Annotated in this window: 118 protein-coding genes and 1 pseudogene (1 of these 119 cut by a window edge); 86 read left to right on the top strand and 33 right to left on the bottom strand. The window is 44.3% G+C overall.

Translation table 11 applies throughout. The features are described 5' to 3' along the window. The first annotated feature begins 462 nt into the window (after positions 1–462). The 4 genes from RTN07_RS03660 (at position 463) to RTN07_RS03645 (ending at position 3,628) form a co-directional block, all read left to right on the top strand. Positions 463–1,494 (top strand): rod shape-determining protein, encoded by a 1,032-nt coding sequence (locus RTN07_RS03660; RefSeq protein ID WP_065253383.1) that lies wholly within the window; start codon positions 463–465, stop codon positions 1,492–1,494. Between the two features lie 164 nt (positions 1,495–1,658). Then, entirely contained in the window at positions 1,659–2,486 is an 828-nt protein-coding gene (gene mreC / locus RTN07_RS03655; RefSeq protein WP_065253382.1) for a rod shape-determining protein MreC, read from the top strand. Positions 2,487–2,497: 11 nt separating this feature from the next. Beyond that, positions 2,498–2,983, top strand: coding sequence for a rod shape-determining protein MreD (gene mreD, locus RTN07_RS03650; protein ID WP_312175788.1), 486 nt, complete (start codon positions 2,498–2,500; stop codon positions 2,981–2,983). An 18-nt stretch (positions 2,984–3,001) separates the two neighbouring features. Then, complete coding sequence (locus tag RTN07_RS03645) at positions 3,002–3,628, top strand: Maf family protein (protein WP_312175787.1); 627 nt, start codon at positions 3,002–3,004, stop codon at positions 3,626–3,628. Positions 3,629–3,693: 65 nt separating this feature from the next. Here RTN07_RS03645 and RTN07_RS03640 read toward each other — a convergent pair whose 3' ends face one another. Next, positions 3,694–4,140 carry a GatB/YqeY domain-containing protein gene (locus tag RTN07_RS03640; RefSeq protein ID WP_138018538.1) on the bottom strand — a complete coding sequence of 149 codons (447 nt, stop codon included), beginning with the start codon at positions 4,138–4,140 and terminating at the stop codon, positions 3,694–3,696. Positions 4,141–4,271: 131 nt separating this feature from the next. Continuing rightward, entirely contained in the window at positions 4,272–4,487 is a 216-nt protein-coding gene (gene rpsU, locus RTN07_RS03635) for a 30S ribosomal protein S21 (RefSeq protein ID WP_007115522.1), read from the bottom strand. 537 nt (positions 4,488–5,024) lie between these two features. Between rpsU and RTN07_RS03630 the strand changes: the two genes are divergently transcribed. From RTN07_RS03630 to RTN07_RS03600, 7 genes are all read left to right on the top strand, one after another. Then, positions 5,025–5,525 carry a c-type cytochrome gene (locus tag RTN07_RS03630; RefSeq protein ID WP_312175782.1) on the top strand — a complete coding sequence of 167 codons (501 nt, stop codon included), beginning with the start codon at positions 5,025–5,027 and terminating at the stop codon, positions 5,523–5,525. A 207-nt stretch (positions 5,526–5,732) separates the two neighbouring features. Then, positions 5,733–6,203 (top strand): Cys-tRNA(Pro) deacylase, encoded by a 471-nt coding sequence (gene ybaK / locus RTN07_RS03625; RefSeq protein WP_239743112.1) that lies wholly within the window; start codon positions 5,733–5,735, stop codon positions 6,201–6,203. Between the two features lie 11 nt (positions 6,204–6,214). Then, the gene (locus RTN07_RS03620; RefSeq protein ID WP_312175778.1) at positions 6,215–6,595 is read left to right on the top strand and encodes a 5-carboxymethyl-2-hydroxymuconate Delta-isomerase; all 381 of its coding nucleotides are present in this window, start codon (positions 6,215–6,217) and stop codon (positions 6,593–6,595) included. Between the two features lie 319 nt (positions 6,596–6,914). Continuing rightward, complete coding sequence (gene fadB / locus RTN07_RS03615) at positions 6,915–9,071, top strand: fatty acid oxidation complex subunit alpha FadB (RefSeq protein WP_060995635.1); 2,157 nt, start codon at positions 6,915–6,917, stop codon at positions 9,069–9,071. Between the two features lie 30 nt (positions 9,072–9,101). Further along, entirely contained in the window at positions 9,102–10,274 is a 1,173-nt protein-coding gene (fadA, locus tag RTN07_RS03610) for an acetyl-CoA C-acyltransferase FadA (RefSeq protein ID WP_007115528.1), read from the top strand. Between the two features lie 167 nt (positions 10,275–10,441). Then, complete coding sequence (paeA, locus tag RTN07_RS03605; protein ID WP_050324660.1) at positions 10,442–11,764, top strand: polyamine export protein PaeA; 1,323 nt, start codon at positions 10,442–10,444, stop codon at positions 11,762–11,764. A gap of 136 nt (positions 11,765–11,900) precedes the next feature. Continuing rightward, positions 11,901–12,818: a LysR family transcriptional regulator gene (locus RTN07_RS03600; protein ID WP_060995632.1), complete on the top strand. Its 918-nt coding sequence runs from the start codon at positions 11,901–11,903 to the stop codon at positions 12,816–12,818. A gap of 157 nt (positions 12,819–12,975) precedes the next feature. Here the strand turns inward: RTN07_RS03600 and RTN07_RS03595 are convergent, their stop codons facing one another. Continuing rightward, on the bottom strand, positions 12,976–13,539 hold the full coding sequence (locus tag RTN07_RS03595; protein WP_312175773.1) for a DUF2382 domain-containing protein: 564 nt from the start codon (positions 13,537–13,539) through the stop codon (positions 12,976–12,978). A 172-nt stretch (positions 13,540–13,711) separates the two neighbouring features. After that, entirely contained in the window at positions 13,712–14,545 is an 834-nt protein-coding gene (locus tag RTN07_RS03590; protein WP_312175770.1) for a PRC and DUF2382 domain-containing protein, read from the bottom strand. 497 nt (positions 14,546–15,042) lie between these two features. Between RTN07_RS03590 and RTN07_RS03585 the strand changes: the two genes are divergently transcribed. Beyond that, positions 15,043–15,684 carry a DUF1294 domain-containing protein gene (locus RTN07_RS03585; protein WP_312175768.1) on the top strand — a complete coding sequence of 214 codons (642 nt, stop codon included), beginning with the start codon at positions 15,043–15,045 and terminating at the stop codon, positions 15,682–15,684. 68 nt (positions 15,685–15,752) lie between these two features. Here the strand turns inward: RTN07_RS03585 and RTN07_RS03580 are convergent, their stop codons facing one another. The 3 genes from RTN07_RS03580 to RTN07_RS03570 form a co-directional block, all read right to left on the bottom strand. After that, on the bottom strand, positions 15,753–16,931 hold the full coding sequence (locus RTN07_RS03580) for a thiolase family protein (protein WP_312175765.1): 1,179 nt from the start codon (positions 16,929–16,931) through the stop codon (positions 15,753–15,755). Between the two features lie 214 nt (positions 16,932–17,145). Further along, entirely contained in the window at positions 17,146–18,483 is a 1,338-nt protein-coding gene (locus tag RTN07_RS03575; protein WP_312175763.1) for a homoserine dehydrogenase, read from the bottom strand. Positions 18,484–18,656: 173 nt separating this feature from the next. Further along, positions 18,657–19,499 (bottom strand): DsbC family protein, encoded by an 843-nt coding sequence (locus tag RTN07_RS03570; RefSeq protein ID WP_312175761.1) that lies wholly within the window; start codon positions 19,497–19,499, stop codon positions 18,657–18,659. A 416-nt stretch (positions 19,500–19,915) separates the two neighbouring features. On the opposite strand from RTN07_RS03570, the gene RTN07_RS03565 reads away from it, so the two are divergent. After that, positions 19,916–20,833: a DUF808 domain-containing protein gene (locus RTN07_RS03565; protein ID WP_312175760.1), complete on the top strand. Its 918-nt coding sequence runs from the start codon at positions 19,916–19,918 to the stop codon at positions 20,831–20,833. 106 nt (positions 20,834–20,939) lie between these two features. Here RTN07_RS03565 and RTN07_RS03560 read toward each other — a convergent pair whose 3' ends face one another. Beyond that, positions 20,940–24,740, bottom strand: coding sequence for an Rne/Rng family ribonuclease (locus RTN07_RS03560; protein WP_312175757.1), 3,801 nt, complete (start codon positions 24,738–24,740; stop codon positions 20,940–20,942). An 848-nt stretch (positions 24,741–25,588) separates the two neighbouring features. Between RTN07_RS03560 and RTN07_RS03555 the strand changes: the two genes are divergently transcribed. The 33 genes from RTN07_RS03555 (at position 25,589) to RTN07_RS03395 (ending at position 44,514) form a co-directional block, all read left to right on the top strand. Further along, the gene (locus RTN07_RS03555) at positions 25,589–26,686 is read left to right on the top strand and encodes an RluA family pseudouridine synthase (RefSeq protein WP_312175755.1); all 1,098 of its coding nucleotides are present in this window, start codon (positions 25,589–25,591) and stop codon (positions 26,684–26,686) included. Next, complete coding sequence (locus RTN07_RS03550; protein ID WP_312175752.1) at positions 26,679–27,326, top strand: HAD family hydrolase; 648 nt, start codon at positions 26,679–26,681, stop codon at positions 27,324–27,326. The genes RTN07_RS03555 and RTN07_RS03550 overlap by 8 nt, the downstream gene beginning before the upstream one ends. Before the next feature lie 70 nt (positions 27,327–27,396). Next, positions 27,397–28,962 (top strand): Rne/Rng family ribonuclease, encoded by a 1,566-nt coding sequence (locus tag RTN07_RS03545; protein ID WP_312175751.1) that lies wholly within the window; start codon positions 27,397–27,399, stop codon positions 28,960–28,962. Between the two features lie 334 nt (positions 28,963–29,296). Next, on the top strand, positions 29,297–29,608 hold the full coding sequence (rpsJ, locus tag RTN07_RS03540; protein WP_007115544.1) for a 30S ribosomal protein S10: 312 nt from the start codon (positions 29,297–29,299) through the stop codon (positions 29,606–29,608). 54 nt (positions 29,609–29,662) lie between these two features. Continuing rightward, positions 29,663–30,301: a 50S ribosomal protein L3 gene (gene rplC, locus RTN07_RS03535; protein WP_007115545.1), complete on the top strand. Its 639-nt coding sequence runs from the start codon at positions 29,663–29,665 to the stop codon at positions 30,299–30,301. Positions 30,302–30,315: 14 nt separating this feature from the next. Next, a complete protein-coding gene (gene rplD, locus RTN07_RS03530; protein WP_007115546.1) occupies positions 30,316–30,918 on the top strand; it encodes a 50S ribosomal protein L4 in 603 nt (200 codons plus the stop codon). Next, positions 30,915–31,238 carry a 50S ribosomal protein L23 gene (rplW, locus tag RTN07_RS03525; RefSeq protein WP_007115547.1) on the top strand — a complete coding sequence of 108 codons (324 nt, stop codon included), beginning with the start codon at positions 30,915–30,917 and terminating at the stop codon, positions 31,236–31,238. Before rplD ends, rplW begins: the two co-directional genes overlap by 4 nt. Before the next feature lie 10 nt (positions 31,239–31,248). Continuing rightward, on the top strand, positions 31,249–32,079 hold the full coding sequence (rplB, locus tag RTN07_RS03520) for a 50S ribosomal protein L2 (RefSeq protein ID WP_007115548.1): 831 nt from the start codon (positions 31,249–31,251) through the stop codon (positions 32,077–32,079). Positions 32,080–32,090: 11 nt separating this feature from the next. After that, positions 32,091–32,366: a 30S ribosomal protein S19 gene (gene rpsS, locus RTN07_RS03515; protein WP_007115549.1), complete on the top strand. Its 276-nt coding sequence runs from the start codon at positions 32,091–32,093 to the stop codon at positions 32,364–32,366. A 10-nt stretch (positions 32,367–32,376) separates the two neighbouring features. Continuing rightward, positions 32,377–32,706, top strand: a complete 330-nt coding sequence (gene rplV / locus RTN07_RS03510) for a 50S ribosomal protein L22 (protein ID WP_007115550.1) — start codon at positions 32,377–32,379, stop codon at positions 32,704–32,706. A gap of 1 nt (position 32,707) precedes the next feature. After that, entirely contained in the window at positions 32,708–33,460 is a 753-nt protein-coding gene (rpsC, locus tag RTN07_RS03505; protein ID WP_007115551.1) for a 30S ribosomal protein S3, read from the top strand. A gap of 5 nt (positions 33,461–33,465) precedes the next feature. Continuing rightward, on the top strand, positions 33,466–33,879 hold the full coding sequence (rplP, locus tag RTN07_RS03500) for a 50S ribosomal protein L16 (protein WP_007115552.1): 414 nt from the start codon (positions 33,466–33,468) through the stop codon (positions 33,877–33,879). Continuing rightward, positions 33,879–34,085, top strand: a complete 207-nt coding sequence (gene rpmC / locus RTN07_RS03495; protein WP_007115553.1) for a 50S ribosomal protein L29 — start codon at positions 33,879–33,881, stop codon at positions 34,083–34,085. Before rplP ends, rpmC begins: the two co-directional genes overlap by 1 nt. A gap of 2 nt (positions 34,086–34,087) precedes the next feature. Beyond that, a complete protein-coding gene (rpsQ, locus tag RTN07_RS03490) occupies positions 34,088–34,372 on the top strand; it encodes a 30S ribosomal protein S17 (RefSeq protein ID WP_007115554.1) in 285 nt (94 codons plus the stop codon). 116 nt (positions 34,373–34,488) lie between these two features. Then, positions 34,489–34,857, top strand: a complete 369-nt coding sequence (gene rplN / locus RTN07_RS03485) for a 50S ribosomal protein L14 (protein ID WP_007115555.1) — start codon at positions 34,489–34,491, stop codon at positions 34,855–34,857. Positions 34,858–34,864: 7 nt separating this feature from the next. Continuing rightward, entirely contained in the window at positions 34,865–35,182 is a 318-nt protein-coding gene (gene rplX / locus RTN07_RS03480) for a 50S ribosomal protein L24 (RefSeq protein ID WP_248107135.1), read from the top strand. Between the two features lie 19 nt (positions 35,183–35,201). Then, positions 35,202–35,741 carry a 50S ribosomal protein L5 gene (gene rplE / locus RTN07_RS03475; protein WP_007115557.1) on the top strand — a complete coding sequence of 180 codons (540 nt, stop codon included), beginning with the start codon at positions 35,202–35,204 and terminating at the stop codon, positions 35,739–35,741. A gap of 18 nt (positions 35,742–35,759) precedes the next feature. Further along, positions 35,760–36,065 carry a 30S ribosomal protein S14 gene (gene rpsN / locus RTN07_RS03470; protein WP_007115558.1) on the top strand — a complete coding sequence of 102 codons (306 nt, stop codon included), beginning with the start codon at positions 35,760–35,762 and terminating at the stop codon, positions 36,063–36,065. Between the two features lie 11 nt (positions 36,066–36,076). Further along, the gene (gene rpsH / locus RTN07_RS03465) at positions 36,077–36,475 is read left to right on the top strand and encodes a 30S ribosomal protein S8 (protein WP_312175749.1); all 399 of its coding nucleotides are present in this window, start codon (positions 36,077–36,079) and stop codon (positions 36,473–36,475) included. Between the two features lie 73 nt (positions 36,476–36,548). Then, positions 36,549–37,082, top strand: a complete 534-nt coding sequence (gene rplF, locus RTN07_RS03460; RefSeq protein WP_007115560.1) for a 50S ribosomal protein L6 — start codon at positions 36,549–36,551, stop codon at positions 37,080–37,082. Between the two features lie 11 nt (positions 37,083–37,093). After that, positions 37,094–37,444 carry a 50S ribosomal protein L18 gene (gene rplR, locus RTN07_RS03455; RefSeq protein ID WP_007115561.1) on the top strand — a complete coding sequence of 117 codons (351 nt, stop codon included), beginning with the start codon at positions 37,094–37,096 and terminating at the stop codon, positions 37,442–37,444. 2 nt (positions 37,445–37,446) lie between these two features. Continuing rightward, positions 37,447–37,944, top strand: a complete 498-nt coding sequence (rpsE, locus tag RTN07_RS03450) for a 30S ribosomal protein S5 (protein WP_007115562.1) — start codon at positions 37,447–37,449, stop codon at positions 37,942–37,944. A 14-nt stretch (positions 37,945–37,958) separates the two neighbouring features. After that, the gene (gene rpmD / locus RTN07_RS03445) at positions 37,959–38,138 is read left to right on the top strand and encodes a 50S ribosomal protein L30 (protein ID WP_007115563.1); all 180 of its coding nucleotides are present in this window, start codon (positions 37,959–37,961) and stop codon (positions 38,136–38,138) included. Then, the gene (rplO, locus tag RTN07_RS03440) at positions 38,138–38,578 is read left to right on the top strand and encodes a 50S ribosomal protein L15 (protein ID WP_007115564.1); all 441 of its coding nucleotides are present in this window, start codon (positions 38,138–38,140) and stop codon (positions 38,576–38,578) included. Before rpmD ends, rplO begins: the two co-directional genes overlap by 1 nt. A 6-nt stretch (positions 38,579–38,584) precedes the next feature. Continuing rightward, positions 38,585–39,922 carry a preprotein translocase subunit SecY gene (gene secY, locus RTN07_RS03435; RefSeq protein ID WP_312175747.1) on the top strand — a complete coding sequence of 446 codons (1,338 nt, stop codon included), beginning with the start codon at positions 38,585–38,587 and terminating at the stop codon, positions 39,920–39,922. Between the two features lie 19 nt (positions 39,923–39,941). Further along, on the top strand, positions 39,942–40,058 hold the full coding sequence (gene rpmJ / locus RTN07_RS03430; protein ID WP_040403280.1) for a 50S ribosomal protein L36: 117 nt from the start codon (positions 39,942–39,944) through the stop codon (positions 40,056–40,058). Between the two features lie 155 nt (positions 40,059–40,213). After that, a complete protein-coding gene (gene rpsM, locus RTN07_RS03425; RefSeq protein WP_007115566.1) occupies positions 40,214–40,570 on the top strand; it encodes a 30S ribosomal protein S13 in 357 nt (118 codons plus the stop codon). Positions 40,571–40,590: 20 nt separating this feature from the next. Continuing rightward, complete coding sequence (gene rpsK / locus RTN07_RS03420; RefSeq protein ID WP_007115567.1) at positions 40,591–40,980, top strand: 30S ribosomal protein S11; 390 nt, start codon at positions 40,591–40,593, stop codon at positions 40,978–40,980. A 10-nt stretch (positions 40,981–40,990) separates the two neighbouring features. Beyond that, positions 40,991–41,632, top strand: coding sequence for a 30S ribosomal protein S4 (rpsD, locus tag RTN07_RS03415; RefSeq protein WP_007115568.1), 642 nt, complete (start codon positions 40,991–40,993; stop codon positions 41,630–41,632). 29 nt (positions 41,633–41,661) lie between these two features. Further along, positions 41,662–42,669, top strand: a complete 1,008-nt coding sequence (locus RTN07_RS03410) for a DNA-directed RNA polymerase subunit alpha (protein WP_007115569.1) — start codon at positions 41,662–41,664, stop codon at positions 42,667–42,669. Between the two features lie 20 nt (positions 42,670–42,689). After that, positions 42,690–43,049: a 50S ribosomal protein L17 gene (gene rplQ, locus RTN07_RS03405; RefSeq protein ID WP_036593417.1), complete on the top strand. Its 360-nt coding sequence runs from the start codon at positions 42,690–42,692 to the stop codon at positions 43,047–43,049. Between the two features lie 89 nt (positions 43,050–43,138). Next, entirely contained in the window at positions 43,139–43,891 is a 753-nt protein-coding gene (locus RTN07_RS03400) for a TSUP family transporter (protein ID WP_050324675.1), read from the top strand. Between the two features lie 53 nt (positions 43,892–43,944). After that, on the top strand, positions 43,945–44,514 hold the full coding sequence (locus tag RTN07_RS03395; protein WP_312175743.1) for a DUF4126 domain-containing protein: 570 nt from the start codon (positions 43,945–43,947) through the stop codon (positions 44,512–44,514). Here the strand turns inward: RTN07_RS03395 and radC are convergent. Further along, the gene (gene radC, locus RTN07_RS03390) at positions 44,511–45,188 is read right to left on the bottom strand and encodes a RadC family protein (RefSeq protein WP_065253360.1); all 678 of its coding nucleotides are present in this window, start codon (positions 45,186–45,188) and stop codon (positions 44,511–44,513) included. The genes RTN07_RS03395 and radC overlap by 4 nt on opposite strands. Before the next feature lie 87 nt (positions 45,189–45,275). Between radC and coaBC the strand changes: the two genes are divergently transcribed. After that, positions 45,276–46,598 carry a bifunctional phosphopantothenoylcysteine decarboxylase/phosphopantothenate--cysteine ligase CoaBC gene (coaBC, locus tag RTN07_RS03385; RefSeq protein WP_312175740.1) on the top strand — a complete coding sequence of 441 codons (1,323 nt, stop codon included), beginning with the start codon at positions 45,276–45,278 and terminating at the stop codon, positions 46,596–46,598. A 182-nt stretch (positions 46,599–46,780) separates the two neighbouring features. Here coaBC and rsmI read toward each other — a convergent pair whose 3' ends face one another. After that, positions 46,781–47,626 (bottom strand): 16S rRNA (cytidine(1402)-2'-O)-methyltransferase, encoded by an 846-nt coding sequence (rsmI, locus tag RTN07_RS03380; protein ID WP_312175738.1) that lies wholly within the window; start codon positions 47,624–47,626, stop codon positions 46,781–46,783. A 68-nt stretch (positions 47,627–47,694) separates the two neighbouring features. On the opposite strand from rsmI, the gene RTN07_RS03375 reads away from it, so the two are divergent. From RTN07_RS03375 to hisD, 7 genes are all read left to right on the top strand, one after another. Then, positions 47,695–48,252 carry a hypothetical protein gene (locus RTN07_RS03375; RefSeq protein ID WP_312175735.1) on the top strand — a complete coding sequence of 186 codons (558 nt, stop codon included), beginning with the start codon at positions 47,695–47,697 and terminating at the stop codon, positions 48,250–48,252. A gap of 7 nt (positions 48,253–48,259) precedes the next feature. Then, positions 48,260–48,664, top strand: a complete 405-nt coding sequence (locus RTN07_RS03370; RefSeq protein ID WP_312175733.1) for a YraN family protein — start codon at positions 48,260–48,262, stop codon at positions 48,662–48,664. Between the two features lie 92 nt (positions 48,665–48,756). Continuing rightward, on the top strand, positions 48,757–49,014 hold the full coding sequence (locus RTN07_RS03365) for a BolA/IbaG family iron-sulfur metabolism protein (protein ID WP_065263076.1): 258 nt from the start codon (positions 48,757–48,759) through the stop codon (positions 49,012–49,014). A 20-nt stretch (positions 49,015–49,034) separates the two neighbouring features. Then, complete coding sequence (murA, locus tag RTN07_RS03360) at positions 49,035–50,300, top strand: UDP-N-acetylglucosamine 1-carboxyvinyltransferase (RefSeq protein ID WP_099808439.1); 1,266 nt, start codon at positions 49,035–49,037, stop codon at positions 50,298–50,300. A gap of 13 nt (positions 50,301–50,313) precedes the next feature. Beyond that, complete coding sequence (gene hisG, locus RTN07_RS03355; protein ID WP_099834369.1) at positions 50,314–50,976, top strand: ATP phosphoribosyltransferase; 663 nt, start codon at positions 50,314–50,316, stop codon at positions 50,974–50,976. Positions 50,977–50,992: 16 nt separating this feature from the next. Next, the gene (locus RTN07_RS03350; protein WP_312175728.1) at positions 50,993–51,340 is read left to right on the top strand and encodes a gamma-glutamylcyclotransferase family protein; all 348 of its coding nucleotides are present in this window, start codon (positions 50,993–50,995) and stop codon (positions 51,338–51,340) included. 273 nt (positions 51,341–51,613) lie between these two features. Continuing rightward, the gene (gene hisD, locus RTN07_RS03345) at positions 51,614–52,909 is read left to right on the top strand and encodes a histidinol dehydrogenase (RefSeq protein ID WP_312175726.1); all 1,296 of its coding nucleotides are present in this window, start codon (positions 51,614–51,616) and stop codon (positions 52,907–52,909) included. 83 nt (positions 52,910–52,992) lie between these two features. Here hisD and RTN07_RS03340 read toward each other — a convergent pair whose 3' ends face one another. Together RTN07_RS03340 and RTN07_RS03335 are read right to left on the bottom strand one after the other, a co-directional pair. Next, a complete protein-coding gene (locus RTN07_RS03340) occupies positions 52,993–54,093 on the bottom strand; it encodes a lipase secretion chaperone (protein WP_312175723.1) in 1,101 nt (366 codons plus the stop codon). A 10-nt stretch (positions 54,094–54,103) separates the two neighbouring features. After that, positions 54,104–55,153: an esterase/lipase family protein gene (locus RTN07_RS03335; protein ID WP_312175721.1), complete on the bottom strand. Its 1,050-nt coding sequence runs from the start codon at positions 55,151–55,153 to the stop codon at positions 54,104–54,106. Between the two features lie 315 nt (positions 55,154–55,468). Between RTN07_RS03335 and RTN07_RS03330 the strand changes: the two genes are divergently transcribed. Continuing rightward, positions 55,469–57,037, top strand: coding sequence for a TerC family protein (locus RTN07_RS03330; protein WP_312175718.1), 1,569 nt, complete (start codon positions 55,469–55,471; stop codon positions 57,035–57,037). A gap of 103 nt (positions 57,038–57,140) precedes the next feature. Here RTN07_RS03330 and RTN07_RS03325 read toward each other — a convergent pair whose 3' ends face one another. After that, on the bottom strand, positions 57,141–57,869 hold the full coding sequence (locus RTN07_RS03325; protein WP_219299085.1) for a pantothenate kinase: 729 nt from the start codon (positions 57,867–57,869) through the stop codon (positions 57,141–57,143). Between the two features lie 26 nt (positions 57,870–57,895). After that, complete coding sequence (locus tag RTN07_RS03320; protein WP_312175714.1) at positions 57,896–58,825, bottom strand: biotin--[acetyl-CoA-carboxylase] ligase; 930 nt, start codon at positions 58,823–58,825, stop codon at positions 57,896–57,898. 109 nt (positions 58,826–58,934) lie between these two features. On the opposite strand from RTN07_RS03320, the gene RTN07_RS03315 reads away from it, so the two are divergent. After that, positions 58,935–59,747, top strand: coding sequence for a sulfite exporter TauE/SafE family protein (locus RTN07_RS03315; protein WP_065253498.1), 813 nt, complete (start codon positions 58,935–58,937; stop codon positions 59,745–59,747). 47 nt (positions 59,748–59,794) lie between these two features. On the opposite strand, the gene ribA is transcribed toward RTN07_RS03315, so the two are convergent. Continuing rightward, entirely contained in the window at positions 59,795–60,433 is a 639-nt protein-coding gene (ribA, locus tag RTN07_RS03310) for a GTP cyclohydrolase II (RefSeq protein ID WP_312175711.1), read from the bottom strand. A 520-nt stretch (positions 60,434–60,953) separates the two neighbouring features. Between ribA and RTN07_RS03305 the strand changes: the two genes are divergently transcribed. Continuing rightward, positions 60,954–63,104, top strand: coding sequence for a 1-deoxy-D-xylulose-5-phosphate synthase (locus RTN07_RS03305; protein ID WP_312175709.1), 2,151 nt, complete (start codon positions 60,954–60,956; stop codon positions 63,102–63,104). 35 nt (positions 63,105–63,139) lie between these two features. After that, positions 63,140–63,973 carry an inositol monophosphatase family protein gene (locus RTN07_RS03300; protein ID WP_312175707.1) on the top strand — a complete coding sequence of 278 codons (834 nt, stop codon included), beginning with the start codon at positions 63,140–63,142 and terminating at the stop codon, positions 63,971–63,973. A 248-nt stretch (positions 63,974–64,221) separates the two neighbouring features. On the opposite strand, the gene fdxA is transcribed toward RTN07_RS03300, so the two are convergent. The 3 genes from fdxA to RTN07_RS03285 all read right to left on the bottom strand — a co-directional run bounded on the left by fdxA (position 64,222) and on the right by RTN07_RS03285 (position 68,663). Beyond that, complete coding sequence (gene fdxA, locus RTN07_RS03295) at positions 64,222–64,545, bottom strand: ferredoxin FdxA (RefSeq protein WP_312175705.1); 324 nt, start codon at positions 64,543–64,545, stop codon at positions 64,222–64,224. A gap of 72 nt (positions 64,546–64,617) precedes the next feature. Beyond that, positions 64,618–67,509 carry a DNA mismatch repair protein MutS gene (gene mutS, locus RTN07_RS03290; protein ID WP_312175702.1) on the bottom strand — a complete coding sequence of 964 codons (2,892 nt, stop codon included), beginning with the start codon at positions 67,507–67,509 and terminating at the stop codon, positions 64,618–64,620. 143 nt (positions 67,510–67,652) lie between these two features. After that, entirely contained in the window at positions 67,653–68,663 is a 1,011-nt protein-coding gene (locus tag RTN07_RS03285; protein WP_409455539.1) for an adenosine deaminase, read from the bottom strand. A 278-nt stretch (positions 68,664–68,941) separates the two neighbouring features. Here RTN07_RS03285 and secA point away from each other — a divergent pair, with 278 nt between their 5' ends. Continuing rightward, entirely contained in the window at positions 68,942–71,752 is a 2,811-nt protein-coding gene (secA, locus tag RTN07_RS03280) for a preprotein translocase subunit SecA (protein ID WP_312175700.1), read from the top strand. A gap of 115 nt (positions 71,753–71,867) precedes the next feature. Continuing rightward, positions 71,868–72,293, top strand: coding sequence for a hypothetical protein (locus RTN07_RS03275; protein ID WP_007115600.1), 426 nt, complete (start codon positions 71,868–71,870; stop codon positions 72,291–72,293). Positions 72,294–72,363: 70 nt separating this feature from the next. On the opposite strand, the gene RTN07_RS03270 is transcribed toward RTN07_RS03275, so the two are convergent. The 3 genes from RTN07_RS03270 to tsaB all read right to left on the bottom strand — a co-directional run bounded on the left by RTN07_RS03270 (position 72,364) and on the right by tsaB (position 74,792). Further along, complete coding sequence (locus RTN07_RS03270) at positions 72,364–73,164, bottom strand: class I SAM-dependent methyltransferase (protein WP_203172232.1); 801 nt, start codon at positions 73,162–73,164, stop codon at positions 72,364–72,366. A 6-nt stretch (positions 73,165–73,170) separates the two neighbouring features. Beyond that, the gene (locus RTN07_RS03265) at positions 73,171–74,007 is read right to left on the bottom strand and encodes an undecaprenyl-diphosphate phosphatase (protein ID WP_284034697.1); all 837 of its coding nucleotides are present in this window, start codon (positions 74,005–74,007) and stop codon (positions 73,171–73,173) included. A 113-nt stretch (positions 74,008–74,120) separates the two neighbouring features. Beyond that, complete coding sequence (gene tsaB, locus RTN07_RS03260; protein WP_312175695.1) at positions 74,121–74,792, bottom strand: tRNA (adenosine(37)-N6)-threonylcarbamoyltransferase complex dimerization subunit type 1 TsaB; 672 nt, start codon at positions 74,790–74,792, stop codon at positions 74,121–74,123. A 313-nt stretch (positions 74,793–75,105) separates the two neighbouring features. On the opposite strand from tsaB, the gene RTN07_RS03255 reads away from it, so the two are divergent. Both RTN07_RS03255 and ubiA read left to right on the top strand, forming a co-directional pair. Continuing rightward, positions 75,106–75,924: a methyltransferase domain-containing protein gene (locus tag RTN07_RS03255; protein ID WP_312175692.1), complete on the top strand. Its 819-nt coding sequence runs from the start codon at positions 75,106–75,108 to the stop codon at positions 75,922–75,924. A 92-nt stretch (positions 75,925–76,016) separates the two neighbouring features. Continuing rightward, positions 76,017–76,928: a 4-hydroxybenzoate octaprenyltransferase gene (gene ubiA / locus RTN07_RS03250; RefSeq protein WP_282849958.1), complete on the top strand. Its 912-nt coding sequence runs from the start codon at positions 76,017–76,019 to the stop codon at positions 76,926–76,928. A gap of 70 nt (positions 76,929–76,998) precedes the next feature. Here the strand turns inward: ubiA and purN are convergent, their stop codons facing one another. Both purN and purM read right to left on the bottom strand, forming a co-directional pair. Beyond that, positions 76,999–77,694: a phosphoribosylglycinamide formyltransferase gene (gene purN, locus RTN07_RS03245; protein ID WP_312175686.1), complete on the bottom strand. Its 696-nt coding sequence runs from the start codon at positions 77,692–77,694 to the stop codon at positions 76,999–77,001. Positions 77,695–77,858: 164 nt separating this feature from the next. Further along, complete coding sequence (gene purM / locus RTN07_RS03240; protein WP_282841351.1) at positions 77,859–78,905, bottom strand: phosphoribosylformylglycinamidine cyclo-ligase; 1,047 nt, start codon at positions 78,903–78,905, stop codon at positions 77,859–77,861. 315 nt (positions 78,906–79,220) lie between these two features. On the opposite strand from purM, the gene RTN07_RS03235 reads away from it, so the two are divergent. Together RTN07_RS03235 and ttcA are read left to right on the top strand one after the other, a co-directional pair. Next, on the top strand, positions 79,221–80,447 hold the full coding sequence (locus tag RTN07_RS03235; protein ID WP_312175683.1) for an AI-2E family transporter: 1,227 nt from the start codon (positions 79,221–79,223) through the stop codon (positions 80,445–80,447). A gap of 250 nt (positions 80,448–80,697) precedes the next feature. Further along, complete coding sequence (ttcA, locus tag RTN07_RS03230) at positions 80,698–81,903, top strand: tRNA 2-thiocytidine(32) synthetase TtcA (protein WP_409455538.1); 1,206 nt, start codon at positions 80,698–80,700, stop codon at positions 81,901–81,903. Positions 81,904–82,159: 256 nt separating this feature from the next. Here the strand turns inward: ttcA and RTN07_RS03225 are convergent, their stop codons facing one another. Then, the gene (locus RTN07_RS03225; RefSeq protein WP_312175681.1) at positions 82,160–82,810 is read right to left on the bottom strand and encodes a DUF2799 domain-containing protein; all 651 of its coding nucleotides are present in this window, start codon (positions 82,808–82,810) and stop codon (positions 82,160–82,162) included. A gap of 241 nt (positions 82,811–83,051) precedes the next feature. Here RTN07_RS03225 and RTN07_RS03220 point away from each other — a divergent pair, with 241 nt between their 5' ends. The 4 genes and pseudogenes from RTN07_RS03220 to RTN07_RS03205 all read left to right on the top strand — a co-directional run. Beyond that, positions 83,052–83,807, top strand: a complete 756-nt coding sequence (locus tag RTN07_RS03220) for a ParA family protein (protein WP_312175678.1) — start codon at positions 83,052–83,054, stop codon at positions 83,805–83,807. A gap of 8 nt (positions 83,808–83,815) precedes the next feature. Beyond that, on the top strand, positions 83,816–84,316 hold the full coding sequence (locus tag RTN07_RS03215; RefSeq protein WP_050324710.1) for a hypothetical protein: 501 nt from the start codon (positions 83,816–83,818) through the stop codon (positions 84,314–84,316). Positions 84,317–84,363: 47 nt separating this feature from the next. Continuing rightward, positions 84,364–87,132, top strand: coding sequence for a type I DNA topoisomerase (topA, locus tag RTN07_RS03210; RefSeq protein ID WP_312175675.1), 2,769 nt, complete (start codon positions 84,364–84,366; stop codon positions 87,130–87,132). Next, positions 87,117–87,926 (top strand): annotated as a pseudogene (locus RTN07_RS03205) (NYN domain-containing protein); the annotation flags it as partial. The gene topA and the pseudogene RTN07_RS03205, both read left to right, overlap by 16 nt. Before the next feature lie 322 nt (positions 87,927–88,248). On the opposite strand, the gene hslO reads toward RTN07_RS03205, so the two are convergent. Further along, the gene (hslO, locus tag RTN07_RS03200; RefSeq protein ID WP_312175673.1) at positions 88,249–89,184 is read right to left on the bottom strand and encodes an Hsp33 family molecular chaperone HslO; all 936 of its coding nucleotides are present in this window, start codon (positions 89,182–89,184) and stop codon (positions 88,249–88,251) included. Between the two features lie 367 nt (positions 89,185–89,551). Here hslO and RTN07_RS03195 point away from each other — a divergent pair, with 367 nt between their 5' ends. From RTN07_RS03195 to RTN07_RS03180, 4 genes are all read left to right on the top strand, one after another. Continuing rightward, positions 89,552–90,631 (top strand): glutamate/aspartate ABC transporter substrate-binding protein, encoded by a 1,080-nt coding sequence (locus RTN07_RS03195; protein ID WP_312175670.1) that lies wholly within the window; start codon positions 89,552–89,554, stop codon positions 90,629–90,631. A gap of 136 nt (positions 90,632–90,767) precedes the next feature. Next, positions 90,768–91,514, top strand: coding sequence for an amino acid ABC transporter permease (locus tag RTN07_RS03190; protein ID WP_040404072.1), 747 nt, complete (start codon positions 90,768–90,770; stop codon positions 91,512–91,514). Continuing rightward, positions 91,511–92,182, top strand: a complete 672-nt coding sequence (locus tag RTN07_RS03185) for an ABC transporter permease subunit (RefSeq protein ID WP_095355885.1) — start codon at positions 91,511–91,513, stop codon at positions 92,180–92,182. Before RTN07_RS03190 ends, RTN07_RS03185 begins: the two co-directional genes overlap by 4 nt. Positions 92,183–92,297: 115 nt before the next feature. Further along, positions 92,298–93,026 (top strand): amino acid ABC transporter ATP-binding protein, encoded by a 729-nt coding sequence (locus RTN07_RS03180; RefSeq protein WP_143822824.1) that lies wholly within the window; start codon positions 92,298–92,300, stop codon positions 93,024–93,026. Between the two features lie 72 nt (positions 93,027–93,098). On the opposite strand, the gene RTN07_RS03175 is transcribed toward RTN07_RS03180, so the two are convergent. Next, a complete protein-coding gene (locus tag RTN07_RS03175; RefSeq protein WP_312175664.1) occupies positions 93,099–94,457 on the bottom strand; it encodes a WS/DGAT/MGAT family O-acyltransferase in 1,359 nt (452 codons plus the stop codon). Positions 94,458–94,485: 28 nt separating this feature from the next. Further along, a complete protein-coding gene (locus tag RTN07_RS03170; protein ID WP_409455537.1) occupies positions 94,486–95,343 on the bottom strand; it encodes a thiazole synthase in 858 nt (285 codons plus the stop codon). Positions 95,344–95,510: 167 nt separating this feature from the next. Between RTN07_RS03170 and gspE the strand changes: the two genes are divergently transcribed. From gspE to RTN07_RS03155, 3 genes are read left to right on the top strand one after another with little or no spacing between them, the layout of a single operon-like run. Then, entirely contained in the window at positions 95,511–97,016 is a 1,506-nt protein-coding gene (gene gspE, locus RTN07_RS03165) for a type II secretion system ATPase GspE (protein ID WP_409455536.1), read from the top strand. A 45-nt stretch (positions 97,017–97,061) separates the two neighbouring features. Then, positions 97,062–97,328, top strand: a complete 267-nt coding sequence (locus RTN07_RS03160) for a BrnT family toxin (RefSeq protein ID WP_076776833.1) — start codon at positions 97,062–97,064, stop codon at positions 97,326–97,328. Continuing rightward, positions 97,318–97,518 carry a hypothetical protein gene (locus RTN07_RS03155; RefSeq protein ID WP_065253323.1) on the top strand — a complete coding sequence of 67 codons (201 nt, stop codon included), beginning with the start codon at positions 97,318–97,320 and terminating at the stop codon, positions 97,516–97,518. Before RTN07_RS03160 ends, RTN07_RS03155 begins: the two co-directional genes overlap by 11 nt. A gap of 10 nt (positions 97,519–97,528) precedes the next feature. Here RTN07_RS03155 and RTN07_RS03150 read toward each other — a convergent pair whose 3' ends face one another. Beyond that, a complete protein-coding gene (locus RTN07_RS03150; protein WP_312175654.1) occupies positions 97,529–97,843 on the bottom strand; it encodes a hypothetical protein in 315 nt (104 codons plus the stop codon). Positions 97,844–97,847: 4 nt separating this feature from the next. Next, positions 97,848–99,314, bottom strand: coding sequence for a tRNA (N6-isopentenyl adenosine(37)-C2)-methylthiotransferase MiaB (miaB, locus tag RTN07_RS03145; RefSeq protein ID WP_312175651.1), 1,467 nt, complete (start codon positions 99,312–99,314; stop codon positions 97,848–97,850). A gap of 292 nt (positions 99,315–99,606) precedes the next feature. Between miaB and RTN07_RS03140 the strand changes: the two genes are divergently transcribed. The 4 genes from RTN07_RS03140 to RTN07_RS03125 all read left to right on the top strand — a co-directional run bounded on the left by RTN07_RS03140 (position 99,607) and on the right by RTN07_RS03125 (position 104,493). Continuing rightward, a complete protein-coding gene (locus tag RTN07_RS03140; protein ID WP_312175648.1) occupies positions 99,607–101,592 on the top strand; it encodes a lytic transglycosylase domain-containing protein in 1,986 nt (661 codons plus the stop codon). Positions 101,593–101,897: 305 nt separating this feature from the next. Then, the gene (locus RTN07_RS03135; RefSeq protein WP_282841339.1) at positions 101,898–102,689 is read left to right on the top strand and encodes a T2 family ribonuclease; all 792 of its coding nucleotides are present in this window, start codon (positions 101,898–101,900) and stop codon (positions 102,687–102,689) included. Between the two features lie 244 nt (positions 102,690–102,933). Next, on the top strand, positions 102,934–103,920 hold the full coding sequence (locus RTN07_RS03130) for a malate dehydrogenase (RefSeq protein ID WP_135889116.1): 987 nt from the start codon (positions 102,934–102,936) through the stop codon (positions 103,918–103,920). Between the two features lie 309 nt (positions 103,921–104,229). Beyond that, positions 104,230–104,493, top strand: coding sequence for a DUF2789 family protein (locus RTN07_RS03125; RefSeq protein ID WP_050324722.1), 264 nt, complete (start codon positions 104,230–104,232; stop codon positions 104,491–104,493). 107 nt (positions 104,494–104,600) lie between these two features. On the opposite strand, the gene htpX is transcribed toward RTN07_RS03125, so the two are convergent. From htpX to hflX, 3 genes are all read right to left on the bottom strand, one after another. Then, a complete protein-coding gene (gene htpX / locus RTN07_RS03120) occupies positions 104,601–105,491 on the bottom strand; it encodes a protease HtpX (RefSeq protein WP_312175643.1) in 891 nt (296 codons plus the stop codon). Between the two features lie 198 nt (positions 105,492–105,689). Further along, positions 105,690–106,454 carry a lytic transglycosylase domain-containing protein gene (locus RTN07_RS03115; protein WP_409455535.1) on the bottom strand — a complete coding sequence of 255 codons (765 nt, stop codon included), beginning with the start codon at positions 106,452–106,454 and terminating at the stop codon, positions 105,690–105,692. Positions 106,455–107,198: 744 nt separating this feature from the next. Next, positions 107,199–108,566, bottom strand: a complete 1,368-nt coding sequence (gene hflX, locus RTN07_RS03110; protein WP_159676612.1) for a ribosome rescue GTPase HflX — start codon at positions 108,564–108,566, stop codon at positions 107,199–107,201. A gap of 417 nt (positions 108,567–108,983) precedes the next feature. On the opposite strand from hflX, the gene RTN07_RS03105 reads away from it, so the two are divergent. From RTN07_RS03105 to RTN07_RS03075, 7 genes are all read left to right on the top strand, one after another. Further along, positions 108,984–109,982, top strand: coding sequence for a GNAT family N-acetyltransferase (locus tag RTN07_RS03105; RefSeq protein ID WP_312175640.1), 999 nt, complete (start codon positions 108,984–108,986; stop codon positions 109,980–109,982). Positions 109,983–110,212: 230 nt separating this feature from the next. Beyond that, positions 110,213–111,091 carry a lysophospholipid acyltransferase family protein gene (locus tag RTN07_RS03100; protein ID WP_312115538.1) on the top strand — a complete coding sequence of 293 codons (879 nt, stop codon included), beginning with the start codon at positions 110,213–110,215 and terminating at the stop codon, positions 111,089–111,091. A gap of 450 nt (positions 111,092–111,541) precedes the next feature. Further along, positions 111,542–111,904, top strand: coding sequence for a roadblock/LC7 domain-containing protein (locus RTN07_RS03095; protein WP_007117205.1), 363 nt, complete (start codon positions 111,542–111,544; stop codon positions 111,902–111,904). Between the two features lie 88 nt (positions 111,905–111,992). Further along, positions 111,993–112,487, top strand: a complete 495-nt coding sequence (locus tag RTN07_RS03090; protein ID WP_050324728.1) for a PAS domain-containing protein — start codon at positions 111,993–111,995, stop codon at positions 112,485–112,487. Then, positions 112,487–113,233 (top strand): phosphate/phosphite/phosphonate ABC transporter substrate-binding protein, encoded by a 747-nt coding sequence (locus tag RTN07_RS03085; protein ID WP_312175638.1) that lies wholly within the window; start codon positions 112,487–112,489, stop codon positions 113,231–113,233. The genes RTN07_RS03090 and RTN07_RS03085 overlap by 1 nt, the downstream gene beginning before the upstream one ends. Positions 113,234–113,439: 206 nt before the next feature. Then, positions 113,440–114,072, top strand: a complete 633-nt coding sequence (locus RTN07_RS03080) for a hypothetical protein (RefSeq protein ID WP_312175637.1) — start codon at positions 113,440–113,442, stop codon at positions 114,070–114,072. A gap of 95 nt (positions 114,073–114,167) precedes the next feature. Then, on the top strand, positions 114,168–114,845 hold the full coding sequence (locus RTN07_RS03075) for a hypothetical protein (protein ID WP_312175635.1): 678 nt from the start codon (positions 114,168–114,170) through the stop codon (positions 114,843–114,845). A gap of 110 nt (positions 114,846–114,955) precedes the next feature. On the opposite strand, the gene fkpB is transcribed toward RTN07_RS03075, so the two are convergent. Beyond that, positions 114,956–115,343, bottom strand: the 3' portion of a protein-coding gene (gene fkpB, locus RTN07_RS03070; RefSeq protein WP_312175632.1) for an FKBP-type peptidyl-prolyl cis-trans isomerase. 107 nt of this gene lie beyond the right edge of the window; 388 of the gene's 495 nt are visible here — the last part of the coding sequence; the start codon falls outside the window, past its right edge; it ends in the stop codon at positions 114,956–114,958.

Below are 115,343 nucleotides of genomic sequence, written 5' to 3'. Positions count from 1 at the left end.
TTGAAAAAATAGGGTGATGTGACCTAAATAATTTGTCACAAAAAATTCGTGAATAAAGATAGAATGTGATTAAATCACTATATTTTGCGATATTTTACCGCTATAATCTAGCACTATTCTTACTAAACGCAAATTAATCGCATTAAAGTCACTATTGCCTAAACCTCTTTAAAATTATCGTCACCTTTTTTAGCTAAAAAGATAGCCTTTTAACTGTTAATCGTTAAGAGTTTTTTGCTATTTTTTATGTAAAATATAGCGGCGGTAAGCAGCTTGCTTCAGATTTTTTTGCTAGTGGGCACAATAGGGTGGTTTTGAAATATGGGCATTAGAAACATCGGCATTAAAAGCTTTTAAATAAACGCTTTTAAAAAATGCGTCGTTGACTCGATGTGCGATTAAACACCCCGCTAATTTCTGCTTTGCTTGCAGTGTAGTTTTGTTATCACTGGGAAATGATACATGAGCCTTTTCGGATTTTTATCAAGTAATATCGCCATCGACCTTGGCACTGCTAATACGTTAATTTTCACCCCAGGTAAAGGTGTGGTCCTCAATGAACCAACGGTTGTTGCGCTTCGTAGTAACCGTACCCAAAATCCTACCGTTGCGGCTGTCGGTCTTGATGCCAAACAGATGCTAGGTCGTACCCCAGATAATATCACTGCGATTCGTCCACTCAAAGACGGTGTGATTGCCGATTTTGAAGTGACCCAAAAAATGCTCAAGCATTTTATCAACAAAGTGAAGGTGAAACGCTTTTTGGCCAATCCAAACGTGATTGTTTGTGTGCCTTGTAAATCAACCTTGGTAGAACGTCGTGCGATTCGTGAAGCGGTTGAATCGGCCGGCGCAAACAAAGCCTTATTGCTTGAAGAGCCTATGGCAGCTGCCATAGGCGCAGGGTTACCCGTTCATGAAGCCAGCGGTTCGATGGTGGTGGATATCGGGGGTGGTACCACAGAGATTGCGGTGATTGCGCTATCAGGCTGTGTGTATGCCGACTCCATCCGTATCGGCGGTGACGTGTTTGATGAAGCGATTATTACTCATGTCCGCCGTACCCATGGCTGTGTGATTGGTGAAACCACGGCTGAACGCATCAAAACCGAAGTAGGGACGGCTATTGAAGATCCTGAAAACCCCTTGGAAGTGGAAGTGCGTGGTCGTAGCATGGCAGAAGGGGTACCTAAGTCATTTGTAGTGACATCCGCCGAAATCCAAAAAGCCTTAAGCGACCCTATTGCTGGTATCATCTCAGGTGTCAAAGCGGCGCTTGAGCAAACCCCGCCTGAATTATCAGCTGATATCGCAGAGCGTGGTATTGTATTAACCGGTGGTGGCGCACTATTACGCAATCTTGATGAACTGATTTCGCGCGAGACAGGCTTGCCTGTCACGGTAGCTGAAGACCCACTGACTTGTGTCAGCCGCGGGGGTGGTAAGGCACTAGAGTTTATCAATAACAAAGCATTGAATATGATTTTTGTCTGATGTTAATTAATGTGTTACCGTTAACCGCTATTTTTTAATAGCGGTTTTATTGCTTTGTTGACAAGATGATTTTACGATAGCTTTTTTTAAAAGATTTTTGCTATCCTGATGGCTTGTTATCGCGCGCTGTATTGACCGTCACGGATTTTGCTTGGATGTTACTTATGTCACTTACTATTTTTACCCAACAACCGCTCGCCATTCGCAAGACCCTTATTGTGGTGTTTGCGGCGATTGTGCTGATGTTATTGGATAGTAAAAATAGCAGTTGGTTTCAGCCAGTACGTACCGCGACCCATGCCGCCATGCAGCCTATCTATCAAGTGTCGGCTTACCCAAGTTTTTTTGCAGGCTGGCTTGATAGTACCATGACCGAAAAAGAAGCGTTACGCCGTGAAAATGTCCAGTTAAAAGCTGAGCTTGTGCATGCCAAAGCGCAATTGCAGCAGCAAGATTATCTTGTCGCGCAAAATGCCCGACTGCAAGGGATTTTATCCGCTACCACGCCAGACCAGTTTAATTTGCTGTTGTCGCATGTGATTGGTACCGATAGCAATCCACTGCGGCAAATGGTGGTCATCAATAAAGGCAGCAAAGACGGGGTGATTGTGGGGCAAACGGTGATTGATGAAAACGGCATTCTTGGACAAGTCGTCAATGTTTATCCCGATACCTGCCGTGTGGTGTTAATCAGCGATGACCAACAATCGGTTGCAGTGACTATCAAACGTACTGGGCAAAAAGCCATTGTATCGGGTAAAGGTAATCCGCAGTATTTGGTGCTAGACTATATCTTTAAGGCATCGGATGTACGCATTGGTGATGAGCTGATTTCATCGGGGCTTGGTGGTCGTATTCCTGCAGGATTTCCTGTTGGGCGCGTGGCAAAAGTAGAAGCTGAGCAAGCGGGGGGCTATGCCAAGATTATGGTGAAACCCGCTGCCAATTTTATCAATACGTCTTATGTTTTATTGCTTCAGCAGAAGGTTTAAAATCACTGATTATGGTCGTCGTTCAGCGCAAAAAAACCAAACAGCATTTATATATTGTGATGGCAATCAGTTTTATCATCGCATCGGTACTTAGTGTGTATCCGCTGTCGGCAGAGATTGCGCTATTTCGTCCGATGTGGATGATCATGATGCTGATTTTTTGGCTGATATTTCAACCGACTTTAATTGGGATGGGATTGGCGTTTGTGGTGGGTCTGTTTGCTGATTTACTGACGGATAGCCGAATCGGTCAGCAAGCCTTATGTGCAGTGCTGGTGGCATTTTTTATTAAGTTTGTCAGTGGTTATTTACGCCAATTGTCCTCTAACTTGGTGTGGCTGCTTGCAGGCGCCTGTCTGCTGATTTATCAACTTGCGTTAATTTTTCTGCATTTATTTACCCAAGGGGTGTTTGCACCCCATTTACTTTATACCGTTGCCGTCAGTACCTTAATTTGGCCACTATTAGTCGCTATCATGCTGCGTTATACGCGATAAGCGTATTGAGAAGTTATTATGTATCAATTTAATGCCACTATACCGATTATCTTGGCGTCCACGTCACCCAGACGGCGTGAGTTGTTAGATCAAGTTGCGGTGCCACATACTTGCGCGGCAGTCAACATTGATGAAACACGGCTAGCAGAAGAATCGGCGATTGACTATATTGTGCGTATGGTGAGTCAAAAAGCGCAAGCCGCTTTACAAGTTTTGCCAACTGCTATGACCGAGTGTGTGGTGATTACCGCCGATACTATTGGCGTATTGCCGGATGGGGCAGTGCTGCAAAAACCTAACGATTTTGCCGATGCCTGTGCGATGTGGCGGCAAATGAGCAATGCCTCGCACCAAGTATGGACTGCAGTGCAAGTGAGCCGACTGGCGCAGCGTGGCGGTCAATGGCAGATGGCTTATACTGAGCGCACTGTGGTGAGAACTGATGTCAAATTTATCGCACTCACTGACAGCATGATGACGCATTATTGGCATACGGGTGAACCACAAGACAAAGCTGGCGGTTATGCCATTCAAGGGCTGGGCGCTGCGTGGGTCAAAGCGATTGACGGTAGCTATAGCAATGTGGTTGGACTGCCACTGGTAGAAACGTTGGACTTGCTTTCTCAGGTGATGCAAGCCCATTAGTAAAAATAAACTTAAAAAAAGCCATAAGTGCAAATCTTATGGCTTTTTTATCATGTTTTAAAGGGTTAACCCAATGTCGCTTTGACCAACTTTGAGATCAAAGCGGGGTCAGCGCGACCTGCGGTTTTGACTTTTAACGCATTCATCACAGCGCCCATTTGCTGCATTGAAGTGGCACCTTGCTCAGCAATTTCAGCAGCTACCAGATTGGCAATTTCTGCTTCACTCATGGGTTGTGGCAAGAATTGACTAATCACATCAATCTCGAATTGTTCTTTTTGTGCCAAGTCTTCCCGACCATTGGCGGCAAAAATCGCGAGCGACTCTTGGCGCTGCTTGGTTTGCTTTTGTAAGATGTCTAGTACACCTGGATCATCGAGCGTTATTTGGCGGTCAATTTCGATTTGTTTTATCACCGCTTGTACGTTGCGTAGCACTTTAACTTTTTCAAGCTCACGCGCTTTCATGGCGGTTTTGACCACATCGGTCAGGGTGTCTTTTATGGTAGTCATGGTTTTAACGCTCCCTAATGTTAGCTAATGGCGTTTTTAAAATTGTGGTTAGCAACATAGCATAAAAAAATCCACTTAACAAAGTGGATTTTATCATTTACTGGTATTGGGTTGTCTGTCGACAAATTACCTTAGTAAAGACGAGTTGTGCGTACTGATTCACGTGACATTTTCTTTTTGTAACGTTTTACCGCAGCTGCTTTTTTGCGTTTACGTTCTTGAGTTGGTTTTTCATAGAACTCATGTTTACGTACATCTGCTAAAATACCGGCTTTCTCACAAGCACGTTTAAAGCGGCGAATTGCGATATCTACAGGTTCGTTCTCTTTTACCTTTACTGCTGGCATGTAGACTCCTTAAGTCTAGGCTTATTGATAGAAAATGAAAATGCTATCAACAAAGCGGGGTTAGTGGGTCAGGAACATTAATCCGGCTGTATAGGTGATTATTAGCCAACCTACCCATGGTTTGGCATCAGCTCAGATTAGGATAAAAATAGGTGCGAATTTTAACTAAATATTGAATGTAAGTCAATGTAAATTTTAGCTTTTTAATAAACTGTTAAATTAGAAAATCCTTCTCTTAGCCAATTGCCCTGTTATAGCTAGCCAGTAAAAATTTTTGCCCGTTATCGTAACAAAATACACAATGATAGTAATGATTTAGCAAGGTGGCTTTAAAATGTTATTTTATTCATACGGCAGTAATGCTAATATAGTCACTAATTCTCATGTGATAACAACATAGCGCTAAATGTTGTACTAGCCATTTGCCAGTCGGCATTACCACGTAAAACATTACCATGCAAAAACAGTTTGTAGGGCTATTAAAAATTTATACATTGATGTGAAATTAGATTTCACCTTATTTGAAAGGAAAAGGTTATGCTACCGATATCAACACGCAATGCCACGTTAGCCAGTCTTATGATTGCCTTGGGTCTTACCATGAGCGCATGTAGTAAGCATGAGTCAGCCGAAAGCAAACCAACCGAAGAAATTGCCGCACAGCAAGGTGAAATCGCTCGTGCAAACCATCCTATGCCAGTGGCTTCGCAGCCTGCTTCATTTGTGCCACCGACAGCTGCCTCAGCCGCTGCCACCACTACGACAGCAACCGTTACCCCAGTTTCTGCTGATGCTGGTGAAAAATTGTTTGGTAGTGTATGTACCACTTGTCACACGGCAGGCTTAATGGGCGCACCAAAACTTGCTGATAAAGCCGCTTGGGCACCTCGCATTGCGCAAGGTAAAGACACGCTGTATAAACACGCCATCGGCGGCTATCAAGGAAAATCCGGTGTAATGCCAGCCAAAGGCGGTAGTCAAGCCTCTGATGATGAAGTAAAAGCTGCCGTTGATTATATGGTCTCAAAAGCAAGCTAATAGGTAGTGCGCCATTTATAAAATCAAGGTTATACATTCAAGCCTAGGCAACAACTAGCATCGAGCCTCTCACTAAATCCAGTCACTAGTAAAATAGTTGGCTGGTTTTTTTATACGTTTTTTATACCCAATGTGCTTTGTTTTAACCCGCAGTTTGGTTATGATGAATGACTATGTTCAATCACCAAACCCTGTTAAGAAACCGCCATGACACCTGCCGTTAATCTTGCCAAAAAACTAAAAATCAACTTCCAATTACATGAATACCATCATGACGCTAATAGTGAAAGCTATGGGCTTGAAGCAGCAGAAAAACTACAAGTTGAAGCTAAGCGGGTATTTAAAACCTTGGTGGTACAAGATGACAATGACAAACTCGCTGTTGCGATACTGCCTGTTGAGCATTTATTAAACCTAAAAAAAATCGCCAAGGCCATTGGCAGTAAAAAAGCACAAATGGCAGACCCCAAATTGGTAGAACGTACCACAGGCTATGTGCTAGGTGGGGTAAGCCCGCTCGGTCAAAAAAAACGCCTGCCCACGGTCATCGATCAGTCGGCACAACACTTTGCAACCATTTATTGTAGTGGCGGTAGACGCGGCTTAGAGATTGAGTTGTCACCGTCGGATTTAGCAGGCGCAGTAAACGCCAAATTTGCAGATTTAATTCAAGAGTAAAGGATAATACCATGCCCAATGTCATTATTGAAGTGAGTCACGACCGTCTTATTAGTCAGCCCGATAACCTGCTAGCACGGGTCAATGATACGCTATGGCAGTCTGGCAATTTTAAGCTACAAAGTGATATCAAATCACGTATCTACTACCCAAACCACGCCTTAGTAGGACTGACCGTTAGCGGAGATGAAGCCTTTGTTATGGCGCATTTTTATCTGATGCCAGGGCGGGATGACGCTACCATTCAATCATTGGCACAGCGCATTGCCGATGCTATCAAAGCGCATCTGCAGGAATTCGAAAGTGAGGCGCCTGTTGGTAGTTTACAGATTTGCGTCAATTCCACCACGCTAAGCGCCAATTATGTCAAGCAGTATGTCGAATTCAAATAGAGGGGTTAGTGATAAAAATTGACTACTTTAAGCACATTTTTGCTGACTTTTGCCCAGTGGCAAGATAGTAGGTTTGGCAACAAAACCTGCAGTAGCAGCGGCCCCGTTGCTAGCCAATGACTAAACAGTCATTTGCGTTATTCTCAACTTATCGCAAACATAGTAAACTAGTCAAGATTTTGTTTTGTCTGCGGTATGTAAAAATTTTAACAAGCATCTTTTCACAAGCATCTTTTAAAGACATCATATAAAGACATCGTGCAAAACATCATTTTTTCGGTTTTCCCCGTTGATTTCAACATAACTCAAGGAGTTAGCAATGATTTATCAAGGAAATAGCATCTCGGTATCGCTACTCGAAGACGGTATTGCTAAATTAAACTACGATAATCAAACTGAGAGCGTTAATAAATTTGACCAAGCCACCATCAAAGAATTTGGCGAAGCAGTCACGGCATTAGAACAATCTTCAGACGTTAAAGGTCTCATCGTTACTTCAGGAAAAAAAGTTTTCATAGCTGGTGCAGACATCACTGAATTTGTTGGTAATTTCAAAAAACCAGAAGGCGAGATTGCTTCGTGGGTACTTGACATCAACAAAACGTTCAACCGTTTTGAAGATTTGCCTTTTCCAAAAGTTGCGGCAATCAATGGCGCATCCATGGGCGGCGGTACAGAGATGACGTTGGTGTGTGACTACCGTGTCATGAGTGACAAAGCGAGCATCGGTTTACCCGAAGTTAAATTGGGCATCTTCCCAGGCTTTGGTGGTTCAGTGCGTTTGCCACGTATCATCGGTATCGATAACGCTTTAGAAATCATCGCAACTGGCGAAGCACAAAAACCAGCCGCTGCATTGAAAGTCGGTATGGTGGATGCGGTTGTTGCCGCTGACCAGTTAGAAGCTTCAGCGATTGATTTAGTCAAAAAATGTATCGCAGGCGATCTAGATTGGAAAGCACGCCATGACGAAAAAATCAATCCAGTCAAATTAAATGCCCTAGAACAAACCATGGCATTTAACTCAGCCAAAGGTGTACTGTTCTCAAAAGCCAATCCAGCCCAGTACCCAGCACCAAAAATTGCCTTAGAGTCCATCGAAAGACACGTGAACCTACCACGTGACAAAGCGTTAGAAATTGAATCTGCAGGTTTTGCAAAAGCAGCAAAAACCCCACAAGCAGAAAGCCTAGTCGGTCTATTCTTAAACGACCAAGCCGTTCGTAAACTTGCTAAAACTCACAGCGCCAAAGCGCATGATATTAAAGAAGCTGCTGTATTGGGCGCAGGTATCATGGGTGGCGGTATCGCTTACCAAGCTGCCTCAAAAGGCTTGCCCATCATCATGAAAGACATCAAGGCAGAGCAACTTGACTTAGGTATGCGCGAGGCCAGCAAACACCTATCAAGCGGTATGGCACGCGGTAAAGTAACCCCAACACAAATGGGCGAAACTTTAAGCCGTATCCGTCCTACGCTCAACTACGGTGATTTTGGTGAGACTGACATCGTGATTGAAGCGGTTGTTGAAAATCCAAAAGTTAAACACGCGGTATTAAAAGAAGTTGAAGGGCTAGTTAAAGACAACTGTATCCTAGCATCTAACACCTCGACTATCTCTATCACCTATTTAGCTTCGGTACTAGAGCGCCCAGAAAACTTCGTCGGCATGCACTTCTTTAACCCAGTCCATCGTATGCCGCTAGTTGAAGTAATTCGTGGTGAAAAATCAAGCGAAGAAGCGGTAGCGACTACGGTAGCGTTAGCAGAAAAAATGGGTAAAGTGCCAGTGGTGGTAAATGACTGCCCAGGCTTCTTAGTAAACCGCGTATTATTCCCTTACTTCGGTGCGTTTGACTTATTGATCAAACAAGGCGCTGACTTTGTTCAAATCGACAAAGTCATGGAAAAATTTGGTTGGCCAATGGGTCCTGCCTACTTGATGGACGTTGTGGGTATCGACACAGGGGTTCATGGGGCAGAAGTCATGGCGGAAGGCTTCCCAGACCGTATGAAACCAGACTACAAAGTGAGCGGTCAGATATTGTTTGAAGCCAATCGCTTAGGTCAAAAAAATGGCGTTGGTTTCTACAAATACGAAACGGATAAAAAAGGCAAGCCAGTTAAAACTGCCGATCCACAAACCGTTGAATTATTAAAACCATTTATCGATGCGCCAAAACAGTTTGAAGACCAAGAAATCATCGATCGTTTGATGATTGCATTATGTAATGAAACGGTTCGCTGTTTAGAAGATAACATCGTATCGACCCCTGCAGAAGCAGACATGGCGATGATTATGGGTATTGGCTTCCCGCCATTCCGTGGTGGCCCATGTCGTTACATCGACCAAATCGGTCTACAAAATTACCTAGCCCTTTGCGACAAATACGCAAGCTTAGGTAAAGCCTATGAAGCGCCACAAATGATTCGTGATATGGCGGCAAATGGTAAAACTTTTTACCCACAAGCGTAATCGACGATTATAAATTTTAAGGAGAATAAAATGACTACATTAAGTCCAAAAGATGTCGTGATTGTCGATGGCGTTCGTACCGCAATGGGCAAATCAAAAAATGGTATGTTTCGCAATGTACGCGCTGACAGCATGTCTGCCGAGCTTGTTAAAGCCTTGGTAGCGCGTAACCCGTTTGATACCAAACTTGTTGAAGATGTCATCTGGGGCTGTGTCAACCAAACCCTAGAACAAGGCATGAACATCGGCCGCAACATTGGTTTATTGGCTGAATTACCACGTACCACAGCAGGTCAAACGGTCAACCGTCTATGTGGTTCATCCATGCAAGCGCTTCACACCGCAGCGGCACAAATCATGACCGGTCAAGGTGATGTGTTCATTATCGGCGGTGTTGAGCATATGGGTCACGTGGGCATGATGCACGGTATTGACATCAACCCAGAGGCTTCAAAATATTATGCAAAAGCCTCTAACATGATGGGTTTAACCGCTGAAATGCTCGGACGTATGAATAACATCAGCCGTCAAGAACAAGATGCGTTTGGTGTAGAATCACATCGCCGTGCCTGGGAAGCGACACAGCAAGGTCGTTTCAAGAACGAAATCATCGGCATTGAAGGTCATGACGAAAACGGTAACCTACAACTTTGCACCATCGATGAGGTGATTCGTCCTGATGCCAATATGCAATCATTTGCGGCATTACGCCCCGTATTTGATCCTAAAGGCGGTACCGTAACAGCTGCCACCTCATCAGCCTTATCTGATGGTGCATCTGCGATGCTTATCATGTCTGCACAAAAAGCCAAAGATTTAGGACTAACACCGCGTGCCCGTATTCGCGGTATGGCAGTTGCAGGCTGTGATGCCGCTATCATGGGTTATGGGCCAGTGCCTGCCACCAAAAAAGCCTTAAAACGCGCTGGCATGAGCATCGACGATATGCAAACCATCGAGCTAAACGAAGCATTTGCCGCACAAGGCTTATCGGTTCTTAAGGGCTTAAACCTACAAGACAAACTAGACATCGTTAACCTAAATGGTGGCGCTATCGCGTTAGGTCACCCTCTAGGCTGTTCGGGTGCACGTATCACCACCACACTTCTAAATGTGATGGAACAACAAGACACCCAACTCGGTCTTGCCACCATGTGTATTGGTCTGGGTCAAGGGATTGCCACCATTATTGAACGTGTATAAACAGTTTGTTGTAACAAAAACCCTTGATTTCAATCAAGGGTTTTTTTACGCGGCCAGTTTTCTTCAGCCATGTTTTTTTACTAATATTGCTTTACTATAAAGTCTAAGAAATTTTTTACCAAATCTGTTATGTTGTCTAGATAAAAATAGATAAATATAGGTGTATTGTGAGTTTATTCCAAAATCTACTAATTATTTGTATATTAGTGTTGATTTCCAGTTTTTTCTCCATCTCCGAAATTGCCTTGGCAGGTGCTAGGCGCATCAAGCTAAAGCTGTTGGCAGAATCGGGTGACAATCGCGCCAATAAAATTCTACATTTACAAGAAAATTCTGCCGAATTTTTTGCTACCTCACAAATAGGGCTAAATGCCGTGGCAATTTTGGGCGGTATTGTGGGTGAGTCTGCGCTTCGTCCCTACTTTATTGACCTTATTTCGCCATTTTATCAAGGCAAAATGCTTGATAATATCGGTTTTATAATGTCATTTTTGCTAGTCACTTTGTTGTTTATTTTGTTTGCTGATTTGATTCCCAAACGCATTGGCATGATTAACCCAGAACGCGTGGCGTTAGCGGTGATTGAGCCTGTCTTGTTGTCAATCAAAGTATTTAAGCCGCTGGCATGGATTATCAACGGGCTGGCAAATCTGATTTTTAGAATTTTCAAAATCAACATGGTAAGAGAAGAAAATATCACCTTTGATGATGTTTCTGCCGTGGTGGATGCAGGAGCGCAAGCGGGGGTATTGCTCAAGCAAGAACATCACTTTATCGAAAACGTTTTTGAGCTTGAAGAACGTAATGTGCCCTCTAGCATGACCACCCGTGAGGATGTGGTGTATTTCACCCTTGGCGAGTCTGAGCAAAGTATCCGCCAAAAAATCGCCAATTACCCGTATTCAAAATTTTTGGTATGTAAAGACCATATTGATGAAGTGATTGGCTATGTCGATACCAAAGATATTTTGGTAAAACTTCTTAGTAACCAGTCGCAAATTTTGCTCAATGAAACTACGATTCGTAATGTATTAATCATCCCCGATACATTAACCTTATCCGAGCTGCTAGACCGTTTTCGCTCTAGTAAAGAAAAATTTGCTGTGGTGATGAACGAGTATGCGCTCATTGTCGGTGTCATTACGCTCTCTGATATCATGATGACAGTGATGGGGGATTGGGTCGCACCGATTGAAGATGAGCAGCAGATTATCCAGCGTGATGAATTCTCATGGCTCATTGAAGGTACCACACCGATTGAAAACGTCAAACATGCGCTCGGTATCGAAGATTTTCCCGATTGGGACAATTATGAAACTTTAGCAGGTTTTATGATGTACAAACTGCGCAAAATTCCTCGCCCTGCGGATTTTGTTGAATATCAAGGTTATAAATTTGAAGTAGTCGATATTGATCATCATAAAATTGACCAGTTACTTGTGACGCGTAATTTCAAAGATGAAGAAGAGCACATTATCAGTGATAGTTAGCCAAAGTGATTGAGTAATACGGCCGCTTTGACTTGAAATCGATTAACTTTTTTCACGTTTCTTGTTAAAGTAGTTCATGGTTTCACCAAATCGTGAACTTTTTTCTTTTGGGCTTGGCAAACGGTAAAATTATTTTATGCTTGAAATCCGCCACCTTCAATTATTGACCGCACTACGTGAGCAAGGCTCGCTTGCTGCCGCGGCTGAGGACTTGTATGTCACGGCATCAGCGGTGTCCCATCAGCTCAAAGAAATCGAAAATTATTATGGTGTTAGCCTCGTCAATCGCCGCTCAAGACCGCTAAGCTTTACCCCAGCAGGCAAAGAAGTACTCAAACTTGCGGACAGTGTGCTACCGCAATTTAATCGTACCACCGCCAACCTTAAAAGACTGGGTCGTGGTCAAACGGGACAATTGCGTTTGGCCTCGGAATGTCATAGCTGTTTTGATTGGTTGATGCCTATCCTTAATCGTTATCGCAGGGAATGGCAAGATGTTGAGCTGGACTTTAGCTCAGGCTTTGAACCTGAGCCTCACCAAATGCTACTCGATGAAGAAATTGATGTGCTTATCACAGCCAGTCGCTTACCCTTGGAGGGAATCAGCTATCTGCCGTTATTCCAATATGAAAGTCGCTTGGTGTTGTCACCGACGCACCCATTGGTCGATAAAAAATCGCCGATTTTGCCAGAAGATTTGATTGATGAAACGCTCATCGTCTATCCTGTGGAGGCCAAGCGGCTCGATATCATCGCGCATTTTTTTGCCCCTGCAGGACTTGCGCCCAAGAAACTAAGAACCACAGAATTGACCGCGATGTTAATTCAGCTGGTTGCGAGTGAACGAGGGGTTGCCTCGTTACCGAATTGGGTGGTCAATGAATACGAAAAAAAAGGCTGGGTCATATCAAGGGCATTGGGGGAAGGCGTGTTTTGCCAGCTTTATGCGGCGACCCGTACCACAAGTAAAGAGGTGGCTTATATCCAAGGGTTTTTGGATTTACTGCCAGAGATTAGCCATAAATCTACAATACCCGCCCATCATCGAGCCTAATTGATTAAACCTAATCAATTAAAAATGCTGGGTGTGACATTCATAATGCCACTATTATGTTGATGTATGCCACACCCAAATTACATACCAACACACGCCAACAAAAGACACACCAACAGAAGCTAAGGCGAGCTCATCCAAACAAAGTAGAAAGGAATTACTTTGAAACCAAGTTAACATCTTCAGGGGCGATATGCGTTGTCGCTAATACCGTGGGCTCATCGTATTCAACTTTTTCAGTGACCAATTCTTCATGACGCAATGTCACAGGGATTTGCGTTTCATGACTGACATTTTGGGTCATTAACTGTACTTTTTCCGCCACAATGGTTTCAATATTCACTTTCGCTGTTTGTTGAAGTAGAGGAATCTCAATCGGAGTATCGCCTAAAGTAATCGCTTGCCCATTCACCATCAACTGTGGCACATTGACGTTATTAGTAACCACACTAACTAAATTATCATGAGAGGCACTAGGCTGCGTAAACACATGTTCAATCACTAAGACTTCTTGATTGAGTGTCACAGGAACGTTAACTGTTTGGCTAATAATTTTTTTTGATAATTTAATATTGTCTTTGATAAATCGCTCAATTTGCACTTGGGGGCGTTCAGCTAATAGCTCTAAGGTGTTAGTGGTATCTTCACGAAGATCGACGGTTTTAACAATGTTATCATGAGTATGGGTATCATTAGTGTCTAGTTCGGTAGTATTTGTCATCGGGTTTTTCATAAAGTGTTTTCCATTGCAAAGTTATTGTTCCAAAATCCTGTAATAATATATAACAACCACAAAAAAGGCAGATGAAATCATCTGCCTTTTTCAAGCCAATGGCAACACCGTTGGCAGAAGTTAAAATCTATAGTAATCAATTATCTAATGATATTAATTATTAAAGTTTACGGGGCGCATTTGGATCAATTGCAGGTGATACATTACCATCGACGGTATCAACACCCGTTACACGCTCAACGCCATCTTTTTGTACATCTAACTCTTCACGGCGAACGGTTTCATTAAAGGTCTCAGTGCGAGTTTGTGCCACTTTATCTACGTTAACTTCTTCAGTAACATAAGTTTGTTTGTTAACATTTGCACGTTCTGCTTCAAGTTCAACCTCAATAGTAGCATTGTCATTATCACCGATGCTGCGATCAGTAGGTTTATTAACTGGTGTACGCTGGATATGCGCTTGTTCTTCAGTTAATTCAACGTTGACAGTGCGTGGCTCAGACACAACATGTTTACCAACTTTTAGTAAACCCGCTACGATTTTGTCTTTATTGACTGAAATGCGTTCTTCAAGTAACTGTAATGTATTAGGTGATTGGTAGTCGTTATCAGTAAGTTTAACAGGTGTGGCAGCACGGTCAAATACGTGACGGTCACGAACCGTTTGTTCTTCAATACTGTAGTTGTAGTCAGGATCGTAGCTATCCATTGTTTCTACAGTATCTCGGCTGAGCGAATCAAAGTATACATTGTCGTCTTGAATACGAGCTAGACCCGCTGGTACTAAAACTTCTTTCGAGCTAAACCAGCCACCTACATCAACAATGAAATAGCGAATACGGCCTGTGCTCTCATCAACTAAAGCACCTTGAATACTACCTACTTTGTCGCCATTGACACCATAAGCGGTTTTACCAGTTGGATCAAAATAATCGTTACCTAAAAGGTCAACGTGGGTGTCTTGGATATCGCGTAAACGTATTAAACTTGCCATGGAAAAATCTCCTTTAGATATCTTATTGTTTATTTTTTATTAAGGTAGTTAAGTTAAAAACTAAATAAATATAAGATAGTTTTTTATAGTTAAATGAAAATTGTTATAATAAAATTTTTAAAATTCAACAAATTAGATGTTTCACAGCTACTTGGTTGTTGAAACAGATGCTTGATTGTTGAAATCGCCGATGATAAAAACGATGAAAAATGCTATACGCTTAATCGTTCGACTTGCAAACAAGATTACTGAAAAAAGCTCCCATTAAGTAGTAGGATTTGATAAATTTTTGTTTAGAGGGTGTAATTGGCAGTTGTCTTAAGTAACTTTTGCAACCAAGCGTAAAAAAAATTGGCTTTTAGCAATAAATTAAAAACATATAAAAAAAGTTGGGTAGAGCACTTAGCGCGAAACACCATTGCCCACCCAATAAGGCGTTATAAAAGATAAGTAATAAAAAATAATGAGTTATCAACATATATATTAGGTGATTTTCAATGACAAAATATCAGGGCAAAATAATCCGCTGGCAAGATGACAAAGGCTTTGGGTTTATTGAGCAAACCGATAACAATTGGCAAGACCCAGCCATTTTTTTTCATATCAGCGAATACCGAGCGAACCAACGTCCCGTGCTTAATGAAGCGGTCGTTTTTGAAATAGGGCAAGGCAGAGATGGCAAACCCTGTGCTGTCAATGTGCAGCAAGAAACGTTTGTTAGACAAAAAATTGCCCAACAAAATGCCCGGCAAGTTCGTCAAGCTCAAAACGATCTTAAAAATCAAACATTACTCACGTGGGTGGCTATTGGAGTGCTGTTCTTTGTGTTACTGACCGCTGTTGTGCTGGTTAAGCACTTACCCTTATGGATTATAGGTTGGTATTTTGCGATAAGTTTGGCGACCTATCTGCTGTACGCGCATGATAAAAAAGCTGCGCAAAATGGTGATTGGCGCGTGCAAGAAGCGTCACTCCATAAATTAGCTTTTGCTGGGGGTTGGGTAGGGGCGGTGTTTGCCCATTGGTTATTGCGCCATAAATCAACCAAGCCAGAATTTCGTAGGGCTTTTTACTTGACAGTGATAGGGAATCTTTTAGCTTTGGCAATCATAAGTTATATCAACATGAAAATCAGATGATTGCTTGATTGATTGATTCGCAAAAAAAATCCCTAATACAGATTAGGGATTTTTTTTGCATAAGACAATTAGATTAACTCAATGGCTAAGGCAACCGCTTCACCGCCACCGATACATAGGCTAGCAATGCCTTTTTTACCGCCTGTGCGTTTGAGTGAGTTGATGAGTGTGACTACGATGCGCGCACCCGATGCCCCCACGGGATGACCCAATGCACAAGCACCGCCTTCGATATTAACCTTAGCATGATCAAGGTCATTTTCTTGCATAGCAAGCATGGTTACCATAGCGAATGCTTCATTGATTTCCCAAAGATCAACGTCTTCTTTGCTCCAGCCAGCTTTTGCTAAAACTTTTTTCACACACTCGATAGGCGCGATGGTAAATTCGCTTGGGTGTTGTGAGTGGGTGGCTTGGGCAACGATACGGGCAAGTGGTTTTAAGCCTTTTTCTTTGGCTTTGTCTTCTGACATCAATACAACGGCGGCTGCACCATCAGAGATTGAGCTTGAGTTAGCGGCAGTGACTGTACCATCTTTTGAAAACGCGGGTTTTAAGGTTGGGATTTTGTCTACATTGGCTTTACCGGGTTGTTCATCCGTGTCAATGACTACATCGCCTTTACGAGTTTTGACAGTAACCGGAACGATTTCGTTTTTGAAGTGACCTTCATTGATGGCGGTGTTGGCGCGTTTTAGCGATTCAATAGCAAATGCATCCATCGCCTCACGTGTGATACCCCGTTTATCTGCCATTTCTTGCGCAAATGCACCCATTAACTTGCCGGTATCAGCATCTTTAAGACCATCTAAGAACATGGTGTCTTTGATCTCGCCATCTCCCATGCGATAACCACCACGTGCCTTTGGTAGTACATAAGGTGCGTTGGTCATTGATTCCATACCACCTGCTACCACGATATCAAATTCGCCGCTACGAATTGAGTTGGCACCGAGCATAATGGCTTTCATACCAGAACCACAAAGTTTGTTGACATTGATTGCGCCTGTGGCATCTGGGATACCTGCTTTACGCATCGCTTGACGCGCTGGGCTTTGACCTGCACCCGCGGTTAAAATACAACCCATGATAACTTCGTCAATCTCTTCTGGTTTTACGCCGGCACGGTTGACGGCTTCTTTAATCACGGTTGCACCAAGCTCTGGCATTGATACTTCGTTCAAATCACCTTGGAATCCACCCATTGGGGTGCGAACGCCATCTACGATTACGACTGAATTTTCCATATTAAATTTCCTTTGAGTTAGGGTTTCTGTTGTCACAAGCAAACTACGACCTAAATCACTAGGGTCTATAAACAGGGTTGTAAACGGCAACCATGCCAATCACAATAGATGTTTTAAGTTTTGCTAATGCGATACATTTCATATTATCATAGTTAAAATGTAAATTAAACTACTGAAAATACTGTAAAATATCTCAGTCAAGTCTACCTAAATTTTACTGCATTAACTCATCCAACCGAATGCGCACCACCTTATCTGTCACGGTATCTAACGCTTCGATTTTAGCAATCGCTTCATTCATATTGCGCTCAACAACGGGGTCAACCATAATAATGACTGGCAAATCAGTGCTAGTATCATCATGCGCTGGCTGTTGCAAAATTGCATCAATACTAATTTTAGACTCACTTAAAATGCGGGTAACTTCTGCTAGTACACCCAAATCATCTTTGACTTGTAGGCGCAGATAGTAGCCTGTGATCATTTCATCGCTCGATAAAATACGTGTGTTATTTAGTGTCTCAGGCTGGAAAGCCAAATGTGGCACCAAATTGGCAGTTGAATCATTGGTCTCTGCAAGGGCGCGTACCATGTCCACCACATCTGCCATCACGGCTGATGCAGTTGCCCCTGCGCCGGCACCCGAACCGTAATACAAGGTTTGTCCGACAGGCTCTGCGTCAACCATGATGGCATTTTTTACTCCATTCACATTGGCAAGTAACACCTGTTTTGGAATCAAAGTCGGATGTACACGTAATTCAATACCTTCTTCGCCACTGTCTAAAATACGACGTTTAGCAAACCCTAAATGCTTGATACGGTAGCCAAGCTCGTTGGCATAACGTACATCTTGCTGGGTGATTTTGGTAATGCCTTCACAGTAAACTTTGTCAAATTGTAGCGGGATACCAAACGCAATTGACGCAAGTAGCGTTAATTTATGCGCAGCATCAATCCCTTCGACATCAAATGTCGGATCGGCTTCGGCATAACCCAGGGCTTGGGCTTCAGCGAGGACATCTGCAAAGTCCCGCTTTTTATCGCGCATTTCAGTCATGATAAAGTTGCCTGTACCATTGATGATGCCAGCAAGCCAATCGATTTTGTTGGCAGCTAAGCCTTCACGCAAGATTTTGATAATCGGAATACCGCCGGCAACCGCGGCTTCATACGCCACTTTGACGCCGTTGGCATCTGCCTTGGCAAAAATCTCATTGCCATGTTCTGCTAGTAAGGCTTTGTTGGCAGTCACAATATGTTTGCCATGCTCGATTGCCGCTAAAATCACCTCTTTAGCCGTGGTGGTACCGCCCATCAATTCCACCACAATATCCACATCCGCTTGCTGAACGATATCAAGTAAATCGGCAGATTGTTTGATGTCTGTTGGGATATCGGCACGGCTGCGACGCGTGCCTACGTGGGTAATTTTAATCTCACGTCCTGTACGACGTGTCATTTCATCAAGGTTGTTTTGTAGCAGTTCAACCACCCCAGTACCCACAGTACCAAGCCCTAAAATCGCTAATTGAATAGGTCGATTATTCATAAAAAAAATTCTCAAATGTCAAAAATATAAAAATAAAAGTTTAAAAGTTGGCTAGCTAAATATACCATGCTAACTTGTGATTGATAAGGTATAAAATCCAATTGCCCAAAAAAATTAAAATAAAAAAACCAGCTAATGACAACTAGCTGGTTTGTATCCCATCCGGGGTTGACTTATTTGAGGTTAAGCGCCTGTGCCAATTCAGCAGGTGGCAGATAACCGCCAAGTTGATGACCTTCTGTGTCAAACACGGCTGGGGTGCCATTGATACCCAAATTTGCACCTAACTCATAAATTTTACGTACGGGGTTACTGCAAGTCGGTGCATTGATAGGCAGGCCCAATTTGGCATCGGTTAAAGCTTTTTTGCGGTCACTGCTGCACCAGATTTTTTCCATGATAGGCATGGTTTGTTCACTACGTGGCCAAGGTAGATAACGTACTTCGATACCCAGTGCATTTACTTCATCAATTTCACTGTGGAATTTACGGCAATAACCACAATCTGCATCGGTAAACACATAGATTGCCGCTTTCGTCTGCCCCTTAGCAGGGAAGATAATCATGTCTTTTTTATCAATGGTGGCAAGACTGGCTTTCGCATCTTGCGCTTGCAAGTTCGCTGAGATGTGCTCAGGTTTGGCACCACCGACTTTGATGATATCGCCTTGTACTACATATTGACCTGTCGCATCGGTGAAAAACGCCGGTAAACCTTCGGCTTTGACCCAATAGATATTTGGCATACTGGTCGCTGTCACCGAGGTAATCTTTGCGGTGATACCTGATTCGGCTAAATTTGCCGCCAGCATTTGCTGTAGCTGTGATTCATTTTTTGTCACGGTGGCTGAGCTGCTACTCGCTTCGTGTTTCTGACTTTCAGAATTGACGGGTGTGCGCGATTGGGCATTATCACAACCTGCCAAACCAACAATGCCAGCCACGGTGATGACACTGGTAATTAAACGGGTAGCTAATGAGGTTTTAGAACGATAAGTTGCAAAACGAATGAGCATGAGAAAACCCACAGAACGTTAATATAGGTTTTTATTTTACCATATTGTTATGGCGTATGAGCGCTACCCCTGTCAACTTATTGTTAATAATCTATCAGGTCTACTAGGTCGGGGCTCACATTTTTGCCCGTTCCAATCTTTCTGCTCGTCTCAATCTTTCCGCTTGTTTCAATCTTTTGGTGCGCTAAAAGCAACCGGCTCAAAGCCAAGTTCTATTAATGGATTAAAAGGTTGTTTAACAAAGTTTGCTTAACTAGGTTTTTTAAAAAAATTCAGCGTTTAAGCAAATAACTTTTGATAAGTTGCAATACAATTTAAACATTGTGTTTGAATGACAAATTTGTAAACTAATAAATCGTCAGCTAGTTATAACTATTATTATTTTTTCATCTTTTACTATTTTTTAGGAATTTATCATGGCAATTGCTAGTTTATTAACCTTACTCGACGATATTAGTGTCATCCTAGATGATGTATCGGTGATGACAAAAGTCGCTGCCAAAAAAACGGCGGGCGTGTTGGGCGATGATTTGGCACTCAACGCCAATCAAGTATCAGGGGTACGAGCCGATCGCGAGTTGCCTGTGGTGTGGAGTGTCGCCAAAGGCTCTTTAGTCAATAAAGTGATTTTAGTGCCGCTGGCTTTGATTATCAGTGCAATTTCACAAACCTTGGTAACAGGATTATTGATGATTGGTGGTTTATATCTGTGTTATGAAGGGGCAGAAAAAGTGGTGCACAAATTTTGGCCACACCCCGCGAGCAATGATCCCGAGCAAGCCGAGCGGTTAGCAGCCAATGCCGATGAAAGTGTGGATTTGGTGGCGCATGAAAAAGAAAAAATCAAAGGGGCAGTGCGGACAGATTTTATTTTATCCGCTGAAATCATTGTGATTACACTCGGCACCATCGCGGCAACGGTGCCTTTACTGAATAAAGCGGCAACACTGGTAGCAATTTCACTCATCATGACAGTGGGTGTGTATGGCTTTGTTGCCATGATTGTCAAGATAGATGATTTGGGGCTGCACTTGCAGCAAAAATCGTCATCAGCGGCACAAAGTATAGGTAAAGCCTTATTAGCCTTTGCGCCTATTTTGATGAAAGTGCTATCAATCGCCGGTACTTTGGCGATGTTCTTGGTCGGTGGTGGTATTTTGGCACACGGCGTTGGTGCGTTATATGATGGGATTGAACATTTAGGTGACTTGTCAGGGGCGTTTTCAGGCTTAACCACTAACTTATTAAATGCACTGGTTGGTTTGCTAGCAGGTTTGGTGGTAGTTGCAATCATGACAGTCATCTCAAAAATTCGTAATAAGCCTGCCCATTAGACAAGCCCACTCATTCATTGTATCTAAAATTTGTAGCTAAAATAAAAAAGCAGTTTATGTTGAACTGCTTTTTTTACTGCTATACATACATGCAAACACGATTGACTTACTGATTGTGCTGCGGCGTTACCGACTCATCGTGAGAGGGCGCTACGTCAGTTTGGGGAGTGGTGGTGGATTTTTTAGTGACAACCACGGCATTTTCCACCTTTTTACTGGTACGCGTTTTGGGTTTGGCTGCTGGTTTTTCGCTCGCCTTAGCTTTACGCGTCCGGGTTTTGGGTGCTTTTGGGGTTGCCAAGGTCAGCATACCAACGGTTGCAGGTTTCATTTGCTCTGCCACACTTTCAATCATATTCTTATAACTTACCGGGGTGGTTTTACGTTTTTGTGCAGCCGCTTCTGCGCTATCTTCTACGTCCGTTTGTTCAAGCGCTTCGGTGCCAGTGTTATGGTCTAATGCGGATTCATCCGCTGTTGGCACTGAGTCAACGTCCTGATTCACTATAGCATCATCCGCTATTGTTGTCGCAGAGACTGGCTCGGTTGGTCGGTTAGCGACTGGCGCATTGTGTGCTTGCAAGTAAGCTTCGACCAATTTACCTTGCCCAATCAAAGCATGACCTTGCTCGCCCAAACGCGCCACAATCCATGCGCCTACGCTACCTGCTTGATATGACAGGTGGTTTTGGCTAGGCGACGCTGATTGAGCTGAGGCTGCTTCTACTTGACCTTTGCCACTGTCAGTTTCATTCGAGATAGGCTCAGCAACTGACGGGTTTGAATCAGTCGGCGCTTGAGCAACAGCGGTATTAACCAATGAACCGCGTGGGTCATTGATGGCGCGTTTAGTTACCGTTGGTAGCGCAGCGTCAGTTTTGCCTGCTTGGCGTTGGAACTGACTGGCTGGCAAAATGGCCGTATGATAATCCTCCAAGTTTTGCGCGGATAGACTGGCATAGCCATAATTTCTAAAATACTGCCCAAAACGCTGTTGTTCAGCCACTACGACATTATCTTTTGCTGGGGTGGTAGCAGCTTGATGATTAAAAGCATCGATGGCTTGGATAAAGCAGCTAACCACGCTGTTGGTTGCCATTTTTTCAGCAGCATTATCTAAGTACTGGTTAATAAACTGACTCACCGTACCTGAAATTTTTGTCACCGAAGTGCTCACGACAGAGGCAACTGGGCTAAATTGCGCTTGATAAGCCTTGTAAACTTCGCGTGGGTCATTTTTGGCACGACCTTGGCTCGGTGTCACTGCCAGCTGTGCTGTGGCTGGCTCAGCGGATGGCTTAGATGGTGTGGATGCTTTAGCAAGCTCTGCTACCTCGTCATTGGACACTGTAATGCTGCTAGGGTTAACTGGCGTCTGAATTGCCTGTTCTGGTGTTGTGAGTTCGGGCATCGTAGCCGAGGCTATTGGCTGAACCTCAGGTTCTGCAATTTCCCCTTTGCTAGCATCTAGCGAGAGGTGCGTTGTTTCAACCGCAGCTATAGGTTGCTGTTGTTCAGTTTTAAATACTTGAACTTGCACGCTGTTGGGGTCACGTTGTTTTGCGCCTTTCGGTTTTTCTGCTTTGGATTGGTTATTTTTTCTACCATCGACAGGGGCAACAGCGGTATCAGTCGCTGTTACATCATTGACTGCAGCTACGTTACTATCATCGTTCGCTAGTGTAGCACGACGTTCTTTGACCCCGCGGCTGTCACGGCGACTATTCGGCTCGCGTTTTGGCAGCTCACTAGTTTTGGCAGTTTTTGACGCATCATTTGACTTGTCTTTATTGCTGTCAGTGTCCTGTGATGAAACTTCTGCTTCACTCGTTTCAGATTGATAACGGTTTGGTTTTTTAGCCTTTGGTTTGCGGTTACCACGTTTACGGCGCTCGGCATCTTTATCGCTTGATTCAGCCGTGGCTGAAGGTTGTTGAGACGCTTCTTGATAAGGATTGGCGCTGGTTTCACTGGTGTTTGCGCTCACCGCAGGGATACTTGCCGTCAATGCGGCGTGATTGATTTGACCTTGCACCCCCAAGCTTTGTGCGCCGGTATTGACGAGACTTTCAATCGCCGAAGCGGCATCTTGACCACTAAAGTGTGGGGTGACTTGTGCTTGCTGGGTAGGGGCAAACAAGTTCGATAGCCAAGCGACTGCAGAAGTTGCAGGGACAGTGGCAGTCGGCTGCACGGGTTGTGGCGCGGCAGCTTTGGCGGCAGTCGTATTGTTAGCAGTTTGCTGAGGCTTGTTGGATGGCGTTGCAGGGCTAGGGGTGGTGTTGGCGGCGTTGCTAGCACTGCTCCAGGCATTATGATTACCTGTCGGTGCTACACGGCTGACTTCATTGTCATCCGTGTGCCAGTTGCTAGTATCGTAGCCACGGTCTTTATATTCTTGTTGTTGGCTTTCGGCGACACGCTCATAGCTCGATGGCGCGAATCCATCACTGTTATAAGTGATATTAAACTCGGGGGATTCAAGATGTGCATGCGGCAAGATAGTAATGCGCGTGCCACTTTCTTGCTCAAGACACACCAGCGTTTCACGTTTTTCGTTGAGTAAAAATGCGGCGATATCGGTTGGCACTTCGGCTTGTATTTCGCCATGACGCTCTTGTAGCGCGCGCTGTTCAATTTGACGCATGATTGACAAAGCAAGTGAACGCAAGTCACGAATCATACCGGTACCGTGACAACGCGGGCAGAGGTAACCTGTTGCTTCTTCAAGTGACGGACGCAAGCGTTGACGACTCATTTCCAGTAGTCCAAAACGTGAAATTTCAGCGAATTGGATACGCGCACGGTCGTTTTTGGTGGCTTCTTTGAGACGATTTTCCACTTGTTTTTGGTGGTCATCGGTTGCCATGTCAATAAAGTCAATAACAATCAAACCACCCATATCACGCAGGCGTAATTGACGGGCGATTTCATCTGCCGCTTCTAAATTGGTATTAAATGCCGTTTCTGAGACATCCGCGCCTTTGGTGGCTTTTGATGAGTTGATATCAATCGATACGAGGGCTTCAGTTTGGTCAATTACAATTGAACCGCCGCTTGGCAAACGTACTTCACGTTGGTAGGCGGTTTCGATTTGTTTTTCAATTCCAAAACGGGCAAACATCGGCTCATAGTCAGTGTATTTGCGCAGTTTATTCGCTTGCTGCGGCATCACCGCTTCAATAAAATTCGCCGCTTCATTATAGGCGTATTCATTGTCGACCCAAATTTCCGTGATATCATCACGCAAGTAGTCGCGTACGGCACGGGTGACTACGCCCGCTTCTTGGTGCAACAGGCGAGGTGAGGGAAATTTTTGGCTTTGTTGTTGGATGCCTTTCCAAATGTTTAATAAATGGTCAAGGTCTTGTTGTAATTCATCCGTGGTTTTACCAATCCCTGCGGTACGGATGATAACGCTCATGCCTTTGGGTAGTCTTAGCTCACTTAACGCTTGCTTCATCTCATCGCGCAACTTACCAGAGATTTGGCGAGAGATACCGCCGCCACGCGCATTGTTGGGCATCAATACCAAATAACGACCCGCCAATGAAATCAGAGTAGATAAAGCCGCGCCTTTATTACCACGTTCTTCTTTTTCCACCTGAACGATGAGTTCATCGCCTTCTTTAATCAGTTGTTTGATGTTAGTGGTAGAGCGAGGGTCGCCTGCTAGATACTCTGGGGCGATTTCACGAATCGGTAAAAAACCTTGACGTTGTGAACCGTATTCCACGAATACCGCTTCAAGCGATGGCTCGACACGGGTCACATGACCTTTATAAATATTGGCTTTTTTTTGCTCGCGGGTACGGTTTTCTAAATCGAAATCATATAAGTGATTGCCATTGCACAGGGCAACACGGATTTCTTCGGCGTGGGTAGCATTGATGAGGATGCGTTTCATGTGTTTTCTCCTAAACACACAAAACATACGAGGGTAGATAAATGTTGCTATCAAACATTACTATCAAATATTAGATAAAACAACGTCAAACAGTTTTGACTAGGCTCGCTGATACCAAGCTTAAGCGGCTTGATAACAAGGTTTGTTGTTCACCAAAAATTGCATGATTAAGTTGGATTATTGCCATAGCGAGGTTGTAAACCTGTTATGTAAATACAGCCGTCATGCTGGATTAGGGGTTGTTACCCAAAACAATGTGTGTTTTAGGACAAATGAATGAACCCTTTTTCCCTATTGGTCAAAAAGTGTTAGCGTTAGTTTTCGCTTTAAATGGCAAGCCTGATAAGTTAGGTTTTACAAAGGCGTGGGCAATTTAAAATGGTAAATCGTCCAAAACCGTAAACGTTTATCTCAAAATCGCAACTACTGAGTTCATTTACCTAGGCGCATAATACACTAATCGTTACCAGCAGTTTTGTGGTTGTAAGGCACAAAACCCACCATTTATCTGTTATCTCTATATATCACTAATCTTTACAAACTATTTGAACATGTTTTCAAATGACAATTATCTTCGTTACTCGTATGTCGTGTGCTGATATTGATTAAAATCAGTCTTAAAATCTATAAATATTGGCAGTTTAGTGCGCCCTATCGTGAGTCATACTGCCATGAATAAATTTCGGCTGTATGGGCGACACCAAAAGCGACAGTTTAATTATCCCGCATACACTACTTTGAAATGAAGCTTAACAGGGTTTAAGTCGAATTGATGGCGCGAATTCATAGCGGCACAGGCACTAAACTGCTAAACTATAGCAAATTTTTATGTAAACGGCTATCAAAATATGACAGAGCACTCGCAGTCTCCCAAACGTCCTGCCCATCCTAGCAAAAAACGCGACACCCCATCGCAACAATCGGCTCATCAAACCCCAAAACGCACGCCTAGTAAACAACCGTCTAGTAAACAACCCCAGTCTGCAGATGACGATATTTTAGATTTTGCTAAAGTCAATTATCTGACCGTCACGCGCCAGCAGCATGACCAACGTGTGGATAACTTTTTGTTGGGTCGTCTTAAAGGACTGCCGCGCTCACACGTCTATAATATGATTCGTTCCGACGAAATCCGTGTCAATGGCAAACGCTGTAAACCCCACGATAAACTGCAGCGTAATGACGTGGTGCGCATTGCACCCATCAAGCTTGCCACGCGTGAAAAACCCGTGATTAGTCCTGACTTTGCCCAGAGCTTGCTTGAGCGCATTGTATATGAAGATGAGGGTTTAATCGTGCTCAATAAACCATCGGGTATGGCGGTGCATGGCGGCAGTGGCGAGAGTTTTGGCGTGATTGAAGCGATGCGAGAAGCAACGGGTAAAAAATACCTTGAGTTGGTACACCGCATTGACAAAGATACCTCTGGCTTGCTAATGATTGCCAAAAAACGCTCAACCCTTAAAACTTTACAAGAGCATTTGCGAGAAAAAACCTTGCAAAAAACCTATCTGTGTTTGGTGGTAGGTTGGATAAGTAGCGAAACACAAACCATTGATAAACCGCTACTAAAATACACGTTGCCTGCCACACAAGAAGGCAAAAGCGGTGAACGCCGTGTCAAAGTAGATGTAAAATCCGAAGACAGTAAGCCAAGCCAAACCCAAATTAACGTGTTGCAAAAATTTGAGTTAAATGGTCAAAAAGTCAGCTTAATTGAAGCCAAACCGCTCACAGGGCGTACCCACCAAATTCGGGTGCATTTGGCGAGTATCGGGCATCCGTTATTGGGTGATGATAAATACAATCCGAATGTGGCTAAAGGCGATAAAAGCGTGCGCCGCTTGTGCTTGCATGCTTATCAGCTTGCTATTCCGGAATATGAAACGATTACAGCCGAATTGCCAGAGGATATGCAAAATTTGATAGAGAATCAACATGATTAATATGAAAGACAAATCGCTAATCATTTTCGATTGGGATGGTACGTTGATGGATTCGGTTGGCTTGATTGTCGATGCCATGCGCTATGCTGCTGAAAAGCACGGTTTAACCGTTACCGATGAAGCGACAAAATCCATTATCGGCATTGCGTTAGTCGATGCGTTTCTCATGCTGTTTCCCAATGACAGCGATAAATATGACGAACTTTTAGCGACTTACTCTGAGTATTATGTCAAGCATTGCGACAACGACAAACTGTTTGAAGGTATTAAAGAATTGATTCAAGATTTACACGCACAAGGTAAAACCTTAGCGATTGCCACAGGGAAAAAACGAAAAGGTCTGCAGCGCGTACTACCCAATTCTGGCATTCAAGCCTTTTTCACAACTACCAAAACCGCTGACGAAACCGCAGGCAAGCCCAATCCGCTCATGCTGCAAGCAATTTTGAGCGAAACGGGTAAAACGGTGGAAGATGCGGTATTCGTTGGTGATAGTATTCATGACATCCGTATGGCAAATGCAATACAGATGGATAGCATTGCTGTAAGTTACGGCTGTGAAAAAGCCGATGTTTTGGCAAAAGAACATCCAACCAAGCTTGTGACCACAATCAATGAACTAAAACAACAGCTAATTTAGTTTAGCTTTGTGCAGATAACTAACTTCGAGTAGAATAACGGCAACTAAAAATTTTAAAAAGCTGTTTACAATGACCGAAGAACTACTCATCAACATCAGCCCATCTGAGAGCCGAGTCGCGGTGCTCGAAGATGGGATACTCAACGAAATCTTTATCGAACGCCATAGCAAACTTGGCTCAGTGGGCAATATCTACCTTGGCACAGTGGTGCGCGTACTGCCAGGCATGCAGGCGGCATTTATCGATATTGGGCAATCGCGTACCGCGTTTTTGCACGTCAATGATATGCAGACCCTGCGTCCTAAGCTTTCAGCCATTGAACCGCCCAAACCGCAAAACCCCGCAATTGACAACACCTTAGACCCTGACACCACCACGCTTGCGATGACCACAACCACCTATCAGCCACCGCCTAGCGAGTTGATAGAAAACCGCTTGTATGAAGGACAGCGTATCTTGGTGCAAGTGATTAAAGACCAATTAGGCAGTAAAGGCGCACGACTGACGACGGATGTGTCATTGCCTTCGCGTTATTTGGTGTACTTGCCGTATGGTGAACATATCGGGATTTCACAGCGGATTGATGGCGATGAGCGAGAGCGGTTAAAAACACAGCTTGGCGAGCTGATGCACCAAGTCAATCTACAAGGCGGATTGATTGCCCGTACCGCTGCCGAAAATATCCCGCAATCCAAACTTGAAGAAGATATTTATTATCTACTGCAGCTTTGGCGTATGGTACAAGCCCGCCGTGAGCAAACGCCGACCCATCGCCGTTTTGAGCTGATTTATCAAGATTTATCTCTACCTTTGCGCGCGATTCGAGATTTGATTGGTGAGCAGACTGAAAGGGTGACGGTCGATAACGCCCGAGTGTTTGATGCTATTCGTCATTTTGCCAAAGAATTTGTCCCACTGATTTATCCACGTATTCAATTGTATGATGGCGAGCAGGCGTTATTTGATGTTCACCGCGTTGAAGAGGATTTAAAAGACGCGCTCAATCGCCGTGTTAATCTCAAATCAGGCGGTTATCTTATCATCGACCAAACCGAAGCCATGACCACCATTGATGTCAATACAGGCTCTTTTGTTGGAGGGCGTTCTCTTGAAGATACGGTGTATAAAACCAATTTAGAGGCCACCCACGCTATCGCCCGTCAGCTGCGACTGCGTAATTTGGGCGGGATTATCATTCTTGACTTTATCGATATGCAAGAGCAACAACACCGCGATGAAGTGCTAGCAAGCCTGCAAGAACAGCTCAAACGCGATTATGCCAAAACCAACATCAGCGAAGTCTCAGCGCTTGGGCTGATAGAGATGACTCGTAAACGCACGCGTGAGAGTCTACAACAACAGCTTTGCGAGCCGTGTCCAACCTGTGGCGGTAAAGGCTTTGTCAAAAGTGCCGAAACCGTGTGTCTGGAGATTTTCCGCGAATTGATGCGCTGTGCCAGAACCTACAACGTCCCCAAGAAATTTACCGTGGTCGCAAATAGTGGCGTGATTGATTTGCTTGAAACCATTGAAGCAGATACAGTGGCAGAGATGGAATATTTGCTGGGTCGTCCGATTAACTTGGAGAGTGATAACCGTTTTAATCAAGAACAATATGATATTTTGCTAGATTAGCCTATTGCTTTTACCCAAAAAATCGGTATAATACAGCCCACTTAACTTATTGCAGGGCGACGAAGATGATTCGTCAATTCATAAAAGAATAAGCCCTTTAATACAGTCGCTCCATTGTTTGCGACACGAAATTAAAGAATACAGTTTCACCGACTATTAATCATGCTATCTATGTATTGCAAGTTAATGGTTTGAGTGGGACTGAAATTTTTTTATTTTCAAAAAGTGCCTGTTAAAAACAGGTAAAAAATGCAAGTTAGGTGTTTACTCAATAACAGCTTAACACCCAACGCAAATTAACCCATATCAAACTTTATATTAGGAGCTTACTGGCATGGCTAACCAGAAAATCCGTATCAGACTTAAATCTTTTGACCATCGTCTGATTGACCAATCAGCTCAAGAGATTGTTGATACCGCAAAACGCACAGGTGCACAAGTTCGTGGTCCAGTACCGCTACCAACTCGCATTGAACGCTTCAACATCTTAACCTCACCACACGTGAACAAAGATGCCCGTGACCAATACGAAATCCGCACATTCAAACGTATGGTAGATATCGTTCAGCCTACTGACAAAACAGTCGATGCACTGATGAAGTTAGATTTGGCGGCGGGTGTTGATGTACAAATCGCATTAGGCTAACCCCTTAGGGTAACACCTATATTGAATAACAGTAAAAATTAAGAGGTTAACAACATGGCGATCGGTTTAGTCGGAAAAAAATGCGGCATGACTCGTATCTTCACAGAAGCAGGTGTTTCAATTCCTGTAACTGTTGTTGAAGTTACTGCCAACCGTATCTCTCAAATCAAAACACAAGACACAGACGGCTACCAAGCTATCCAAGTAACAACTGGTGAACGTCGTGATTCTCGTGTTAATGCAGCTCAAAAAGGTCACTTTGCAAAAGCTGGCGTTGCTGCAGGTCGTGGCACTTGGGAATTTCGCGTCGAAGATAGCGAACTCGAAGGCCGCGAAGCAGGTAGTGAAATCGCTGCTGACTTGTTCCAAGTAGGTCAAATCGTTGACGTAATTGGTACCAGCAAAGGTAAAGGTTTCCAAGGTGGTATCAAACGCCACAACTTCCGTTCACAAGATTGGACACATGGTAACTCAGTATCTCACCGCGTTGTGGGTTCTACAGGTCAAAACCAAACACCGGGTCGTGTATTTAAAGGCAAGAAAATGCCAGGTCAAATGGGTAACAAACGTGTGACCGTACAAGGCTTAGAAGTGATTTCAGTTGATGCTGAAAAAGGTATCCTAGTTATCAAGGGTGCAATTCCTGGTGCCAACGGTGGCGACGTTATCGTACGTCCATCAGTTAAAGCTTAATCAAGGGGATTAACGTGAATCTAAATACAGTAACAGGTTCGGCGGTTGAGCTATCAGACGTAGCATTTGGTCGTGAATTCAACGAAGCACTTGTACACCAAGTAGTTACCGCTTACTTAGCGGGTGGTCGTCAAGGTAGCCGTGCTCAAAAAACACGTGGTGAAGTATCTGGCGGTGGTAAAAAACCATGGCGTCAAAAAGGTACTGGCCGTGCACGTGCAGGTTCCATCCGTAGCCCAATTTGGGTTGGTGGTGGTCGCGCATTTGCAGCCAAACCACAAGATTGGTCACAAAAAGTGAACCGTAAAATGTACCGTGGTGCCATGCAATGCATTCTTGCTGAATTGATTCGTCAAGACCGTTTAGTATTGGTTGATGACATCAGCATTTCAGCACCAAAAACCAAAGAGCTTATTGCTAAACTTAAAGACTTAAATGCCCCTAAAGCATTGATCGTTACCAATGAAGTTGACGAAAATCTTTACTTAGCTGCTCGCAATATTCCATACGTCAGCGTACTAGGTAGCACTGAAGTTGATCCAGTTAGCCTGATTGCGTTTGACAAAGTCATCATGTCTGTCGCAGCCGCCAAAGAAATTGAGGGAGTGTTAGCATGAATAACGCAAGACTATATCAGGTACTAAAAGCACCTGTATTTTCAGAAAAATCTCAAATCTTGGGCGATACTTTAGGTGTGCAAGTATTCAAAGTTGACACCAACGCGACAAAAAAAGAGATTAAAAAAGCCGTAGAATTAATGTTTGAAGGTGTTGAAGTAGTTAAAGTTAACACTTTGAATGTTAAAGGTAAGACAAAGCGATTTGGTCGCACGGTAGGTCGTCGTCAAGACTTCAAAAAAGCCTATGTGACCTTAAAAGCTGGTCAAGATGTTCAAGTAGCCGACGTAGCAGAACAACCTGCTGCTGACAACGAATAAGGATTACACAATGCCTATCGTAAAAGCCAAACCGACATCACCAGGTCGCCGATTTGTCGAGAAAGTGGTGCATCCACACCTTCATAAAGGTCGTCCTTATGCAGCATTAGTAGAGTCAAAAGGCAAAACTGGTGGTCGTAACAACAACGGTCGCATCACTACCCGTCATATCGGTGGTGGTCATAAACAGCATTACCGTGTTGTTGACTTCAAACGTAACAAAGACAACATCCCTGCTGTTGTAGAGCGTATTGAGTACGATCCGAACCGTACTGCGCACATCGCACTACTTAAATATGCAGACGGTGAGCGTCGTTACATCATCGCACCAAAAAAATTGCAACAAGGCGATACCGTTATTTCTGGTGAAACTGCACCAATTCGCCCAGGTAACTGCTTACCACTACGTAGCATTCCAGTGGGTACAGTGATTCACAATATCGAACTTAAAATCGGTAAAGGTGCACAGATCGCTCGTTCAGCAGGTGCTGCGGTTCAATTATTGGGTCGTGATGGTATCTATGCAATCGTTCGTTTACGTTCAGGCGAAACTCGTCGTATCCACGTAAATTGTCGTGCGGTTATCGGTGAAGTATCAAACACTGAAAATAACCTTAAATCATTGGGTAAAGCAGGTGCCAACCGCTGGCGTGGCGTTCGTCCTACCGTTCGTGGTACTGCAATGAACCCAGTTGACCATCCACACGGTGGTGGTGAAGGTCGTAACTTCGGTAAACACCCAACCAGCCCATGGGGTCAAAAGGCTAAAGGCCTTAAAACACGTTCTAACAAACGTACTGACCACATGATTATCCGCCGTCGTCGCGTCAATAAGAAATAAGGAATAATTTCATGCCTCGTTCATTGAAAAAAGGTCCATTCATCGATGCGCACTTGTTTGCCAAAGTTGAGAATGCGTTAGAAACTAACTCACGCAAACCAATCAAAACTTGGTCACGTCGCTCAATGATTTTGCCACAAATGGTCGGCTTAACTATTTCTGTTCATAACGGTCGTACACATGTACCTGTTATCGTAAACGAGCAAATGGTTGGTCATAAACTTGGTGAATTCGCCCCAACCCGTACATATCGTGGTCATGGCGTTGACAAGAAATCTAAGAAATAAGGTGCTCATCATGGAAGTAACTGCAAAATTACGCGGTGCCGCCATTTCGGCACAAAAAGTACGCTTAGTTGCTGACGAAGTTCGCGGCAAATCAATCGAGCGTGCATTAGATATCTTAACCTTTAGCAACAAAAAAGCCGCTAAATTGGTTAAAAAATGCTTAGAATCTGCGATTGCTAACGCTGAGCATAACAATGGTTTAGACATCGATACATTGCGTGTTTCTACCATTTATGTGGATGAAGGTATTACGTTAAAACGTGTTTTACCACGTGCCAAAGGTCGTGCTGACCGTATTAGCAAACGTACTTGCCACATCACAGTTAAGGTAGGAGCATAATATGGGACAGAAAGTTCATCCAATCGGCATCCGTCTTGGCGTAATCCGTAAATCAAACGCTAACTGGTATGCAGATCCAAAAAAATACTCTGAATACTTAATCAACGACTTACAAGTTCGTAAATATTTAGAGAAAAAGCTTAAAGCAGCGATGATCAGCGGTATTAGCATCGAACGTCCTACAGGCGCAGCTAAAATCACTATCGCCACGGCACGTCCTGGTATCATCATTGGTAAAAAAGGCGAAGATATTGAAAGCCTACAAAAAGAACTTACCAAATTGATGGGCGTACCAGCACAAGTTAGCATTGAAGAAATTACCCAACCAGACTTAGACGCACGTCTAGTAGCTGACGGTATTGCTTCACAACTTGAACGTCGTGTCATGTTCCGCCGTGCTATGAAACGTGCTGTTCAAAACAGTATGAAAGCTGGCGCACAAGGTATCAAAGTTGAGCTATCAGGTCGTCTTGGCGGTGCTGAGATTGCTCGCTCAGAGTGGTATCGTGAAGGTCGTGTACCTTTGCATACATTACGTGCTGACATTGACTACTCAAATGTACGCGCAGAAACCACTTACGGTACTATCGGTGTAAAAGTTTGGATTTTCCGTGGTGAAGTGCTTGACGGCATGAACCGTGTATATAATCCAGTCAAAGAAGAAAAGCAAGCACGTGCACCTCAAAAACGCCGTGCTCGTAATGATCGTAGCGACCGCCCACGTAGTGAGCGCCCAGCTAAAGACAGAGGTTAATCGATATGTTACAACCAAAACGTACCAAGTTTCGTAAAGTACAAAAAGGACGTAATACGGGGTTAGCTCACCGTGGTAGTAGCGTATCTTTTGGTACAATCGGACTTAAATCAGTAGAACGTGGTCGCATGACTGCACGTCAAATCGAAGCTGCTCGTCGTACGATTTCACGTCGTATCAAGCGCGGTGGTAAAATTTGGATTCGTGTATTCCCAGACAAACCAATTACCGAAAAACCACTAGAAGTTCGTATGGGTAAAGGTAAAGGTCCAGTAGAATACTGGGTATGCGAAATCAAACCAGGCAAAATGCTTTATGAAATCGAAGGGGTTTCTGACGAGCTAGCAACTGAAGCGTTCACGCTTGCAGCTGCCAAGTTGCCTTTCAAAACCACCATTGTTAAACGGACGATAATGTAATGAAGATCAGTGAACTTAAAGACAAATCAGTCGAAGAGCTGACCCAATTACTAGACGAAAAACAGTTAGAAACATTTCGTCTTCGTATGGCAAAAGCCACTGGTCAGTTAGGCAACACCCATGAGATTAAAGCAAATCGTCGTACGATTGCTCAAATCAAGACTCTTATCTCTGAAAAACAGAACACCGAAAACCAAGGGGCTTAATCATGAGTGAGCAAAATACCAACCAAGCTAACGCTACTGAACAAAGTACAGTCACTGGTAAAGTTGTCAGTGACAAAATGGATAAAACCATTACTGTACTTGTTGAGCGTCGTATTCGTCATGCCAAATATGGCAAAATGATTCGCCGTTCTACCAAACTACATGCTCATGACGAAAACAATGAGTGTGGCGTTGGTGATACAGTTCGTATCAAATCAACACGTCCACTATCAAAAACCAAATCTTGGGTGTTGGTAGACGTCGTAGAAAAAGCAGTTAATATTTAATTTAACTTAAATAGATAGTTATAATTGCAAAGCAAGTCAGTAACTGCTACAATACGCCACCTTAAAAATGGCTTATTGTGGCAAAGACTTGTTTTGCCAATTTATGGAGTAACGCGATGATTCAGACTGAAACAATGCTGGAAGTTGCAGACAACAGTGGTGCAAAACGAGTTATGTGCATTAAAGTACTAGGTGGCTCACATCGTCGTTATGCATCAGTAGGCGACATCATTAAAGTGACTGTGAAAGAAGCAATTCCACGCGGTCGTGTCAAGAAAGGTGATGTAATGAACGCGGTAGTCGTACGCACGAAGTTTGGTGTACGTCGTCCTGACGGTTCAGTACTACGTTTTGATGATAATGCAGCTGTGTTGTTGAACAACAATAAAGCACCAATTGCAACACGTATTTTTGGACCAGTAACCCGCGAACTACGTGGCGAACAATTTATGAAAATTGTTTCATTAGCCCCAGAAGTATTGTGAGGAAAACATGGCAAAATTACGTAAAGGCGACCAAGTGATTGTAATTGCTGGCAAAGATAAAGGCAAGCAAGGTACAATACTAGCAGTAAAAGAAGACCGTGTAAAAGTTGAAGGCATCAACATCGTTAAAAAACACCAAAAGCCAAACCAACAGACTGGCGTTGAAGGTGGGATTATCGAGAAAGAAGCATTTTTACACATTTCAAATGTTGCAATTTATAATGCAGCAACCCAAAAGGCAGACCGTATTTCTTACCAAGTGAACGACGAAGGCAAAAAACAACGCGTTTATCGTTCATCTGGTGAAGTTGTGGCGACTGCATAACCATCTAAGGGTATCAGTAATGGCAAGACTTAAAACACAATATAACGAACAGCTTAAGCAAAAAATTCAGCAAGAGCTTGGTTTAGCCAACGTTATGGAAATCCCTAAAATCACCAAAATCACCCTAAACATGGGTGTGGGTGATGCAGCTCAAGACAAAAAAGTTCTTGAGGGCGCATTAGCGGATATGACGGCAATTGCCGGTCAAAAACCTGTAGTAACCAAAGCTCGCAAATCAGTTGCAGGCTTTAAAATCCGTGAAGAATGGCCAATCGGCTGTAAAGTAACGTTACGTGGCGAACAGATGTACGAATTTTTAGATCGTTTAATCTCAATCGCTATTCCACGTATCCGTGACTTCCGCGGGTTTACAGATAAAGCATTTGATGGCCGTGGTAACTATTCACTAGGTATCAAAGAGCAAATCGTTTTCCCTGAAGTTGACTTTGACAAAATCGATCGTATTCGTGGTTTAGACATTACCATTACGACTACCGCAAAAACTGATGATCAAGGTCGTGCATTGCTTAAAGCATTCGGCTTCCCATTCAAGGGCTAACAGCAAGGATAAGGCAATATGGCAAAGAAAAGTATGATTAATCGCGAATTTAAACGCGAAGCGACTGTTGCTAAATATGCTGAGAAGCGTGCAAAGCTTAAGGCAATTATCAGCGACATCAACGCAACTGATGAAGAACGTATGGACGCCATGCTGGCATTACAAGCACTGCCACGTGATGCTTCACCAGTACGTTTACGTAATCGTTGTGCATTGACAGGTCGTCCACACGGTTATTTCCGTAAATTTGGTCTTTCACGTAACATGATTCGTGAAAAAGTAATGCAAGGTGATGTACCTGGCGTTCATAAAGCAAGCTGGTAAGGGGAAACAATATGAGTATGCAAGATACCGTTGCTGATATGTTGACTCGTATCCGTAATGCACAAATGGCTCAAAAAGCGTCTGTGACTATGCCAAGCTCAAAACTACGTAAATCAATTGCTGATTTGCTAGTAAAAGAAGGTTATGTTGCGACCGCAGAAACTCAAGAAGTTGGTACAGGTAAAACTGAATTAACCTTAGAGTTAAAATATTTTGAAGGTAAACCAGTTATTGAGACGATTAAACGTTATAGTCGTCCAGGTTTACGTCAATACCGTGGTAAAGATGCACTACCAAGCGTCCAAAAAGGTCTAGGTGTAGCAATCATCTCTACCAGTAAAGGCATCATGAGTGACCGTGAAGCTCGTGCAGCTGGATTAGGCGGCGAAGTTATTGCGTTCGTAGCTTAATTAACATTAAGAAGGACAGGCATAGTTTGTTGTGCCTGTTCGTTTTTTTATCACTTTTATAGGAATTACCCGTATGTCTCGTGTGGCTAAAGCCCCTGTAGCACTACCAAATGGTACAAGTGTTACTTTGAACGGTCAGCAGGTTGAAGTTAAAGGTAGCAAAGGTACGCTAACTTTACGCCTGCATGATTTGGTCGAGCTAAAACAGGAAGATAATCAAATTATTCTTTCACCAAAATCTGACACTAAAGACGGTTGGATGCACACTGGTACAGTTCGTGCATTATTAAGCAACATGGTTAAAGGTGTTACTGAAGGCTTCGAACGTCGTCTACAATTGATTGGTGTTGGTTATAAAGCCGCTGTTGCTGGCAATAAAGTTAACCTAAACTTAGGCTACTCACACCCAATCGAATATGTACTACCTGAAGGTGTTACTGCTGAAACCCCAACTGCGACTGAAATCGTGTTAAAATCTAGCGACAAACAAAAGCTAGGTCAAGCAGCAGCAAACATTCGTGGCTATCGCCCACCTGAGCCTTACAAAGGCAAAGGCGTTCGTTATAGCGATGAGTATGTCGCTCGTAAAGAAGCTAAGAAAAAATAAGGTGAAATGACATGTTTGATAAAAAAGCTGCTCGCCTTCGCAGAGCGAAAAAAACCCGTGCACATATCCGTGGTTTAGGCGTAAATCGTCTATCTGTTAATCGTACTAACACCCACATTTATGCACAAGTTATCTCACCAACGGGTGGTGAAGTGTTAGCCCAAGCTTCAACGTTAGATACTACTTTACGTGCTGGTCAAACTAGCAACATCGAAGCTGCAACTGCCGTTGGTAAATTAATTGCAGAACGCGCTAAAGCTGCCGGTATTACTAAAGTTGCGTTTGATCGTAGCGGTTTTAAATATCATGGTCGTGTTAAAGCATTAGCTGAAGCCGCTCGTGAAAATGGATTGGAGTTCTAATCATGGCAAAAGTTGAACAAACAGACGGTTTAGTAGAGCGCTTAGTCACAGTTGGCCGTGTATCTAAAGTTGTAAAAGGTGGTCGTATCTTTTCTTTCACCGCACTCACAGTGGTAGGTGATGGCAATGGTCGTGTTGGCTTTGGTCGTGGTAAAGCGCGTGAAGTGCCTGCAGCGATTCAAAAAGCACTAGAAGCTGCCAAACGTAATATGATTACCGTTGATTTAGCGGGTACAACCCTTCAGCATCCTATTACTGCTAGCCACGGTGCAAGCCGCGTGTATATGCAACCAGCCTCTGAAGGTACCGGTGTTATCGCGGGTGGTGCAATGCGTGCAGTATTAGAAGTTGCAGGTGTAGAAAACGTATTAGCAAAATGCTATGGTTCAACCAATGCCGCTAACGTTGTACGTGCAACTTTCAACGGGTTAAAAGAAATGTCTTCTCCTGAAAAAGTTGCGGCAAAACGCGGCAAATCAGTTGAAGAAATCTTGGGCTAAGCTAAGGTGATAACATGAAAAAAATGAAAGTTACTCAAGTAAAATCGAGTGCCCATCGCCTAGCAAGCCATAAAGCTTGTTTGAAAGGTTTAGGGTTACGTCGTATTGGACATACTGTCGAAGTTGAAGATACCCCTTCGACCCGTGGTATGGTAAACCGCGTTAACTACTTAGTTAAAGTGGAGGAAGTATAATGGGTCTACGTTTAAATGAATTGAGCCCAGCTGAAGGTTCAAGAAAAAATAAACTTCGCCGTGGTCGTGGTATCGGTTCTGGTATCGGTAAAACCGGTGGTCGTGGTGTCAAAGGTCAAACCTCACGTACAGGTTCTGGTATTCGCTCAGGTTTTGAAGGCGGTCAAATGCCTTTATACCGTCGTTTGCCAAAATTTGGTTTCACCAGTAAACTTGCAATGGTAACCGCAGAAGTGCGTTTATCAGAATTGAACCAAGTTGATGGTGACGTGGTAAGCGTTGAGTCTTTAAAAGCAGCGAATATCATTCGCCACGATATGCAACGTGTTCGTATCATCCTTTCAGGTGACGTAACCAAAGCATATACTTTTAAAGGTGTTAAAGTGACTAAAGGTGCTAAAGCGGCTATTGAAGCAGCTGGTGGTACTGTTGAGGAGTAATCCTACATGACTAAGCATTCAACATCGATGAATCCTCTAGCATTTATTCGTAAGTACGATGAATTATTTAATCGTTTACTATTTTTGTTGGGTGCTTTAGTCGTCTATCGTTTCGGTTCACACGTACCTATTCCTGGTATGGATCCAGAAAGCTTATCGAAATTTTTTCAAACCAATGAAAATACTATTTTAGGTTTGTTTAATATGTTTTCTGGCGGGGCATTAGAGCGGATGTCAGTCATGGCACTCGGAATTATGCCTTATATTTCTGCTTCAATCATTGTCCAGATGATGACGGCGGTTATACCATCGTTGGATGCATTAAAAAAAGAAGGCCAAGCCGGTCAACGCCAAATCAACAAGTATACACGCCAATTAACCCTTGCATTAGCCTTGATTCAATCAATTGGTATGTGTACAGGTCTGATTAGTCAGAATCTTACATTGACAAGTGGTCTTGGTTTTTATATTCCTGCGGTAACTTCGTTGGTTGCAGGGTCAATGTTTTTGATGTGGTTAGGTGAACAGATTACTGAACGTGGTATTGGTAACGGTATTTCAATGCTAATTTTAGCGGGTATCGTAGCGACTTTTCCACAAGTAGTCACACAGTCAATTAACTCTGTTCAGCAAGGTCAAATGAATATGATTGCCTTGTTCATATTTAGTTTATTGGCGTTAGCGGTGGTGGCGGGGATTGTATTTATTGAGCGTGCACAGCGCCGTATCCCAGTCAACTATGCCCAAAAGCAATCGCAAGAACGAAAAATATATGCACAACAGCAATCGCATTTGCCATTAAAAATTAATATGGCAGGGGTTATTCCAGCGATTTTTGCCAGTTCACTGTTGTTATTCCCAGCGAGTTTGGGACAGTGGGTGGGTCAATCCCCCAATCCCAATATTTTTCAAAGTTTCTTGCAGAATATGGCATTAGTGTTATCACCGGGTCAGCCGCTGTATTTGGTAATTTTTGCAGCCTTGATTATTTTCTTTTGTTATTTTTATACCGCGTTGGTATTTAGTCCAAAAGAAGTATCAGAGAATTTGAAACGAAGTGGGGCGTATATTCCAGGTATTCGTCCAGGTTTACAAACTCAACGTTATTTAGATCATGTATTAAATCGCTTAACCTTTATTGGTGCGATTTATATGACAATTATTTGTTTGATGCCGATGATATTGCAATCTGCGTTTGGTATTCCGTTTCATTTAGGCGGTACCTCAGTACTGATTAGTGTGGTCGTGATTATGGACTTTATTGCCCAAGTTAAAGCGCACTTAATGACTCACCAATACCATGATTATTCGCTGATGCAAACCATGGAAGTCAAGCATTCATAACTACTACTAGGAGCTGAAAATGAAAGTTCAAGCATCTGTAAAAAGAATCTGCGGTAGCTGCAAAATTGTACGCCGCAAAGGCGTTGTTCGCGTTATTTGTAGTGCAGAACCGCGTCATAAACAACGTCAAGGTTAATCTAAATTGTTAGATTGGACTTGAAATCAGGTAGCGGATACTGTATTATCCGCTACTTGTCGTTATTTTGACACATTTGTAGATAACCAAGTGTTTCAAAATGCTACATCAGTAGATGATTAACTCATCTTTTCCTTATAATTGGAGAAATGTCAATGGCTCGTATTGCCGGTGTAAACATTCCGGACAACAAGCACGCTATCATTTCACTCACTTATATTTTTGGTATTGGTCGTACCACTGCTGCTAAAATTTTAGAAGCGGTAAACATTGCACCAACTACTAAAATCAGTGAACTAAATGATACTCAGCTTGATGCTGTCCGTACCCAAGTTGCAGAATATGCGACTGAAGGTGACTTGCGTCGTGAAATCTCGATGAATATTAAACGTTTAGTAGACTTAGGTTGCTATCGTGGCTTGCGTCATCGTCGCGGTTTACCAGTAAATGGTCAACGCACAAAAACAAATGCGCGTACTCGTAAGGGTCCACGTAAAGCAATCAGAAAATAATTAACTTAGGAAGCTAAAAGATGGCAAAAGACACTCGTAGTCGCAAAAAAGTGACTCGCCGCTCGGTAGCTGAGGGCGTAGCGCACATCCATGCGTCTTTTAATAACACCATTGTAACGATTACCGATCGTCAAGGTAATGCTTTGGCTTGGGCCACCGCTGGTGGACAAGGCTTCCGTGGTTCACGTAAATCTACACCATTTGCTGCACAGGTTGCGGCTGAAGTTGCTGGTAAAGCAGCACAAGAATATGGTGTCAAGAATGTTGATGTCTTGGTTAAAGGTCCAGGACCTGGTCGTGAGTCTGCGGTAAGAGCCTTAGGTGCATTGGGTTATAAAATAAACAGCATTAGCGATATAACCCCGATTCCTCATAACGGAACTCGTCCACCGAAAAAACGTCGCGTATAAGGAGACTTTCATGGCCCGTTATCTAGGTCCAAAATTAAAACTTTCTCGTCGTGAAGGTACTGATTTACAATTAAAATCAGGCGTAAAAGCGTACGAAGAAAAAACCAAAAAAGCTGACCGTGCCCCTGGTCAACATGGTAATCCACGTAGCAAAACGTCAGAGTATTCTGCACAGCTTCGTGAAAAACAAAAAGTAAAACGCATTTATGGTGTGTTAGAGCGTCAATTCTCAAACTACTATAAAGAAGCTGCGCGTATGAAAGGCGCAACTGGCGAAAACTTGCTTCAAATGTTAGAACGTCGCCTCGATAACGTTGTTTATCGTATGGGTTTTGGTGCAACTCGCGCAGAAGCTCGCCAATTAGTTAGCCATCGTGCTATTCTAGTAAAAAAAGCGGGTCGTGATGAGTTTGTTCGTGTGAACATTCCTTCAATCCAATTACAAGATGGTGATGTGATTGCCGTACACGAAAAAGCCAAAGAACAATTACGTATCAAAAACGCAATTGAATTGGCGGGTCAACGTGGCACACCTGTATGGTTGGAAGTTGATCACAGCAAATTGCAAGGTACTTTTAAACAAGCGCCAGAGCGTGCTGATTTACCAACCGAAATCAACGAAAGCTTAATCGTTGAGTTGTACTCTAAATAATTAATTTTACTATAAAGTCGAGGTGACAAATGATGCTAAATGCTACTGAGTTTCTTACACCGAATGCCATTCATGTGGATACGGTCAATGAAACACACGCCAAAGTCACGCTCGAACCGTTAGAACGAGGTTTTGGGCATACATTAGGTAATGCCCTACGTCGCATTCTATTATCTTCATTGCCTGGTGCAGCTGTAATCGAAGCTGAAATCGAAGGCGTTGATCATGAGTATTCAACCCTTGAAGGGTTGCAAGAAGATGTGCTAGATCTATTGTTAAATTTAAAAGGTTTAGCGATCCAATTGCATGATCAAAATGAAGTATTCTTGACCCTTGACAAACAAGGTCCTGGCACTGTACTAGCATCAGATATTGAGTTACCTCACAATGTAGAGATTATCAATCCTGATTTAGTTTTAGGTACATTAAGTGATCGTGGTCATTTAAAAATGCGTTTGCGTGTAGCAGTAGGTCGTGGTTATGAGCCTGCCAATGTACGCAAAGATTCTGGTGATAACAAAGTTATTGGTCGTTTAAAATTGGACGCTAGCTATAGCCCAATCTTACGCGTGGCATACCAAGTTGAAAATGCCCGTGTTGAACAGCGCACTGACTTAGACCGTTTGGTTATTGAACTTGAAACCAATGGTACCATCGATCCAGAAGAAGCGATTCGCAAAGCAGCAACGATTTTGCAGCAGCAAATTGCCGTATTTGTTGACCTTGAAGCGGAAGCTACCCCAGAACCTGTTAAGGAAAAAGAAGAAGTTGACCCTGTGCTACTGCGCCCAGTGGATGACTTAGAATTAACGGTTCGCTCAGCAAATTGCTTGAAGGCGGAAAATATCTATTACATTGGCGATTTGGTACAACGCACCGAAACTGAGTTGTTAAAAACCCCAAATCTCGGTAAGAAATCATTAACTGAAATCAAAGACGTCCTTGCTTCTAAAGACTTAGAACTCGGTATGCGCCTTGAAAATTGGCCACCTGCTGATTTACGTGTTGATGACCGCTTCTCTTACCGTAGCCGTTAAAATTTAAAGGAAGTTTGACCATGCGACATCGTAACAGTGGAGTTAAGTTGGGTCGTACCAGCAGCCATCGTAAGGCCATGTTCCAAAATATGACCAACTCACTATTTGAACATGAACTCATCAAAACTACTCTTCCTAAAGCTAAAGAGCTTCGCCGTGTGGCAGAGCCGCTAATTACTTTGGCAAAAGAAGATTCAGTTGCTAACCGTCGTCTAGCGTTTAACCGCTTACGTAATAAAGCGACTGTAGGTAAATTATTCACGACACTAGGCCCACGCTACAAAGCGCGTCCAGGTGGTTATTTACGTATCATCAAATGTGGTTATCGCGATGGCGATGCTGCACCGATGGCATACGTTGAATTAGTAGACCGTGACTAATCATCCTGATTAAAAAAACCCCATAGGTTCGCGCTTATGGGGTTTTTTTGTTTATAGTGATAACTCCTCAATTAACCTTTGGAAATATGATGCAGCTGAGTTTTGATGTACTAGTGATGTTAACGTTGGTCGCGGGGATTGCAGGATTTTTAGATGCCATGGCAGGGGGTGGCGGTTTACTAACTATTCCTGCCCTGTTAATGGCAAATGTTCCTACGCTTTATACCTTGGGCACTAATAAGCTGCAAGCGACTGCAGGTTCGCTTTCTGCTTCTATTACCATGATACGCAAAGGCAAGATTCACCCCAAGCAAATTTGGCGTTCGATTATCGCCTGTTTTGTCGGAGCTGTGCTAGGCGCTATGGCTGTGCAACTTTCTCCGCCAGTGCTATTAGCCAAAGGCATTCCTTTTTTAATCGCGCTTATTGGTATTTATTATCTGTTTGCACCCAATATTGGTGAGGTCAAATCTGCACCACGAATCAGCAAAAATAAATGGCAATATGGGATGTCACCCTTAATTGGTTTTTATGATGGCTATTTGGGCCCTGGTACAGGGATGTTTTTTGCGCTAGGCGGTATCACCATGCGGGGCTTGGATATGATTACCGCGACTGCCAATGCCAAATTACTCAACTTTACCAGCAATGCCGCCTCATTGATGTTCTTTGTGTTGGGTGGAAAAGTGCTTTGGTCAGTGGGAGTTGCTATGATGGTGGGGCAATTTATTGGTGCTTCATTGGGTGCAAGGATGGCCGTTAAAGGGGGCACTAAGTTTATTCGACCGGTGATTGTGGTGATGTGTTTCGCGATGCTAATTAAATATGTGTTTTTTTCTTAATAATTTTTATTTATGATAGTGGTAACATTATTCATACTTAGACTATAGAACATATGACAACTGAAATGATTTTAAGTATTTTTCTTGGGATTGGCTTGGCGGCAAGTAGTGGGTTTCGTGTGTTTGTACCGCTGTTTGCCCTCAGTTGTGCGGCATATTTTCATATCATTCCCCTTAATGATAGCTGGCAATGGGTGGCATCCACCCCTGCGTTAATTATTTTAGGCGTAGCCAGTATTGCAGAGTCGATCAGTTATTTAATCCCGTTGGTTGATCATATGTTAGATACCGTTGCTGTACCGCTCGCAGGGATTGCAGGAACATTGGTCATGGCTTCAACATTGACCGATATGAGTCCTGCCATGACTTGGGCGCTAGCGATCATTGCTGGCGGCGGCGCTGCGGCTACGATAAAAGGTACAGCTGCCACCACGCGCGTGGCTTCGACTGCGACGACGGGCGGTTTGGCAAATCCTGCTGTTTCAGTGGCAGAGACCGGGACAGCGATAGGGCTGTCGGCTTTGTCGATTTTTTCACCCATTTTTGCGATGATTGCGTTAATCATTGGTTTACTGATGATGATTTGGGTAGTAATAATGGTTAAAAACCGCGTCAAACGCTAAGGCATCTTGCCTGTTTCTTGTAAAGAAAGCGTGCCATCTTGGCCCACGATAATATGGTCAATCAAAGTCATATCGACAAGCTGACACGCTTTTGCCAAACTGCGAGTAATTTCCAGATCTGCTTGTGACGCTGTGGCAGAGGTACTTGGGTGATTATGGGCGATGATAAGCTGACTTGCCCCGTATTTTAACGCACAGCGCAACACTTCCCGCACGCACACCGAGCACGATGAAATACCGCCTGTGAATAATACCTCATACTGGATTAAGGTGAGTTGATTGGTCAAAAACAGCACCGCAAACACCTCGCGATTGAGCGGTCGCAGCTGCGTAGTCAGATAGTCTTTGACCAATTGGCTGGCGTTAAGGGTAGGGGCTTGTTTGACTTGGCTGGCAAGGTAGCGTTTGCCCATCTCAAGGCTTGCCAAAATCTGCGCGTATTTTGCCATGCCGATACCGTGACACGCCATGACTGCTTCACTAGGCGCAGATAGTAACTGAGCCAGACTGCCAAATTTCTCAATCAAGCCACGAGCCAGTTCGATGGCGGATTGGTCTTTGGTGCCTGTGCGTAAGAATATTGCCAAAATCTCACTATCTGATAGACTCTCAGCGCCCTTTTGCAGTAGCTTTTCTCTGGGGCGCTCGTCTTGGTGCCAGTCTTTGATTGCCATAGGCATTTCCTAATAAATGATGATTAATCATACCTAAAGTGGCGGAAAATTGTTACTATAGGCGAAATTTTTTAGTGCTTTTATCTTATGAAAAATATCCTTCTTGGTATCACAGGCGCTATTGCTGCCTACAAATCCGCCTCGTTTGCCCGACTATTGATTAAAAGTGGCTATGACGTCCGTGTTATTATGACGGCAAGCGCACAAGCCTTTATCACACCGTTAACGCTGCAGGCCTTGACGGGCAACCCAGTGCATATCGACTTGTTGGATGAGAGCGCTGAGCTGGGAATGGGGCATATTGAACTGGCAAAATGGGCGGATTTACTGATTATCGCGCCTGCTACCGCGAATACGATTGCTAAACTGGCCATGGGAATAGCGGATGATTTACTCACTACCGTCTGCCTTGCTACCGCTGCCCCGATTTTAGTGGCACCTGCTATGAATCAGCAAATGTGGCAACATCCATCGGTCAAACTTAATTTGCAGACGTTAACCGATTATGATTATGAGATCATCCAACCAGCCAGCGGTGAGCAAGCCTGTGGTGATATCGGTGAGGGAAGATTGCCAGAGCCAGAGCAGTTGCTTGAATACGTGCAATATTTCATCGCAGCGCAAATCACCCCGCAAGTATTGGCGGGTAAAAATGTGACAATCACCGCAGGTCCAACGATTGAAGCCATCGACCCTGTGCGCTATCTATCCAATCATTCCACGGGCAAAATGGGATTTGCGCTGGCAAAAGCGTGCCGTAATGCAGGCGCGAGGGTGACCTTGATCGTTGGGGGTAAAGTGCCCCTACCAACGCCACTACTGGTCAATCGTATCGATGTGTTATCGGCTGAAGAAATGCTAATGACCGCTCGCCAATGCGCCAGTGATGATATATGTGAATGCCATGACGATCACCACCATAACCACAATCATCATGACCATGAACATCACCACCATCATCATCATGATGAATTTGGCAATGATATCGAAGTCGAACCTGTTAGCACAGCGACCGATATTTTTATTGCCACGGCTGCGGTCGCTGATTATCGCACGCGTGATGTCGTGCCGCAAAAGATTAAAAAAACGCAAGATCAGATGTCGCTGGATTTGGTGAAAAATCCTGATATTTTGGCGACCATTGCCGAAGAATTCCCTGAGGTTTTTGTGGTAGGATTTGCGGCAGAAACCCAAGATATCGAAAAATATGCTCGTGGCAAGCTTGAAGCCAAAAACTTAGATATGATTGCCTGTAATGATGTCTCCCGCACCGATATTGGTTTTGGCAGTGATGACAATGCCATGACGGTGTTTTTTAAAGATAAATCAGAAGGGATGACACTAGAAAAAGCCAGTAAAGATAAAATTGCGGAACAATTGGTTGCCTTAATTGGGGAAAATTTGCATTAATCACCCAAAAAAGCTAGGTGCAATCACGCAGCTTTTTTGCATTAACTAAAATGTGTCTTAGGTTGTTTTAGCTATCAGCCGCTAATTAGTTTGGTGCTAAGTATCAGTGATAGTTGCGATTTTAGCGATGGTTAATATCTTTCATCGCTTGACCGGGTAACGCTGATGAACGGCATCAGCGTTTATTTTACTATCCGTTGTAATTGTAAAGCTCTGTCATACAAAGCATTTTTTTTCGTCCCTGTGATATCGCTGGCGAGCTGTGCGGCTTTTTTCAATGACAAATCTTGCAATAGTCGTTTTAACAATTCATCGTGTTGATTATCATTATTCTGTAAGTCACTTGCCCCAGCGACCACCAGTACCATTTCCCCTTTTTGCTGATTGGCATCGCTTGCAACAAACTGTTTTAGTTCACCGAGCGTTGATGGATAAATGGTTTCAAACGTTTTGGTTATCTCACGGCAAAACGTCACTTGTCGATTGTCGCCAAGCACCATAATCATGTCATCGATACACTCAACAATACGATGGGGCGCTTCATAAAAAATCAGCGTAGCGGTTAAGTCCTTGATTTTAGTCAACTCGCTTTGGCGTCCTGCGGTTTTGGCAGGCAAAAAGCCATAAAAATAAAACTTGTCTGAAGGTAATCCTGCGACCGATAAGGCGGCTATGGCAGCACTGGCGCCGACAACCGGTGAGACTTTGATACCGGCTTGGTGACAGGCGCGCACCAGTCGAAAACCAGGGTCGCTAATCAGCGGGGTACCGGCATCACTGATAAGCGCGATACTTTGCCCTGACTGTAATATCTCAATCAGTTTAGGGGTCTGTACTTCGGCATTGTGGTCGTGATAAGCCCAAGTTTTGGTGGGGATGTTAAAGTGGTTGAGCAGTTTGCCCGAGGTACGGGTGTCCTCACAGGCGATGATAGCCACGCTTTTTAGGCAGTCGATGGCGTGGGCGGTCATATCGGTTAAATTACCAATCGGGGTGGCGACGATGTAAAGTGTGCCGTTTTGCTGCATGATTTTCTCAAATTTTGCTAAATATTGGTGGTATTATAAGGTGTTTTCTGCGGAAAAAAGGATTTGTCATGAAAACAATTTGCTTTGCTATTTTAAGTGTAAGTTTAATTTTAACGGCAGAGGCTTGTATGCCACCGATACCTGCAGATGTGTTGGTCGGAAGAATTGCCAGTATCGAAAAAGGCGGTGAATTGCAACGTGAAAGCCAATCCAAGCAAGGTTTTGGCTTAAAATTCACGGATTATCACTGGGCATTTCGCACGTGGCGTCAACGGCTTATTTTGCCATCGGCGCAGCGTTTTGAAGGTGTTTTTGCCATTAGCTCACTAAAACCCAACGATATCGTTGTGGCATTAGCCAGTAATTATGATGGGGGTAAACCGCATAATTATCGCATTGATAGTGTGGCAAAGCTGACTTGTCAAAACAACAAGCTGATTTTACAAAAGCCGTTGGTAATACCGGTCAGTTGGAATCGACAACAGAAACGATGTGGGATTGGTCAAAATTACTCAGGGATTTTGGATGGCTTTATCGACAACAACCAAGCCTATTATTTGGCAAAATTACAGCAAAAATACCCAACTTGTGCCGCTTTAGAAAAAACCTTTGCAACAGTAAAATAACCCAACAATGAAACTCACCGCCCCAAAACAGCGCCAAGGCGACTATTATGAAACCCTCGCCAAACACTACCTTGAAGCGCAAGGTTTAACGTTTTTTGCCAAAAACTGGCACTACAAAAACTTGGGCGAGCTTGATTTGGTGATGCTTGAGCCGACGCAAAAACCTCCTTGCCTCGTCATTGTCGAAGTGCGTCAACGAAAAGCCAGCCAATTTGGCACAAGTTTAGACAGTATCACCCCCGCCAAACAACGTAAAATCGTTAAAACTACCGCCGCTTTTTTACAAGCGCATCCGCAATTTGATAACTTTGACATTCGCTTTGATGTGGTAAGTTATGAAGGCGTTCTAGCTGTAGGACAGGCTGTCATGCCAATGCCTACGTGGATTAAGGACGCTTTTAGCGTAAATTAAGCATTTTGTATAACGTATAAACTTAGCAAAAATTATGCTATGCTACGCAGCAAAATAGTATAATTTTACCCCTCTTTTATTAGGTATTTCCCATGAACGCACAAGATTTAATTACTTTACTACAACCCCATTTTCCGAGTGGCAAAATCGAAGCTGCCAATCAAGGCAACAAATTTGATGTGCGCGTGGTGGATGACAGCTTTGAGGGTAAACGTCCTGTCGCACGTCAACAAGCCGTATTGGGGTTGGTGTCTGATAAATTTGCGTCAGGTGAAATCCATGCACTCAATATCCAAGCGTTGACCTATGCCCAGTGGCATGAGATGCAAGCCAAACAAGCTGCGCAATAAGCCATTTTTAGGAGAAACACATGGATAAATTTTTAATCACGGGTGGCACCCAGGTCAAAGGTGAAGTGGTCATCTCTGGCGCAAAAAATGCCGCGTTGCCCTTGCTTGCGGCAATGATTTTGGCAGAAACCCCCGCCACCCTGCACAATGTACCGACACTCAAAGACGTCAATACCTTGGTCAAATTGATTGCGGGCACGGGTATTACCATTGAAAAGAACGGCGATACGGTGACCTGCGATACCAGTACCATCAATAGCTACTATGCCCCGTATGAGCTAGTCAAAACCATGCGTGCATCGATTTTGGTATTGGGACCGCTGCTTGCGCGCTTTGGGCAGGCTGAAGTGTCGCTGCCCGGTGGCTGCGCAATTGGCTCACGCCCTGTCGACCAACATCTAAAAGCTTTAGAAGCGATGGGAGCGACCATTACCGTTGAAAATGGCTATGTCAAAGCCAAAGCACCCGCTAGCGGTCGGTTAAAAGGCTGTCATTTTACCTTTGATATGGTCACGGTTGGCGGTACGGAAAATACCATCATGGCAGCGGTATTGGCAGAAGGAACCACGCACCTAGAAAACTGTGCGCGTGAACCAGAAGTGGTTGATTTGGCTAATATGCTTGTCAAAATGGGCGCAAAAATTGAAGGCATTGGCACCGCTTATATGACCATTGAAGGCGTTGACAAATTAAATGGCTGTGAGTACTCAGTCGTACCAGACCGTATCGAAACAGGCTCATATCTTGCACTTGCTATGATGACAGGCGGGGAAGTGACGGCAAAAAAAACCGAAGCCAGCTTGATGCAATCTGTGCTTAAAAAATTTGAAGAAATGGGCGCCCAAGTCACTGTTGGCAGCGACTGGATTAATGTCAAAATGGTGGGTCGTCCAAAAGCCGTTGATATCCGCACACTACCACACCCTGCGTTCCCAACTGATATGCAAGCCCAGCTCATGACAGTTTGCTGTATTGCAGAAGGCACTAGTACCATTATTGAAAATATTTTTGAAAATCGCTACATGCATGTCCCTGAGCTGCAACGTATGGGCGCCAATATCAAAGTCGATGGCCATACTGCCGTTGTTCAAGGCGTCGATAAACTCAATGCCGCGCCTGTCATTGCAACCGATTTACGCGCCTCTATGTCATTGGTAATGGCAGCGGTGGCAGCCCAGGGCGAGACCTGTATCGAGCGCATTTACCACATCGACCGTGGTTATGAGTATGTGGAAGATAAACTGCGCGGCTTGGGCGTCACCATTGAGCGGGTAAAAGGCGAATAACAGGTATAAGACAATGATACAAGCAAATGATGCCAATTATAACGGTCTTACCTTAGCGTTATCCAAAGGGCGAATCTTAAAAGATACCTTGCCCCTGCTAAAAAAGGCAGGTATCGAACTACTTGAAGACCCCGAAGAATCACGTAAACTTATTTTTCCGACCACGCATGCTGACGTGCGGATTTTGATTTTACGCGCCAGTGACGTGCCAACCTATGTGGAACATGGGGCGGCAGATTTTGGTGTAGCGGGTAAAGATGTGCTGATGGAGCATGGCTCAAGCAATTTATATGAATTGCTCGACCTACAAATTGCCAAATGCCGTTTGATGACGGCAGGTAAAGTGGGGCTACAATTACCCAGTCGTCGTCTTCGGATTGCCACCAAATATGTCAATGTGACGCGCGCGTTTTTTGCCAGTCGCGGTGAACAAGTCGATGTGATTAAACTCTATGGTTCCATGGAACTTGCGCCCTTGGTGGGCTTGGGTGATTTGATTGTAGATGTGGTCGATACCGGTAATACCTTAAAAGCCAATGGTCTAGAGCCGCGACAAGAGATTTGCCAAGTCTCTTCGCGTTTGATTGTCAATCAGGTCAGTTATAAACGCAAATTTGCCCTGCTTGAGCCCATCATTGAAAGCTTTAAGCAAAGCGTCGCTGATAACACCCAGTAACGGTTCAAAAATCACCATGATGCAGCATCTTTTTGTCTATGGCACGCTAGCGCCCAATCGCGACAACCACAGTATCATGACACCCATCAACAACGGCATTTGGCAACCTGCGACTATTCGTGGGCATTTGATGCCAAATGGCGGCTGGGGCTCAGCGCTCGGATTTCCTGCAGTCATCCCCGATGAACAAGGCGACATGGTAGCGGGATGGGTGTTTTCGTCGGATGATTTACCCAATCATTGGGCGCGGCTAGATGAGTTTGAAGGTGAAGCCTATCAGCGCATTGAGGTAACAGCTATGCTTGATAATGGTGCAAAAATCCAAACCTTTGTGTATGCACTCGACAATCCACAGCATTATTAAAGCTGGCTATGCCGATTAAAACATGGAAGATGAAAACATTGAAAATCAAGACATTGAAGATTAAAACAAGACGTTATTAAGACGTCTTTTTTTAAATGGGCGAATTTTAACTGGGCGAAAACTGAAAGTCGTGATGAGTTGGCTCAGTTTAGCCGATTTTGATGCGCCAATTTTGATGGGTTGATGAAGCTGGGCAGGCTAAAAAGCCGCTTTCATCCATGAAGAAATTTGTTATGCTATGTGTTAGTCATTTTTTATTGTTAGGGGAATACCATGCGATTGTTAAATAGCCAACAAGCGAGTTTTGAGCAGGAATTGACAGAGCTGCTTGCTTTTGAAACGGTAAATGATCCAGCGCTACTGGCTACGGTCGATGATATTATCGCGCAAGTGCGTCAGGGTGGGGATGAGGTGGTGTTAAAGCTGACCCAACAGTTTGACAACCATCCTGCCAAAACTTTTGCTGAGCTAGAGATTTCACAAGAAAAGCTCAAACAAGCATTTGATGGGTTAAACCCTACAATCAAGCAAGCGCTTGAACTGGCGGCACAGCGCGTCACATCTTTTCACGAGCGCCAACGGCAAGAAAGCTGGACGTATCAAGATGCGCTAGGCAATACGCTTGGACAACAAGTTACGCCACTCGATAAAGTGGGTATTTATGTGCCAGGTGGGCTGGCAAGTTATCCATCCAGCGTCTTGATGAATGCGTTACCCGCCAAAGTGGCAGGGGTCGGGCAAATTATCATGGTGGTGCCTGCCCCGCATGGTGAACTAAATCCCTTGGTATTGGCGGCCGCTTATTTGGCGGGTGTGGATAAAGTCTTTACCATTGGGGGCGCGCAAGCGGTGGCAGCATTGGCTTACGGCACTAACACCATTCCGCAAGTCGATAAAATCACAGGACCTGGCAACAAATACGTGGCAGCCGCCAAACGCGCCGTGTTTGGGCAAGTGGGCATTGATATGATTGCAGGTCCCTCGGAAGTACTGGTATATGCCGAAGGTGTAGCAAATGATAAAGCTGATTGGTTAGCCATGGATTTATTGTCGCAAGCTGAGCATGACACCGTTGCGCAAGCGATTTTTGTCACCCCATCTGAGCCATTACTCAAAAAAGTTGCGCAGGAAATCGAAAAAGCCTTAGCAGATTTGCCAAAAGCTGAAATTGCTAAAGCGGCGATTGCCAACCGTGGCGCGCTGATTTTGGTGAAAGACCGAGCAGAGGGTATTGAGGTTATTAACCGCATTGCGCCGGAGCATTTGGAATTGTCGGTAGATGACCCAGAAGCGATGGTCAAAGATGTCCGCCATGCGGGCGCTATCTTTATGGGGCGCTATACCCCTGAAGCGATTGGCGATTATTGCGCTGGCCCTAATCACGTGTTGCCAACATCAGGTACCGCACGCTTTAGTTCACCGCTCGGGGTATATGATTTTCAAAAGAAATCTTCGATTATTTATTGTAGCGAGCAAGGTAGTCAAACGCTGGCAAAAACTGCCGATATATTGGCGGTGGAAGAAAATTTGGATGCCCACGCGCGTTCAGCCCGCTACCGTGTGAAATAGGCTCAAACGCGCCTGTGGCAATTCAACAGCTTATGGCAATTGAACAGGGCATTTAACTCCTTTAACTCATTTTAACGGGGAAGTTAACGCGGTTTTGTCAATACATCTAGGCGTAGCTGTTCTTCAGGCGTAAACATCGTCTGCTGTAACGCCACAATTTGTTGCTGGGCTTGCGACACATTACCCAATTTGCCCAGTATTTGATTAGACTGTGTCTGATAAGTTGCCACACGCTGCGCAAATTGCGCTTCAGATTGGTCAAGCTGCTCAAGCCGTTTGACCGCTTCAGGGGAGACATATTGACTACGCATGGCATTGATTTGGCTTTGCGTTGCCCCTTGCTGCTGCATTTGCTGCGTTTGCGCCAATAACTTGTCAATATTGCGCTGCTCGGTTAGCTTTGTCTGTAGATTTGGGTCTTTAACACTGGCGATATAGGCAGTTTGTGCCTTATCAATGATGGCTTGGCGCTGGTCATTGCTCAGTTGCGCGTTTTGGTTGGCTTCGACGACCGTCATGTTGTAGTCATTAAGGGCTTGTTCATCCCCAAAAAACGCTTCGCGGGTTTTGACGTCAAAATAACGGGCTTGCAGCTGTTGTACTGCGCGTAATTGATTCTTAATGGCAGATAAATCTAATGCACTGACGTTGGGATTGGGATGTGCTTTAGGCTTATCTAGCTGGCTGACAGCAGTCAAATAGGTTAGATAATTTTGAAAAATGTTAACCGCTTGGCTTGCGGCAGGCTCAGGCGTATGTTCACGAATATAGGCAATCACCCGTTGTTCAATCTGGCTTAACGGCTCTTCCCCTTGTGCTGACAAAAAATAATCAAACAGTCGGCGCAAACCTGCGGTCACGACCAATTGCTTATTTTCATCGATAATAATTTCGCCATCGACTTGGGTGCCTTGTAGTGATTTGGGCAGCGATGTGAGCAAGGGGTTAGCGTTCGCGCTGACGGAGGATGCATTGGCGAGTGTTACGGTTTGATTGGATGGCAATACACCAGATGGCATCGTACTGGCAGCATCATGCGGCAAAGTATTGGCTGTTTTGACAGCGTCCTTAGGTTTTAACCACAGTATGCAGGCTATCAATAATGCGATGATACCACTGGCTAATACGATTATTAGCCAGGTTATCGATCGTTGGTTTGTGTCAGGGTTGTTTGAAGGAACCATAGGCATAAGCTTACAACGATTGACTTTTTAAGCGATTGACTTGGTTGCGATAGACAGTCAATGGATTGGTGTCTAGCAAACTGACAATGCCAAACACCTGATTCACTGAATCCATATGATTCATTTTATAGTTATCACGAATCACTTCACCGAGACGACTTGAACAGGGTGAGACAAGACCATCATTGGCTTCGCCATTGAATGATAAACCCGTCAACCCCAACACCGTATCAGACGGATCGACAAGCATGGTCATAGTTTGGGCGCCACTAAGTGAGTAGTAACGCACATTATTGACCACCGTGTCTTTTGGGTATCCACAATAACTGGTCGGCATGGCTGCAGGGAATTTTTGGTTAAATTTGGCTGCGTAATTGGTGGTGAGTGAATTGACGGCTGCCCAGCCATCTTGCTGCTGCAGTTGATTGAGTGGCACGCCAGATCCGATGTCCATCACACCGCCCACCAATTCAAAAAACTTGATTGCCATTAAAGAGGCGGTATTAAATTCGCCAGCGGGTAAGCCATCAGCCGCACTGCCTTCAGTCACCATTTTGACTGTCCAATCCGCCATTTTTGAGCCTTGCTCAGGGCTGGAAATCGCCGTCACAGAGGATACTAGCGATGGCGCAACCCCCGCCACATAGCGAATATCAATCCCGCCTTGGCTATGACCCATTAAGTTAACCTTCGGGCTGCCGGTGATGGCAATGATGGTTTTGACCTGTTGGAGTAGCTGCTCACCGCGCACTTCGGTGTCATTGACACTTGATGTCTTGGTCACATACACACTCGCGCCATTTTTGGTGAGATCTTGAGGAATGCCATTAAAATAATCGACCAAACCAAACAGTTTGTTCCAGCCACCAAGCCCATGAGCAAGTACGATAGGGTATTTGGTTTTTGCATAATCTGAGGTGGCGCTCAGGGAAGTGACTGCGACACAGCCAGTGGCATTGGCACAGTTGTAATAGCTTGAGGCATAAGAAGACGCAGAAAACGCGATGGAAGAAAAAAGCAATCCTTTGGCGGCACGGCGCATAAAGCGATGATGTGACATATACTGATCCTTGTAAAGTCATAATGAAGTTTCGCTGTCCTATGGACTAATTTAACCTAAATCAACAATTTATGAATCAAATAAAATGACTGATCAGTATATTTTTTGGCAAAGTCAGTTGATGCAGTATGCAGGTAAGGTTTAGGTAAAGTTAAAGACCAAGTGATGTATTGGCACAATTGGCGTGCTATCTACAAAAGCAGACACAAATTATCATTGATTTTCTGCTATGATTTGCTAAGGTAACGGCTGATTTTTCGTTTTTGCTGTTTGTTGATTTTTTGACCCTCATAACAAGAGAATAACTGACCCACTATGTTAGAACTACTATCTGACCCGTCAGCGTGGTTAAGCCTTGCGACGCTCGTCATTCTTGAGATTGTTTTAGGTATTGATAATCTTGTCTTTATTGCCATCTTAGCCAATAAACTCCCGCCGCACCAGCGCGCTAAAGCCCGTAATCTAGGTCTAGGTCTAGCACTACTCATGCGATTGGTGCTCTTATCCATGATTTCATGGCTCATTACCTTAACCGATCCTGTGCTCACCTTGGGAAGTTTTGATTTATCGGTTCGCGATATTATTTTATTGGTAGGCGGGGTGTTCTTGCTGTTTAAAGCAACCACTGAGCTGCATGAGCGGCTAGAAGGAAAACCTGAACATACCAACCAAAGCAAAGTGCAAGCTGGGTTTATGGCGGTTGTCGCACAGATTGTGATTTTGGACGCAGTGTTCTCGTTTGACGCGGTGATTACCGCCGTAGGCATGGCAAAACACCTTGAAATCATGATGGCGGCAGTGATCATTGCCATGGTATTGATGGTGGCTGCTTCCAAAGCCTTGACGGAGTTTGTCGGTCGTCACCCGACTGTGGTGATTTTATGCTTAAGTTTCCTACTGATGATTGGCTTTAGTTTAATTGTCGAAGGACTAGGCTTTCATATGCCAAAAGGTTACTTGTACGCGGCGATTGCGTTCTCAATTTTGATTGAAGTGTTTAACCAAGTAGCCAAACGCAATAAAACCAAATATGAAAATCAAATTCCGATTCGTGACCGTACCGCCGATGCGATTTTACGCTTAATGGGTGGTAAAACCGAAGAAGCGGTTACCCCAGAGAATAATTCAGAACATTTTGATTTTGATAGTATGCCATTTGCACAAGAAGAGCGTTATATGATTAGTGGCGTACTAGCGCTTAATGAGCGCGATGTACATACCATCATGACGCCGCGCAATGATATCTCTTGGGTCAATATCAACGGTAGCCGCGAAGAAATGCGCGCGCAATTGCTTGATACGCCGCATAGTTTGTTCCCTGTGTGCCGAGATACCATTGATAAAGTGCTTGGGGTAGTACGCGCCAAAGACTTTTTGGATTTGCTCGATAACAATGTCGCAGATATTGAAACCGCCATTAAACCCTTACTTAACAAGCAGCAGCCTGTGTTTGTGTCAGAGAGCATTGACAATCTAAAACTGCTCAATATGCTCAAAAAAGCCAAAGGTAATTTGGCAATGGTGATTGATGAATACGGTCAAGTCGCAGGATTAGTGACACCGCTTGATGTGCTAGAGGCGATTGCAGGTGAGTTCCCTGATGAAGATGAAACCTTAGAAATTATCCCCTATGACGATTATTGGATTGTGAATGGCACAGCAAGTTTGCACCAACTACGTTTGGAGCTTGACGATCCAGATTTTCTACTCGATGCCGATCAGTTCACCATTGGCGGGTATTTGATTTCGCAGCTGACCGATGCCCCAAAAGTCAATCAAACCATTGATATCGGTGCCTATAAGTTTACCATTCTAGAAACTTCAACATCGCGCATTTTGAAATTAAAAGTTGAACGTGAAGCCCCGATGGTGGCAACGGTTTAAATCACTGATTGGGTATAAAAGAAGGGGTAATTAACCCCTTTTTTTTGTATGACTTTTTTAGGGATATAACAATTAAGGAATTTTCTAGTTTTGGTTTTTAGGGTTATTTTTTCGCGGCAAAAAAACGCTGTAGCCCCGCCAATACCAAGTCTTGCCGAATTTCCACACTGGCTGATAGGTGCGGCTCAAAAGTATGGGCATCACCGCCTGTCATGGTGATTTCAAATTGTGGGTAGCGATGAATGGTTTCATTGATGGCCCCGACAATGGATAACATAATACCATGATGCACCGCGTCTTGGGTATTGGTGCCTGAATCTATACTATCAAAAGTGCCATCAATAATACTAATCTGGCGCGTTCCTGAGAATAGCGACTCGCGCTGCAAATAGATACTGGGGAAAATATAGCCCCCCAAATGATGACCCTGATCGACCAAATCAATGGTAACGGCAGTGCCGCAGCCAATCACGCATTGTTTTTTGCTAGGCTCAATGATACCGAGCATTTGTAGCCAGCGGTCAACGCCAAGTTGGGCGGGGTTATAGTCGCTCGACATCAGCGCGTGCTTGGCATGGACTTGGGCAAATTCAAACGGTTTTTGCAATCGCTCTAGGCTTTCTGCAACGTGATTATTGACGGCTTGTCCGAGCACGGATGACACCCCGATAAAATCAGGATTGAGTCGTTCAAGCCGAAAGGTCAACCCTTTGAGCAATTCGGCAGGCGCTTGCAAATGCTGCTCAGCGGCATGATCGAGCACTTGACCGCTATCGTCCGTGAGCCAATATTTTAAGCGGGTATTACCCAAGTCTAGCCAAAGTTTTGTCATAAATAATAGCCTTTGAATGGGATGCTTTATTTGTGTTTATTTGCCTGCAACGATGAAACGGCTGAATCCAAAACTTGAATGGTGCCTGTCCAAATCGTTTGTGTGCTGCCATCTGCTTGCTCAATCAATAGACAGCCTTGCGCATCGATACCTACTGCAATGCCTGTTATTGATTGCTCAGATAAGGCGTTATAAATTTGCAAATGCTTGTTGTTTAATACGTCTTTTTGGGAAAAATCATGGATAAATTGCTCGCTTGCTTCAGCCGCTTGCAGCTGATTAAATTGCCCAATCGCACTAGCTATGGCATCGGTAACAGGCTGATAAAATTCACGGGGCTGTAAGCGCTGCGCTGTCAAATCTTGCAGGCTTATCGCTTGGTAGTTTAAGCCTTCTTGGGTTTGCTCGGTCAGCACAGGGGCATGGGCAATATTGACCCCCACACCGACAACGACCCCTAGCATGTGACCTGCGACATTGACAGGCTCTATCAAAATACCCGAGAGTTTTTGAAATTGGTCAGGTAGGTTGTCTTGTGGTTGATAAAAACCCACATCGTTCACCCATTTGACGCCAATGGTTGGCAAATGCTTTGCCAGTCTTGTTTGATTGATGTGTTCTATGATAGGTATTTGACTGAGCTGATAACCCACGCACAGTGACAAGCGACCATCTAATCGATAAGATAAGCAAAGATTTTGCGGCAATGCATAGGCTTGTGTCGGCACATACAGCGATAAATAAACATTGCCTAGCGGTGATTGCCATGTTCTGCCATGTTGACCACGTCCGCCTGATTGGGTATCAGCAGTGAGTAAATGGGGTCGGCTAAAATGCGGTCGGTTATGGTCGGTGGGCGACTGCGCTTGATAGCTTAGCACCATCCACTCAATCAGCTGGCTGTTGGTTGAGTGGGTGCTGGCTAAATGGGTATGGCAAAGCGAATCAATTCTCATGGGGATGGTTACATAGGGTTGGGTTCATAAGCTTAGGCACAATGTTACAAACGACAAAAAGATAAGTTTGCTATACTAACGCTATTTTTAATCAAAGGAAATGCAAAAAATGATGTATCTGTGGTTTTTGCTGGCGGGGGCATTTGCTGGCACTTGTGCGGGTCTGTTTGGTGTCGGTGGCGGATTGATTATCGTACCTGTGCTGATGGCGATTTTTAAAGCGTATGGCTATCCAAGCGATGTCATTACCCATTTGGCGGTAGGGACATCGCTTGCCACGATTGTGGTGACATCGATAAGCTCCATGCAATCGCACAATAAGCGCGGTGGCGTGCGCTGGGATGTATGGCGCAATATGTCAATTGGCTTGGTGGTTGGTAGTTTTGTTGGTGCTTATATCGCAGATTTATTGCATGGTAAGGTCTTGGCGTTTTTGATTGCTGGCATGGCGCTGTTTATGGGGCTAAAAATGCTTTTGGCTAAAAAATCGGAAGTTATCGCGACCACTCACTTGCCATCTGCGCCTGTACAAACAGGAGTGGGCGGGTTCATTGGGGCAGCATCGGCGATTTTTGGTATTGGCGGTGGCAGTTTTACCGTACCGTTTTTGAGCCGTTTTGGTTTGACCATGCAACAAGCGGTGGGTACGTCAGCAGCCTGTGGCTTACCGATTGCCATTGCGGGGGCGCTCGGGTTTATGTTTTTTGGTAAAGATGTACAGGGCTTGCCCGCTGAGGCGATTGGCTTTGTGCATATCACTGCGTTTTTGTGTATTTCAGTGATGAGTTATTTATTTGCCAAAGTGGGGGCAAAATTGGCGCACCAATTGCCTGCCAACACCTTAAAACGCATGTTTGGTGGTCTGCTGCTGATTGTGGGAGCAAAAATGATGCTGAATGTACTCGGGGTTAATTTATTGTAAAAAAACAAAAAATTAATGTTCTAGCATTTTATGAGAATGAGTGTTTATCACTCATTCTCAATCATATGCCCCATGCGCTCTTTTTTGGTGTTGAGATAGGCCTCATTGTGCGGGTTGACACCCACCAACAGCGGTACGCGCGCTACCACTTCAATACCAATATCATTGAGATACTCAATTTTGTTGGGATTGTTGGTTATCAGCTTTACCTTATCCACACCGACATGCTCAAGCATCGGCTTGCACATCTCATAGGTGCGAGCATCGGCAGGTAAATCGAGCAGCAAATTGGCATCAAGCGTATCATGTCCTTGGTCTTGCAATGCGTAAGCACGGATTTTATTGGTCAGTCCAATCCCGCGCCCTTCTTGGCGCAAATATAAAATCGCTCCGCAGCCGCCATCTTTAGCATAAGATTGAATCATCTGCATGGTGGCATTGAGCTGAGGTCCGCAGTCGCATTTAAGCGAACTAAAGGCATCCCCTGTCAAACATTCGCTATGAATACGTACCAATGGGATTTTGGATTTATCGGCCGTGGGCAAGCCTGCCGTCAGCATGACGTGTTCATGTTTGCGATTGCCAAGCGCATCGCGTGCCGTGTCGTCCGTATCTTCAAACACATGAATATCAAATAGCCCATGCGCTGTTGGTAAGGTTGCTTGCGTGATAAATTGATACGACACCCACTACTCCAAAAAATGACCAACTGACCCAAACAACTGAACCAAGTCGGTAAACCCAAAAATAAAAGTGCCCTTTACATGAAGGCATTGATTAAAATATCAAGAAGGATAGCGTCATTACGCATCTTATCAATAAGCCGCAAGCTAGGCTTGCATGCTATCTGAGGTAACTTTTTTGTCAAAATTTATCAAAAATTCAAGGCGCTAAGCTAAACTTTATAGAAGCTATAAGATACAATCTAAAATAGCGAGGTTTGATGTTTAATCAACAAAAAAATGCTATTATGCCACATTCATGCGCCACATTGGCAATTCAAAGCTGGTAATACTAGCTTAGCCACCTAGATTTTCAAGCGCCCAACGCTTTGGCAGTCTGTCAACTTTGTGCCCGTATCTTGTGCCAATTTTGTGCCAACAATAAGGTGTTAATAGTCATTGTGCGTTTTACCATTTATTTTTTTCACCTGTGTTAACAAGGCTCATCGAGTGCCTGTAAGCAATGAAAAGTGTCAGCCAAGATATGTCAAAAACTAAAATAGCTAACCAAAACTACTCATTAAAAAACTTTGATACCATCCCTATGCTAAAGCCGCATACGCCGCTGCTCGATGGGGTGGACAGTCCTGCTGACCTAAAAAAAATGAGTACCGCGCAATTGCAGCAATTAGCCGATGAACTGCGCGAGTTTTTGCTGTATACAACGGGCGTCAGCGGCGGGCATTTTGGTTCTAACCTTGGCGTCGTTGAGCTGACCATTGCACTGCATTATGTCTTTAACTCACCCAAAGACCAAATTGTCTGGGACGTAGGGCACCAAGCCTATCCCCACAAAATTTTAACGGGTCGCCGTGACAAGCTTACCACCATTCGTAGCCAACATGGGCTGACCGCTTTCCCTGAGCGTCATGAGTCTGAGTATGATACTTTTGGCGTTGGGCATTCATCGACGGCGATTTCTGCAGGGCTGGGCATGTCGCTTGCTATGCGCTATTTAGGCAAACATGACAAAGTGGTTAGCATCGTCGGTGATGGTGCTATGACAGGCGGCATGGCGTTTGAAGCGATGAATGACGCGGTGCAGCAAAATGCCGATTTGATTGTGGTGCTCAACGATAATGACATGTCAATCTCACAGGCAACGGGCGGATTTTCTAAACATTTAGCCACCCTTTGGCAGCGTGGTTTGGCAGTCGATATCGATAAAAATGGCGATGCGATTTTTACCAAGCGCGTCATCTCCAGTGAAGACCGCCGTATTCGTCATTATTTGCACATGGCAAACGAAGCTTTAGATGACTGGACCTCGCGCCTGCCCAATAAAATTGTCGAAAAATTGGCAGAAAAAGGTATTCCAAAACCCTCTCAGTTAGAGACATTACCTGAGAAAATCGCCAATAAACTCATTGATGAAGTGTTCCCTGAAAACTTGTTTAAAGCCATCGGTTTTCATTATTTTGGACCGTTTGACGGGCATGATGTTGCCAAATTGACTCAAGTATTTGAACGGGTCAAGCAGTTGAAAGGTGCGGTGCTTGTCCATGTGCATACGGTGAAAGGTAAAGGCTTTTTACCGGCAGAATGTGACCCGATTACTTATCATGCCATTACCAAACTTAAGAAAATCAACCCAGCGCAAGAAAAATCTGTGCCAGTTGACAGCCAAAAGCCCGTAGCTACTGTAGCCACCCCCGCCAAAAAATACTCGCAAGTGTTTGGCGAGTTTATCTGCGATAAAGCCGCCACAGACAAACAACTGATGGCAATCACCCCTGCGATGGCTGAAGGCTCAGGCATGACCGAATTTGCCAAGCGCTTTGCCAGCCAATTTTTTGATGTGGCGATTGCCGAGCAACATGCAGTGACGCTAGCGGGTGGTATGGCAACCCAAGGCGTCAAACCGATTGTCGCGATTTACTCCACATTTTTACAACGTGGCTATGACCAACTGATTCACGATGTGGCTTTGCAAAATCTCAACGTGATGTTCGCCATTGACCGTGCGGGCTTGGTCGGTGAAGACGGTGCGACTCATGCGGGGGTGTTTGATATCGCCTTTATGCGAACTGTGCCCAATATGGTGATTGCTTGTCCCAAAGATGAGAATGAGTGTTATAACTTACTTAATACTTGTTATGAGCATATTGGACCCTCTGCGGTGCGTTATCCACGTGGTAATGGCATTGGGGCAGAAATTGATAAAAACCAAGCGATTTATCCAATCGGTAAGGCAGCGCTTGAGCAGACTATCGAAGCCACTGGAGCAGATACGAGCAACGTGACGAAAAAAGTTGCGGTGCTTGCTTTTGGTACCATGGTAAAGACGGCGGTCACGGCGTGTCAAAACTTAGCCGAAACTTACCCAACGACGACGTTTTTTGTTTATAATATGCGGTTTGTTAAACCGTTAGACAGCGAATTACTGGATACTCTATTGGCGCAAAACTGCTCCATTGTTACCCTTGAAGAACACCAAATCATGGGCGGTGCCGGTAGTGCGGTCAATGAATACCTCGTTGCCCAAGCAGCAAAAACAAGCCAAACCTTGCCAACGCTACTTAATATCGGTATCCCCGATAAATATATCGCGCATGGCAGCCCTGAGCAGCAATTAGCCGATTGTGGGCTAGATGTCGCGGGTGTGGTCAAACAGATGCAAACGATTTTGTCATAAATTTTAGATTTTTATCCTTCAACAAAAGGTCAATTATGGAACCGATGGTCGTCATGGCAGCCCGCGCTGCACAAAAAGTAGGTCAAGAGATTTTAAATGCACACAACAATCGTCACAAGCTAGAGTTCACGATTGAAAGCAAAGGCTTAGATGGTTTGGTGACCCAAATCGACCGTTACAGCGAAGAATTATTGATCGCGATGCTCAAAGAAAGCTACCCAACCCACTCGTTTTTGGGCGAAGAATTTGGGCTACAAGAAGGCAAGGGCAATGATAAAGACTGGTGCTGGGTCATTGATCCATTAGATGGTACCCACAACTTTATTCATGGTTTGCCGCATTTTTGTGTCTCAATCGGTGTGCAAAAAAATGGCGTCACCGAACACGGCATCATCTATGACCCAGTGCGTGATGAGATGTTCTCAGCCAGTCGTGGTAAAGGCGCGCGTCTCAACCAGCGCCGTATCAGCGTCAGTGAGCATAAAACCATTGATGGCGGTTTTTTTACCACAGGTCATCCGCTTGAGCGTAACCGCGCGGAAGGTAAAGTATCGTATGCCAAAGAGCATTTTGAAAGCTTACAAAAAATCTGCGAACAAGGCGGTCAAGTGCGCCGTGTGGGTTCAGCCACGTTAGATTTGGCATATGTAGCAGCAGGACGGTTTGATGGTTATTTTGAAATGTCTATCAAACCTTGGGATATCTGCGCCGGTGAATTGATTGTCACTGAAGCGCGCGGTACTGTGGTTGACCATACAGGCGCACACAATGCGATGCAAACAGGTTCTATCTTTGCGGCAAATATCAAACTGTTAAAACCATTGATGCAAACCGTGGTGCCAGTTTGGGGCAGTGCCGTTAAAGGCTGATGCTGTTGTGACACTAAAAACGCGCTAATCCATAGCGCGTTTTTTATTTCATAATCAATTCGTAAAAAAATAGGTTAAGCTAAAGAGAATAAGCTAAAGCGGCTAAATAAAAACGGCAATCAATATTCACTGATTGCCGTCCTCGTTCTATATGCTGTTTTTTAGCATCTTGTTTATAGCATCTTATTTATAGCATCTTGTTTATAGTATCTTGCTAAAAATCCCCTAACTGGCGTATATTAGAAGGGCTATCTTTCAAGATATTGTAGTTTATTGGGTACGCCATCCCATTCTTTGGCATCGGGTAGTGGGTCATGCATGGCTGAGATGTTTGGCCATTTTTCGGCGAGTTCTGCATTCAGTTCGATGTATATTTCTTGACCTTTTGGCACTTCATCTTCAGAAAAAATCGCATTGGCAGGACATTCTGGCTCACACAGCGCACAGTCAATACATTCATCAGGATGGATGACCAAAAAATTCGGACCTTCATAGAAACAGTCCACAGGACAGACTTCAACGCAGTCAGTATATTTACAACGAACACAGTTATCAGTAACGACGAAAGTCATGGCGGTGGCTACCTTTTTTTAGTTGCACAAATGTTAAAAGCATAAAAAATACAATCGTATTATTTTAGCGCGTTACGCTTTTTTTAACAATTCCTTTAATGAATAAATAAATTCTAACGCCTGTTTCGGCGTCAGCTCGTCAGGGTTTAGGGCGTTTAGTTGTTGAGTAAGTTTATATTCATCAGCCTTCAACGTTTGATAGTCAGCCGCGGCACTCTGCAAATCCAGACCCATTTGTTTCTCGTCTTTTGGTGGATAGGGTAAAGAATTGTTGGGCAAGCTTTTTTGTTCGCTTTGGTTATCCAAATAATATTGCGCTTGGGCTAATAAATCTTGCGGCAAACCTGCCATTTTGGCGACATGCAGTCCAAAACTGCGATGCGTTGCCCCGGGTGCGATTTTATGCAATAGCAGTAACTGTCCATTGATTTCTTGGGTGACAAGGTGCTGATTAAACATTTTGGGGTGGCGCTCAGCCAGTTCAGTGAGCTCAAAATAATGGGTAGCAAATAGGGTCAAACAGCCGATTTTTTCTGCTAAATAATTCACGCACGCATGCGCAATCGCTAGACCATCTTGGGTGCTGGTGCCACGACCGACTTCATCCATGAGTACCAATGAGTTGGCATTGGCTTGGTTCATGATATTGGCGGTTTCAATCATCTCGACCATAAAGGTTGATTTACCACTTGCCAAGTCATCTGCCGAGCCAATGCGGGTAAAAATCCGCTCAATACGACCGAGCGTCACCGACTGCGCAGGGACATACGCGCCACAACAAGCAAGTAGTACGATAAGAGCGGTTTGACGCATGTAAGTGGACTTACCGCCCATATTGGGTCCTGTGATGAGCATCAAGCGTTCAAGTTGGGTGGCTGTTCCCATGACACAGTCATTGGCGACAAATGGGTCAAGCGATGCCGTCTGATGGTGAGCTTGACGCTGTTGACCTGCTTCAACCACGATATGGCGTCCGCCTTGGATATGGAGGCTTGCGGTATCATCAGTGGTATTAAACAACGGGCGGCACCAGTTTTTACTATGAGTAGAACGATTCTGCAAACGCGTTAGACTGACCCAGTTGGCAAGTACGTCCAAATACCCAATCGCTTTGGCAAGGCGCTGCAGCTCGCCAAGCTGCGACTTGAGCTGATGGAGCAGATTTTCATAGATACGTTTTTCAAGGGTCAACGCTTGCCCTTGAGCCGATAAATAGGATTCTTCAATGGTTTTGAGCGCTGGCGTGATAAAGCGTTCGGCATTTTTGAGCGTTTGACGGCGAGTAAAATATTCAGGCGCGTTCTTGGCTTGTAGCGCGCTGAGTTCAAAATAAAATCCGCTCACTTTATTAAAGCCCACTTTGAGCATGGGCAGGTTGTTTTTTTGCCGCTCTTGCACCGCCAATGCTTCCAAAGTTTGCTCGATATTGCCATGCAGATTCTGCAATTCATCAAGCTGTGGGTCATAGCCCTTTTTTATCATGCCGCCATCACGGATGTGGGCGGGCGGCTCATCGACAATCGCTTGCTCTAGCAAGGCATGGATATTGGCAAAACTATCAGTTAAGGCTAAGTCAGGTAGCTGTTTGCTGAGCATGGCAAGCAAAGGTGTATCAGCACTTAGCGTCGTTATGTTGTTAAAATCAAAATATTGCTGCAACTGCTTTGACAACGCTAACGCTTGCGCCAAGCTCAGACGCAATTTTAGCAAATCGGTCGGTTTTGCTGAACCCAAGCCAATGCGTCCCCCAATGCGTTCGATATCGCTGATTTCGCTTAATGTTTGTTTAAGCAATTCAAACGCTGCTATCGGCAATTGCATCAGTTGTTCAACCGCATCAAGCCTGCGGTTAATCAGGGTGACATTGCGTAGCGGTCGGCGCAAATGATGCACTAAAGCGCGTTTGCCCATCGGCGTTTGGCAATGATCAATCACCGATAACAGCGAAATACCCGATGCCAACACGGGTTTAAAAATTTCCAAATTTTGCTGACTGATGGTATCAAGCTGCAAAAAATCGCCGTTATGCTCGAGCTGTAGGCTACGAATATGGCGTAAATCAGCTTGCTGTGTCTGTTTGCCGTAATGCAGTACAACCGATGCCGATGAGATGGCAAGCGGTTTTTGCTCAATGCCAAACCCTGCCAGCGTGGTGACGCTTAGATGCTGGGTCAGATGTTCAAGGGCGTTATTGGGCAGAAAATAACTGTGCGGCTGTGACAAAATCGGCGGCAGACTAGCTGTTGGACTATTTGCGCTCAGACAATCCTGCAAAAAATGTTGCCATGCCTCAGACAGCTGTTCATCTATCAGCACTTCACTGGGATCAAAGCGGGCGAGCGCGTTAGCAAGCTCGCTTTGTAGTGCAGTATGGCTGTCGCAGTTAAGCTCAGTGACGCGAATTTGCCCTTGTGCCAAATCCAGCTGTGCCAATCCCACCGACATTTGCTGTTTGGCAAAGCTGATCGCGACGACCGTTGGCGTTTGTCCTTGGGTGATAAGGCTATCATCGGTCAGCGTCCCTGCGGTCAAGGTACGGACGACTTTACGCTCCATAATCTTAGCGGCATTGGCTTTTGTTTTGCTGGTTTTTTTTGCTATGCTTTTGGCTGCAGTGTCTTTTGCTACAATGTTTTCTTCAGGCTCGTCTTCAGTCTTTTCTTCTTCAACTTGTTCACAGACCAGCACGGTTTGCCCGGCATTAATCAGCCGAGCAATATAGCCGTCTGCCGAATGAAACGGCACGCCTGCCATCGGGATGGTATTGCCCTGTTTATCATTGCCACGTCGGGTCAAGGTGATGCCCAAAATATCGGCAGCAAGCTTGGCATCATCAAAAAATAGCTCATAGAAATCGCCCATCCGGTACAGCACCAAGGCATGGGGATAATCCGCTTTTAGGGTGAGATATTGCTGCATCATGGGGGTATGATCGTCAAGATTGTGAGGCATGGTCTGGGTCATAATGGTTAAACGTTATGAAGTTAAGCAACAGGTGCGTTTGTCGCACCATGTTGGGTGTGTGAGGTTGGTTAAGGCTGGGATGCACAAATGCGCGTTAGTTCCAGCCTATTTTTTAGAGCTTATTTACCAACTTATTTAAAAGCTTAAAGCGATGCGATTTTTGAGATCCAATGCTGTTTTTCATCATCATCTATAAAAGACGCGTTAAAGCTGTTGATTGCCAATTGTTTGATATCGTCATTTGATAGCGCTAACGCTTGCTCAATAGCGACAAAGTTGTCATTCATATAGCCACCAAAGTACGCCGGGTCATCTGAGTTCACCGTCACGCACACACCTTGGTGCAGCATGGTTTTGATATTGTGCTCGCCCATGTCTTGCACCACTTTTAGTTTAAGATTACTTAACGGACACACCGTTAACGGCATTTGCTCCGCTATCAAGCGTTGCATGAGTTTATCATCTTCAGCCGAACGCACACCGTGATCGATACGATTGACCTTGAGCAAATCCAACGCTTGCCAAACATACGCGGGATCGCCTTCTTCGCCCGCATGCGCAACCGTCAAAAACCCAAGCGCTCGCGCTTTGGCAAATACCCGTTCAAACTTGGCTGGTGGATTGCCCACTTCGCTAGAGTCAAGCCCCACGCCAATGATATTATCTTTAAATGGCAAGGCCTGCTCAAGGGTGGCAAACGCGCTGTCTTCGCTCAAATGACGCAAAAAACACAAGATCCAATGCGAGGTGATACCCATTTTTGCTTTGGCATCTAAGCTGGCTTGATAAAGCCCTTGAAAACAGGTGGCAAAATCCACGCCCCGCTCAGTATGGGTCTGTGGGTCAAAGAAAATCTCCGTATGCACCACATTATCAGCCTGGCATTTTTCAAAATACGCCCACGCTAAATCATAAAAATCCTGCTGTTTCACCAAAACGTTTGCGCCGGCATAGTAGATATCCAAAAATGATTGTAAATTATGAAAATTGTAGGCATTTTTGACGTCTTCAATGGTTTGGTAGGGTATATCGATTTGGTTGCGTTTAGCGATGGCAAACATGAGCTCCGGCTCAAACGTGCCTTCGATATGCACGTGTAGTTCGGCTTTGGGTAATTGATGAATCAGTTGTTGTGGCGTCAATGAGGCAGTCATAGCAAACTCGATAGCATAATGGCAAAGATGGCGTTAAAATCTTCCAAGAAAATTTCAACAATGAAAATCTCGAAAATAAAGCTCAATTATGGGGATGGATTCATAAAGATAAAGGTAATACAGGCGAGCGGTTCAAACTCACAGGCTGTCATAACCTTGTATCTAAAAAAAGCAAACCCATATATAATAGCAAAATTTATTTTGAACACCTTTATTAACCGTCATCGTATTAAAAGTCATTGCACTTATTGATTTGAGCACTTTAGGAAAATCCTCGTATGTTAGGCAAAATGATAGGCAAGGTTATCGGCACCAAAAACGACCGTGAGCTTAAGCGAATGCGTAAGTTGGTCGACAAAATCAACGCCTTAGAACCCAAAATCCAGCCCCTCTCTGACGAAGCATTAAAACAGAAAACTGCGGAATTTAAAACCCAGTTTGAGCAGGGTACTAGCCTAGATACCATTTTACCTGAAGCCTTTGCGGTCTGTCGTGAAGCCTCAAGACGTGTCCTTGGCATGCGTCACTACGATGTACAGCTCATCGGCGGTATCACCTTGCACGAAGGTAAAATCGCCGAGATGCGCACGGGTGAAGGTAAAACCTTGATGGCAACGCTTGCGATATATCTCAACGCGATTAGCGGTAAAGGCGTGCATGTGGTCACCGTCAATGACTACTTGGCAAGGCGTGATGCCGAATTAAACCGTCCGTTGTTTGACTTTTTGGGCTTGACTGTCGGCGTGATTTACTCACAGCAAGACCCGATGGAAAAATTTGAGGCCTATGCCGCAGATATTACCTACGGTACCAACAACGAATACGGCTTTGACTACCTGCGCGACAATATGGTATTTCGCCTAGATGAGAAAAAACAGCGCGGACTCAACTATTGTATCATCGATGAGATTGACTCGATTTTGATTGATGAAGCGCGTACGCCGCTGATTATCTCGGGTCAAGCCGAAGACTCATCCGCCATGTACAGGCTGATTGACACCATCATCCCGCGCCTTAAACGCTCAGAAACCGAAGAAGGCAACCGCGAAAACCGTGAGCAGGATTTTTGGATTGATGAAAAAAATCGTCAAATCGAAATCAGCGAAAAAGGCTACGAGAAAATTGAAAAATTCTTGGTGGAAAAAGGCGAGCTTGGCGAAAATGAGAGTCTATATAGCCCAACGCGCTTGCCACTACTAGCCCACGTTCAAGCTGCGATTCGTGCGCACCATTTATTTGTGAAAAACATTCACTATATCGTGCATGAAGGCGAAGTCATCATTGTCGATGAAAACACAGGGCGTACCATGCCCGGTCGCCGCTGGTCAGAAGGGTTGCATCAAGCGGTTGAAGCCAAAGAACAAGTTGAAATCCAAGCCGAAAACCAAACCCTTGCCACCACGACATTCCAAAATTATTTCCGTTTGTATGACAAACTCTCAGGCATGACGGGCACAGCGGATACCGAAGCTGCGGAATTTAAACAAACTTACGATTTAGATGTGGTGATTATCCCCACCCACAAACCGATTCAGCGTATTGACCTTGATGACCAAATTTTCCTAAGTAAAATGGGCAAATATCAAGGTATCATCCGCGAAATCAAACGCATTCAAGAAAAACAGGCACCGATTTTGGTGGGGACGGCAACCATTGAAGCCAGTGAAGTGCTTTCAGAGTTACTGACGCAAGAAGGCATTCAACATAACGTCCTCAATGCCAAACAGCACGAGCGTGAAGCCGATATTATCGCGCAAGCAGGTAGACCCAATGCGGTCACTATTGCCACCAACATGGCAGGTCGCGGTACTGATATTATCTTGGGGGGTAACTGGCAAGCAGAGCTCGCCAAAATCGACAACGTCACCCCTGAAATGAAAGAGCAAGCCTATGCCGAATGGCAAGTGCGAAACCAGCAAGTGCTGGAAGCGGGTGGTTTACATATCATCGGTTCTGAGCGTCACGAATCGCGCCGTATTGATAACCAATTGCGCGGTCGTGCGGGTCGTCAAGGTGACCCAGGGGAGTCACGCTTTTTCTTGTCGCTTGAAGATGACTTGATGCGGATTTTCGCTGGCGATCGCGTGGTGAATATGATGCGCGCCATGGGGCTAAAAGAAGACGAAGCCATTGAGCACAAAATGGTGTCACGCTCGATTGAAAACGCCCAAAGCAAAGTGGAAAACCGCGACTTTGATGCCCGTAAGAGCCTACTCAAATACGATGACGTTGCCAACGAACAACGTAAGGTTATCTATAAACAGCGCGATGAACTGCTCGCCGAAAGTAATCTACAAGCAGGTATCGAAGCGATGCACTACGATGTGTACAATGCCTTGATTGACCAATTTGTGCCACCTGGTTCGATTGATGACCAATGGGACATTGATGGGCTTGAAGACGAGCTTGAAAATGAGTTTCGTATTTATATGCCAATCAATGACTGGCTAGATGCCGATCGTCGTCTGGATGAAGAAGGTTTACGCCAAAAAATTATCGAGGCTGCGTTACTCAACTACCGCGCTCGCCGTGAGCAAATGGGTGAAGAAAATGCTGCCCAGCTTGAGCGTCACTTTATGCTATCTAGTCTAGATAAGCATTGGAAAGAACATCTAAACCAAATGGATCAACTGCGTAAAGGTATCCATCTACGGGGCTATGCGCAAAAAAATCCTGAGCAAGAATATAAATCTGAATCTTTCTCATTGTTCCAAAGTATGCTCGGTGCTATCAAGTCTGAAACCGTGCAAGATTTAGCGCGTGTCCATATCCCAACGCCAGAAGAAATTGCTGAGCTTGAGCGCCAGCAACGTGAACAAGCTGAGATGATGCGTCTGCATTTTGAGCACCAGGAAATGAATGGCGTGACCGGTGAGCTAAGTGAAGATGAAGACATGATTGCGCGTAACCGCCAGCAACGCACGCGAGCCACGTATTCATTTGGTCTAAGCGGCTCAGCAGCGGCAACCGCGAGTCCAGAGATGGCTGAAAATGGTGACAATCCATATGCCAACTTAGCGATTAGCCGAAATGCCCCTTGTCCATGTGGTTCAGGGTTAAAATACAAGCAGTGCCATGGTAAAATTTAAGGTGACATCATTATCATCTTTAAATTAGCAAACTCGTTGATTGAGCAATTTTTACTATATAGGCTATCAAGTACGTTGTCGGATTGAGCGATTTATTGATAGTAGAGGAATACCCATGCAAAACACACTAGCAAAAATCACCATGCTGAGTTTAGTATCGGCGCTTACGTTGACAGCTTGTGATAAAAAGACTGACAGCACAGACAATGCCGCGGCAGCGTCAGTGGCAGAATCACAAGCCGTACCGATGTCAGCTGCGCCTGCCGATGAAAAAAATAGCGCCGCTGTGACCGAAGCCAATGCCACCGTAGATGCCGGTCCTGACGCTACCAGCGCCAGTGGCACGGCGACCACTGTAGATGCGATGCCAGCGAGTAGCGATGAGGTAGAGGCTGCAGATGACGGCGGCGCGGATAATTCAGACATGGATAAGATTACGGAAAATGATACCGTGATTGATAATGCGCCTGCCTCGCCCAACGCACCAAAAGCCAGCGATGATGCAGCGCCTGCCGTCGGTAACCAAAAGGTTGGTCAATAATAACCAGACCCACAAAAAAAGCTGATACTCATCAGCTTTTTTTTAACATGGCAACTAGACGCTATTCAAACTAAATGCGGTTCAAATAATTATCAAAACGCACGATATCATTTGATAGGCTTAGGTTGGGCGATTTGTCTGCAAGAAAAGGCGCTGATTTAGGTCTTTTAACTACCACCATACCGTGTGGGGTTATTTGTGCCAACGCCGCCCACAATAATTGTTGTGATTGCGCAATCGACGGTGGGGTCGTCACAGTATGTAACATCTGCATATGTTTATTAACCGCTGATTTGTAGCTATCAGCGGGAAACATCGGATCTAGATAGACACGGTCGACTTTTGGCAATCTAGCCAGCAACTCTATCGCATCGCCATGATAAATCGTTAATCGACTCATCAATTTTTGCCAGTTGCGCTGCTGCGCCATTTTTTGCTGTTCTAGTTGCAGTAGCAAAAACATGAGTGGCTGCTGTTCAAGCAAAGTCACACTGGCACCGGTACTTGCCAAGATTAAGCTATCATGCCCAAATCCTGCGGTGGCATCAATGACAGTCATGTTAGCTTGTAGCTGCATGGCTTTGAGTAGCAGTTCAGTTTTTTTGCCCGCTTTGACCACCCGCTGTTGTAGGCTTTGCCAATTTGGGCTGACTTTCATGCCCGCTGCGATGACAAAAACATCGCCTACCTCATCAATCAGCACACTGTTATCATCGACTGATTTCAGCCATTTTTGAGTTACTTTGCTAGTAATCTTTTGCAATTGTAAATCGACGGATAAAGGGGCGAGTATCGTTTCAACATTTGCCAAACGCTGCTCGCTTGGCAAAGTGTCAACATAATACAGTTGGATTGATTGATGAGATAGCATAGGGATTTAAATATAGCCCAGCATACCAGCGATGAGTACCAGTACGCCTACCACGATACGCCACCAAGCAAAAATCGTAAAATCACGGGTACTGACCCAGTTAACCAACCATTTGATGAAAATCATGGCAAAAATAAATGAGACTACCACACCCACTGCCATGATGGTCCAGTCTTCAGCGCTGGTCAAAATATGATGGTTTTTGGCCAGATCTAATAACCCAGCACCCACCAATACAGGAATCCCTAAGAAGAAAGAATACTCTGCAGACGCCTTACGTGATACCCCCAAAAATAGGGAACCGATAATGGTAGAACCTGAGCGAGAAGTACCAGGAATCAAGGCAAGACATTGAATCAAACCGATGATAATCGCCGTTTTAATATCGATATCTTCTGCTTCGGCATATTTGACCGTATGTTTGTGTTGTTGGCGCTCTGCCCAAAAGATAATCAAACCACCGACAATCAATGAGATTGCCACCACAGTTGGGTTAAACAACGCCGCTTTTAACGCTTTATCAAACAGCAAACCTATCAGCATAATCGGGATGGTGGAAATAATCAGCGAGATGCCCAATTGACGCGGGTTTTTACGTTCAGGGTCTTTACCTGTAATAAGTCCCATCAAGGCACGCCATAGGCGTTCCCAGTACAAATAAATTACCGCAGAAATCGCACCCAGCTGAATGACAACGATAAACAAGTCGGCTTTATCTTTGGTCCAAAAATTTAACAGGGAGTCGGCAAGAATTAAATGCCCGGTACTTGAAATCGGTAAAAATTCGGTAATGCCCTCAACCATGCCCATGATGATGGCTTTAAAAATCAAAATAAGATCCATAACGTATCCAACAATGTTAGTTATTAACAGTCAAAGCTAACAATTTTTGCGCTTATAACAAGATAAAGGGTAGCGAGTCAAACTTAAGACAACATGAGTAATCAGCCGATAAATTAAGCCTTTTGTTGTTCGGCTAGAGTTTTCCACGCATTATTTCTTAAATAAACTGGCAACGCCAGCTCAGCTGGGACGGATTGGTGCTGCTGATACAAGGCTAGCCCAAGTTTGGCAATGATAACCGCTGAGGGGCGAATATCGGCAAAGATGGACTGACCTAGCTGCGCATTGACCAAGGTTGCGCCATTGCCTACTAAGGCTAAGTCTTTGTCTATCACACTGTCATAATCAAGCAAATGCTCAGTAGCACCTGTCACAAGCTGCATGATACCATCGCTCATGGCGTATTCAGCGGCGTACACTTGGTTCATGCGCGCATCTGTCAGCGCCAATACGTGGGGGCGTTGCTGTAGTTCAAATGCCGATTGGGCGATAGCTTGTAGGCTTGATACAGGCAAACATGGCACATCATGGGCAAAGGCGATGGCTTGCGCTACCGCCGTATTAATGCGTATGCCACTAAAAGCCCCGGGCCCTCGATTAAAAGCAATCGCAGTCAGTTGTGACCAATCAATCGATGATGCCGTCATCAGCGCATGTATCATCGGCAAAATTTGCTGGGTTTGCAGACGATTCCCCGTCAGGGTCTGTTCAGCAACGACATTACCCGCTAAATCCACGAATGCCACCGAGCATTGGTCAAACACACTTTCAAGTGCCAAAATCATAACAAATTGCCTTTACCGTTTGCAGCAATCATGCGCTTAAAGCACACAAATTTTGCCTAAAAAATTGCTTGGTATGATACCACTAAAAACAAATTTGAGCATAATTTAGTTAACATGGATTTAAGCAGAAATGCCCTCAATCCCGTCAATAAAATGCTATAATCCCTACTATTTTTAGGGATTTAAAGTCAATGTATTAAAGTTAATTGGATAGGCAATTTGCCTTGCGGGGTTGATTTGCTCACACAAGATGATTATGACTATGCAGGGCTGATTAATAGTGTTAAAGTTGACTGATTTGTTGTTTTAGTCGATGATGTCCTGTACTGTCACCCCTGTTTTTGAACAATTTGCCACCTCATACGATGCCGCCACGCCGATTCAATCGCAGGTGGCAGAGCACTTGGCGCAGCTCATTGCGCGTTGCCATACCGGCGTAACTGATATCTGCGTGGTTGATGTGGGCTGTGGTACAGGAAAATTGACTGGGGCGGTGATGTCAAAGTTTTTACAAAACGCAGCGCTAGCTTCCGCTCAGTTATATGGCGTCGATACGGCTGCCAGTATGCTTGCAATTTGGCAACAGCGAGTCGCGCATCTTTTGTCGATGCCGCTGTCATCTACCTCATCCTCACCAACTTCTCCAATGACGCTGCACAGCCAAGCGCTTTGCGCCAATATGGCAGATATGGCATTGGCGAATCAATCAGCCGATTTGGTGATGAGTAGTTTTGCCCTTCATTGGACATCGCCAAGCGTTATCGCAGAGCTTGGGCGCATTGTCAAAACCAAAGGTCAGCTGCATTTGGCGATTCCGGTGGCAGGTTCTTTTCATGAAGTCCGTCTGCGCTTTCCCAAGTTACCTATTTTTGATTTTTTACCCAGTCACGCTTGGCTAGCGGCGATAGAGACCTTGCAGCAACAGCGTCAAGGCACGCTAATATATCACACCGAGCAATCGTTTGCCTTTTCTTATGACAATTTAAAAAGTCTGTTAAAAAATCTCAAGCAAATGGGCGGCGCCGTCTCTGGCAAAGACAGCATCGATACGGCGACATTTAGACGCTATCTGCAAGACCAATCACCGATTGGGCTGGATTACCAACTGCTGATGATTGGCTTACAGCTGTAAGGGTAACAAATTTATCGACGATTTGGCTAACATTTAGCGTTACACTAGCATCAACTTTATCCCCTTTTTTGATTATTTTAATTAACAACTCTATGACTACACACACTCTGTCTTTTAAAGATAAACTACAAGCCTATATTCACTTGACCCGCTTTGATAAGCCTGTGGGCATTGAGCTGGTGTTTTGGTCGACTTTATGGGCGGTGTTTTTGGCGGCAAAAGGGTTTGAGCAACTCCCCCCTTGGCATGTGGTGGCAATCTTTGCGGTGGGTGCGGTGTTGATGCGAGCGGCAGGCTGTGCCATCAATGACTTTGCTGACAGAAAAGTCGATGGGCACGTGTCGCGAACCAAAGGTAGGCCGCTGGCGGATGGTCGCTTGACGGGTAAAGAAGCAGTTTGGACGTTTTTAATTTTATCTTGGGTGAGTGCAGCGTTATTAGTATTTTTGCCTGTGCAGGTTTTTATTTGGTCATTTGGTGCGGTGGCGTTGGCGTTTATCTATCCGTTTATGAAACGCTTTACCCATTTGCCGCAAGTGTTTTTGGCGGCGGCTTTCGGCTGGGCGATTCCGATGGCGTATGTTGCGGTATCGCAAGTATTAACTGGGCAGACCGAGGTTGATATTTGGTGTTGGCTGCTGTTTGTCGGCTATATGTGCTGGACGGTGGCGTATGATACCCAATATGCGATGGCAGATCGTGAGGATGATTTAAAAATTGGGGTCAAATCCACCGCGATTTTATTTGGTAAACACGATGTGTTGATAATTAGCCTACTTCAAGGGGTGTTTTTGCTCAGTTTGGCGGGCGTGTTTTGGCATTATTTTGGCGCGCTTTCAGTATTGGCGCTAATACCTATCGTTGCCATGTTTTACCGACAAAATAAACAATGTCTTACCTATGATCGTAAGCTTTGCTTTAACGCATTTTTAGATAACGTGTGGGTAGGGCGCTATGTATTTTTGCTAATCGTGATATTGAGTGTATCGGCGCTTCGAGTATAAACTATGATAAACATAAAAAAACGCCTAAATTTGATTGTAGGCGTTTTTTTTGACTATCGCCATAATTTGACTATAACCATAATTTCATAGGCAGATTGAGTCCAAGGCGGTTGGTGAGTTGGTTATTTTTAAGCGAAACAATCCGCTCAGCAAATAATCCCACCACCATAGGCAGCAACTGGTACTCCATCGCATGAACGCGCTGCTGTAATTGGCTAGCATTTTCAGCCGCGTTGACGCAGGTCACCGCTTGGGCGATGACTTCCCCTGCATCGAGTTCGCTCGTTACTAGATGCACGCTGCAACCATGATAGCGCTCGCCTGATTGTAGCACGCGGGTATGGGTAGCTAAGCCTTTATAATTGGGTAGCAGTGACGGGTGCAGATTTATCATCGGCACGTTTAAACCATCCTTGCTGGTGACACCGTCAATAAACAGCGGCGTTAAAATCCGCATAAATCCTGCCAATACCACCAAATCAGGTTGCCACGCGCGTAATTCTTGCAGTGCCTGTTGCTCAAAACCGACACGGGTATATTTTTTGCCATTATCGTCACGCTCAATCACCGCGGTTGCAATATTGGCTTGCTGCTGCTCATTGGCAAGGCGGATGCGCTCAAGTGCATAGGCATCGGCTTTATTACTAATCACGCCCACGATTTGAATGTTCAATAGTTGCTGTAGCTGCTTATCAATTAATACTTGCAGGTTACTGCCACTGCCAGAGACGAGGACGGCAATTTTTAACGGAGTAGGGTTTGTCATGTTCAACTTCATAAGGATAGCAAAGCAATAGGTTGGAAAAACTAAGGTGCGTAAAAACGCACCTTTTAAGCTAGCTCAATGGTAAATTAGCTCTAGGATAAATTAACTCAAGGGTAAAATAGCCCAATAATAAAATACCCTAATTAGTCGAGTCGCGGATAAAATTAGCGATAGGTTACCGCATCGCCTGTTCTTTCAACGATTTCACCCAATTTCCATGCGGTTTCGCCTTGTTCGTTGAGTAAGTCAATGGCTTGGTCTGCTTTATCTGCCGGCACCACGACGACAAAACCCACGCCGCAGTTAAAGGTGCGGTACATTTCCATCTGCTCGATATGACCTTTTTGCTGAAGCCATTGGAACACAGGCGGGAATGTCCAAGAACTCACATCAATTTGCGCCGCCAAATGGTCGGGCAATACGCGTGGTAGGTTCTCCGTCAAGCCGCCACCGGTGATATGTGCCATCGCATGCAAGCTTGCGTTGCCCAAGGTTTTTTGCAGTTGTCCAATGGCTTTGACATAGATTTTTGTCGGTGCCATCAACACGTCTTTTAATGCTCTGCCGTCTAATTGTTCGGTGGCAACATCGGCACCGCTGACTTCAATGACTTTACGCACCAGTGAGTAACCATTTGAATGCACGCCGCTAGAGGCGATACCGATTAACACATCACTGTTGGCAACGTTTTTACCCGTGATAACTTCCGACTCTTCGACGACGCCCACACAAAAACCTGCCAAATCATAGTCGTCATCTTGGTACATACCCGGCATTTCAGCCGTCTCGCCACCGATGAGTGCACAATTTGCCAATTTACAGCCGTCACCAATACCGGTGATAACTGTTGCTGCGGTATCGACGTCCAGTTTTCCTGTGGCATAATAATCCAAGAAAAATAACGGCTCGGCGCCACAGACTAGCAGGTCATTGACACACATCGCGACCAAGTCTTGACCAATGGTGTCGTGTTGCTGCAGTTGTAAAGCCAGTTTAAGTTTGGTACCGACACCATCAGTCCCTGAGACCAATAAAGGGGATTTATAGCCTTGTGGAATACGGCACAAGGCACCAAATCCACCCAAACCACCGACTACTTCAGAGCGGCTAGTTGCTTTGGCAACTGATTTAATGCGCTGAACTAACGCTTCGCCAGCATCGATATCGACGCCAGCATCTTTATAACTTAACGAAGTGGGTTGTGTAGTCATGGTCTTCCTATCGCCAGAATCATTGGGAAAAGTAATACGCGCATTATACCCAAATTCCCATCAAAAAGAAAAATAATCCATCGCTTTCCTACCTGGCTAGCATTAGGCTGTTTATCGTTGATGACGCCTTCTAGCCCCACAAATGTGATAGGGCTTTATAACATAGCTTTGAATATTTGTATGAGTTGTGCAGTTTGCGCTATCTATTTTTGTCAAATTACCTAAAATTAGTCGAAAATACAACGATGGCAGTGACCGTCTTTTATTTGACATTACCCTTATATTTTTGGCGTATTTGGCTTTTTTGAGGAACCTATGTACAACCCATTCCCTTATCGATTTACGAAAGATGTGTTTTTCAAACGGGTATTTATATCGCTATTTTTGGTTGCAATAGGCTATATCATTTATCAATTACAATCGGTAATTTTGCCATTTTTGGTAGCATTTATTTTATCGTATGCGATTAATCCGCTCGTGCAAAAATTACAGGACAAGGCACACATTCGCCGCTGGGTGGCGATTTTGCTGGTATATTTGTCCACTGGGCTGATGATTGGATTGATACTCTGGTGGCTCATTCCACTGGTGTGGGAGCAGTTACAATCGGCATGGAAGTATGTACCGACAGCGATTGACTATTATAACAATACGCTTCGAGGCTGGGTGCGTTCTCACACACCCATACGTTTACCTGCCATGCAAGTACGTGATATGTCCAAAGGCTTGGTCGATTATCTCAAAGAAAACTACAATATCACTGATGCGCGGTCATTTTTTACCAATTTAATGTTATCAGGCATGAATGTAATCAACGTGGCGGGCATTGTGGTACTGGTGCCGATTTTGATGTTTTATTTTTTATATAATTGGGATGAGCGCTTGGTAAAAATGCGTCATATGATTCCCAACCGTTATATTCCATCGGTCTATCGTATCGCCAAAGAAAGTGATGAAGCGTTGATGTCATTTATCAAAGGTCAGCTACTAGTGATGGTGCTGCTTGGTATGGTGTACGCGGTGCAATTGCAACTCATTGGACTTAAAGTCGGTCTTATTATAGGTATGATGGCGGGTATCGCAAGTTTTGTGCCGTATCTTGGCTTTACCCTTGGCTTTATTGCGGCGATTATTGCAGGGCTATTTCAATTTGGCGTGGACTGGGTACATTTAGTGCTAATTGTCGGTGCCTTTATGGTAGGGCAGGCGGTGGAAGGTTATGTTTTGCAGCCGTTATTGTTGGGTGATAAAATTGGTTTATCACCATTGTGGGTGATATTTGCGGTACTTGCAGGGGCGGCACTGGCAGGCATTGCAGGTATGCTGATTGCTTTACCGCTCGCCGCTGTGCTCAATGTGCTATTCCAACATGCGTATGACAGTTACCGTGAAACTGAGTTTTATAAAGGCGATGCCCAATATGGTTTATTTAAAGAAAAAAATCTGATGGACATCAAACTTGAGCAGCAACAAAAACAAATCGAGGCGCAAATGAAAAAAGAAAATACCAGTTGGATGGCGCGGATAAAAAATATCTTCTAAAACAGCAAGATGTCATTCAAATGACTACAAGCGCGTAATTTTGCCGTATAATAGCCGACTATGTGATAGGCGTTTTCTATCTGATAGGCGGCTATAGATACGCTCAATCAAGCATTTATTGTGAGGGGGTTGGTCTGCCTTACGTTAAATGCTTTTTTTATTTGCTATTTTTCCAATAAATAACGCGTCGTTGATAGCCGATAGCGTCATCATAGGTTTATTTATTGGTTTATCATCAGTTAGGTATCTTATGCAATCAAACAATTCTGTAAGCCCAGCAGCAACCATGCCTGCTGTTGAATTAAATCCCCAATTATCAGCCCAACTATTAGAGAGTGACGTAGACTTAGATAGTGACATAGATGGGCTTGATGATAATGATTGGGGTGGTGAGGCGTCAAACAATGATGGTTTAAACAATGAAGCGCAGCAAACCTTGGGCGATGCCAATGCTGACAGCCAAGGCGATGACATCAAATCTGCGCGTTTTCGTAAGCTACAAAAAAAATTACGTAAGCTGGTCTCTTGGGCGATTCGTGACTACAACATGATTGAAGACGGTGATGTGGTCATGGTGTGTATTTCAGGCGGTAAAGACAGTTTTACCTTACTGGATATTTTATTGTTCTTAAAGAAAATAGCACCGATTCAGTTTGATGTGATTGCCGTCAATCTTGACCAAAAACAACCTGATTACCCTGAAGATATTTTGCCCAATTATCTGACCGAGCATGGCATTCCGTATTATATTTTAGAAAAAGATACCTATAGCGTGGTCAAGCAAATCGTACCAGAAGGTAAAACTTACTGTTCTGCCTGTTCACGTCTGCGCCGTGGGTCGTTGTATGGATTTGCCAAACAAATCGGTGCAACCAAAGTGGCACTGGGTCATCACCGTGATGATATCATGGCGACGTTTTTCTTAAATTTATTTCACGGCGGTAGTCTCAAAGCGATGCCACCAAAACTGTTATCGGATGATGGGCAAAATATTTTGATTCGTCCGCTTGCGTATGTGGAAGAAAAAGACATTATCAAATATGCCAATTACAAGCAGTTTCCGATTATTCCTTGTAACCTGTGCGGCAGCCAAGAAAACCTACAACGGGCGATGATTAATGACATGCTGCGCACATGGGATCAGCAATACCCGAATCGCTTGGATTCAATTTTTGGCGCGATGCAAAATGTCGCACCGTCACAGCTCGCTGACCGTGAGTTGTTTGACTTTGAAAATTTGCAGTTAAAGCGTGATGAGCACATCCGTGTATTTGAAGGGGAAAACATCCAAGCGGGGCAGATTGATGAGCAGCTTCAGCAAAAAGGGGTACCAAGCGCACCTGCTGTGCAAACCTTTGACCCCACCAAATCTCAAAAACCCAAAGCACCTCAAAAATCCAATGCCAGTCAAAACACTGAGAGCCAAAAAATACCCACGATTAACCCTTTAATTTGATAACCAAGCGGGTCAAGCACACGGCTCTTTTGGCTGCTGTAATGGTTTAAGCTATTGAGGTGATAAGCGGTTGATTTGATAAGCTACTGGTTTAATAAGGAAGCTCGGTTAAATACACCCGAACTTCTTTTTTAATTCTAACCTGTAAATTATTGTCATCACGCAGCGAGTTGTATCGCTAAACGAGATTGCGCAACGAGATTTCAAAACAGAACTTCACGATAAGTTCGTCGCGTTGTTTTTATCTTAGCTGCGATTATTTGTTTGAACCTACGGTTGCATCATTGCTAGGGGTAACGGGGCTAGGCGCTACAGGTTGACTTGATGTATGCTGATTATTATCACCGTATTTTGGGTAGCGGTTATTAGGTGCGATGCGGGGATAATACGGGCGTGACCCTCTGTCTAAACCGCCCCAACCACCAAAACGACTACCGTAGAAGGGTGAGCCCCAAAATGGGTCGGTGTTGTACCACAGTTGGTTTAGTCTTTGCTCACGTTGGTAGTTGAGATAACCTTCGTCATGCGCTTTTAATAAATCAAGCGTCATCGATTGTGGACATACATCATTGTAGTCATAGCCCTCACGTCCCAACTGATAAGCGCGTAGCGGTGTGCAATAACGTTTTAACCCTTCTTCACGACCTTGTCGCCACTGTTGCTGGTTGGGCACGGTATTGGCTTTGGCGCATTGCTTGATATGCTTTTGAATATAATCTTGACTGCGACCCAGTAAACCATCTTGATAACCAATGGTTTGCCAATTGCTTTGTTGGCATTGAGTGGGTGTTAATCCGCCGCCCAAGGTGGCACAACCTGTCATCGAAGCAGTGACAGCAAACAGTCCAAGCATTTTTTTTGAGGTGGTTGCTGGGTGATAGGTCTGTATGAATGAAAGCATCGTCATGGTGGCACCTTTGAGGTTTACGGTCGCCATTAGCCAGTCAAAAACTGGCTAAACCGATCAAACCGTTAATGAATTGATATTTTTTAATTTAGCAGATTATTTATATAAAAGCATTTATCAATGGTTAAAATTTTGTTAGGCTACTTAATACAACCAAATGAATAGCGTCAAATTAACAGGGTCAAATTTTTGAGTTAATGTGGTGATAATGCATTAATTTTTTATCAACAGGGTGAGGGTCATGCAAAAAATTTTAATCGCCAATCAAAAAGGGGGCTGTGGTAAAACCTCGATTGCGGTGAGTCTAGCGGCGGCATTGGCAAACCAAGGCAAAACAGTGGCATTGGCAGATGCAGACCCCCAAAAATCAAGCCTACAGTGGCTAAAAATGCGCCCAGCAGATGTGCCTGCCATTATCGGTATTGACTGGCGCGATAGCAATGATATAGGTGATATCCCAAAAACCCTGGGTAAAAACGACTGGCTGATTATTGATGCCCCAGGTGCGTTATCAGGCACTAAAGCCGAGCAGCTGATTGCCGAATGCAAGGCGATTTTAATTCCTGTTTTACCCGCTTTTTTTGATATTGACAGTACCAAACGCTTTTTAAAAAGCCTAGAAGACATCAAACGTATCCGCAAAGGCAAAGTCGATATTTATCTGGTTGCCAATCGCGTGCGTAGTCAATTGATGCAGGACAATGAGCCGACCGAAAAACTGATAGCGTATTTTACTGATATTGGGCAGCAGCCACTGGCTTGGCTATCTGAGCGTAGTATTTATCAAGCCTTGGCAGAGCGCGGCTTGACGATTTTTGATAAAAGCCAAAAACCGTATCGAGACATTCAAGCCCAGTGGCAGCCAATTACGGATATGCTAGCTTCCGAACCGCAGCCGACTGATAAAGCTGACGCCAAAGCCGAAAACAAAGCTGACACCAAAACTGAAGCAAAAACCTCATCTAAAAAATCCAAAAATAGCAGCTGGTACGAGTGATATAATCAATGGGAATATGGATAGCCATCGCCATCGGGGTGTTTATTGTCGGTAGTATCATGGGGTTAAAACCATCTGCTCGCGAGACCATGCGTGATAATCTGCGTATGGCAGCCAGACGCGTGGGCGTGCAGCCAAAACTGGTCGCATGCCCCAATTGGATTATCGGCGATACAGGCGAACGCGGTAAAGGCATGATGGCGCAATACGGCGTGGTGATTGAGGACGCGAAGATGCGCCCCTGTGATTATCAAGTGATTGAGGGCAAATGGCGACCCTTTACCGGGCATTATCCCGCTAATTTTGCGCTCGATAATCGGGAGGTGGATTTACCGGCATCCATCGCAACAACTGTTAAAGGTTTAAGCTGTAAAGCCAATTTTGTGTGTATTTATTGGCAAGAAAATAGCCAACTGGGCATGAAATCAGAACTTGAAACCACCGAAAAAGACCTAATCATGTTAAAAAGTAAATTGCATGATTATGCCAAATTGGTGCAGAATAACTAACTTTTCGTATTTTAACTTACCCTTTTTAATGATTTTGTGAACCCAACATGAGTAAAACACCGACAGCGAGAAAATCAACCAAAACCACGGATACGGCTGATACAAAAGCAGACACGAAAGCCGCCCAAAAAGCCGCAACCAAAGCCGCCGCGCCCAAATCAACAACCAGATCAAAAGCATCGAAAACAGCGCCTAAAACGTCGGGGCAAGGCAAGGCCTTGGTGATTGTCGAATCCCCTGCCAAAGCCAAAACCATCAATAAGTATCTGGGAAATGATTTTATCGTCCGCTCTAGCGTGGGGCACGTGCGTGATTTACCTGTGTCGGGTTCTGGTGCAACAAAAACCGATGATAAATCGGATACCAAGCTCACCAAAGAGCAAAAAGCGCAGCAAGCCTTGGTACGGCGTATGGGCATTGACCCCGAGCACGACTGGGTGGCACATTATGAAATTCTACCCAGCAAAGTTAAAGTCATTAAAGAATTAAAATCCCTTGCCAAAGACGCCAAAGAAATTTATCTTGCAACCGACTTGGATAGAGAAGGGGAAGCGATTGCTTGGCATCTCAAAGAAGTTATCGGTGGCAGTGATGACAAATACAGCCGCGTGGTATTTAACGAAATCACCAAAAACGCGATTCAAAATGCCTTTAAAAGCCCCACCAAGCTAAACTATGACCGTGTCAACGCGCAGCAAGCCAGACGATTTTTAGACCGTGTCGTTGGTTTCATGGTATCGCCATTGCTATGGCAAAAAGTAGCGCGCGGACTGTCGGCAGGGCGAGTACAATCTGTCGCCACGCGTCTAGTGGTCGAGCGTGAACGTGAAATTCGCGCTTTTACCCCAGTGGAATATTGGGAAATCCACAGCAATACCCACAGCCAGCAAGCCAAACAAGAGACCATTCGCCTAGAAGCGGTAAAAAAATCGGGTAAACCCCTGTCGCTAGAAAACGAAGCACAGACCCATGCCGTTGTCGCATTGCTTGAAACATCCGATTTTATCGTAGCAGATCGGGAAGAAAAACCCACCCAGTCAAAACCCGCTGCACCCTTTATCACCTCGACACTGCAACAAGCCGCCAGTACCCGCCTTGGTTTCCCTGTCAAAAAAACCATGATGCTAGCTCAGCGCCTGTATGAAGCAGGTCATATCACCTATATGCGAACTGACAGTACTTTTTTGTCAGCGGATGCACTCACCAGTTTGCGCGGTTTTATTGACAAGCAATACGGCACAAAATATGTCCCAAAATCGCCCAATGTGTATGGCAACAAGCAAAACGCCCAAGAAGCGCACGAAGCGATTCGCCCCTCAGACGTACTTGTACAATCTGCCTCGCTAAAAGACATGGAGCGCGATGCCCAGCGTTTATATGAGCTGATTTGGCGCCAGTTTGTGGCGTGTCAGATGCCACCTGCGCAGTACCAATCCATGACGTTGATTGTCAATGCTGGTGAGGTTGAGCTTAGAGCCAAAGGTCGGGTGATGACCTTTGATGGCTATACCAAAGTACAGCCCCCGGCCAAAAATGAAGACAATCTATTACCTGATGTAAAAATCGGGGAAAAACTGGTGGTCGATAGTATCGAGCCTACCCAACATTTTACCAAGCCACCGGCCCGCTATACTGAAGCGAGCCTAGTCAAAGAACTGGAAAAACGTGGGATTGGCCGTCCATCCACGTATGCCGCTATCATCTCAACTATTCAAGAACGTGGTTATGTCAAGGTAGAAAACAAACGTTTATTCGCCGAAAAAATGGGTGATATCGTCACTGACAGATTGGTCAACAGCTTTCCAAATTTGATGGACTATACTTTTACCGCTGGGCTTGAAGAAAACCTAGATGAAGTCGCTGAAGGTCAGCAAAACTGGAAAAAAGTGCTGGATGATTTTTATGGCGATTTTAAAGGCAAGTTAGAGCGTGCCAAAGACGAAGACGGCATGAAGCCCAATGACCCAACCGATGTCCCAGATATTCATTGTGACTTATGTCAGCGCCCAATGCAGATCCGTACAGGCTCTACAGGGGTGTTTTTGGGTTGTACCGGCTATAATTTACCCCCCAAAGAGCGTTGTAAAGGCACCAAAAATTTGATGCCTGTGGAAGCCTTTCATAGCCAAACCAGTAAAGAGAGCCAAAATCTCGGTGAGGACGACGCGGACAACAACGACGAGATACAAGCGCTACTTGAGAAAAAACGCTGCCCGCAATGCCATACCGCGATGGATGGGTATATCGTCGATGGCGGGTTAAAACTCCATGTCTGTGGTAACAATCCTGACTGTGATGGCTATCTATTAGAAAAAGGCGTCTTTGAAACCGCAGGCAATGACGATGTGCCTACCATACCTTGTGATAAATGCGATGGGCAAATGGTGCTCAAAACTGGGCGTTTTGGTGCCTATTTTGCCTGTCAGCAGTGCAATAACACCCGTAAAGTGCTCAAAAATGGCGATGCAGCGCCGCCACGCATGACCGCAATCCCTATGCCAGAACTCAAATCACAAAAATTTGATGACCATTATATTTTGCGTGAAGGGGCAGCAGGGTTATTCTTGGCAGCGTCAAAATTTCCTAAAGTGCGCGAGACGCGCCCACCAAAACTGTCAGAGTTACGCGCGATACAAGATCAGTTGGAAGATAAATTCCAGTATTTATTTACCGCGCCAGATACCGACAATGAGGGCAATCCAACAATTTTGCGTTGGAGTCGTAAAAATGCAGAGCAATATATCGGCTCAGAAAAAGACGGCAAAGCGACTAAATTTGCCTTGGTTTATCGTAAAGGTAAATGGGTGGAAGAGTGACGAAAGATAATTCAGCAAAATTAGCGGTTTTAATTGATGCCGATAATTCTTCTGCCAAAAAAATTCCGTTGATTTTGCAGGAAGTGGCAAAATATGGTGTTGCTAGCGTTAAAAGAGTATATGGTGATTGGAGTAGTGAAAATCTAAAAAATTGGCGTGACGTACTTTTGCCTCATGCGATTACACCTGTACAACAGTTTGCCTATACGAGCGGTAAAGACGCTACCGATATGATGTTAATCATCAATGCAATGGACTTACTTTATAGCAAAGCGTTAGATGGATTTTGTATCGTTTCTAGCGACAGTGATTTTACCCCACTTGCTTCTCGGATACGAGAAAGTGGGTTAGTCGTTTATGGTTTTGGTGAAAAGTCAAAAACACCTGAAGCCTTTATTAATGCCTGTGATAAGTTTATTTATATTGAAAACTTGGAAGATATTAATAAAACAGATACCTCTATTCAACTAATTACTTCAACGAATAATGACAATAACCAAGTGGTAAATCCTACTCAGGTTACAGAAGTGAAAAACTTTGAAAAGCTACAACTAGATAGTGTCTCAACGCAACTTACCATTGATAGTGCAACACTACAATTAATTTATAAAGCAATTAAAGATACGGCTGATGATGATGGTTGGGCATATTTAGGGAATTTAGGCAAATATTTAGTCATGTTGAAACCTGACTTCGATGTGAGAACGTTTGGCTGTAATAAGCTTTCTGAATTACTCGAAAAATTAGGATTATTTACTTTCCAAAGAAGAGGCTCACAGATTTTTGTGAGAAAAAAAGCCAGTTTTTCAAAATTTTTGAAAGCCGTGCAAGACACGATTATAGCTAAATACGGTATCAATCAATGGGTTTATTTGAATCCCTTAGCGATAGAAATTAATAAATCTTATCCAAATTTGGATGTTTCTGAATACGACTGTAAAAGTATTTATCAAGCCTTATTGAAGATTGAAAGTAAATATTTTGAGTTTTCGGACGATAAAAGAAAACTTCAGCTATTACAATCAAAAAACTCATAAAATCTCTACTAAAAAAGCCCAAATTCGGGCTTTTTTAGTAGAGTTATTAGCGTGGCTATGGTTGAGCTATTATTAATTTTTAAGCAAAAATCATCTCAATATCTTTGTGATCAAAACGGTAAACATGTCCGCAGAAACCACAATCTAGCGCCAATTCATCCCCATGCTCATTAGCAATTTCTAATGCAGCTGGTTTGCCCAACTGAAAAATTGCCGATTCACTTTTCTGCTGTGAGCAGGTACAAGCAAAGGTCAACGGCATAGGCTCAGCCGTCACCACGTCTTCTTCATGATACAAGCGATATAAAATCTCATCGGCTGGCAAGGTGGTTAACTCTTCAGCTTTTAACGTTTTGGTTAAGATTTTTAAGCGGGGGAACAAGTCATTGTCCACTGTCTCATACTCTTCTTCTGTGGTACGTGGTAGCAGCTGCAGCACGATACCGCCCGCTTGCTCACCATCACAAGCCAAGTTGATTAAGGTAGGAATCTGCACGGATTGCTGTTGGTAATGTGCCAAACAATCCGCCAAGTTATCTGCCACACGCTCAACAATGCCTTGATAACCTTCTGCTTGTGTGCCATACGTGGCATCAGGTTGAATATTAATAAATAACACCCCTTCACCGACTTTACCAAGTTTGGCAAAGGCATCATTTGCCGTTTGTGCGGATTGCCATGCGCCTGTCCATTCTGCAAGACCGCGAATATGACCTTGGTGGTCGCACTCTGCCATCGCCCAAGTTAAGCTGTCCTGTTCAGGGTCAGTGGCTGCACCTGAATTTTGCAATTGAATGGATAGACGACCTTCGATTTTTAATGTACCAATCAGCAAGCTTGCCGCAACCAACATTTCCCCAAGTAGTTTTTGCAGGGCAACTGGGTAATCTTTTTGCTGCAATATCGTCTGCAGGCTGTCGTTGATGCGTACCACGTCACCGCGTACGGGGCTTTTCTCAAAATAAAAACGTTGGCGCATATCAAAATCGTGAAGTGCTTGAGTCGCTGTTGTCATAAATAACCTATGTTAAGTGAGTTTTAATCAATTTATTGAGCTATAAATGGGGATAAAATCGAAAATAGCAAAAAAATGGTAAAAAAATTGTCGATGATGAAAAAAATATTTTTTGTAAATCTATTGTCACAACACAGAAAAGTAAATTACTATAAACTCACATTTGAAATCTTTTGAGTATCCTAAACTATTTTTTATCAGTCATTGTGCAAGGTTTTGCCAAATTTTAATGGGTGCAATGACGGATGATGAAGGACAGGGAAGGATAGACACAAAGAGATGGGGGAGTCTTTTTACTCGATTTGGCATTGACAGCCACACAGCGAAAAGATTAACTAAGAACGTATCATACGACAAGGATCATAGGATGATTTTAATCTCTAAAAAGCCAATCGCCTTAGCAACCGCTGCTATTATGGCATTAGGTCTTGCAGGTTGTAACAAAGCCAGCGACAACAAAGCGGCAGGGACTGAAGGTAGCCAACCAGCGGCAGCGGCTACTGGTGAAAAAACGCTCGATAAAATTAAAAAATCAGGGGAAATCGTACTGGGTTACCGTGACTCCTCAATTCCATTTTCTTATATCGCAGGTACGCCAAACCAACCTGTGGGTTATGCCCATGACCTCCAATTAAAAATTGTTGATGCAGTCAAAAAACAATTGAATATGCCAGACCTTAAAGTGCGTTACAACCTAGTAACCTCACAAACCCGTATCCCATTGGTACAAAATGGTACGGTTGACTTAGAGTGTGGTTCAACCACCAACAATGAAGAGCGCCAAAAACAAGTGGCTTTCTCAAACGGTTTCTTTGAGATTGGTACTCGCTTATTAACGGCTAAAGATTCAGGCATCAAAGATTTTGCGGATTTAAAAGGCAAAACCTTAGTGACTACCGCAGGTACCACCTCTGAGCGTTTTATCAGAAAACTCAACGATGACAAAAAAATGGGCATTAACATCATTTCTGCCAAAGACCACGGCGAATCTTTCTTGATGTTAGAAAGCGGTCGTGCGGCAGCCTTCATGATGGATGACGTACTGCTTGCGGGTGAAAAAGCCAAAGCCAAAGATCCAAACAAATGGGTCATTGTTGGTACCCCACAATCGTATGAAATTTACGGCTGTATGATGCGTAAAGACGATAGTGAATTTAAAAAAGTAGTCGATGATGCGTTGGTTGCGACTTATTCATCAGGTGAAATCAACGACATCTACAAAAAATGGTTCATGTCACCGATTCCACCAAAAAACATCAACATGAACTTCCAAATGTCTGACAACTTAAAAGCCTTGTTAGCAAACCCACATGATGGCGCGCAACCAAAAGATGTTGCTAATGCAGCCGCATCTGCTACCGTCAATGCCGTAGCAACGGGCGCTAGTAATGTGGCAACCGCTGTGGCATCTGCAAGCAATGCAATTGCAAGTGCAACAAAACCTTAGTTGATGTGATAACAACAAACTAGGTTAGGAAGGTTACTATCCAACATAAAACTGACGTCATCACCTATCAATTGTGGTTACGTCAGTTTTAGTTTTTGGGTAAATCAATTTGCTAGACAGAATTTTGGGGGTGGCAATGAATTATAGTTGGAATTGGGGCGTGTTGCTGCAACCAACAGGCGTAGGCAATGAAGTCTACTGGCAGTGGCTATTGACAGGCTTTAAATGGCTGTTGGTCATTGGTGGGAGTGGCTGGCTGATTGCCTTAATTATCGGTACGATTTTAGGTATTATGCGTACTTTACCAAATAAAACTGCCAGAGCGATTGGTACGGCTTATGTGAGTTTTTTTCGTAACATTCCGCTATTAATACAGTTATTCTTTTGGTTTTATGTGGCACCTACTTGGCTGACACCTGCCTTACAAAAATGGTGGTTTCAGGAGTTAGACCCAAATACCTCGGCGGTGATTTCGGCAAGTATTGGTCTTGGGTTATTTACTGCGGCGCGTATTGTTGAGCAAGTGCGTACGGGCATTGAATCATTGCCAAAAGGGCAGACCAATGCTGCCTATGCGCTTGGGTTCACGTTACCCCAGACGTATCGTCATATCGTCTTGCCACAGGCATTTCGGGTGATTTTACCACCGATGAGCTCTGAGCTTACCAACTGTTTTAAGAATGCCTCGGTCGCTTCATTGGTCGGGGTGACTGAGCTGATTAGCCAAACCAAAACTATCAGCGAATATACCCAAAACAATATCGAAGTGTATACCTTTACCACGATTATTTATTTATTGTTTAATTTGGTGTTGATTTATTTTATGACTTGGCTTGAGAAAAAATTACGCATCAAAGGTCAAATCGATGGGGGTGGCGCATGAATATGATGGAATTACAAGCCGCAATGCCAGGGTTGATGGGTGGCTTATGGATCACCTTCAAAGTGTTATTTTTAGCTATCATTGGCGGTTTGACGTTGGGTACGATTTTAGCCTTGATGCGGTTGTCAGGCATTCGTATTTTAGCCGTGCCTGCCAAGCTGTATGTCAACTTTTTCCGTTCAGTGCCGCTGCTACTGGTATTGCTTTGGTTTTATTTTGCTGTACCGATGGTGTATAACTTGGTGACGGGCACGTATTTGACGTTGGATACCGCGTTTACTTCGTGCGTGGTGGCATTTATGGTGTTTGAAGCCGCGTATTTTTCTGAGATTGTACGTGCGGGTATCCAGTCAATTGGCAAAGGACAGGTCAATGCTGCTAAAGCCTTGGGTATGACTTATGGTCAGACCATGCGCTTTATTATTTTGCCACAAGCGTTTCGCAAGATGTTTCCGCTACTTCTACAGCAGTCGATTATTTTGTTCCAAGATACGACGTTGGTGTTTGCGATTGGCTTGGTGGATTTCTTCCGAGCCTCATACGTGCGCGGTGACTTGATGGGGCTACTCACCCCCTATATCTTGCTGGCAGGGGCGTTTTATTTTGTGGTCAGTCTAACCGCATCGACCGCTGTCAACCACCTACGCAAACGCTTTCGCATGGCTTAATCAATATTGAATAAAGGAAAATAACATGTCAGTAGTTACTAAAATTGATGAAACCACCTGGCTTAACGAATTTGGTGGCTTGGTATCAAACAGTGGACACGCCAGTCCCGATATCATGATTAATGTCAACAAAATCAGTAAATGGTATGGCGACTTTCAAGTATTGACCGACTGTACCGCGCATGTGCACAAAGGCGATGTGACCGTCATCTGTGGTCCATCAGGTAGCGGCAAATCAACTTTAATCAAAACCGTCAATGGTCTTGAAGCCTTTCAACAAGGTGAAATCTTGATTGATGGCATGTCGGTCGGCGCCAAAGAAACTGACTTGCCAAAACTACGAAGCCGAGTAGGGATGGTATTTCAGCATTTTGAACTGTTTCCGCATTTATCCATCTTAGAAAACTTGACCTTGGCACAAATCAAAGTATTGGGTCGTAGTCAGTCTGAAGCGCAGAAAAAAGGCTTGGGTTATCTTGACCGCGTGGGCTTGTCCGCGCATGCCAAAAAATACCCTGCCGAGTTGTCAGGCGGTCAGCAGCAACGGGTAGCAATTGCGCGGGCGCTCAGTATGGACCCGATTGCAATGCTGTTTGATGAGCCAACTTCCGCGCTTGACCCTGAGATGATTCAAGAGGTGCTTGAGGTGATGATTGAGCTTGCTAATGAGGGCATGACCATGATGTGTGTGACCCACGAAATGGGCTTTGCGCGCCAAGTCGCCAACCGTATCATCTTTATGGATCAAGGTCATATCGTTGAAAACTGTAGCCGGGAAGAATTCTTTGCCGGTGCGCGTAGCGAACGCGCGAAAGATTTCTTGTCAAAAATCTTAAATCACTAAATATAAGGTAAAGTTTATTTCATTAAAAAACGGCAGTCATTGCCGTTTTTTATTATAAAAGTTTGGCACAGCTTAGTTGCTCATGAGTGATTCAAATTGCTTGAGTTCCTCTTCCATATAGGCGAGTAATCGTTGGCTATGGGGCAATATTTGGCTACAGGTGACGATACAAAACTCGATTTTATCCACGTAAGTACACAAGGTAATATTCATCGCTTGGTCATTGAGCACAATCGAAGCAGGATACAGCGCCTGCAATTTTGCCCCTTGCCAATACAATGGCTGATGCGAGCCTGGTACATTTGAGATAATCAAGTTGAAACCGCGATAATCGGGAAACAGACCCGTAAGTACCTGCAATCCTGCACGGCTATAAGCCACCCCACTATAAATAATCGACGAGGCTTGCTTCATCCGTGAAAAGCGTTTTTTACTATTTTTGGTGCTGCCATTAATCGTCTTTAACCGAGCAACAGGGTCAGCAAGGTGAGTGGCAAGATTGGCTAAAATAAAGGTAATTTGATTGCCAACGTGTTGGCTTGCGCTATCGTTGTCATCGCGCAGTGATAAGGGTACAAAAGCAATCAAGGGTTTTTTGGGTAAGCCATTGATATCGAGCAAATAACGGCGTAACGCGCCCGAACAAATTGCCAAAATCACATCATTGACGGTCACAGCGTAATGTTTGGCGATGGTTTGAAAACGACTGAGATCAAAAGATTGGGCAGAGATACGCCGTGAGCTTGATACCGGTTGATTGAGGGGGCTATCTGGCGCTTGGGTGGTGGTAATGTAGTCTTTGTCAAATCGCTCTACCACATTTTTAGCTAAGGCTTTGATGGCAGGTGGGATAGCGAGCGCTTGCTCTTTGACGACACGCAGAAGGGATTTATCTTCTGGTATCAAAGCATCGAGTTGGTGACGATGACGGGTCATTAGCGACCAAATTGGCAAGCTAATTCGCTCGGTTGGCGATTCTGATAGCGATTTTTTCACCAAACGAATCGCCGCTATCCCATCGACCATAGAATGGTGAATCTTAAAATACAACGCAAAACGATTGCCTTCAATCCCCTCGATGATGTGACACTCCCACATCGGTTTGGCACGGTTGAGTAATTTGCTGTGCTCTTGGGACACGTAAGTCAATAGCTCACGGATGCGTGCTGGTTTGGGCAGGGCGATATGGCGAAAATGATGGTCGACTTCAAAGTTTTCATCGGTTTTCCACCATGCTAAATGATATAACACTTGGTTAAACGGAAAACTCGGCGGCGTCTTTTGCGTGACCATCTGCTGCACCAAATCACTGACAAAGGTATCGCTTGCGCCATCGGGAATTTCAAACAAAAACAGCCCACCAATGTGCATCGGCTGATTGCGATTTTCAAGTAAGATAAATAACTGGTCAATGGCGGTGAGCAGACGCATGCGATGTCCTTAAGTATTAAATAATAAATTAGCGGAAAAAATAGCCAGTCTGTGGCGAGCTAGCTTGTGCCATATACCGCGCTGGCATACGACCCGCCAAGAAGGCTTCACGTCCAGCCATCACCGCGTGTTTCATGGCAGACGCCATCAACACAGGGTTTTGTGCATGGGCAATCGCGGTGTTCATCAGTACACCATCACAGCCTAATTCCAAGGCAATGGCGGCATCACTGGCGGTACCGACGCCTGCATCCACCAAAACAGGCACTTGGGTTTGCTCAATGATTAGACTTAAAGTATGGCGATTTAATAGCCCTAAGCCTGAGCCAATCAAACTGCCCAATGGCATAATCGCCACACAGCCCATGCTCTCTAGTTCTTTGGCAACAATCGGGTCATCTGAGGTGTACACCATCACATCAAAGCCATCATCAATCAAGGTCTTAGCTGCTTTGACGGTTTCGATGACGTTGGGATACAAGTTTTTTTCATCGCCCAACACTTCAAGTTTGACTAGGTTATGCCCATCCAACAATTCACGCGCTAATTGACAGGTACGAACGGCGCTAGCCGCGTCAAAACAGCCAGCGGTGTTGGGTAGAATGGTGTATTTTTCGGGAGAAATCACATCAAGTAGATTGGGTTCATCTTTCTTCTGCCCGATATTCACGCGTCGAATGGCGACAGTGACGATTTGCGCACCGCTGGCAGCGATGGCTTCGCCTGTTTGTGCCAAATCTGTATATTTGCCAGTACCGACGAGCAAACGAGAGGTAAACGTGCGCGAACCAATGTGTAGGAAGTCGTTTGGGTCGGTCAGCGTATTTTGGCTTGAAGAATTTTGGGTTTCAGGATTTGGAGTTGAAGTGGTTTGGGTCATTGTCATCCCTTTTTAGAGTTTGATTGGCATGGTTATCAATCAGTAAAAAATGCTTTAGTATAACAAAATATAGCTTGTCTCAGGGTCTTTTTGTGCGCCTTAGTAGGATTTGTCCTGTTGATAAGCTACAATGGAACGCATCTTTTCTTGCCTTATTTCATTCGATAATCCCTATGCTAAATCCGATTGCCTTGCCCTATAGTTTTGCCAAACGTCATCAACTGCTGTTGCAATACTCGCAAGATTTGACTGACCCACCGACGTTGTTGATGACGGCTGATACCCCTATGGAAGCCATCAACGAAGCTAACCGTTTTGCCAGTCAAGCAGGAGTGCCACTGCCACTGAATTTTGCCATGGCACAAAGTGATGATTTTGAAAAGCAGTTAGCCGCTGTCTATGCAGGCAATACAGGGGAATCTCAGCATATTGCCGCTGGGCTTGAAGACCATCCCGACTTGATGAGTCTTGCTGACAGTGTCCCCGAAACGGAAGACTTGATGGACCAAGAAGATGATGCACCGATTATTCGGCTAATCAACGCGCTACTGTCCGAAGCTATCCGCCTAAACGCCTCAGATATTCACATCGAAACCTTTGAAAAACGGCTATCGGTGCGCTTTCGGGTGGATGGTGTGCTTAAAGAAATCGTCAGTCCAAAACGGGAACTATCACCGCTACTGGTGTCGCGTATCAAGGTGATGGCAAAACTCGATATCGCTGAAAAACGGGTGCCGCAAGATGGACGCATCTCATTACGTCTTGCTGGGAGAGAAGTGGATGTGCGGGTATCGACATTGCCATCAAATTTTGGTGAGCGAGTGGTGATGCGGCTTTTGGATAAACAAGCGGGTCGGTTAAACATGACCTATTTGGGGTTGTCAGACAATGATTATAGCGAGCTTAAACGCTTAATTCATCGACCGCATGGCATTATTCTTGTCACAGGACCTACAGGTTCGGGCAAAACCACGACGCTGTACGCGGCTTTAACAGATTTGAACGATAACACCCGTAATATTTTGACCGCTGAAGACCCGATTGAATTTCAGCTAGATGGTATTGGGCAAACCCAAGTCAATAATAAAGTGGATATGACCTTTGCCCGTAGTCTGCGAGCCATGCTACGCCAAGACCCTGACGTGGTGATGGTAGGGGAGATTCGCGATTTAGAGACCGCAGACATTGCGGTGCAAGCGTCACTCACAGGTCATTTGGTACTCTCAACCCTGCATACCAATACGGCGATTGGTGCGGTGACGCGGCTACAAGATATGGGGGTTGAGCCATTTTTGTTGTCATCGAGCCTCATTGGCGTGGTGGCACAGCGACTCGTGCGTACCTTGTGTCCGCATTGCCACACGTGGGCACTTGCCGATGCCTATCAAACGCAGATTTTTACTGAAATAGACGAAGTCGGAGAGATTAAACTGCCAAAACCTGTGGGCTGCGAGAAGTGCAATCAATCAGGGTTTCGGGGACGTACTGCGATTTATGAAGTGGTGCCTGTCGATGACAAACTGCGACAATTGATTCATAGCCAAACAGCGGAGTTTGAGCTTGAAAGCTATGCCCGTAGCAAAACACCATCCATTCGCGCCGATGGACTCAAAAAAGTGTTGGCAGGCAAAACTACATTGGAAGAAGTATTACGTGTCACTAAAGAAAAAGAGATGTGATATATTTTTCTAGTGTTAATGAAAAAATGAATATAGGTCGCTAAATTGATACAAATAACTTTTGACCAAAATAAAGCTGAAAGTAATAAAATCAAACATGGTGTAAGTTTTGATGAAGCAAAAATTGCATTACTTGACCCGAATGCGCTAGTACGTGAAGATTTTGACCACGATGAACCAAGATTTGTATTATTAGGAATGGCAAATCGCTTATTAGTTGTTGTCTATTGTTATGTGGATAATGATGATATGATTCGGTTAATATCTGCACGAAAAGCAACCAAAAACGAGGAAAAACAATATGCAAACTGAATACGATTTCTCAAATGCTCAAAGAGCGACACAAATTTCCCATCTTAATCGGTTGCGAGAACAACAGCATTTGCTGGATAAAGATGTGAGTGATTGGCTTGCAACCCAAGATGATGATACTAAAAAACATATCAGTGAAATGATTCGCCAAGTAATGGCGATGAAAATTCACACACAATCTACTGTTTAAATTATGTGTTTTAGTCACTGATGCAATGAATAACTTGCATTTTTTCAATTGACAAACGGATAAAGTTTTCGATTTTCTGACAGTGAGTGATAGATTGCTTACGTTTATTTTTCGCGAAATAGTCTGCCAAATTATTTAATTCAACGACCAGTGATTTAGCAACATTCGGATAAATCACTGGGTCATTATAAAAGTTATCCAATAGCCAAGTAAGCGTTGAAAAGTTAGTGTTACCTTCGGCTAAACGTAAAATACGTTCGTCCTCATGCGAAATTTGACAATTAATTTTCTCATTGTCACAATCAAACCACATGTCAAATGCCATTATCTTAACCTAAAACCTCCACCAACTCACCTTCCACCAAATGCGGACTCATGGCTCGCGTGACTTTTACCATCACCAGTTTACCAATCAACGTGTCATCGCCTTTGAACAATACCGTTCGCGTATTATCTGCCGTTCCCATCAAAAATTCAGGATTGCGGTCGCCATGTTGCTCCACCAGCACACGCACGGTTTGACCCACCATACCTTGGGTTTTTGCCCAAGTCGAATCGACAATCACCTTTTGAAACTCAGCCAAACGGGCTTTTTTGGTTGCTATATCAACATTATCGGGCAAGTCTGACGCAGGCGTACCAGGGCGCTTGGAGTAAATAAAGCTATACGAATGGTCAAAATCCAAATCTTTGGCAAGATTGAGTGTGTCTTGGAAATCTTGGTCGGTTTCATTGGGAAAACCGATAATAAAATCGCTTGATAAATACATATCAGGGCGCACCGCGCGCAGTTTGCGGATTTGCTCAACGTAGATATCAATGGTGTGGTTACGTTTCATGGCGGCTAGGATAGCATTGGAGCCACTTTGCACAGGTAGATGCAGGTGGGATACCAGTTTTGGTATTTTGGCATACGCTTCAATGATATCATCGCTAAATTCCAGTGGGTGGCTGGTGGTATAGCGAATGCGCTCAATACCATCAACGTGTGCCACATAATGCAATAACTCACTAAAACGGCAAATCGTGCCATCGTGTTTTTCGCCGCGGTAGCCATTGACGTTTTGCCCCAATAGCGTTACTTCACGTACCCCTTGGCTGGCAAGGCTGTCAATCTCGGCAAGTACGTCATCGAGAGGGCGCGAGATTTCTTCGCCGCGGGTGTAAGGCACCACGCAAAATGAGCAGTATTTTGAGCAGCCTTCCATGATAGACACAAATGCTTTAAACCCTTCCACTTTGGGTTCGGGTAAAAAGTCAAATTTTTCAATGCTAGGGAAAGACACATCGACGACGCCGATACGGTTTTTGGGTTTGACATCCAGCTGTTTGGTGGATTGGTCATACAGTTCTGGCAGGCGATGCAGGGTTTGCGGTCCAAACACCATATCGACATGCGGGGCACGGCTTTGGATTTTATCGCCTTCTTGTGACGCCACGCAGCCACCCACACCGATGACCAAATTCGGGTTTTTCTCTTTAAGTTTTTTCCAGCGTCCGAGTTCAGAAAATACTTTTTCTTGCGCTTTTTCACGAATCGAGCAGGTATTCATGAGCAGCACATCGGCTTCTTCAGGATTGTCCGTCAGTATCATCCCATGCGAATCGCCTAGCACATCTGCCATTTTTTCAGAGTCGTACACATTCATCTGACAGCCTTGGGTCTCGATAAACACGCGTTTGACACGAGCATCCGCTGGCGGCATGGTGGGTTCAACACTCGCCGCTAGCGTTGGCGTTACCAAATTTTGAGTTTTGGAAATCTGGGCTTTTGGGTCAAAAGTAGCAACTGTCATGACTACACCTAAATGTTTCGCCTAAAATAAACCCTCAATTATAACAGATTTTTTTGCCAAGATGCGGTAGTGATTATTTTGACAGCACTAAATAAATGACATCAGTGCTAAAATTAATAAAAAACTATTTGTCATATAAAATACGCTGCAACATTTTTATACAATTAGTTGAGATTTGGGTAAATTCTTTTTAGTCGACAATCGTTATAATCGCTTCAGCAAGGTTAACCATTTTTACATTACTTTTGTCATTTTTTGCCTACTTATCTTATTAAAGGTCTTACCAATTATTATGAAAAATCTCAAGCTTTCGATGATTTCATGCGGTGTGATTGCTGTTTTTGCACAATCTGCTTGCGCTAGTAGCTATTCTGTAGGCACGCCTAGCACGGCGGATAGTTATTTTAACCAGGCCGAACGGGAAGCTAGCCGCGGCAACTTATCGCAAATGGGCAACTATCAGCAAATGATGGCGGGTGGTAGTCTAGCCATGTATCCAGAATATTGGCAGCTTAATAAAGACTTAGACGCTCAGCCGGCATCAGCGATTGTGAGTTTTGCCAACCGTTATCCACAAACTGCGATGGCGGAAAAATTGGCGGCGGATTATGCAGAAACCAAAGCGCGGATGGGTGATTATGATGCAGTTAGACAAGTGGCAAGCTATGTAACCAATCCTGATGCCAGTGAAGCTTGTGCCATTGCGTTGGGCTTCAATCACGGTGGCGATAGCATGCGCGCTTATACCGAAAAAGGTAATGTTTGGCTCAATACTGATAAAAAATTGCCGCAGCTTTGCCAACAGTTGGCGACAGCGCTCAATGGCAATCGCATGGTTAGCAATGATGACCGTGAGCAGCGACTGTATCGTATGCTACGCACGGGCAATAATGGCGACATCGTGCAGCTTGCCAGCCGATTGGGCGTGCAGATAAGCTACAATCAGCTCATGAGCATCAGTAGCAGTCCCAATGCGTTTTTCTCACAACTCGGTAGTATGCCAGCAACTGCCAGCAATCGATATTTATATCTATATGCATTAGGGCAACTTGCCAAAAAATCTGTCAGTGAAGCGGCGATGCAGCTCAACTATGATTTGGGGCGAAATCCGCAGTTTTTTGATGCCAAAACCCGTCAATATGCCTACCGTACCTTGGGTGTGGCAAGGATGGGCGTCAATACCGATCAAGGGTTTAGTAGTGACGCGGTTGATTGGATGCAAAAAAGTCTGGGCGTACCATTTAATAATGAAGAAGCCGAAAACTATGCCCAAGCAGCGATACGCTATAGCCGATGGTCAGATTTGGCACAAGCCATTGGCGCAATGGACTATAAAAATCAGCAGCAACCGATATGGCAATATTGGCTTGCCAAAGCCTACAAATTGGGCGGCACTAGCCAGCAACGTCAACAAGCCAATCAGCTATTTAATCAATTGGCGCAAACCAATGACTATTATGGACTACTCGCCAAAGACCAACTGGGGCAGCGTTTTGACCGATTGCCGGCTACGCCACCGGTGAGCAATAGTGATTACTCACGCCTCGCAAACGATAGTTTCTTTAATCGCGCATTTATCCTCTATAAACTTGCCGCCAATCCTGCCTATACCAACCGTGAATGGAACTGGGCAGTAAAAAAAGCACGTGACCGTGGTGATGAGAGGATGATTCTGGCAGCCGCGCAAACCGCCTCGGACATGGGATGGTACGACCGTGCTATCTATGCGCTGGAGTCTACCAAAACGATTCCAAATTCGGCACTGGCATTCCCGATGCCCCATCAGTCTAGTGTCGTGCAATACAGCCGCCAAGCGGGAATCGATCCTGCCTGGGCGTATGGCATCATGCGTCAAGAAAGCCGTTTTAATATCGGCGCGCGTTCGGGTGTTGGGGCGGGGGGGTTGATGCAAATCATGCCAGACACCGCGCGCTATATCGCACGTAAATTGGGCGAACCGTATGAGCCATCTCGCGTCGCAGGGGGCGATACCAATATCCGCTATGGTACGTATTATATGGGCGATATTTTAAATAAATTGGGCGGTCAACCTGTACTAGCTACCGCGGGCTATAATGCAGGGCCAGGTAAGGCCAAAACTTGGCAACCTGAGAACGGTAGCCTAGCGGCAGATCAGTATGTTGAGACCATTCCTTATTCAGAAACGCGCAATTATGTCAAAGCCGTGATGGAAAATACCACCCATTATGATGTGCTCCTTGGCGGCAGCAACCAACCGATTAGTCAGCGTATGGGTACCATTGCTGCTAAATATTAAATTAATCTGAATTAAATAAACCCGCTAAATCTTCGCAAAAAACAACAGCTAATTGATTGATAATAGTCAATAAATTACTGTTGTTTTTTAGTATATACAGGGTTTACAAAATCTGACCCAGTTAGTATGATTTCAAAAAATTGGCATGACTCATAAACATTAGTTTCGTTTGGCAAATATTTAGTTATTTCAAGCAAAAAATTGATAAGTCAACGACCATTTTTATTACTTTTATTTTAAAAGCTCACTGTAAACGTTAAAACAACCTGCTTGTTTTTAATCACCAACTATTTGGTTTAATTGTTATGCTGTCATCTTGTCTAAAAACGTTACTCGATTTTACCAACTTGCACGCGGCATCACACGCCGTCAAATGGGCATCGTTACAGTTTCCATTACAGTTTAAAGATGATAAGGCGGCGGCAAATTTAGCTAGTTTAGTTATCAACTCAAGTCATCAAAAAAGGGCAAAGTTTAGCGGCTATTTGTCACTTGGCTACTTACTACTTGGCTGCTTGGCGGTGATGGGTACTATAGCGACCCCAGCTGCCCATGCCGACAGTGTTTTAGGGGTGGAATTATCCCCTGCTGTCTGCAAGCTCAACCCATACATGGGTAATCTTCGCCAATGTATCGAAGGCAACCCGATGACGGTGAATTTTTATCGGGTGGCGAACCAGTCTTGTAGTAATAGCCGCTATAGCATGTCGCCACTGCAAGAAAAGATCACCTCAAAAGTCATTCCAGACGGTAATATTCGCAAAAATATCTGGCAGCAGTATGGCCGCTGTAGTGGCCTAAGTACCCCTAATTATTTTCGTACCATTAACTCGCTTGCCAGTCAATTAAAACTCCCAAAAGAACTCAGTAGCGGTCGCAGTTATCGATTCGCGTCCAGTGGTTTTAGCCGCCAATTGTTATCTTTAAACCCTGGCATGAAGCCAAACTCGTTTAATTTTTTCTGTCAAAAAAATAGTGCAGGTCAATCTGTACTGACCTATATTAACGTGTGCTACGACAATAACGGACGTTTTGCCCAATGTGCCACCCGCTCTTATGCCTGTCCTAGTCAATTTTTGATTGATGGTAATTATTGAATGATGGCAATTATTTAAGGATGGCGGTATCAATTTTTGCCTAGTTTTAAGCGTTTTTTATTTTGTTCTTTGCCTCACTTCAACCTATCATTGTCAAGCTCACCCGACAATTGACCCCATAAATTTATGGTCTTTGATGGTGACAAGTGATAAACTAGGCAAGCTTTTTTAGACAACTTTTTCTGCTTTTTTCACTGCCTTGCTTTTGCAAAGGATCTTGTACTTATCATAATAGGAGCTTTCAATGAAACAGCCTGTTCGTGTTGCGGTGACTGGTGCTGCTGGTCAAATCAGTTATTCATTATTATTTCGTATCGCATCGGGTGATATGTTAGGTAAAGACCAACCTGTCATTTTACAATTATTAGAAATCACGCCAGCCTTAGAAGCCTTAAAAGGTGTGGTAATGGAACTTGAAGATTGTGCATTCCCATTGCTAGCGGGCGTCGTACAAACTGACGACGCTAATGTTGCGTTCAAAGATGCGGACTATGCCCTACTGGTAGGTGCCCGTCCTCGTGGCCCAGGTATGGAGCGTAAAGATTTGCTCGAAGCCAACGCCGCCATCTTCTCTGCACAAGGTAAAGCGTTAAATGACAACGCTAGCCGTACTGTCAAAGTATTGGTTGTGGGTAACCCAGCCAACACCAACGCCTTAATCGCACAGCGCAATGCCCCAGACCTAGACCCACGTAACTTTACAGCGATGACACGTCTTGACCACAACCGTGGTATGGCGCAACTGGCTGAAGAAACTGAAACCACCGTGAATGACATCAAAAAAATGATCATTTGGGGTAACCATTCTTCAACCCAGTACCCAGATTTGACTTTCACTACGGTAAAAGGTCAACCTGCCCTAGAACAAGTACAACGTGACTGGTACGAAGGTACTTATATCCCTAACGTACAACAACGTGGTGCTGCCATTATTAAAGCACGTGGTGCCTCATCAGCGGCATCTGCTGCAAATGCTGCGATTGCGCACATTCGTTCATGGGCACTAGGCACTGACGAGAATGATTGGGTATCTATGGGTGTTTACTCAAACGGTGAATACGGTATCCAAAAAGGTCTTATCTATTCATTCCCATGTACTTGCCAAAATGGCGATTGGAAAATTGTTGAAGGGCTAGATGTTTCATCGGCTTTCTCACAAGAAAAAATGAAAGCCACCGAAACTGAATTGGCTGAAGAGCGTGATGCAGTAAGCCACTTACTTCCTAACTAATTAGGTTACAATCTTTTAACTTGATAAAAAAACCAGTCTCATTAGGCTGGTTTTTTTACATGAAATAACCACACTATACAATCAAATCACATTTTTTTTACCCAATTTTGGCTACACTGAAGTGACTATTTAGATAGTATTAGACTAATATATTATTAGAATGGTCTGACGATATAAATAACCTGTGGCACTTTTTGATAATTTTTGAATAAAATAAGTGCTACAAAATAATGACATTAAAATAAATATTGATACTTTTAAACGTTGATACTAAACGTTGATACTTTTAACAGTACTAGGAGAACCACAATGATGACAGATGGCGAAAGAAACATTAATATGTTATTTGAACAAATGGGTATGGATGGCGATGATGCTGCGGTTGAACAATTTATTCAAGAAAATCAATTGGCGCAATCAGTCCAGCTGAGCGATGCACCTTTTTGGAGCGACAACCAACGTAAATTTTTAAAAGACGAATACCGTGCAGATGCAGGTTGGATTGAAATCATCGATGAGCTCAACACCCGTCTACACAAAGATGCCATGGATGCACAAAAACTGGCTAAATAAGTCATTTTAATACTGTTGAGGACATTATCTGAGTGTATTAAACAATAACTAAAAAACCCAATCAGTGATTGGGTTTTTTACATTGTCAAGACAAGTGGTCAAAATAATTAGTGAGCCAATTTTTGTAAATGGGCAATACGGTCATCAAGGGAGGGGTGGCTGGCAAATAACTGGGCAAAACTAAATCCCCCTTTACCTTCATTAATGGCAAAGGCTTTCATGCCTTGTGGCATATAGTCAGGATGCTGGCTGGCAGGTTTTAACGCTTCTAAGGCAGCAATCATGTTGTATTTACCCGCCAAACGCGCGCCTGCTTCATCAGCACGGTATTCACGGTAACGAGAGAACCACATGACCACCGCTTGTGCAGCAATACCAAACACAATATCTAACACCATACTGGTAATGTAATAACCCATGCCAGGTGAATTGCTGTCATTTTTAAATACTGCCTGATCTACAAATAGCCCCACAATGCGCGCAAAGAACATCACAAAGCTGTTAACCACTCCTTGGACAAGCGCTAAGGTCACCATATCACCATTGGCAACGTGACCAATCTCATGAGCAAGTACTGCTTCCACTTCTTCTCGGTTCATCGATTGTAGTAGCCCGGTCGATACCGCAACCAAAGCTTTGTTTTTATTCCAACCTGTGGCAAAGGCATTGGGCGATGGATTCTCAAAGATACCCACTTCTGGCATATCAATATTGACGTTTTGCGCCAAACGGCGAACCGTTTCGACCAGCCAAACTTCCAACTGGGTAGCAGGCTGTTCAATAACTTGCGTACCTGTAGAGCGTTTGGCGAGCCATTTTGACATCAACAGCGATACAAACGACCCTATCATGCCATAGATGAAACACATCACCAGCAGGCTAGTCGTGCCTGTGCCGCCCAAATTGAACCCTAGCATTGGCGCGATGACGTTCATGACGATACCAAACACCACCATCACCGCTAGGTTAGTTAAAAGAAATAAGCCAATTCGTAACATGACGGTTTCCTAAAGACAATCAAACGATTAAATATACTTATCAACAATAAGTTGACTATGATATTTAGTATAATAGCGTTTAATGCAACAAATTAAAGGGAAAAGTAGCATAAATTTGTAACATAAAAAAAGCCAGTATTAAACTGGTTTTGGGCTTCTGGTTTTGGGCTTCTGGTTTTGGGCTTCTAGACACGTTTGTTAGCGGACAATCCTATAAGTATTTGATGAGTTATAGCTAACATTTTGAAAGCCATTGCTGCTAGTACTAGAGCGCAGATTGGGGTCATTGCGATATAAGTTGTTGTAGCGGCTTAACACCCGTTGTACGTAATCACGAGTTTCACGAAATGGGGGAATGCCGCCGTATTTACTGACGTTGCCTTCACCGGCATTGTAGCTTGCTATCACATGCTGAATATTACCAAAACGGTTTTGTAAGAATTTCAAATACTTTGCCGCGCCTTCGATGTTCTCCGCAGGGTTCCAAGCGTTATACACACCAAACCGCCTAGCTGTCGCGGGCATTAATTGCATTAACCCCTGCGCCCCAACAGGTGAGCGTGCATTGGGATTAAAACCTGATTCAGTATGCATCATGGCTTTCATCAATGCAGGGTCGACACCATGACGCAGCGCCGAAGCCACAATCATGCTATCGTAGCTATTTTTGTTGCCACGCGCACTGGCAGGTACTGCAGCTTCATTGGCGCCCCAATTGCTATAACTATGCACATTGGTATCCGCGTAATAAGTCACTTTGACTTTTTTGGTAAAATTTTGGAAGTTATTCCCTGCAGGGCGGTTGTTGCTGACTACATTGGTCAACAGCACCTGACCATTGCTGTCTTTAAACACATACATATTGCCAGCGTTCGCTGCATGCATATTTGCCAAACTGCCCAATGACAATAGAGAAGCCGCTAGCCAATAAGGTAGGCGAGGTTTCTTTACAAACAATACCATAAATATACCTATGTTAGATTTTTTGACAATATTTCAAACTTAGAGGTCAGCGTAACGTTTCACAACGACATAAAAAGATAAAAGTCGTTATGTTTCAATGACATTTGATAACATTATTATAAAAGAATTGGCAGGAAATATACCATAAATCTGTCAAAAACTGGTTAAAGTTTACAAAAAATCAGATAAGGGGGAAAAAGAGGAAAAATGGCCAAAAAACTTGTCAACCTGTTGGGTTTCATGCCATGGACTCAACAATATATGAGTTGGAATTTTTAGCCAAATTAACTATCAAATTTTCAAGGCCAAAATCTAAAAAAAAAAGTAAAATTTTTTGCTTGCACTTTGCAAAAAACCATAACTATTTGATTTATATTAAGAAAATAATTGGTTAAAAAATAACCAATTTAGAGATAGCCTATAGTGATATGCGGGTTATTGTTGTCAAGTCAGAAGTTATCCACATGGTTATCCACATAAATTGGGGAAAATGACCTAAATAATTGATATTTATAACAAATAAAACAAAATAAACACCAATAAAACCGAAAAAAATCTCACAGCCCATTTGCTACATGACAAAAAAATGACAAAGTGTTGAATATATTTTTAAGATTTAATTAACGCATAGCCCGTCAGCTTATTTTATCGAGTCGTAAGGTCGTTTATTAAACCAAAAAAACCTGCACCAACTTAAATTTTGATACAGGTCTACTATTGTTATATTGTTAAATGGCTAACAAGTTATGTCTCGTCGGCGGTATCCAATGGCTGCTGTAGTAATTGTTCAAATGGTTCAAGCACTGGCGCAAGCAGTTTGGCTTGTGCTTGCGACAACACTTCCTCAGGGGCGATACCAAATTCACCCAACAACTGCTTAAGCTTGTCCACCGACATCATGGCAGTCAGTTTGGTTTGACCTGTTTCATCATAGCTGAGGTCTTCAATCACTTCTAACTTATGCAATTCGTGTTGCAATTGTCCAAAATTGGCGGGTAAGGTTAATTCAAACCGCTGTAATTGACCTACCAATAACTGCTGCACGGCAAGGGTGAGTTGCTCGATACCTAATTGCTCATGGGCAGAGACATACACCCGATTGGGCTTGGCTTTATCACTATAACCGATGTGCGGCGGCTCACCTGTGAGATCAATTTTATTAAACACATTTAGCACAGGCACTTGATTATCAATTTCCGCTAACACGGATTGTACCGCGGCGATTTGCTCATGCATGTCTTCACGGTGACTATCAATGACATGCAGTAACAAATCTGCCTCTAAGGTTTCTTCTAGCGTGGCATGGAAGGCTTCCACTAGCTCATGCGGCAAATGACGAACAAAACCGACCGTGTCGACAAGTACCACCTTACCCACGCCTGACCATGACACACTCCGTAACGTCGGATCAAGCGTCGCAAATAGCTGATTGGCGGCATAGATGTTTTCATGGGTCAAGGTATTAAACAAGGTGGATTTACCTGCATTGGTATAACCGACCAGTGAAATTGTCGGTACTGATGATTTTTGGCGTTTGGCACGACCTTGTGCGCGGGTTTGTTTGACCTTATCAAGCTTGGCTTTGAGCTGCCCGACACGCACCTGTAACAAGCGTCTATCGGTTTCAAGCTGGGTTTCGCCTGGACCGCGCAGACCAATACCACCTTTTTGGCGTTCCAAGTGCGTCCAGCCGCGTACCAAGCGAGTCGCTAAGTGATTAAGCTGGGCAAGCTCAACTTGCAGTTTACCTTCATAGGTTCGCGCACGCTGGGCAAAAATATCCAAGATAAGACCCGTTCTATCAAGCACACGGCACTGCACCAAGCGCTCAATATTGCGCTCCTGCGATGGGGTCAAACTATGGTTAAAAATGACAATATCTGCCTCATATTGCTTGACAAGTTCCCCGATTTCTTCGGCTTTACCCGTACCCACAAAGTATTTGGCGTCAGGCTTAGACCGCGTACCTGTGACCAAGGCTTGTTTTTGTGCCCCTGCCGAATCCACCAGCAATTCAAATTCTTCCAAATCGTCTGGGTCATTGAGATGGGTAATATTTAAATGGACTAAGATGGCTTTTTCACCACCTTCATAACGCTCAAAATACTCCAATGATTTATCCTTTCGTTGTGAGTGTAAAAATGTGTCTATTTATAAGTGTACTATTACTATTTAAGTTTATTAAGTTAAACATTCGCTTAAATAGTCGATAGCCGCATTAGAAAAGCGCTAGACACGATAGATGGATTATGCATATCAATATAAGGTTTTTTTGCAGAACTTTTAGTCAAATTTACAATTAGTAACTTAAAACGGGGGTAAAGGCGCAGGTTTGGTCATGGTTTTGCCATGAAAACGTCATTGAAACGACACTGGTGTCACGCATACTGAATTCATCCAGACTGACTAACCATCCAATTAGATGATGGGGGCTTTGTAGCTTTGACAATGAGTCAATGACAAGCTAAGGCATTTTTCGCTCAGCAACTGGCCAATGCCATAGCAAAAATCACCATAGGTAACAGTAAGATGACTGATTTTGTAGAACAAACTAATTTTGTAGAACAAAATAACGGCGCCAAATTATACGAAGATATCGCCACTTATCCTGTTGATAGTCTTTTTAATACCCAGTTGATTGCGCAGTTGCTGGAACATAATTTTGCTGATATGGCAGTGGTAGAGACCCTAGCCCCGCTGGTGAAGCCAACGATTAGCCGCCCAAGCGCGCGTCATCGCCCGTTATTTAAGTCAGTGATTATTAACGTGAGTGAGGATAAGTTTTCGCTACAAACCCAGCAGCATTTACTCAATGCCCAGCGCCTACGTACTTTGACCTTTACCCAAGCGTTTTCTGTAAGTTTTGCGGGATTTCATCCAAGCTCGGAGCAGCCGCTAGATCGGGACGATTTTGATAATTATTGCACCCATGTGGTGGTGTATGACGAAACCAAAAAAGATAGCTTTGGGCAACCACTTGCGGTGGCAACCACCCGATTATTGGATAAAAACGGCGCGATAAAAGCTGGGCAATTTTATAGCGAGCATGAGTTTAGATTAGGTCGCTTGCTCGATGATTACCCCTATAATGTGCTAGAAATCGGTCGCACCTGTGTTCACCCAGATTACCGAGGTATTACCACGATTAATCATTTGTGGGAATCTATCGCGGCAGTCGCCAAAGCTTACAATGTCAATGCGTTTATGGGCTGTGCCTCAGTTCCGATGGAAGAGGGCAATGTGCAAAGCTGGTTAGATCATCAGCTTGATAGCACCAAGCTAGATGTCAAAGTGACCCGTAAATTGCCAGAAGACAAATTATCCGCTATCGACTTGGCGCAAGTGGCTGATGTGGACTTGGCGAATCCGCAAAATTTTGCCTTGCCAGCGCTGTTAAAAATGTACGTCAAAATGGGCTGTAGTCTTGGCGCAGCGGCTTGTTATGACCCTGAGTTTGATTGTGCCGATGTGTTTGTTTGGTTGCCATTTGAACAAGTCAAACCGCGCTATCAGCACTATTTGCACTAACTTGTTTATTGAAAAAGGCAAAGGTGGTAATCTTGACCAAGATAAACCGAGTTTGGTTACTATTATTGAGTGATTGATACTTAGTTATTATTACTCGGTTATTGATACTTAGGTATTGTTACTTAGTGATTGCTATTGGGTTATTGCTAAAACTCAAAAAGACGCAGTAAGCCATATGCCCAATAATTTGCTATACTACATCCACAATTTTTCACTCACATATTTACCTTATGCAAAAATCTAACCGTAAAACCGCGCCATCGGCGTTGACGATCAGCAGACTACTTAGCGAAACAGCAAAACAACTGCGACAACCTGCTACCTATAGTAAAAAGAATTTGGCGACCCAGTGGCAACGCAGCAAACGCGTTGTGAATTTAATGGCAGCGATTCAAACAGGGGTTGGCTATGCGTGGCAGATTAGCCGCACACCGAATCCCGATAATCAGCAAATCATCCAACAGATTCAAAAATTCTGTAAAAAATCGCTTAAATCGTTAGGCATTGAGGTGATTGCACTTGAGCCAATACCGACACATCACGCGCTATGGGCGAGCAACCATATCTCTTGGCTCGATATCCCTGTGGTGGGTAGTATTGTACCGACCTTCTTTTTGTCCAAAGCCGAAATCGCGCATTGGCCGGTGATTGGTTGGATGGCGACCACCGCCCACACTTTATTTATCCAGCGCGGTTCGGGCGATACCAGCAAAATCAGTGAGCAGATGAGTGAGTTTTTATCACAAGGCTCACCCGTGGTTTTCTTCCCAGAAGCGACCACCACAGACGGTACAGCGATTAAACGTATTTATGGCAACTTATTGCAGTCTGCGATGGACAGCCAAGTGCTCATTCAACCGATTGTGATTTGCTATGTCAACCAAGATGGCGAACTTGACCAAAACATTCCGTATTATGGCGATATTGGGTTGATAGATAGCGTCAAACGTGTACTCGATAACCGCCCTGCCAAAGCGTATGTGTTGCCGTTACCAGCCATTGACCCTGCGGGTAAAACCCGAAACGAAATTACCGCCATCTTGCAGCAGCGCATGGTGGATGGACTGGCGCGCTTGCATGGGCAAGTGCTTCACCCTAAACAGCCTTAATCGTTACGACTATAATTAAGTAGAAAAGCCAAGCTGCCATCACCTTGGCTTTTTTTTATCATGTGAATATCACAGACGCTCACTAAATTTTTTCAGTCAAATAGCATTGTAATAAAAGGTAAAAATTTCACCAAATCTGTTATTATGTACGTAACAAAACGTTATATGACAATCACTTGCGATTAAATACTCGCTACAGCGGTTAAACCGTTAACCTGCATCAATTACCCATGAGCCATGCTTAATCAAACCATCACTTGACAACGTTTCTTATCTATTTTTTTGCACGACTATTTTATACGATTATTGTTGCACCGTTATTTTTACACTTTGCCCACCACAATGATGAATGAGTTTAATACCGATTGGATGAGCGCAAGCTTGTGGTTATTTTGCCCCGTAAATTTTTTCACTACCCCTCTAAATTTGTTTACTAAAAAGGTTCTTGATATGCGTACCGATATGTTCCAACAAATCTTAAATGACCTAAACAGCTCTTCAGCAGACGTAGAAGCCTCTGCGCTGATTTCAACCGATGGTTTGATGATTGCGTCAGCATTGCCAGCGGGCATTGATGAAGACCGTGTCGGTGCGATGTCAGCCGCGCTACTATCGCTCGGTGACCGTGCAGGTCGAGAACTAGCGCGTGGCAGTATCGAGCGCGTCATGGTGCAAGGCGAAAAAGGCTATGTGATTATGTCGGCATCGGGTACAGAAGCGGTATTGACCATTTTGACCAAACCAAATGCCAAATTGGGTCTGGTGTTCTTGGATATGAAGCGTGCGGCTGAAGCCTTATCAAAACTTATCTAAAACTTATAAACATTAAAAAGTTTCCCCTTTTCAGCCAATCACTAATATTAGCAACCGTGACTCAATCAAAAATTTATAAGGAGAGGTAATGAAATCTGTACAATTACCCGATATGGACAAACCGGCGGGCGATGCCACAGCGCATCGTCTGACTTACTCAGATGGCTTAAGTCGTGTCGTTTATACCACCGAAAACGAGCTACCTTACCCAGATGGCAAACTTATCGTTTCACGCGTGGATTTAGATGGCATTATCACCCACGCCAATGACGCCTTCGTGGATATCAGTGGCTATAGCCGTGATGAATTAATTGGCGCGCCGCATCATATTTTGCGACATCCACAAATGCCAAAAGCCGCCTTTAAAGACTTGTGGCAAACAGTCGAAACAGGCAAAAAATGGCATGGCTATGTCAAAAACTTGTGCAAAGATGGCAGCTACTACTGGGTGTATGCGACAGCTGTGCCCAATATCCGCCATGGCGAAACGGTTGGCTATACCTCGGTACGACGCAAACCATCACGCAGCAAAATCGCGCAAGCTGAAGCACTGTATCGCAAAATGCTAGAGGAGCAAGCCTAATGACAATTAATTTACTCATTGCGCCTGACTTCGCGCCTGAGCGTTTTGCAGGCTGGCATATGCTCAATACACTGCTACAAAAAAAATCTGGCATTCACATTCACTTACTGACACCCGCGTCTGCGCATGAACAAAACGACTTAATCCAAGCGCAAAACGTGGATATTATCTATGCCAATCCCTTCGATGCAGCGACAATGATTCGGGAGCAGGGTTATCGTGCGGTGGCGCGTCCACTGGGCAAATCTGATGAAATGGTGATTGCTGCAAAAGCCGATAGCGGCATTGTAGCACTTGATGATTTAAAAGCAGGCTGCACCATTGCCATGGCAGATAACCGTGATGTCAAATTGATTGGGCTTCGTCTGCTAGAAGCTGTGGATTTGTTAGAAACGGACATTACTTGGAAAGTTACCGAGACTTACCAAGCCGCTGCGCGTAATTTGATTAAAGGCGAAGCCGATGCGGCATTCTTTTTATCTGAAGTTTATCATAGCTTGTCACGCTTGACTTTATCGCAAATGCAGGTATTGGTTGAAAGTGATTTGAGCGATATCAGCCATGTGTTGCTGGTTAAAGAGAGTTTTGCCGACAGTGAGCCATTTATCGATGCTTTATTAAGTTTAAAAGACACCGCAGAGGGCGAACAAGTCTTACAAGAACTGGGGATGAGCGACGGTTTTGAGCCGATGACCCAAGAAGACGGCGAGTTTATGATTGATTTGATGGATACCTTATTGGATTAATCGGTCAAGCTTGTCATCTTGCCCAATAGCGCAATTCATGTTTAGATGAAGTTGCGCTTTTTTTATGCTGAAGCGTTTTGATTGCAATCGGGTTTAATAGTATAGTAGGGGATAAATGCGGCAGTTTTTCACAGCGCTAGTCATTAATACCTCACCCTTGTCACATAACTTTTTATATAATTAGGCTAATTTTTTGAGGAATCAGCATGTATTCATTGTCGAATCGTAATCGTAGAAAATTTCAAAAACATTGGCTTAATTTTCGTCTCTATAGTCGCCAAGTGATTGACCAACCGATGAATATGGATATCCACACCAGCCGCATCATGGCAGCGATGGAGCTTGATGAAAAAGAGCCCTTACAAGGTGCGTTAGCCGATATGTTTTATGGTTGTTGGTTTGACGTGCCCTATTTTGGTGACCGTATCCTCAACCAAGTCAGAGAAAAACTAACGCCAACACTGCTACAAGGGTTTGATCAATGCATCAATCATGGTGAGTATGTGTTTAGAGTAAGCCATCTTGCCACGCGCTGGAGCGTATTGGTATCGCCTTCAATGAACACTTATCAACACCAACTACGTGTGTCCACTGATGACTCAAAAGTAGTGGCACAAATGACGATCGCTTCGCTATTAGATATCATGGAAGAAGAAGACGATCCAGAAGACCAAGCTGAGCAAATTGCCGAAATCGAAGAAGAATTCTTTAACCATTGCCTTGTTTGTCATGACCGATTGGCATTTAGTATGGTTTGGTGGGAAATGTCAAAAAACAAATGGGATTTTAATGACAAATGGCTTGAAACCAAAGAATATTTTGCCAAGCAAGCCGCTTAATTATAGCCGAATGAATTAGCTTTTGAATTTACCAAGCCTATCACAGTGATTGACAACATGACCTTTGCCGTCTATCAAAATTTAAGGAAAACACCATGCCAGAACAAAACGACACCTATGTGATTTTAACGCCTGCCGGGGTATTGCATAGTTTTTCAAGCGCCAATCCCTCAGAGCAGCAACTAGCCTTACAAGCGGTGCTCGCACCTGAACAAAGTATGACGGCGCGGGCATGGGGTGAGCGTTATAGTGACACTTGGCTAGATATGTTTATCGAAGAAGGTTGGATTGAAACCATTGACAAGCGGGTGGTCGCTCCGCACGTGCAGCTGGATAATTTCTTAAAATATGTAGCAGCGAGTCTATCAGGTAGTCGCCGTGTCGTAATTGCATCAGATGAAGGCTTCTGTCTGGCAAAAATGGGCTTTACCCAGCAACAAGCAGAGACGCTGTCGGTAGCCGCTGCCGATTTTTATGGCTTTTTAGAACGCCAACAGCAGCGCGGTTGGGCGGTACATGGCTATGGGGTGTCATTTTTTACCAGTATTGATATGTTGATGCCCAATACCAGTATTGTGTTTTTATGGATCAACAAAACGGGCTATTTCTTGATTATCGAAGATGAGCCGCTCATCAATAACCGCGCGTTTGTGGAATTGGTGTGGGGCATTAAAGCGACGGGGGAACGTTTTGAGCAGCGTGCAAGACTGGCAGAACAATCAGACGCTAAAGAAGGTGATGCGGCAGACGATGATACCCAAACGGTTAATTGATAGACTGTAAAAAATAACACCGCTGAGAGTTAATCAGCGGTTTTTTATTGTCAGTGATTTTTATTGAAAGCTTCCATTCAGCTTAAGGTCAGTTTAATGCCAGCTAAATATCAACTTAGTGTGATACCTTTACTATCTTTTGGCGTCACTCTAAAAATCTGCACTTTAAACAGTATGTTTTGACCTGCCAATGGATGATTAAAATCCACTTTGATAGCATTTTCAGTGACGTCACTCACCACACCCACGAGGGTGGTTTTGCCTTTGTCTTCAAATTCCATCATGGTGCCGACTTCAGGCAAATTGCCCGTCACGGCAAACTGCGCATGACTAAAAGTCTGTACGTTATCAGGGTTCCACTCACCAAAGGCTTCGTCAGGCGATAGCGATGCGGTGCGCGTGTCACCGGCTGTCAAGTTGATAAGTACCTTCTCAAACCCTTCAAGCAGACTACCATCACCCACCACCAAGCGAACAGGTTCGCCACGCTCAAAGGTT

The sequence above is a fragment of the Moraxella sp. CTOTU46934 genome, assembly GCF_031979465.1.
GTDB lineage: Bacteria > Pseudomonadota > Gammaproteobacteria > Pseudomonadales > Moraxellaceae > Faucicola > Faucicola tetraodonis.
The sequence above is the reverse complement of the archived record's forward strand: the minus strand, read 5'-3'. Positions and strand labels throughout refer to the sequence as shown.

What these genes read in the sequence shown, in the direction of transcription:
- RTN07_RS03155 (WP_065253323.1), top strand. Translation starts at nt 97,318, where the DNA reads ATGCAAACTGAATACGATTTCTCAAATGCTCAAAGAGCGACACAAATT.
- miaB (WP_312175651.1), bottom strand. Translation starts at nt 99,314, where the DNA reads ATGACAGTTGCTACTTTTGACCCAAAAGCCCAGATTTCCAAAACTCAA.
- RTN07_RS03095 (WP_007117205.1), top strand. Translation starts at nt 111,542, where the DNA reads ATGCGTACCGATATGTTCCAACAAATCTTAAATGACCTAAACAGCTCT.
- RTN07_RS03115 (WP_409455535.1), bottom strand. Translation starts at nt 106,454, where the DNA reads ATGGTATTGTTTGTAAAGAAACCTCGCCTACCTTATTGGCTAGCGGCT.
- rpsC (WP_007115551.1), top strand. Translation starts at nt 32,708, where the DNA reads ATGGGACAGAAAGTTCATCCAATCGGCATCCGTCTTGGCGTAATCCGT.
- RTN07_RS03090 (WP_050324728.1), top strand. Translation starts at nt 111,993, where the DNA reads ATGAAATCTGTACAATTACCCGATATGGACAAACCGGCGGGCGATGCC.
- radC (WP_065253360.1), bottom strand. Translation starts at nt 45,188, where the DNA reads ATGGCAATCAAAGACTGGCACCAAGACGAGCGCCCCAGAGAAAAGCTA.
- RTN07_RS03140 (WP_312175648.1), top strand. Translation starts at nt 99,607, where the DNA reads ATGAAAAATCTCAAGCTTTCGATGATTTCATGCGGTGTGATTGCTGTT.
- RTN07_RS03595 (WP_312175773.1), bottom strand. Translation starts at nt 13,539, where the DNA reads ATGACAAATACTACCGAACTAGACACTAATGATACCCATACTCATGAT.
- RTN07_RS03235 (WP_312175683.1), top strand. Translation starts at nt 79,221, where the DNA reads ATGTACAACCCATTCCCTTATCGATTTACGAAAGATGTGTTTTTCAAA.
- rpsD (WP_007115568.1), top strand. Translation starts at nt 40,991, where the DNA reads ATGGCCCGTTATCTAGGTCCAAAATTAAAACTTTCTCGTCGTGAAGGT.
- secY (WP_312175747.1), top strand. Translation starts at nt 38,585, where the DNA reads ATGACTAAGCATTCAACATCGATGAATCCTCTAGCATTTATTCGTAAG.
- RTN07_RS03555 (WP_312175755.1), top strand. Translation starts at nt 25,589, where the DNA reads ATGACAGAGCACTCGCAGTCTCCCAAACGTCCTGCCCATCCTAGCAAA.
- rpsU (WP_007115522.1), bottom strand. Translation starts at nt 4,487, where the DNA reads ATGCCAGCAGTAAAGGTAAAAGAGAACGAACCTGTAGATATCGCAATT.
- RTN07_RS03370 (WP_312175733.1), top strand. Translation starts at nt 48,260, where the DNA reads ATGAAACTCACCGCCCCAAAACAGCGCCAAGGCGACTATTATGAAACC.
- RTN07_RS03640 (WP_138018538.1), bottom strand. Translation starts at nt 4,140, where the DNA reads ATGACTACCATAAAAGACACCCTGACCGATGTGGTCAAAACCGCCATG.
- hslO (WP_312175673.1), bottom strand. Translation starts at nt 89,184, where the DNA reads ATGACAACAGCGACTCAAGCACTTCACGATTTTGATATGCGCCAACGT.
- rplR (WP_007115561.1), top strand. Translation starts at nt 37,094, where the DNA reads ATGTTTGATAAAAAAGCTGCTCGCCTTCGCAGAGCGAAAAAAACCCGT.
- RTN07_RS03340 (WP_312175723.1), bottom strand. Translation starts at nt 54,093, where the DNA reads ATGGTTCCTTCAAACAACCCTGACACAAACCAACGATCGATAACCTGG.
- RTN07_RS03300 (WP_312175707.1), top strand. Translation starts at nt 63,140, where the DNA reads ATGGAACCGATGGTCGTCATGGCAGCCCGCGCTGCACAAAAAGTAGGT.
- RTN07_RS03185 (WP_095355885.1), top strand. Translation starts at nt 91,511, where the DNA reads ATGAATATGATGGAATTACAAGCCGCAATGCCAGGGTTGATGGGTGGC.
- RTN07_RS03395 (WP_312175743.1), top strand. Translation starts at nt 43,945, where the DNA reads ATGACAACTGAAATGATTTTAAGTATTTTTCTTGGGATTGGCTTGGCG.
- RTN07_RS03075 (WP_312175635.1), top strand. Translation starts at nt 114,168, where the DNA reads ATGCCAGAACAAAACGACACCTATGTGATTTTAACGCCTGCCGGGGTA.
- RTN07_RS03565 (WP_312175760.1), top strand. Translation starts at nt 19,916, where the DNA reads ATGGCAATTGCTAGTTTATTAACCTTACTCGACGATATTAGTGTCATC.
- RTN07_RS03180 (WP_143822824.1), top strand. Translation starts at nt 92,298, where the DNA reads ATGATTAATGTCAACAAAATCAGTAAATGGTATGGCGACTTTCAAGTA.
- gspE (WP_409455536.1), top strand. Translation starts at nt 95,511, where the DNA reads ATGCTAAATCCGATTGCCTTGCCCTATAGTTTTGCCAAACGTCATCAA.
- RTN07_RS03170 (WP_409455537.1), bottom strand. Translation starts at nt 95,343, where the DNA reads ATGACAATGACCCAAACCACTTCAACTCCAAATCCTGAAACCCAAAAT.
- rpsM (WP_007115566.1), top strand. Translation starts at nt 40,214, where the DNA reads ATGGCTCGTATTGCCGGTGTAAACATTCCGGACAACAAGCACGCTATC.
- rpsS (WP_007115549.1), top strand. Translation starts at nt 32,091, where the DNA reads ATGCCTCGTTCATTGAAAAAAGGTCCATTCATCGATGCGCACTTGTTT.
- ubiA (WP_282849958.1), top strand. Translation starts at nt 76,017, where the DNA reads ATGACTACACACACTCTGTCTTTTAAAGATAAACTACAAGCCTATATT.
- RTN07_RS03620 (WP_312175778.1), top strand. Translation starts at nt 6,215, where the DNA reads ATGCCCAATGTCATTATTGAAGTGAGTCACGACCGTCTTATTAGTCAG.
- RTN07_RS03100 (WP_312115538.1), top strand. Translation starts at nt 110,213, where the DNA reads ATGCAAAAATCTAACCGTAAAACCGCGCCATCGGCGTTGACGATCAGC.
- RTN07_RS03320 (WP_312175714.1), bottom strand. Translation starts at nt 58,825, where the DNA reads ATGAGAATTGATTCGCTTTGCCATACCCATTTAGCCAGCACCCACTCA.
- fadB (WP_060995635.1), top strand. Translation starts at nt 6,915, where the DNA reads ATGATTTATCAAGGAAATAGCATCTCGGTATCGCTACTCGAAGACGGT.
- RTN07_RS03225 (WP_312175681.1), bottom strand. Translation starts at nt 82,810, where the DNA reads ATGACGATGCTTTCATTCATACAGACCTATCACCCAGCAACCACCTCA.
- RTN07_RS03375 (WP_312175735.1), top strand. Translation starts at nt 47,695, where the DNA reads ATGAAAACAATTTGCTTTGCTATTTTAAGTGTAAGTTTAATTTTAACG.
- mreD (WP_312175788.1), top strand. Translation starts at nt 2,498, where the DNA reads ATGGTCGTCGTTCAGCGCAAAAAAACCAAACAGCATTTATATATTGTG.
- fadA (WP_007115528.1), top strand. Translation starts at nt 9,102, where the DNA reads ATGACTACATTAAGTCCAAAAGATGTCGTGATTGTCGATGGCGTTCGT.
- rpsJ (WP_007115544.1), top strand. Translation starts at nt 29,297, where the DNA reads ATGGCTAACCAGAAAATCCGTATCAGACTTAAATCTTTTGACCATCGT.
- rplB (WP_007115548.1), top strand. Translation starts at nt 31,249, where the DNA reads ATGCCTATCGTAAAAGCCAAACCGACATCACCAGGTCGCCGATTTGTC.
- topA (WP_312175675.1), top strand. Translation starts at nt 84,364, where the DNA reads ATGAGTAAAACACCGACAGCGAGAAAATCAACCAAAACCACGGATACG.
- RTN07_RS03190 (WP_040404072.1), top strand. Translation starts at nt 90,768, where the DNA reads ATGAATTATAGTTGGAATTGGGGCGTGTTGCTGCAACCAACAGGCGTA.
- rplX (WP_248107135.1), top strand. Translation starts at nt 34,865, where the DNA reads ATGGCAAAATTACGTAAAGGCGACCAAGTGATTGTAATTGCTGGCAAA.
- RTN07_RS03400 (WP_050324675.1), top strand. Translation starts at nt 43,139, where the DNA reads ATGCAGCTGAGTTTTGATGTACTAGTGATGTTAACGTTGGTCGCGGGG.
- purN (WP_312175686.1), bottom strand. Translation starts at nt 77,694, where the DNA reads ATGACAAACCCTACTCCGTTAAAAATTGCCGTCCTCGTCTCTGGCAGT.
- rpsK (WP_007115567.1), top strand. Translation starts at nt 40,591, where the DNA reads ATGGCAAAAGACACTCGTAGTCGCAAAAAAGTGACTCGCCGCTCGGTA.
- RTN07_RS03275 (WP_007115600.1), top strand. Translation starts at nt 71,868, where the DNA reads ATGCAAAACACACTAGCAAAAATCACCATGCTGAGTTTAGTATCGGCG.
- rpmD (WP_007115563.1), top strand. Translation starts at nt 37,959, where the DNA reads ATGAAAAAAATGAAAGTTACTCAAGTAAAATCGAGTGCCCATCGCCTA.
- rpsQ (WP_007115554.1), top strand. Translation starts at nt 34,088, where the DNA reads ATGAGTGAGCAAAATACCAACCAAGCTAACGCTACTGAACAAAGTACA.
- rplW (WP_007115547.1), top strand. Translation starts at nt 30,915, where the DNA reads ATGAATAACGCAAGACTATATCAGGTACTAAAAGCACCTGTATTTTCA.
- RTN07_RS03335 (WP_312175721.1), bottom strand. Translation starts at nt 55,153, where the DNA reads ATGTCACATCATCGCTTTATGCGCCGTGCCGCCAAAGGATTGCTTTTT.
- rpmJ (WP_040403280.1), top strand. Translation starts at nt 39,942, where the DNA reads ATGAAAGTTCAAGCATCTGTAAAAAGAATCTGCGGTAGCTGCAAAATT.
- RTN07_RS03330 (WP_312175718.1), top strand. Translation starts at nt 55,469, where the DNA reads ATGTTAGAACTACTATCTGACCCGTCAGCGTGGTTAAGCCTTGCGACG.
- RTN07_RS03590 (WP_312175770.1), bottom strand. Translation starts at nt 14,545, where the DNA reads ATGGCAAGTTTAATACGTTTACGCGATATCCAAGACACCCACGTTGAC.
- rpsE (WP_007115562.1), top strand. Translation starts at nt 37,447, where the DNA reads ATGGCAAAAGTTGAACAAACAGACGGTTTAGTAGAGCGCTTAGTCACA.
- rpmC (WP_007115553.1), top strand. Translation starts at nt 33,879, where the DNA reads ATGAAGATCAGTGAACTTAAAGACAAATCAGTCGAAGAGCTGACCCAA.
- RTN07_RS03545 (WP_312175751.1), top strand. Translation starts at nt 27,397, where the DNA reads ATGACCGAAGAACTACTCATCAACATCAGCCCATCTGAGAGCCGAGTC.
- hisG (WP_099834369.1), top strand. Translation starts at nt 50,314, where the DNA reads ATGATACAAGCAAATGATGCCAATTATAACGGTCTTACCTTAGCGTTA.
- rplO (WP_007115564.1), top strand. Translation starts at nt 38,138, where the DNA reads ATGGGTCTACGTTTAAATGAATTGAGCCCAGCTGAAGGTTCAAGAAAA.
- rplF (WP_007115560.1), top strand. Translation starts at nt 36,549, where the DNA reads ATGTCTCGTGTGGCTAAAGCCCCTGTAGCACTACCAAATGGTACAAGT.
- RTN07_RS03195 (WP_312175670.1), top strand. Translation starts at nt 89,552, where the DNA reads ATGATTTTAATCTCTAAAAAGCCAATCGCCTTAGCAACCGCTGCTATT.
- coaBC (WP_312175740.1), top strand. Translation starts at nt 45,276, where the DNA reads ATGAAAAATATCCTTCTTGGTATCACAGGCGCTATTGCTGCCTACAAA.
- RTN07_RS03630 (WP_312175782.1), top strand. Translation starts at nt 5,025, where the DNA reads ATGCTACCGATATCAACACGCAATGCCACGTTAGCCAGTCTTATGATT.
- fdxA (WP_312175705.1), bottom strand. Translation starts at nt 64,545, where the DNA reads ATGACTTTCGTCGTTACTGATAACTGTGTTCGTTGTAAATATACTGAC.
- RTN07_RS03365 (WP_065263076.1), top strand. Translation starts at nt 48,757, where the DNA reads ATGAACGCACAAGATTTAATTACTTTACTACAACCCCATTTTCCGAGT.
- rsmI (WP_312175738.1), bottom strand. Translation starts at nt 47,626, where the DNA reads ATGCAGCAAAACGGCACACTTTACATCGTCGCCACCCCGATTGGTAAT.
- rpsN (WP_007115558.1), top strand. Translation starts at nt 35,760, where the DNA reads ATGGCAAAGAAAAGTATGATTAATCGCGAATTTAAACGCGAAGCGACT.
- RTN07_RS03315 (WP_065253498.1), top strand. Translation starts at nt 58,935, where the DNA reads ATGATGTATCTGTGGTTTTTGCTGGCGGGGGCATTTGCTGGCACTTGT.
- RTN07_RS03285 (WP_409455539.1), bottom strand. Translation starts at nt 68,663, where the DNA reads ATGACTGCCTCATTGACGCCACAACAACTGATTCATCAATTACCCAAA.
- mutS (WP_312175702.1), bottom strand. Translation starts at nt 67,509, where the DNA reads ATGACCCAGACCATGCCTCACAATCTTGACGATCATACCCCCATGATG.
- RTN07_RS03560 (WP_312175757.1), bottom strand. Translation starts at nt 24,740, where the DNA reads ATGAAACGCATCCTCATCAATGCTACCCACGCCGAAGAAATCCGTGTT.
- RTN07_RS03600 (WP_060995632.1), top strand. Translation starts at nt 11,901, where the DNA reads ATGCTTGAAATCCGCCACCTTCAATTATTGACCGCACTACGTGAGCAA.
- secA (WP_312175700.1), top strand. Translation starts at nt 68,942, where the DNA reads ATGTTAGGCAAAATGATAGGCAAGGTTATCGGCACCAAAAACGACCGT.
- rpsH (WP_312175749.1), top strand. Translation starts at nt 36,077, where the DNA reads ATGAGTATGCAAGATACCGTTGCTGATATGTTGACTCGTATCCGTAAT.
- RTN07_RS03215 (WP_050324710.1), top strand. Translation starts at nt 83,816, where the DNA reads ATGGGAATATGGATAGCCATCGCCATCGGGGTGTTTATTGTCGGTAGT.
- RTN07_RS03350 (WP_312175728.1), top strand. Translation starts at nt 50,993, where the DNA reads ATGATGCAGCATCTTTTTGTCTATGGCACGCTAGCGCCCAATCGCGAC.
- hisD (WP_312175726.1), top strand. Translation starts at nt 51,614, where the DNA reads ATGCGATTGTTAAATAGCCAACAAGCGAGTTTTGAGCAGGAATTGACA.
- RTN07_RS03575 (WP_312175763.1), bottom strand. Translation starts at nt 18,483, where the DNA reads ATGAATAATCGACCTATTCAATTAGCGATTTTAGGGCTTGGTACTGTG.
- rplV (WP_007115550.1), top strand. Translation starts at nt 32,377, where the DNA reads ATGGAAGTAACTGCAAAATTACGCGGTGCCGCCATTTCGGCACAAAAA.
- RTN07_RS03570 (WP_312175761.1), bottom strand. Translation starts at nt 19,499, where the DNA reads ATGCTCATTCGTTTTGCAACTTATCGTTCTAAAACCTCATTAGCTACC.
- RTN07_RS03585 (WP_312175768.1), top strand. Translation starts at nt 15,043, where the DNA reads ATGACAAAATATCAGGGCAAAATAATCCGCTGGCAAGATGACAAAGGC.
- RTN07_RS03660 (WP_065253383.1), top strand. Translation starts at nt 463, where the DNA reads ATGAGCCTTTTCGGATTTTTATCAAGTAATATCGCCATCGACCTTGGC.
- RTN07_RS03580 (WP_312175765.1), bottom strand. Translation starts at nt 16,931, where the DNA reads ATGGAAAATTCAGTCGTAATCGTAGATGGCGTTCGCACCCCAATGGGT.
- RTN07_RS03410 (WP_007115569.1), top strand. Translation starts at nt 41,662, where the DNA reads ATGATGCTAAATGCTACTGAGTTTCTTACACCGAATGCCATTCATGTG.
- RTN07_RS03220 (WP_312175678.1), top strand. Translation starts at nt 83,052, where the DNA reads ATGCAAAAAATTTTAATCGCCAATCAAAAAGGGGGCTGTGGTAAAACC.
- RTN07_RS03265 (WP_284034697.1), bottom strand. Translation starts at nt 74,007, where the DNA reads ATGGATCTTATTTTGATTTTTAAAGCCATCATCATGGGCATGGTTGAG.
- RTN07_RS03080 (WP_312175637.1), top strand. Translation starts at nt 113,440, where the DNA reads ATGTATTCATTGTCGAATCGTAATCGTAGAAAATTTCAAAAACATTGG.
- rplC (WP_007115545.1), top strand. Translation starts at nt 29,663, where the DNA reads ATGGCGATCGGTTTAGTCGGAAAAAAATGCGGCATGACTCGTATCTTC.
- RTN07_RS03305 (WP_312175709.1), top strand. Translation starts at nt 60,954, where the DNA reads ATGTCAAAAACTAAAATAGCTAACCAAAACTACTCATTAAAAAACTTT.
- RTN07_RS03125 (WP_050324722.1), top strand. Translation starts at nt 104,230, where the DNA reads ATGATGACAGATGGCGAAAGAAACATTAATATGTTATTTGAACAAATG.
- rplE (WP_007115557.1), top strand. Translation starts at nt 35,202, where the DNA reads ATGGCAAGACTTAAAACACAATATAACGAACAGCTTAAGCAAAAAATT.
- RTN07_RS03645 (WP_312175787.1), top strand. Translation starts at nt 3,002, where the DNA reads ATGTATCAATTTAATGCCACTATACCGATTATCTTGGCGTCCACGTCA.
- ybaK (WP_239743112.1), top strand. Translation starts at nt 5,733, where the DNA reads ATGACACCTGCCGTTAATCTTGCCAAAAAACTAAAAATCAACTTCCAA.
- RTN07_RS03550 (WP_312175752.1), top strand. Translation starts at nt 26,679, where the DNA reads ATGATTAATATGAAAGACAAATCGCTAATCATTTTCGATTGGGATGGT.
- RTN07_RS03135 (WP_282841339.1), top strand. Translation starts at nt 101,898, where the DNA reads ATGCTGTCATCTTGTCTAAAAACGTTACTCGATTTTACCAACTTGCAC.
- RTN07_RS03150 (WP_312175654.1), bottom strand. Translation starts at nt 97,843, where the DNA reads ATGGCATTTGACATGTGGTTTGATTGTGACAATGAGAAAATTAATTGT.
- rplP (WP_007115552.1), top strand. Translation starts at nt 33,466, where the DNA reads ATGTTACAACCAAAACGTACCAAGTTTCGTAAAGTACAAAAAGGACGT.
- rplN (WP_007115555.1), top strand. Translation starts at nt 34,489, where the DNA reads ATGATTCAGACTGAAACAATGCTGGAAGTTGCAGACAACAGTGGTGCA.
- RTN07_RS03105 (WP_312175640.1), top strand. Translation starts at nt 108,984, where the DNA reads ATGACTGATTTTGTAGAACAAACTAATTTTGTAGAACAAAATAACGGC.
- RTN07_RS03270 (WP_203172232.1), bottom strand. Translation starts at nt 73,164, where the DNA reads ATGCTATCTCATCAATCAATCCAACTGTATTATGTTGACACTTTGCCA.
- purM (WP_282841351.1), bottom strand. Translation starts at nt 78,905, where the DNA reads ATGACTACACAACCCACTTCGTTAAGTTATAAAGATGCTGGCGTCGAT.
- murA (WP_099808439.1), top strand. Translation starts at nt 49,035, where the DNA reads ATGGATAAATTTTTAATCACGGGTGGCACCCAGGTCAAAGGTGAAGTG.
- tsaB (WP_312175695.1), bottom strand. Translation starts at nt 74,792, where the DNA reads ATGATTTTGGCACTTGAAAGTGTGTTTGACCAATGCTCGGTGGCATTC.
- rplQ (WP_036593417.1), top strand. Translation starts at nt 42,690, where the DNA reads ATGCGACATCGTAACAGTGGAGTTAAGTTGGGTCGTACCAGCAGCCAT.
- htpX (WP_312175643.1), bottom strand. Translation starts at nt 105,491, where the DNA reads ATGTTACGAATTGGCTTATTTCTTTTAACTAACCTAGCGGTGATGGTG.
- RTN07_RS03085 (WP_312175638.1), top strand. Translation starts at nt 112,487, where the DNA reads ATGACAATTAATTTACTCATTGCGCCTGACTTCGCGCCTGAGCGTTTT.
- mreC (WP_065253382.1), top strand. Translation starts at nt 1,659, where the DNA reads ATGTCACTTACTATTTTTACCCAACAACCGCTCGCCATTCGCAAGACC.
- RTN07_RS03175 (WP_312175664.1), bottom strand. Translation starts at nt 94,457, where the DNA reads ATGCGTCTGCTCACCGCCATTGACCAGTTATTTATCTTACTTGAAAAT.
- ttcA (WP_409455538.1), top strand. Translation starts at nt 80,698, where the DNA reads ATGCAATCAAACAATTCTGTAAGCCCAGCAGCAACCATGCCTGCTGTT.
- RTN07_RS03130 (WP_135889116.1), top strand. Translation starts at nt 102,934, where the DNA reads ATGAAACAGCCTGTTCGTGTTGCGGTGACTGGTGCTGCTGGTCAAATC.
- RTN07_RS03255 (WP_312175692.1), top strand. Translation starts at nt 75,106, where the DNA reads ATGATGTCCTGTACTGTCACCCCTGTTTTTGAACAATTTGCCACCTCA.
- RTN07_RS03325 (WP_219299085.1), bottom strand. Translation starts at nt 57,869, where the DNA reads ATGACAAAACTTTGGCTAGACTTGGGTAATACCCGCTTAAAATATTGG.